Annotated in this window: 106 protein-coding genes and 3 tRNA genes (1 of these 109 running past the window's edge); 57 read left to right on the top strand and 52 right to left on the bottom strand. The window is 33.2% G+C overall.

What is annotated here, in order from left to right; translation table 11 throughout:
• A protein-coding gene (locus tag ACFFLS_RS20035; protein WP_379686925.1) for a hypothetical protein crosses the window boundary here: on the bottom strand, positions 1-261 show its 5' end (the start). Its footprint begins 288 nt before the window's first position; only the first 261 of its 549 coding nucleotides appear in the window; it begins with the start codon at positions 259-261; the stop codon falls past the left edge of the window.
• A gap of 101 nt (positions 262-362) precedes the next feature.
• Between ACFFLS_RS20035 and ACFFLS_RS20030 the strand changes: the two genes are divergently transcribed.
• Positions 363-1085, top strand: a complete 723-nt coding sequence (locus tag ACFFLS_RS20030) for a hypothetical protein (protein ID WP_379686924.1) — start codon at positions 363-365, stop codon at positions 1083-1085.
• A 20-nt stretch (positions 1086-1105) separates the two neighbouring features.
• Here ACFFLS_RS20030 and ACFFLS_RS20025 read toward each other — a convergent pair whose 3' ends face one another.
• The 3 genes from ACFFLS_RS20025 to ACFFLS_RS20015 form a co-directional block, all read right to left on the bottom strand.
• Positions 1106-1516, bottom strand: a complete 411-nt coding sequence (locus ACFFLS_RS20025) for a hypothetical protein (RefSeq protein WP_379686922.1) — start codon at positions 1514-1516, stop codon at positions 1106-1108.
• Between the two features lie 18 nt (positions 1517-1534).
• Complete coding sequence (gene map, locus ACFFLS_RS20020; protein ID WP_379686921.1) at positions 1535-2299, bottom strand: type I methionyl aminopeptidase; 765 nt, start codon at positions 2297-2299, stop codon at positions 1535-1537.
• Positions 2300-2418: 119 nt separating this feature from the next.
• On the bottom strand, positions 2419-3015 hold the full coding sequence (locus ACFFLS_RS20015; RefSeq protein WP_379686919.1) for a hypothetical protein: 597 nt from the start codon (positions 3013-3015) through the stop codon (positions 2419-2421).
• Between the two features lie 55 nt (positions 3016-3070).
• Between ACFFLS_RS20015 and ACFFLS_RS20010 the strand changes: the two genes are divergently transcribed.
• The 3 genes from ACFFLS_RS20010 to ACFFLS_RS20000 all read left to right on the top strand — a co-directional run bounded on the left by ACFFLS_RS20010 (position 3071) and on the right by ACFFLS_RS20000 (position 4386).
• A complete protein-coding gene (locus ACFFLS_RS20010; protein WP_379686918.1) occupies positions 3071-3232 on the top strand; it encodes a hypothetical protein in 162 nt (53 codons plus the stop codon).
• An 82-nt stretch (positions 3233-3314) separates the two neighbouring features.
• Positions 3315-3815: a hypothetical protein gene (locus ACFFLS_RS20005; protein ID WP_379689618.1), complete on the top strand. Its 501-nt coding sequence runs from the start codon at positions 3315-3317 to the stop codon at positions 3813-3815.
• A 31-nt stretch (positions 3816-3846) separates the two neighbouring features.
• Entirely contained in the window at positions 3847-4386 is a 540-nt protein-coding gene (locus ACFFLS_RS20000) for a hypothetical protein (protein WP_379686915.1), read from the top strand.
• Positions 4387-4923: 537 nt separating this feature from the next.
• Here the strand turns inward: ACFFLS_RS20000 and ACFFLS_RS19995 are convergent.
• From ACFFLS_RS19995 to ACFFLS_RS19970, 6 genes are all read right to left on the bottom strand, one after another.
• The gene (locus tag ACFFLS_RS19995) at positions 4924-5826 is read right to left on the bottom strand and encodes a hypothetical protein (protein WP_379686913.1); all 903 of its coding nucleotides are present in this window, start codon (positions 5824-5826) and stop codon (positions 4924-4926) included.
• Between the two features lie 43 nt (positions 5827-5869).
• Entirely contained in the window at positions 5870-6478 is a 609-nt protein-coding gene (locus tag ACFFLS_RS19990) for a hypothetical protein (RefSeq protein WP_379686912.1), read from the bottom strand.
• A gap of 296 nt (positions 6479-6774) precedes the next feature.
• Positions 6775-7596: an SH3 domain-containing protein gene (locus ACFFLS_RS19985; protein WP_379686911.1), complete on the bottom strand. Its 822-nt coding sequence runs from the start codon at positions 7594-7596 to the stop codon at positions 6775-6777.
• Between the two features lie 154 nt (positions 7597-7750).
• Positions 7751-7823: transfer RNA gene (locus ACFFLS_RS19980), tRNA-Leu, on the bottom strand.
• Between the two features lie 235 nt (positions 7824-8058).
• A tRNA-Leu gene (locus tag ACFFLS_RS19975) sits at positions 8059-8131 on the bottom strand.
• A gap of 79 nt (positions 8132-8210) precedes the next feature.
• Positions 8211-8288 (bottom strand) — tRNA-Val (locus tag ACFFLS_RS19970).
• A 263-nt stretch (positions 8289-8551) separates the two neighbouring features.
• On the opposite strand from ACFFLS_RS19970, the gene ACFFLS_RS19965 reads away from it, so the two are divergent.
• Positions 8552-10342 (top strand): ABC transporter ATP-binding protein, encoded by a 1791-nt coding sequence (locus ACFFLS_RS19965; RefSeq protein ID WP_379686909.1) that lies wholly within the window; start codon positions 8552-8554, stop codon positions 10340-10342.
• Between the two features lie 153 nt (positions 10343-10495).
• On the opposite strand, the gene ACFFLS_RS19960 is transcribed toward ACFFLS_RS19965, so the two are convergent.
• Positions 10496-11665: a proline dehydrogenase family protein gene (locus tag ACFFLS_RS19960; RefSeq protein WP_379686908.1), complete on the bottom strand. Its 1170-nt coding sequence runs from the start codon at positions 11663-11665 to the stop codon at positions 10496-10498.
• A 236-nt stretch (positions 11666-11901) separates the two neighbouring features.
• On the opposite strand from ACFFLS_RS19960, the gene aroB reads away from it, so the two are divergent.
• The 5 genes from aroB (at position 11902) to recQ (ending at position 18417) form a co-directional block, all read left to right on the top strand.
• Positions 11902-12969 (top strand): 3-dehydroquinate synthase, encoded by a 1068-nt coding sequence (aroB, locus tag ACFFLS_RS19955; RefSeq protein ID WP_379686906.1) that lies wholly within the window; start codon positions 11902-11904, stop codon positions 12967-12969.
• Positions 12970-13270: 301 nt separating this feature from the next.
• Positions 13271-14674, top strand: a complete 1404-nt coding sequence (locus ACFFLS_RS19950; protein ID WP_379686902.1) for a type III PLP-dependent enzyme domain-containing protein — start codon at positions 13271-13273, stop codon at positions 14672-14674.
• A 100-nt stretch (positions 14675-14774) separates the two neighbouring features.
• Positions 14775-15743, top strand: a complete 969-nt coding sequence (locus ACFFLS_RS19945) for a deoxyhypusine synthase family protein (RefSeq protein WP_379686901.1) — start codon at positions 14775-14777, stop codon at positions 15741-15743.
• An 8-nt stretch (positions 15744-15751) separates the two neighbouring features.
• Positions 15752-16159, top strand: a complete 408-nt coding sequence (locus tag ACFFLS_RS19940) for a DNA primase (protein WP_379686900.1) — start codon at positions 15752-15754, stop codon at positions 16157-16159.
• Between the two features lie 140 nt (positions 16160-16299).
• Positions 16300-18417: a DNA helicase RecQ gene (gene recQ / locus ACFFLS_RS19935; RefSeq protein WP_379686899.1), complete on the top strand. Its 2118-nt coding sequence runs from the start codon at positions 16300-16302 to the stop codon at positions 18415-18417.
• Between the two features lie 202 nt (positions 18418-18619).
• Here recQ and ACFFLS_RS19930 read toward each other — a convergent pair whose 3' ends face one another.
• The 4 genes from ACFFLS_RS19930 to ACFFLS_RS19915 all read right to left on the bottom strand — a co-directional run bounded on the left by ACFFLS_RS19930 (position 18620) and on the right by ACFFLS_RS19915 (position 23556).
• A complete protein-coding gene (locus ACFFLS_RS19930; RefSeq protein ID WP_379686898.1) occupies positions 18620-19135 on the bottom strand; it encodes a DinB family protein in 516 nt (171 codons plus the stop codon).
• A gap of 31 nt (positions 19136-19166) precedes the next feature.
• Entirely contained in the window at positions 19167-21752 is a 2586-nt protein-coding gene (locus tag ACFFLS_RS19925; RefSeq protein WP_379686897.1) for a phosphoenolpyruvate carboxylase, read from the bottom strand.
• A gap of 92 nt (positions 21753-21844) precedes the next feature.
• Positions 21845-22324, bottom strand: coding sequence for an Lrp/AsnC family transcriptional regulator (locus ACFFLS_RS19920; RefSeq protein ID WP_007805990.1), 480 nt, complete (start codon positions 22322-22324; stop codon positions 21845-21847).
• A 77-nt stretch (positions 22325-22401) separates the two neighbouring features.
• Positions 22402-23556 (bottom strand): M14 family metallopeptidase, encoded by a 1155-nt coding sequence (locus ACFFLS_RS19915; RefSeq protein ID WP_379686896.1) that lies wholly within the window; start codon positions 23554-23556, stop codon positions 22402-22404.
• A 301-nt stretch (positions 23557-23857) separates the two neighbouring features.
• On the opposite strand from ACFFLS_RS19915, the gene ACFFLS_RS19910 reads away from it, so the two are divergent.
• Positions 23858-24310, top strand: a complete 453-nt coding sequence (locus ACFFLS_RS19910; RefSeq protein ID WP_379686895.1) for a helix-turn-helix domain-containing protein — start codon at positions 23858-23860, stop codon at positions 24308-24310.
• A gap of 84 nt (positions 24311-24394) precedes the next feature.
• Here the strand turns inward: ACFFLS_RS19910 and ACFFLS_RS19905 are convergent, their stop codons facing one another.
• Positions 24395-24946, bottom strand: coding sequence for a 1-acyl-sn-glycerol-3-phosphate acyltransferase (locus tag ACFFLS_RS19905; protein ID WP_379686894.1), 552 nt, complete (start codon positions 24944-24946; stop codon positions 24395-24397).
• A gap of 63 nt (positions 24947-25009) precedes the next feature.
• Here ACFFLS_RS19905 and ACFFLS_RS19900 point away from each other — a divergent pair, with 63 nt between their 5' ends.
• From ACFFLS_RS19900 to ACFFLS_RS19880, 5 genes are read left to right on the top strand one after another with little or no spacing between them, the layout of a single operon-like run.
• On the top strand, positions 25010-25675 hold the full coding sequence (locus ACFFLS_RS19900; RefSeq protein ID WP_379686893.1) for a spermidine synthase: 666 nt from the start codon (positions 25010-25012) through the stop codon (positions 25673-25675).
• A 10-nt stretch (positions 25676-25685) separates the two neighbouring features.
• Entirely contained in the window at positions 25686-26363 is a 678-nt protein-coding gene (locus ACFFLS_RS19895; protein ID WP_379686891.1) for a peptidoglycan DD-metalloendopeptidase family protein, read from the top strand.
• 6 nt (positions 26364-26369) lie between these two features.
• Positions 26370-26846: a hypothetical protein gene (locus tag ACFFLS_RS19890; protein ID WP_379686890.1), complete on the top strand. Its 477-nt coding sequence runs from the start codon at positions 26370-26372 to the stop codon at positions 26844-26846.
• Positions 26847-26855: 9 nt separating this feature from the next.
• Positions 26856-27380, top strand: coding sequence for a hypothetical protein (locus ACFFLS_RS19885; RefSeq protein WP_379686889.1), 525 nt, complete (start codon positions 26856-26858; stop codon positions 27378-27380).
• Between the two features lie 43 nt (positions 27381-27423).
• Positions 27424-27894, top strand: coding sequence for a nuclear transport factor 2 family protein (locus tag ACFFLS_RS19880; RefSeq protein ID WP_379686887.1), 471 nt, complete (start codon positions 27424-27426; stop codon positions 27892-27894).
• A 215-nt stretch (positions 27895-28109) separates the two neighbouring features.
• On the opposite strand, the gene ACFFLS_RS19875 is transcribed toward ACFFLS_RS19880, so the two are convergent.
• Positions 28110-29597, bottom strand: a complete 1488-nt coding sequence (locus tag ACFFLS_RS19875; protein WP_379686886.1) for an aminotransferase class V-fold PLP-dependent enzyme — start codon at positions 29595-29597, stop codon at positions 28110-28112.
• Positions 29598-29770: 173 nt separating this feature from the next.
• Here ACFFLS_RS19875 and msrA point away from each other — a divergent pair, with 173 nt between their 5' ends.
• On the top strand, positions 29771-30304 hold the full coding sequence (msrA, locus tag ACFFLS_RS19870) for a peptide-methionine (S)-S-oxide reductase MsrA (RefSeq protein ID WP_379689616.1): 534 nt from the start codon (positions 29771-29773) through the stop codon (positions 30302-30304).
• A gap of 21 nt (positions 30305-30325) precedes the next feature.
• The gene (locus ACFFLS_RS19865; protein WP_379686885.1) at positions 30326-31897 is read left to right on the top strand and encodes a protein adenylyltransferase SelO; all 1572 of its coding nucleotides are present in this window, start codon (positions 30326-30328) and stop codon (positions 31895-31897) included.
• Between the two features lie 214 nt (positions 31898-32111).
• Here the strand turns inward: ACFFLS_RS19865 and ACFFLS_RS19860 are convergent, their stop codons facing one another.
• Both ACFFLS_RS19860 and ACFFLS_RS19855 read right to left on the bottom strand, forming a co-directional pair.
• Positions 32112-33083: a YpdA family putative bacillithiol disulfide reductase gene (locus ACFFLS_RS19860; protein WP_379686883.1), complete on the bottom strand. Its 972-nt coding sequence runs from the start codon at positions 33081-33083 to the stop codon at positions 32112-32114.
• 1 nt (position 33084) lies between these two features.
• Positions 33085-33561 (bottom strand): CYTH domain-containing protein, encoded by a 477-nt coding sequence (locus ACFFLS_RS19855; RefSeq protein ID WP_379686882.1) that lies wholly within the window; start codon positions 33559-33561, stop codon positions 33085-33087.
• Between the two features lie 239 nt (positions 33562-33800).
• Here ACFFLS_RS19855 and ACFFLS_RS19850 point away from each other — a divergent pair, with 239 nt between their 5' ends.
• Positions 33801-34334, top strand: coding sequence for a hypothetical protein (locus ACFFLS_RS19850; RefSeq protein WP_379686880.1), 534 nt, complete (start codon positions 33801-33803; stop codon positions 34332-34334).
• 17 nt (positions 34335-34351) lie between these two features.
• Here ACFFLS_RS19850 and ACFFLS_RS19845 read toward each other — a convergent pair whose 3' ends face one another.
• From ACFFLS_RS19845 to ACFFLS_RS19820, 6 genes are all read right to left on the bottom strand, one after another.
• Positions 34352-35398: an o-succinylbenzoate synthase gene (locus ACFFLS_RS19845; RefSeq protein WP_379686879.1), complete on the bottom strand. Its 1047-nt coding sequence runs from the start codon at positions 35396-35398 to the stop codon at positions 34352-34354.
• A 90-nt stretch (positions 35399-35488) separates the two neighbouring features.
• A complete protein-coding gene (locus tag ACFFLS_RS19840) occupies positions 35489-36718 on the bottom strand; it encodes a tetratricopeptide repeat protein (RefSeq protein ID WP_379686877.1) in 1230 nt (409 codons plus the stop codon).
• A 215-nt stretch (positions 36719-36933) separates the two neighbouring features.
• The gene (locus ACFFLS_RS19835) at positions 36934-37611 is read right to left on the bottom strand and encodes a metal-dependent hydrolase (RefSeq protein ID WP_379686875.1); all 678 of its coding nucleotides are present in this window, start codon (positions 37609-37611) and stop codon (positions 36934-36936) included.
• 29 nt (positions 37612-37640) lie between these two features.
• Positions 37641-38603 (bottom strand): 1,4-dihydroxy-2-naphthoate octaprenyltransferase, encoded by a 963-nt coding sequence (gene menA / locus ACFFLS_RS19830; protein WP_379686873.1) that lies wholly within the window; start codon positions 38601-38603, stop codon positions 37641-37643.
• A gap of 109 nt (positions 38604-38712) precedes the next feature.
• Positions 38713-39546 (bottom strand): 1,4-dihydroxy-2-naphthoyl-CoA synthase, encoded by an 834-nt coding sequence (locus ACFFLS_RS19825; RefSeq protein ID WP_379686872.1) that lies wholly within the window; start codon positions 39544-39546, stop codon positions 38713-38715.
• Between the two features lie 890 nt (positions 39547-40436).
• Entirely contained in the window at positions 40437-41288 is an 852-nt protein-coding gene (locus ACFFLS_RS19820; protein WP_379686871.1) for a CvfB family protein, read from the bottom strand.
• Positions 41289-41442: 154 nt separating this feature from the next.
• On the opposite strand from ACFFLS_RS19820, the gene ACFFLS_RS19815 reads away from it, so the two are divergent.
• Positions 41443-42792: a M20/M25/M40 family metallo-hydrolase gene (locus tag ACFFLS_RS19815; RefSeq protein WP_379686869.1), complete on the top strand. Its 1350-nt coding sequence runs from the start codon at positions 41443-41445 to the stop codon at positions 42790-42792.
• A 51-nt stretch (positions 42793-42843) separates the two neighbouring features.
• On the opposite strand, the gene ACFFLS_RS19810 is transcribed toward ACFFLS_RS19815, so the two are convergent.
• Entirely contained in the window at positions 42844-43185 is a 342-nt protein-coding gene (locus tag ACFFLS_RS19810) for a DUF2853 family protein (RefSeq protein ID WP_379686867.1), read from the bottom strand.
• A 95-nt stretch (positions 43186-43280) separates the two neighbouring features.
• Positions 43281-44942 carry a 2-succinyl-5-enolpyruvyl-6-hydroxy-3-cyclohexene-1-carboxylic-acid synthase gene (gene menD, locus ACFFLS_RS19805; protein ID WP_379689613.1) on the bottom strand — a complete coding sequence of 554 codons (1662 nt, stop codon included), beginning with the start codon at positions 44940-44942 and terminating at the stop codon, positions 43281-43283.
• Positions 44943-45110: 168 nt separating this feature from the next.
• Between menD and ACFFLS_RS19800 the strand changes: the two genes are divergently transcribed.
• Positions 45111-46286, top strand: coding sequence for a thioredoxin family protein (locus tag ACFFLS_RS19800; protein WP_379689612.1), 1176 nt, complete (start codon positions 45111-45113; stop codon positions 46284-46286).
• Positions 46287-46295: 9 nt separating this feature from the next.
• On the top strand, positions 46296-46793 hold the full coding sequence (locus ACFFLS_RS19795) for a GNAT family N-acetyltransferase (protein ID WP_379689610.1): 498 nt from the start codon (positions 46296-46298) through the stop codon (positions 46791-46793).
• A 133-nt stretch (positions 46794-46926) separates the two neighbouring features.
• Here the strand turns inward: ACFFLS_RS19795 and ACFFLS_RS19790 are convergent, their stop codons facing one another.
• Positions 46927-47505 (bottom strand): glutathione peroxidase, encoded by a 579-nt coding sequence (locus tag ACFFLS_RS19790; RefSeq protein WP_379689608.1) that lies wholly within the window; start codon positions 47503-47505, stop codon positions 46927-46929.
• An 804-nt stretch (positions 47506-48309) separates the two neighbouring features.
• On the opposite strand from ACFFLS_RS19790, the gene ACFFLS_RS19785 reads away from it, so the two are divergent.
• Positions 48310-48840, top strand: a complete 531-nt coding sequence (locus ACFFLS_RS19785; protein ID WP_379689607.1) for an RNA polymerase sigma factor — start codon at positions 48310-48312, stop codon at positions 48838-48840.
• Positions 48840-49628, top strand: a complete 789-nt coding sequence (locus ACFFLS_RS19780) for an anti-sigma factor (protein WP_379686862.1) — start codon at positions 48840-48842, stop codon at positions 49626-49628. Before ACFFLS_RS19785 ends, ACFFLS_RS19780 begins: the two co-directional genes overlap by 1 nt.
• Positions 49629-49867: 239 nt before the next feature.
• On the opposite strand, the gene ACFFLS_RS19775 is transcribed toward ACFFLS_RS19780, so the two are convergent.
• The gene (locus tag ACFFLS_RS19775) at positions 49868-53083 is read right to left on the bottom strand and encodes a cytochrome c biogenesis protein CcsA (protein WP_379686861.1); all 3216 of its coding nucleotides are present in this window, start codon (positions 53081-53083) and stop codon (positions 49868-49870) included.
• A gap of 326 nt (positions 53084-53409) precedes the next feature.
• Here ACFFLS_RS19775 and ACFFLS_RS19770 point away from each other — a divergent pair, with 326 nt between their 5' ends.
• The 13 genes from ACFFLS_RS19770 (at position 53410) to ACFFLS_RS19710 (ending at position 68437) form a co-directional block, all read left to right on the top strand.
• Entirely contained in the window at positions 53410-54171 is a 762-nt protein-coding gene (locus ACFFLS_RS19770; protein WP_379686859.1) for a Rossmann-like and DUF2520 domain-containing protein, read from the top strand.
• On the top strand, positions 54155-54682 hold the full coding sequence (locus ACFFLS_RS19765) for a KdsC family phosphatase (protein ID WP_379686858.1): 528 nt from the start codon (positions 54155-54157) through the stop codon (positions 54680-54682). Before ACFFLS_RS19770 ends, ACFFLS_RS19765 begins: the two co-directional genes overlap by 17 nt.
• Before the next feature lie 141 nt (positions 54683-54823).
• A complete protein-coding gene (locus ACFFLS_RS19760; protein ID WP_379686857.1) occupies positions 54824-55750 on the top strand; it encodes a geranylgeranylglycerol-phosphate geranylgeranyltransferase in 927 nt (308 codons plus the stop codon).
• Positions 55743-56327, top strand: a complete 585-nt coding sequence (locus ACFFLS_RS19755; RefSeq protein WP_379686855.1) for a Maf-like protein — start codon at positions 55743-55745, stop codon at positions 56325-56327. Before ACFFLS_RS19760 ends, ACFFLS_RS19755 begins: the two co-directional genes overlap by 8 nt.
• A gap of 12 nt (positions 56328-56339) precedes the next feature.
• On the top strand, positions 56340-56870 hold the full coding sequence (locus ACFFLS_RS19750) for a mechanosensitive ion channel domain-containing protein (protein WP_379686854.1): 531 nt from the start codon (positions 56340-56342) through the stop codon (positions 56868-56870).
• Between the two features lie 100 nt (positions 56871-56970).
• Positions 56971-58065, top strand: a complete 1095-nt coding sequence (locus ACFFLS_RS19745) for an AI-2E family transporter (protein WP_379686852.1) — start codon at positions 56971-56973, stop codon at positions 58063-58065.
• A gap of 79 nt (positions 58066-58144) precedes the next feature.
• A complete protein-coding gene (locus tag ACFFLS_RS19740) occupies positions 58145-59974 on the top strand; it encodes a BamA/TamA family outer membrane protein (RefSeq protein ID WP_379689606.1) in 1830 nt (609 codons plus the stop codon).
• A gap of 179 nt (positions 59975-60153) precedes the next feature.
• Positions 60154-60666, top strand: a complete 513-nt coding sequence (locus tag ACFFLS_RS19735) for a hypothetical protein (protein WP_379686844.1) — start codon at positions 60154-60156, stop codon at positions 60664-60666.
• 212 nt (positions 60667-60878) lie between these two features.
• Positions 60879-62501, top strand: coding sequence for an LVIVD repeat-containing protein (locus ACFFLS_RS19730; protein ID WP_379686842.1), 1623 nt, complete (start codon positions 60879-60881; stop codon positions 62499-62501).
• A gap of 184 nt (positions 62502-62685) precedes the next feature.
• On the top strand, positions 62686-65217 hold the full coding sequence (locus ACFFLS_RS19725) for a PIG-L family deacetylase (RefSeq protein WP_379686840.1): 2532 nt from the start codon (positions 62686-62688) through the stop codon (positions 65215-65217).
• A gap of 113 nt (positions 65218-65330) precedes the next feature.
• Positions 65331-67061, top strand: a complete 1731-nt coding sequence (locus ACFFLS_RS19720) for a sodium:solute symporter family protein (RefSeq protein WP_379686838.1) — start codon at positions 65331-65333, stop codon at positions 67059-67061.
• Positions 67062-67147: 86 nt separating this feature from the next.
• Complete coding sequence (locus tag ACFFLS_RS19715) at positions 67148-67552, top strand: hypothetical protein (RefSeq protein ID WP_379686836.1); 405 nt, start codon at positions 67148-67150, stop codon at positions 67550-67552.
• Between the two features lie 255 nt (positions 67553-67807).
• On the top strand, positions 67808-68437 hold the full coding sequence (locus ACFFLS_RS19710) for an MCP four helix bundle domain-containing protein (protein WP_379686834.1): 630 nt from the start codon (positions 67808-67810) through the stop codon (positions 68435-68437).
• Positions 68438-68639: 202 nt separating this feature from the next.
• Here the strand turns inward: ACFFLS_RS19710 and ACFFLS_RS19705 are convergent, their stop codons facing one another.
• From ACFFLS_RS19705 to ACFFLS_RS19685, 5 genes are all read right to left on the bottom strand, one after another.
• Positions 68640-69482, bottom strand: coding sequence for a DUF2911 domain-containing protein (locus ACFFLS_RS19705; protein ID WP_379686832.1), 843 nt, complete (start codon positions 69480-69482; stop codon positions 68640-68642).
• Between the two features lie 71 nt (positions 69483-69553).
• Complete coding sequence (locus ACFFLS_RS19700; protein WP_379686830.1) at positions 69554-70216, bottom strand: HAD family hydrolase; 663 nt, start codon at positions 70214-70216, stop codon at positions 69554-69556.
• 82 nt (positions 70217-70298) lie between these two features.
• Entirely contained in the window at positions 70299-71012 is a 714-nt protein-coding gene (locus tag ACFFLS_RS19695) for a tRNA threonylcarbamoyladenosine dehydratase (RefSeq protein ID WP_379686828.1), read from the bottom strand.
• A gap of 45 nt (positions 71013-71057) precedes the next feature.
• A complete protein-coding gene (locus tag ACFFLS_RS19690) occupies positions 71058-71708 on the bottom strand; it encodes a TatD family hydrolase (protein WP_379686826.1) in 651 nt (216 codons plus the stop codon).
• The gene (locus ACFFLS_RS19685) at positions 71708-72307 is read right to left on the bottom strand and encodes a DUF1684 domain-containing protein (RefSeq protein WP_379686825.1); all 600 of its coding nucleotides are present in this window, start codon (positions 72305-72307) and stop codon (positions 71708-71710) included. Before ACFFLS_RS19685 ends, ACFFLS_RS19690 begins: the two co-directional genes overlap by 1 nt.
• Before the next feature lie 100 nt (positions 72308-72407).
• Here ACFFLS_RS19685 and ACFFLS_RS19680 point away from each other — a divergent pair, with 100 nt between their 5' ends.
• From ACFFLS_RS19680 to ACFFLS_RS19645, 8 genes are all read left to right on the top strand, one after another.
• The gene (locus ACFFLS_RS19680) at positions 72408-73622 is read left to right on the top strand and encodes an MDR family MFS transporter (protein WP_379686824.1); all 1215 of its coding nucleotides are present in this window, start codon (positions 72408-72410) and stop codon (positions 73620-73622) included.
• 167 nt (positions 73623-73789) lie between these two features.
• Positions 73790-74158: a BlaI/MecI/CopY family transcriptional regulator gene (locus tag ACFFLS_RS19675; protein WP_379686822.1), complete on the top strand. Its 369-nt coding sequence runs from the start codon at positions 73790-73792 to the stop codon at positions 74156-74158.
• An 8-nt stretch (positions 74159-74166) separates the two neighbouring features.
• Positions 74167-75756: a M56 family metallopeptidase gene (locus ACFFLS_RS19670; protein ID WP_379686821.1), complete on the top strand. Its 1590-nt coding sequence runs from the start codon at positions 74167-74169 to the stop codon at positions 75754-75756.
• Between the two features lie 26 nt (positions 75757-75782).
• A complete protein-coding gene (locus ACFFLS_RS19665; RefSeq protein WP_379686820.1) occupies positions 75783-76151 on the top strand; it encodes a BlaI/MecI/CopY family transcriptional regulator in 369 nt (122 codons plus the stop codon).
• Between the two features lie 11 nt (positions 76152-76162).
• Entirely contained in the window at positions 76163-77992 is a 1830-nt protein-coding gene (locus tag ACFFLS_RS19660) for a M56 family metallopeptidase (protein WP_379686819.1), read from the top strand.
• Between the two features lie 110 nt (positions 77993-78102).
• A complete protein-coding gene (locus ACFFLS_RS19655) occupies positions 78103-79545 on the top strand; it encodes a serine hydrolase (protein WP_379686817.1) in 1443 nt (480 codons plus the stop codon).
• Positions 79546-79607: 62 nt separating this feature from the next.
• Positions 79608-79748: an SsrA-binding protein gene (locus ACFFLS_RS19650; protein WP_135222732.1), complete on the top strand. Its 141-nt coding sequence runs from the start codon at positions 79608-79610 to the stop codon at positions 79746-79748.
• Positions 79749-79826: 78 nt separating this feature from the next.
• Positions 79827-80672 carry an EamA family transporter gene (locus tag ACFFLS_RS19645; RefSeq protein WP_379686816.1) on the top strand — a complete coding sequence of 282 codons (846 nt, stop codon included), beginning with the start codon at positions 79827-79829 and terminating at the stop codon, positions 80670-80672.
• Positions 80673-81011: 339 nt separating this feature from the next.
• Here the strand turns inward: ACFFLS_RS19645 and ACFFLS_RS19640 are convergent, their stop codons facing one another.
• The gene (locus tag ACFFLS_RS19640; protein ID WP_379686814.1) at positions 81012-83363 is read right to left on the bottom strand and encodes a TonB-dependent receptor; all 2352 of its coding nucleotides are present in this window, start codon (positions 83361-83363) and stop codon (positions 81012-81014) included.
• Positions 83364-83572: 209 nt separating this feature from the next.
• Between ACFFLS_RS19640 and ACFFLS_RS19635 the strand changes: the two genes are divergently transcribed.
• Together ACFFLS_RS19635 and ACFFLS_RS19630 are read left to right on the top strand one after the other, a co-directional pair.
• Entirely contained in the window at positions 83573-84661 is a 1089-nt protein-coding gene (locus ACFFLS_RS19635) for a sensor histidine kinase (protein ID WP_379686812.1), read from the top strand.
• Positions 84658-85362, top strand: a complete 705-nt coding sequence (locus ACFFLS_RS19630; protein ID WP_379686810.1) for a LytR/AlgR family response regulator transcription factor — start codon at positions 84658-84660, stop codon at positions 85360-85362. Before ACFFLS_RS19635 ends, ACFFLS_RS19630 begins: the two co-directional genes overlap by 4 nt.
• A 60-nt stretch (positions 85363-85422) precedes the next feature.
• On the opposite strand, the gene ACFFLS_RS19625 is transcribed toward ACFFLS_RS19630, so the two are convergent.
• A complete protein-coding gene (locus tag ACFFLS_RS19625) occupies positions 85423-85977 on the bottom strand; it encodes a fasciclin domain-containing protein (RefSeq protein WP_379686809.1) in 555 nt (184 codons plus the stop codon).
• Between the two features lie 199 nt (positions 85978-86176).
• Here ACFFLS_RS19625 and ACFFLS_RS19620 point away from each other — a divergent pair, with 199 nt between their 5' ends.
• The 3 genes from ACFFLS_RS19620 to ACFFLS_RS19610 are packed head-to-tail and all read left to right on the top strand — an operon-like array spanning position 86177 to position 87806.
• A complete protein-coding gene (locus ACFFLS_RS19620) occupies positions 86177-86713 on the top strand; it encodes an ExbD/TolR family protein (RefSeq protein ID WP_379686807.1) in 537 nt (178 codons plus the stop codon).
• Positions 86714-86725: 12 nt separating this feature from the next.
• Positions 86726-87259, top strand: coding sequence for an ExbD/TolR family protein (locus ACFFLS_RS19615; RefSeq protein WP_379686805.1), 534 nt, complete (start codon positions 86726-86728; stop codon positions 87257-87259).
• Between the two features lie 25 nt (positions 87260-87284).
• The gene (locus ACFFLS_RS19610) at positions 87285-87806 is read left to right on the top strand and encodes an ExbD/TolR family protein (protein ID WP_379686803.1); all 522 of its coding nucleotides are present in this window, start codon (positions 87285-87287) and stop codon (positions 87804-87806) included.
• A gap of 167 nt (positions 87807-87973) precedes the next feature.
• On the opposite strand, the gene rpsA is transcribed toward ACFFLS_RS19610, so the two are convergent.
• Together rpsA and ACFFLS_RS19600 are read right to left on the bottom strand one after the other, a co-directional pair.
• Positions 87974-89749 (bottom strand): 30S ribosomal protein S1, encoded by a 1776-nt coding sequence (rpsA, locus tag ACFFLS_RS19605; RefSeq protein WP_379686802.1) that lies wholly within the window; start codon positions 89747-89749, stop codon positions 87974-87976.
• A 165-nt stretch (positions 89750-89914) separates the two neighbouring features.
• Positions 89915-90793 carry a hypothetical protein gene (locus ACFFLS_RS19600; RefSeq protein ID WP_379686800.1) on the bottom strand — a complete coding sequence of 293 codons (879 nt, stop codon included), beginning with the start codon at positions 90791-90793 and terminating at the stop codon, positions 89915-89917.
• 415 nt (positions 90794-91208) lie between these two features.
• On the opposite strand from ACFFLS_RS19600, the gene ACFFLS_RS19595 reads away from it, so the two are divergent.
• Positions 91209-91703 (top strand): hypothetical protein, encoded by a 495-nt coding sequence (locus ACFFLS_RS19595; RefSeq protein WP_379686799.1) that lies wholly within the window; start codon positions 91209-91211, stop codon positions 91701-91703.
• 108 nt (positions 91704-91811) lie between these two features.
• On the opposite strand, the gene ACFFLS_RS19590 is transcribed toward ACFFLS_RS19595, so the two are convergent.
• The 6 genes from ACFFLS_RS19590 to ACFFLS_RS19565 form a co-directional block, all read right to left on the bottom strand.
• Positions 91812-93188: a nucleoside permease gene (locus ACFFLS_RS19590; RefSeq protein ID WP_379686797.1), complete on the bottom strand. Its 1377-nt coding sequence runs from the start codon at positions 93186-93188 to the stop codon at positions 91812-91814.
• 68 nt (positions 93189-93256) lie between these two features.
• A complete protein-coding gene (gene cmk / locus ACFFLS_RS19585) occupies positions 93257-93949 on the bottom strand; it encodes a (d)CMP kinase (RefSeq protein ID WP_379686795.1) in 693 nt (230 codons plus the stop codon).
• Between the two features lie 240 nt (positions 93950-94189).
• A complete protein-coding gene (locus tag ACFFLS_RS19580; protein WP_379686793.1) occupies positions 94190-94792 on the bottom strand; it encodes a murein L,D-transpeptidase catalytic domain-containing protein in 603 nt (200 codons plus the stop codon).
• 5 nt (positions 94793-94797) lie between these two features.
• A complete protein-coding gene (gene porQ, locus ACFFLS_RS19575; RefSeq protein ID WP_379686792.1) occupies positions 94798-95817 on the bottom strand; it encodes a type IX secretion system protein PorQ in 1020 nt (339 codons plus the stop codon).
• 222 nt (positions 95818-96039) lie between these two features.
• Positions 96040-98493 (bottom strand): endopeptidase La, encoded by a 2454-nt coding sequence (gene lon / locus ACFFLS_RS19570; protein ID WP_379689603.1) that lies wholly within the window; start codon positions 98491-98493, stop codon positions 96040-96042.
• Positions 98494-98726: 233 nt separating this feature from the next.
• On the bottom strand, positions 98727-99422 hold the full coding sequence (locus ACFFLS_RS19565) for a hypothetical protein (protein WP_379686790.1): 696 nt from the start codon (positions 99420-99422) through the stop codon (positions 98727-98729).
• Positions 99423-99592: 170 nt separating this feature from the next.
• Between ACFFLS_RS19565 and ACFFLS_RS19560 the strand changes: the two genes are divergently transcribed.
• From ACFFLS_RS19560 to ACFFLS_RS19545, 4 genes are read left to right on the top strand one after another with little or no spacing between them, the layout of a single operon-like run.
• Positions 99593-100159, top strand: coding sequence for an RNA polymerase sigma factor (locus ACFFLS_RS19560; RefSeq protein ID WP_135222718.1), 567 nt, complete (start codon positions 99593-99595; stop codon positions 100157-100159).
• A 58-nt stretch (positions 100160-100217) separates the two neighbouring features.
• Entirely contained in the window at positions 100218-100754 is a 537-nt protein-coding gene (locus ACFFLS_RS19555) for an anti-sigma factor (RefSeq protein ID WP_379686788.1), read from the top strand.
• Positions 100738-101796, top strand: coding sequence for a DUF4097 family beta strand repeat-containing protein (locus ACFFLS_RS19550; protein ID WP_379686787.1), 1059 nt, complete (start codon positions 100738-100740; stop codon positions 101794-101796). The genes ACFFLS_RS19555 and ACFFLS_RS19550 overlap by 17 nt, the downstream gene beginning before the upstream one ends.
• A gap of 21 nt (positions 101797-101817) precedes the next feature.
• Positions 101818-102558: a head GIN domain-containing protein gene (locus ACFFLS_RS19545; RefSeq protein WP_379686786.1), complete on the top strand. Its 741-nt coding sequence runs from the start codon at positions 101818-101820 to the stop codon at positions 102556-102558.
• A gap of 127 nt (positions 102559-102685) precedes the next feature.
• Here ACFFLS_RS19545 and ACFFLS_RS19540 read toward each other — a convergent pair whose 3' ends face one another.
• From ACFFLS_RS19540 to ACFFLS_RS19515, 6 genes are all read right to left on the bottom strand, one after another.
• On the bottom strand, positions 102686-104011 hold the full coding sequence (locus tag ACFFLS_RS19540; RefSeq protein ID WP_379686785.1) for an MFS transporter: 1326 nt from the start codon (positions 104009-104011) through the stop codon (positions 102686-102688).
• Between the two features lie 163 nt (positions 104012-104174).
• A complete protein-coding gene (locus tag ACFFLS_RS19535) occupies positions 104175-104984 on the bottom strand; it encodes a M48 family metallopeptidase (protein ID WP_379686784.1) in 810 nt (269 codons plus the stop codon).
• Positions 104985-105068: 84 nt separating this feature from the next.
• Complete coding sequence (locus ACFFLS_RS19530) at positions 105069-107468, bottom strand: glycoside hydrolase family 31 protein (protein ID WP_379686782.1); 2400 nt, start codon at positions 107466-107468, stop codon at positions 105069-105071.
• Between the two features lie 187 nt (positions 107469-107655).
• On the bottom strand, positions 107656-109560 hold the full coding sequence (gene glgB / locus ACFFLS_RS19525) for a 1,4-alpha-glucan branching protein GlgB (protein ID WP_379686780.1): 1905 nt from the start codon (positions 109558-109560) through the stop codon (positions 107656-107658).
• A gap of 56 nt (positions 109561-109616) precedes the next feature.
• On the bottom strand, positions 109617-110897 hold the full coding sequence (locus ACFFLS_RS19520) for a glucose-1-phosphate adenylyltransferase (RefSeq protein ID WP_379686778.1): 1281 nt from the start codon (positions 110895-110897) through the stop codon (positions 109617-109619).
• Entirely contained in the window at positions 110887-112314 is a 1428-nt protein-coding gene (locus tag ACFFLS_RS19515) for a glycogen synthase (RefSeq protein ID WP_379686777.1), read from the bottom strand. Before ACFFLS_RS19515 ends, ACFFLS_RS19520 begins: the two co-directional genes overlap by 11 nt.
• A gap of 133 nt (positions 112315-112447) precedes the next feature.
• Here ACFFLS_RS19515 and ACFFLS_RS19510 point away from each other — a divergent pair, with 133 nt between their 5' ends.
• Positions 112448-113314, top strand: coding sequence for an alpha/beta fold hydrolase (locus ACFFLS_RS19510; RefSeq protein WP_379686776.1), 867 nt, complete (start codon positions 112448-112450; stop codon positions 113312-113314).
• Positions 113315-113358: 44 nt separating this feature from the next.
• Positions 113359-114003 (top strand): endonuclease III domain-containing protein, encoded by a 645-nt coding sequence (locus tag ACFFLS_RS19505; RefSeq protein WP_379686775.1) that lies wholly within the window; start codon positions 113359-113361, stop codon positions 114001-114003.
• Here the strand turns inward: ACFFLS_RS19505 and ACFFLS_RS19500 are convergent, their stop codons facing one another.
• Together ACFFLS_RS19500 and ACFFLS_RS19495 are read right to left on the bottom strand one after the other, a co-directional pair.
• The gene (locus tag ACFFLS_RS19500; RefSeq protein ID WP_379686774.1) at positions 114004-114441 is read right to left on the bottom strand and encodes a nuclear transport factor 2 family protein; all 438 of its coding nucleotides are present in this window, start codon (positions 114439-114441) and stop codon (positions 114004-114006) included.
• Between the two features lie 18 nt (positions 114442-114459).
• On the bottom strand, positions 114460-114912 hold the full coding sequence (locus ACFFLS_RS19495) for a DUF1569 domain-containing protein (protein ID WP_379686773.1): 453 nt from the start codon (positions 114910-114912) through the stop codon (positions 114460-114462).
• Between the last annotated feature and the right edge of the window lie 431 nt (positions 114913-115343).

Raw genomic sequence — 115343 nt, 5'->3', positions numbered from 1 at the left:
AAAAGTGCATTCCAATATGGATCCTGAATTTGGATCAATGACAAATTTATCCTGATTGGTTTCAATATAAAATGATGTTATCTTTTTGAAATTGGTTTTATTAAACAGGTAATCAGGAAAATTTGTATCTACTTCTTTACTATCCAAATTTAATTCTTGAACTTTTATTTCTTTATTGAATAAAACTTTTTTATAAAAACTTTCTTGAGAAAAGGCTGTAAAACCTGCTAAAAGCAGTATTAGAAAACTGTTCTTTATCATAAGGTTATTAATTGAATTCAAATGTAGATTATTAAATATTCTAATACTAATAATTCTATATATTCGCAGCAAAATAACAACAACCCCAAACAATTAACCTAATGAGTGAAATTTTTAAAATTAAAGAAAATGGTTTCGATGAAGTCAGGAAGCAAGTAATCATCAAAATAGTAGCAATTGCAATACTTGCAATGTCTTTTGGACTTCTTATTTCGTTTTTTAATACCGAAAGTACAGAAGAGTTTATCAACTTTCTCCCTTTCATAATGCTATTTCTTGTTGTAAGTATGTTCATCGGATTCAGATCAGCAGTTAAAAGATACAAGTCTTTTTTTGAAAGTTATCAGTTAAACTTTGCAGAAAACAATATTAGCAGAGAACAACAAAACACGCCAGTTTTAACCATTCAGTTTTCGGATATTCAGTCAATTTCGCAGAATAAAAAAGGAGATTATACGATTAAAGGAAAAACCTCGAAGGAAACAATTTATATTCCGGCACAAGTTGAAAATGTTCAAAAACTAGAATCAAAACTTCAGCAAATTAAGCCTGTAGTGCAGAAAGACCAAAAAACATTCGATCAAAAATATGCTATTCCGCTTATGATCATAAATCTTGTTTCTATGGCTGTGGTTTATGTTTCGTTTAATAAAATCCTTGTTGGAGTCTGTGCGGTTATAGTCAGTTTTATCCTTATTCGATCATCGATTATCATTATAAAAAACAAAAATATAGACAGCAAAACCAAGAGAGGCGTTTATTACACGGGATTGGTTTTACTCTCCATAATAGTTGTTGCAATAATGAAAATTACTGCTTTTTAAATACAAAAAAGACTGAATACTTAAAGGCATTCAGTCTTTTTTTTGATTGTTATAATGGATTCTGAATCGTAAATTTCAGGATTTTTGCAGTTGATCTGAATTTCGAAATCTTTTGTATTGATGTCTATTTTGCTGTTACACCCGTCTGGAAACCAAAGAATTTTATTAATTTCCTGATTATTTAAAAAAACAATTTCAAAAGATTCTAAATCCTCTATATCTGCTACATATTCATGTTCATTTGCAAAAGCCAATCCTGAATCTAAGAATAATTGATATTTATTTTTTGTATCTTTTATTTCAAATACAACAAATAAAAAAGTTCCGTCTTGATCATCACATTTTATGAATTGACTTATTTTTTGATTGTTTAATTCAGGAAAAAGTTCATTTCCATCTTCAAATAGACTGTCTCTGGGCTCTAATCTCATTTAGGTTGTGAATTTCTTCTAGTTCCAAATTCCATTCATTTCGGTCAATATGATTGGTTTTCCTTCTGTCACCACAATTGTATGTTCGTGTTGTGCCATAAAACCGCCTTTATTTCCTACCATCGTCCAACCGTCCTGCAGTGTTTCAGCATAAGTTGAAGTTGTTGCGATAAATGTTTCAATCGCGACCACCGAGTTTTTCTTAAATCGGGTCAAATTAAATCGGTCTCTGTAATTGGCTATTTCATGCGGTTCTTCGTGAAGGCTTCTTCCTACGCCATGTCCAGTAAGGTTTTTAATTACTTTGTAACCTCTTTTTTTAGCTTCGGTTTCCATCAAAAAGCCAATATCAGAAATACGCACACCGCCTTTTATGTTATGAATTGCCTTATGCAGGATTTCTTTAGATGCTTCGATTAATTTTTGATGTTGATTGATGTCCTCTCCTATCACAAACGACGCTCCGTTGTCTGACCAAAAACCTTCTAATTCTGCCGAAACATCAATATTGATTAAATCTCCTTCGTTAAGAATTCGTTTATCAGATGGAATTCCGTGACAGAATTCGTTATTTACGCTAATGCAAGTGTAACCCGGAAAACCGTATGTAACGTAAGGTGCAGATTTTGCTCCAAAATCATTTAGAATCTGTGCTCCGTAATTGTCAATTTCTTTTGTAGACATTCCGGGTTGGGCATAATTTCTCATTTCTTTTAAAGCAAAAGCGACTGCCTCGCTTGCTTTTTTCATTCCGATTAACTCCGCTTCTGTTGTTATTGACATGTTTTTTTATTTAATGCTCCTAAAATAATACTTTTTATTCTAAATATCTTTTATAAATAAGAATTACGATTGACCAAGCTTAGTTTTAGGAAGGATATAAAGTCACGAGAGCGATTTGATTATTTAGTTTTAGACTTCCAGCCATTTTTATGCGCGAAATCTTTAACAGTAGCTTTTATAGCGTTCTTATAGAATTTTTCTGTTTTGTCAGAAAAGGCAATGTCGTTTCCGCCTGTAAATGTCTGATAAAATCGATATTCTTTATCATAAACCAGCTCATTGCTTTTTAAATTGTAGACCATAATTCTTATATACAATTCATCCGTAAGACTTTTATCAGGATGAAGCTGAAAAACAGGCAAGTTATTTTGTACCGATTTCATTTCAGTTTCAATTACATAGTCACAATTCGTTTTTTCTTTGTAAAATGCAAGAGCGGTAGAATTGCCTTTTAACATGATATTGATAGTAGACAAAGAATTGTAATCACGGATCGATTTTACGGTACCAAAATTTTCAGGAAGTATTTTTTTATAAGCATCAATGATTTCGGTTGAATAATAACCATTGATATTTAAAACTGCTTCGTCAATCAGCCAAGTGCTTGATTTAGGGTTTACATCTACTGGATTTACGATTGGGTAGACGGTATAATCGGTTCCGGCACATGAAAATAAGGTGAAAAGCAATAAAAAGTAGGTAGATTTTAAATACATTAGGTTAAAAGTGGTTTTTGGTTGATTCGTTTTTGTTTCCAAAAATATCTTTTTAATGCAATATCCTCAAAACGGAATTTCAGACATTTCTGGAAATTTTGTTTGCAGTCTTCGTCTTAGTTTTTCTATCTTCACACAGAATAAAAATACTATTAATAAGCCTTTTCTGAATGCAGCAAAAATAGCGCCATCAAAAATACGAATTGAAAAAAAGTAAATAAATTGTGTTCTTTATTCGATAGAAAATTCATCATTTATTAGGAACGCTTTTATTTCTAGATCAATACAAAGTTTAATTTATGAGAAATGAAGATAGCTGCAAAGCTTTTGAACGTTACTTAATTGCCGATTCTTATCTGCCAGAACATGCTGTAAAATTATGGCAAGATTATACTGAACAGCGTTTTCTGAACAAGGATAAAAATGATTTCTATCATAATTATGTTTCATGGAAACAAAAGGACAATCAAATAGCTGTTTTTACAACGCGCTCTTATGCCGATTTAGAAATGAACAAAAAATTTGATTGCATCTTTAATTACGACAATCTAAATGAATTTGTTTTCGAAAAATTTAAAGTAATACAGTCCATATACGAATGCTGGGCACCTATTAACTGTGTTGAAGATGGCCATGGACATTTGCTTATTTTAGAATTTGAAAATGAAGTGCCGCAGCTTCTTTATAAATTACATAAAGAAGAAGAACGAAGAAATACAATACCTAAGATTCACACTAGACTAGGATTTTGCACTATTGAAGATTTTCCATTCATTAAGGAAAAAATCAAAAGTTATTAGGGTAATTGAAATTAAAATGGGAATCAACTAAATGGATAAGAAATTCAATTATCAATTGACCAGAACCTGCAAAGAGTGCAGTAATAAAGATATTTTTGAGATCACCAAAATAGAATGCGCGTTTAGTCTTTATAATTTTAAAGAAATTTGGAACAAGGAATGCTCAAAATGTTCGAGTACGATTTGTTATTCGTTGTCAAAATCGTTTGTCGCGGTTGATCAGGAAATCTTAGATCTCTGGGGCAGTGACGAAAAGTTGTATTTGGACGAACAAGATGAAGAATTAATTCTGGCAGAAATGGATTATCTGCCTTTATTATTGTCTTCTATAAACGAAAATAAATATCTGGAAAGAAAAACAGAAATACTTCTTGAGGCTTTGTGTGTGCTTCTATACGACAATACCGTTGATGACGAAGAGTTTACAGAAGAAGAAAATAAAGCAAGAGAAAAAAACGCAGCACTTATTAGACCAGAATTGATCAAACTAAAAAAACAAATAAAGGCTTCTGAAAAGTATATGATGGACTATATCAAAGAAGTTGTTTTTCCTCAAATTGGAATTGAATAAATAATTGTAAAATAGATGAAAAAAATAGTAATTCTCGCACTGTTAATGACTGCAAACCTGTATGCGCAGGACAGCCTCGTATACAGACAATCAAAAGCTGTTATGTTTGCCAATTGGTACGTTTTTTTTCCAAATAATACTTTCAAGCATTACTTTCAAACAGATGATGGACAGCTATTTTACGGCGTCGGAGATTTTGAAGATCATGGCCGAAAAAGAATTTTACGATTTCGCAACCCGGACTTTAATTTTAAGTGGGTATTCCAACCTAAATACGAATCAAATTTTAGGCGCATTCTAATTCGTAAAAAGTCCGGTTTTAAATCTAAAGATTTTTATTATACATCCAGAAGGAATTCTGTTTATTTCATACCTCACACAGGAAAGATATGAGAAAAATTACTTTACTGCTTTTTATTTTTATTCTGTAGTCGTTTACTAATAGAGAAAAAATTTCTTTGTCAGGAAGTACCAATTTCTCAGAAACCTGCCATAAATTGGGAAACGAATTAAGAAAAAATGGACATGGTGTCCAAATTATTTAATTCGTTGTCTATTCGCAGGGCTATATTTTTTCCCATCATAATGCCAAACTTGATCCCAAACCATATCAGTATCAGGTTTTGAATTTCTCGTTAAAAGATACGGAAGCTTGCTTTTGGAGGTAGAAACAATCCTTAAATCGTTAATGTTTTCAGGCTCTGTACTTTTGTACAGCACTTTAAAAGTATTGTTGTGATGCAAAACGATGCTTGCCGAATTCTCAGAATTAATTATTGAAATTATGGTGTCGCTTTTTGTTGATTGAAGATGAATACCGCTTTTCTCAAGTCCGTAATACGATTTAGGCAAATCAAGTTCGGTAAGCAATTTTTGAGTCAATACAGAATCTTTTAGTATGGTGTAATTTGGATTTTCAAGATCTTTTTCAAAATTACTTACAGCATAATATTTGTCTGATTTGATTTTCTTGTCTGTTTTGTAAACAGCAATAAAACCTGGCGTAATGTTTTGATTTAGATATTCTACACGAACAAAATCTGCATTACAGACAAACTTATTGCTATCGTCATAAATGGCTAGTTTTTGAAGTCCTCTTAAATCAAAATGTTTTGCGGCTAAATCTGCCGGAAATCTATTTCTGCTGTTTTCATCGTCTGAATAAATCAGTGAATCTGCAAGTTTTTCTAGTTTAGTATATTCTTTTGTTGAAATGTCATCTTTAGTGAAATAAAGATCAATGTAAACTTCATTTTCGTTTGAAAAATAGAAATCGTTTACAAATCCAAGATAATGGATGTTTTCGTTTAATGGATTTGTTTTTTTCTCTTGCTCAACAGTCAGATTTTTTGGAATGGAAGTGTTTGAAATGGTAGATTTTTCTTTTTTTGAACAACTGAAAGCTAATAAAGCAGTTGTTAGTAATAGTAATAGTCTCATTTGTAATTTTAGGGCTTTTATGAAATTTGTTTTTAATTTGTTTTTAATTTGATTTTATTTTAATTAAGTTTTCTACTTCGTCTATTAGATCCACCAGCTTTTGTCGTTCTTCAAAACCAGAATTTTTTTGTTTAATTTGATACAAAGGATCGTAACTAGAAAAGTATGTCTTTTTATTACCTTGTGTAATTTCAAAACTTTCATCAACACAATCACTTCTTGTACTATATTTTAGTACTGTTCCGTCTTCATATTCTATCCGCTCAATATTCAGCTTATCTTTATCAATATTGAGTTTGTTTTCTTTTGCAACCGAGTTGATTAAAATCCAAAAATCAGGAATCTTTTCCTTCTTGATTCTTTTTTTGCTAATTTCAATTTTCTTTAAATTATCCTTCGGAAAAAACACATTATATCTCACAACATTTCCATCATTTTGAAAAACGATCAGATTTGAATGAATACCGCCTGCCCAATAACTTTCAAAGCCAATTTTAATGATTAATGAATTTTCATCTTTAAGATTCAGCAACTTAACATAAGGATTTTGCTTATCACCTATTTCTTGGAATTCAATTTCCGGAATCTTAAAATCTTGCGAATAACAAACTGACTTTAAAAAGAGTAAGATTATCAAATGTATTTTTCTCATTTATTCTATTGAATAATTTGTGATAGAAGTTATTATGGTCATTTACTCAGATTTTGTTAATTGGCTAAAACTTAAAAATACTTGCGGACATATAGGTATCGTCTACTTATTATTTTTTTTGCTCAGTACAATACTACAGAAAAAAGAAATGCTGTTGGGAATTTTTGTTAAAAAAATCCCAACAGATTTTTCGTTTGAACCATTTTATTGGTTAAGTCTAGAAAGAGATACGAATCAAACCAGAATAGTTTTTAAAGTTTTTTTTGCGACAATTTTTTTTTTTGAAATTATTGTATTTAATACTTAACAATATCATTTTTTAAAATCCACCCATTTGTCTTTACTCCATTTGCATTTGTAAATTCTATATAGACAAAATATTGAGAATTGCCAATGGCTGTGATAATCTCGCCAAAAACTAGGTAGGCTTTGTTTTGGTTATAAATGTTTGGTGTTGAATGGAAATATGCTTTCGATGTTATTACCTTATAATTAATATTGTATTCTAAATTTGATTCGGTATAATAATTTTGATTGTTTTTTATATAATAAGCTTTGTTTTGTGAAGAATAGGAACTTAAATATTTACTGCTGATATAACCTTCATAATTATCGTAACCATAAGTAAAAGTGTTATACTTTTTTACACTGACTTTTTCCCAATCGCCAAAATTGTATAAAGATGTAATTTCATCACCATAATTCAATTTACTAATTATATTTTCAGTAATTTCTGGAGTTGTTCTTACATTAACCTGTGTGGCATTTATGTATTTTTTAACTGAAAAGTTATCGGTCTTATTGCTTTCTTTTTCTTTTGCTCTGTAATAGCCATTTACGTAAGTTCCGTCATTTCGATAATATCCCTCTATCCATTCGGATTCTGTGTTGGTTGAACTTATATGGTTATAATTATTATTCTGGGAATAATTACCATACGAGATATTTGGGTTGTAATTTCCTTGATAACTATAGTTATCAATAACAGTAGAATTAGGAGCTGTCCTTTGATGAGGCTGAACATAAGTGCCGTTACTTTTGTAATAGCCTTTAACATTGACTTGAGAATATGAATTAACAACAAATATTAAAAGAAAAAAATGATATTTTTTTTTCATTGACTTTTAGAATTTTATACAAAAATCGCTAATAAAAAGGAAAACCTAACCAGTTAAAACACCTGATTTAGAAATATCATATTTAATTATTTGAGTTTTGAAAAAAAAACAGAAGCATAAAAAAAACTCCTTAATTTCTTAAGGAGTTTCTTTGTGGGCGATGAGGGGTTCGAACCCCCGACCGCTTCCGATGTTAATCGGAATGCTCTGAACCAACTGAGCTAATCTTTGTTTTTCCTGTTGATCCTTAAAAATCCAGAAAATATAAGGCATAAAAAAACTCCTTAATTTCTTAAGGAGTTTCTTGGTGGGCGATGAGGGGTTCGAACCCCCGACCGCTTCCGATGTTAATCGGAATGCTCTGAACCAGCTGAGCTAATCTTTGTTTTTCCTGTTGATCCCTAAAAATCCAGAAAATATAAGGCATAAAAAAACTCCTTAAGAAATTAAGGAGTTTTTTAGTGGGCGATGAGGGGTTCGAACCCCCGACCGCTTCCGATGTTAATCGGAATGCTCTGAACCAGCTGAGCTAATCTTTGTTTTTCCTGTTGATCCCCTAAAAATCCAGAAAATATAAGGCATAAAAAAACTCCTTAATTTCTTAAGGAGTTTCTTGGTGGGCGATGAGGGGTTCGAACCCCCGACCCCCTCGGTGTAAACGAGGTGCTCTGAACCAGCTGAGCTAATCGCCCTATTTTATTAGGTTGCTATCGTTTGTGATTGCGAGTGCAAATATACAGCTAGATTTTATATTTACAAGTCTTTTTTTGAAAAAAGTAAAAAATAATTTCAATAAAATATTTAGGAATCTATTTTTCAGTTGTTTAAAAAGAATAAAAAAAACGCATTTTCTTAATTTTAGTTAAATGTTGAATTCAGAAAAGCTATTTAGTGATAATCCTTTTGCAGTAATTTGCTATAATCATACCTTTGCTTACCTTAATTGTAAACTCAAATGGCAAGATTTCAAGAAAACGATTTACCGAAAGCGAAATTAAACGCTAACTCTCTTCAAAAAGCACTCCGAATTTTTAAATATGCTAAAAGCCATAAATGGAAATTTTTCCTAGGTTTGATTTTTCTATTTCTAACCAGCGCTACTGCCCTTGCCTTTCCAAAATTAATGGGAATGCTTGTAGATTGCGTTACCAACAAAGATCTTTCAAAAGCAAACGAAATCGCATTAGGTTTAATGGTGATTTTAGTTCTTCAGGCAGTTTTTTCTTTTTTTAGAATTTCATTATTTGTGAATTTTACCGAAAATTCCCTTTCCAACATTCGCTTTGCGCTGTATGAAAATCTAATCAAATTACCAATGTCGTTTTATTCGCAAAAACGTGTTGGAGAATTAAACAGTAGAATCAGTGCAGATATTTCGCAATTACAAGATACATTCAGTACGACAATTGCTGAGTTTTTACGTCAGTTTATTCTAATCATTGGAGGTTTTGTAATTTTAGGAAGCATTAGTCCAAAATTAACTTTAATGATGTTGGCAATTGTACCTGTCGTTGCCGTTGCTGCTGTAATTTTTGGAAGATTTATTCGCAAATACGGAAAAAAGACACAAGATAAAGTAGCAGAAAGCCAGGTTATTGTAGAAGAAACGCTGCAAGGAATTAGCAATGTAAAAGCATTTGCTAACGAATGGTATGAAATTCAGCGTTATAAAAATAAAATTAGAGAAATCGTAAAAATCGCTATTAAAGGCGGTCAGTACAGAGGTTATTTCGCTTCATTTATTATTCTTTGCCTTTTCGGATGCGTTGTTGCCGTAGTTTGGTACGGAATCACCTTAACCATAAAAGGTGAAGTTGAAGGTGTTGGCGATTTGATTTCATTCGTATTATACACCACTTTTATTGGTGCGTCATTTGGAGGAATTGCCGAAATGTACGCACAGATTCAAAAAGCGGTTGGAGCAACTGAACGTGTTTTTGAATTATTGGAAGAAACTCCAGAAGAAATTAACGCTAAACCAAGACTTACTGCTGTTGAGAAAATAAAAGGAAATGTAGCGTTTAAAAATGTGGCTTTCAGTTATCCATCAAGAAAAGAAGTTCAGGTTTTAAAAGACGTTAACTTCAATGCCGAATTCGGACAGAAAATAGCAATCGTTGGGCCAAGTGGTGCCGGAAAATCTACTATTTCTTCTCTCTTATTACGTTTTTACGATATCACTTCAGGAGAAATCTCAGTCGACGGAAAAAATATTTACGATTATGATTTAGAAGATCTTCGTGGAAACATGAGTATTGTTCCTCAAGATGTAATTTTATTTGGAGGAACAATTAAAGAAAATATTGCTTATGGGAACCCAAATGCTTCAGAAGAAGAAATTATTCTGGCAGCAAAACAAGCAAATGCTTTTAATTTCGTAGACGGTTTTCCAGAAAAATTTGAAACTCTTGTGGGAGAACGCGGTGTTAAACTTTCTGGCGGACAACGCCAGCGTATTGCTATTGCGAGAGCTTTACTTAAAAATCCAAGCATTTTGATTTTGGATGAAGCTACTTCGTCTTTAGACAGTGAAAGCGAAAAACTGGTTCAGGAAGCTCTAGAAGTTCTAATGGAAGGAAGAACAAGCATTATTATCGCACACCGTCTTTCAACGATTAGAAACGCTGATAAAATCTTAGTTCTAGACAATGGAAAAATATCAGAACAAGGAACGCATCAAGAATTAATAAACCTTGAAAATGGAATTTATAAAAACTTAAGCAATCTGCAGTTTAGCAACTCTTAAATGTTTAAAATTCCAATAAAAAACTCCGTTTGTATTGCAAACGGAGTTTTTTATGGTATTATTTAAAGCAAACCCGACAGGTTTTAAAAACTTGTCGGGTTATAAATATTTTGGAATTTGGAATTTAAAAAATTGGAATTTACAACTAAAATTTTATTTCCCTTTTCTTCTGTTGCGTTCTGCTTTAATCATAGACAATTCACGGCTTGTTTGACCGGCTACAGAAGTGTTTTCTTCAGCACGTCTGATTAAATAGGGCATAACATCTTTTACAGGTCCAAAAGGAAGATATTTAGCAACATTATAACCATTTTCGGCTAAATTATAACTGATGTTATCGCTCATTCCATACAATTGTCCAAACCAAATTCTGGAATCATTTTTTGTCATTCCTTTCTCATTCATCATTTCCATCAACTTGTACGAACTTGCCTCATTATGAGTACCTGCAAAAATGGCCATTTTGTCTATATGTTCTAACATATAATGTACCGCATTATCATAATTTACATCTGTAGCTTCTTTAGATACACAGATTGGAGAAACATAACCTTTTTCTTCCGCACGTTTGTTTTCTTTTTCCATATAAGCACCACGCACAAGCTTCATTCCGATATAAAAACCTTCATTTTTAGCTGTTTCATGAAGTTTTTTCAAATAATCAAGACGATCCCATCTGTACATTTGTAACGTATTAAAAACAATAGCTTTGTCTTTGTTGTATTTGCGCATCATGTCGGTAACCAAGTCATCTGCTGCGTCCTGCATCCAGCTTTCTTCACCATCAATCAACAAGGCTACGTCTTTTTTATAAGCTTCACTGCAGATTTTGTCAAAACGTTCAACTACTCTATCCCATTCTGCTTGTTCTGTTGGCGTTAGAGTTTGTTTTTCGCCTAATTTCTCATACAATTCGAAACGTCCCAAACCTGTCGGTTTAAAAACAGCAAACGGAATCGCAAGACGTTCTTTTGCAAATTCGACTGTTCTTAAAGTCATTTCAAGAGCAGCGTCAAACTGTTCCTCTTCTTCTTTTCCTTCAACAGAATAATCCAATACAGAAGAAACGCCTTTTGTAAACATTTTATCTACCACTGTCAAGCAGTCGTTCTCGTTTACACCTCCACAAAAATGATCAAATACAGTTGCACGAATCAATCCCTCTACAGGAAGATGTGCCTTTAAAGCGAAGTTTGTAACAGCAGTACCGATTCGTACCAAAGGCTCGCTGTCAATCATTTTAAAAAGAAAATAAGCTCTATCAAGTTCCGTATCGCTTTTCAAAGCAAAGGCAACCTGAGTGTTATCGAATATTTTTTCCATTAAGTATAGTTTTTTGTGCAAAGATATAGAGAGTTTTGAATATTATTTATCAAAACGTATCCTATTTTTTAATATCTTTAATATGAATGTCGTTTTCACTCATGTATAAAGTAAATTTGAGATAATTAGAATTATGACAATCAAATTAGAATTTTAAACAAATTAGAATCAAAGTTTGAATATTAATTAGCCAAAATTGACTTATTTTTGCGCTTTTCAAAATTAACTAAAGAACTATGCAGTCTATTCAAGCCAATAATTACCTCGTACATTTTAACCAAAATGCTTACGAAGCTTTAAATAAACATTTAAGAGAAAATAAGTATTCTAACATATTTATAATCGTTGATGATCAAACGAATGAATATTGTCTTCCTAAATTTATCCCACATTTAGAGACTGAGTTGGCTATCGAAATTATCGAGTTTGAAGCTGGAGAAGCTAATAAAAACATCGAAACCTGCATTGAAATCTGGAATATCTTGACTGAGTTGGGAGCTGATCGAAAAACATTGGTTATTAACGTAGGTGGTGGTGTTGTGACCGATTTGGGAGGTTTTGTTGCTTCTACTTTTAAAAGAGGCGTAGATTTCATCAATGTTCCTACTACTCTATTGTCTATGGTTGACGCTTCTGTTGGAGGAAAAACCGGAGTTGATTTAGGGAATCTTAAAAATCAAATTGGTGTAATCAATGTACCGCAAATGGTTTTGATAGATACTGAATATCTAGAAACGTTACCTCAAACTGAAATGCGTTCTGGTTTGGCAGAAATGCTAAAACACGGACTAATTTATGACGCTCCGTATTGGAGACAGTTTTCTGATTTAAAATCGATTGTTTTTGACGAATTAGATCAATTGATTTATCGTTCGGTTGAAATCAAGAATGAAATCGTTATTCAGGATCCAACAGAGAAAAATATTCGTAAAGCCTTGAATTTTGGACATACTTTGGGCCATGCTATTGAAGGATATTTTTTAGAAAGCGAAGAAAAAACTACTTTATTGCACGGAGAAGCAATTGCGGTTGGAATGATTTTGGAAAGTTATATTTCGCTTCAAAAAAATCTAATTACAGAACAAGAATACAGAGAAATCAAAACGGTTATTAAAGGTATTTATGAAGATGTAGTTTTTGAAGAAAACGACATTGATCCGATCTTAGAATTACTAATTCATGACAAAAAAAATGAGTACGGATTGATTCAATTTGCGTTGATTGAGGGAATCGGCAAAATAAAAATTAACCAATCTGTTGAAAATAAATTGATTCTAGAAGCGTTTCAAGATTATAAATCTTAAACTTTTTTTAATCGAAAGCGTTGCATTTGGTATATTTTATTTTTTACATTTGCCCCATGAAAACAAACAAGCATCAAAGACAATTCAGCTCTTATAGAAACCGCCTCAACAGTTCTTTATTAAGAATGTTGAATCGTTTTTACAATAGTAAAAGTCCGTTCTGTTTTGATGTTTTCCAATGTACAAAAGCCGAGCACGAAAAACTGCCGATTATATTTGCCAATATTAGAGTTTGAATCAAGATTTAGCACCAAATCATCATCTAAATTATCCATTCACAATTCTAAATTTTGACACATAAATGAATACAAAATATTCTGATCTTATAAACCAGACATACTACTTTCCACAAGAGGAATTTAAATTAAGCAAAGACAACCTTCTGTTTCATAATATTGATTTAATGAAATTGGTTGAACAGTATGGCACACCTTTAAAATTTACTTACCTTCCTCAGATTTCTGAAAACATCAACAAAGCAAAAGCTTGGTTCAGAAAATCAATGGAAAAGAATAAATACGACGCAAAATATTACTATTGTTATTGCACAAAAAGCTCTCATTTTGAATATATTATGAATGAAGCTTTCAAAAACAATATTCATATCGAAACTTCATCTGCATTTGACGTAAACATTGTAGAAAATTTGTTGGAAAACGGTAAAATCAACAAAAGCACTTATGTGATTTGTAACGGTTTTAAAAGAGACGAATACATTACCAACATTGCAAGATTAATCAATAACGGACATAAAAACACTATTCCGATTATTGATAATTATGAGGAACTAGATTTGCTTCAAGCAGATATTAAAGGGAAATTCAAAATTGGAATCCGTATTGCTGCTGAAGAAGAACCTAAATTTGAGTTTTATACTTCAAGATTAGGTATTGGTTACAAAAACATTGTTTCTTTCTATAAAAAACAAATTCAGGAAAATGACAGATTAGAGCTTAAAATGCTTCACTTTTTCATTAATACCGGAATTAACGATACATCATACTATTGGAATGAGCTTGTAAAATGTATCAAAGTTTACATCGCACTTAAAAAAGAATGCCCTACTCTTGACGGATTGAATATTGGTGGAGGTTTCCCGATTAAAAATTCTCTTGCTTTTGAATACGATTACCAATATATGATTGATGAAATAATCAATCAGATTAAAATTGCTTGTGATGAAGCTGAAGTAGATGTTCCTAATATCTTTACAGAATTCGGATCATTTACAGTTGGTGAAAGTGGCGGTGCAATTTATCAGATTTTGTATCAGAAACAACAAAACGACAGAGAAAAATGGAATATGATCGATTCGTCTTTCATTACTACTCTACCTGATACTTGGGCGATAAATAAACGTTTTATCATGTTGGCAATCAATCGCTGGAATGATACATATGAGCGGGTTCTGTTAGGAGGACTTACTTGTGATAGTGATGATTATTACAATTCTGAACAAAATATGAACGCTATTTATCTTCCAAAATACAACAAAGAAAAACCGTTGTATATTGGTTTCTTTAATACAGGAGCATATCAGGAAACTATTGGAGGTTATGGTGGTCTTCACCACTGCTTAATTCCACAGCCTAAGCATATTTTGATTGATCGCGACGAAAATGGAATCCTGGCTACTGAGGTTTTCTCAGAACAACAGACTTCTGACGATGTTTTAAAGATATTAGGCTACAAAAAAAAGTTATAAAAAACGACAAATTAAGTTAGATAAATATTTAGAAAATTCTTAATTTGCATAAACATCTAAAAGGTTAAACTTTTAATTCAAAAAAAAAAAAAACAAGAAAATGAAAGGACCAATCAGTCAGTTTATAGAAAAACATTATCTGCACTTTAATTCTGCTTCTTTAGTTGATGCTGCAAAAGCTTACGAAGAACAGCTTAATAATGGTGCTAAAATGATGGTGACTTTGGCTGGCGCAATGAGTACAGCAGAAATTGGTAAAATTTTTGCCGAAGTTATTAGACAAGATAAAGTACAAATTATTTCGTGCACTGGAGCAAATCTTGAAGAAGATATCATGAATCTGGTAGCGCATTCGCACTATGAGCGAGTACCGCACTACCGCGATTTAACTCCAGAAGATGAATGGGCTTTGCTAGAAAGAGGATTAAACCGTGTTACAGATACTTGTATCCCAGAACATGAAGCATTTCGTCGTCTTCAAAAGCACATTTATAAAATCTGGAAAGATGCCGATGACAAAGGAGAACGTTATTTTCCACATGAATTCATGTATAAAATGTTGTTGTCAGGTGTTTTAGAAGAATATTACGAAATTGATTTAAAAGATAGCTGGATGTATGCAGCTGCAGAGAAAAATTTACCAATTATCGTTCCTGGATGGGAAGATAGCACAATGGGAAATATCTTTGCTTCATACGTAATCAAAGGAGAGCTAAAAGCTTCTACAATGAAATCTGGAATTGAATATATGACATTCCTTGCAGACTGGTACTCAAAAAACAGTAGCAATGGTGTTGGTTTCTTCCAAATTGGTGGTGGTATTGCGGGTGATTTCCCTATCTGTGTGGTGCCTATGTTGTATCAGGATATGGAAATGCACGATGTTCCGTTCTGGAGTTATTTCTGCCAAATCTCAGATTCTACAACCAGTTATGGTTCGTACTCTGGAGCAGTTCCAAACGAGAAAATCACTTGGGGTAAATTAGATATCAAAACCCCTAAATTTATTATTGAGTCGGATGCTACGATTGTTGCTCCGTTAATTTTCGCATATTTATTAGATTTATAAAATAATTTATGAAAAGAGTTATAGTAGACTACGCTAAACTTACCAATGAAATTTTAAACCTTTTGGTTGAAAAATTCCCTGATGGTTATGATGATTCGGATGTAATCCGTTTTAGAAATGCTAAAAACGAATTGGTTGAAGCTGTTGAAGTACGTACTGAAGATACTATTTACTTAGTAAAAATTAGTACTAAACTTGCTGACAGAATTGAAAACTACGATGAAGATGATGATTTAGATGTTGATGTAGACGCAATCGCACCAGTAAAAGGACTTGATCTTGATGATGATATCAACGATGACGACGATGACGAAGATGAAAATCTTGACAAACCAGATACTGATGGCGATGACGATGACGATGATGAGAAAGCAGATACTGATTATGATGAAGACGAAGAAGATGATGAAGATTAGTCAATTCATTTAAAATACAAGAAGGAACTCATTTGGGGTTCCTTTTTTTATATTTTGAATTAAATTTTAAACAAAATTTATATTTTTATACTTTGTAAGATTATTACTAATTTTATATTTGTCATAAAAATTACATGCCAATGACTTCAGAAATTTTACATGCAACTTTAAAAGAGAATTTTGGTTTCGAAAAATTCAGGCCAAATCAAGAAAGTATAATTAGTACAATACTTTCTCAACAGGATGCCTTAGCTATTATGCCTACGGGAGGTGGAAAATCGATATGTTTTCAGCTTCCCGCCCTTATCTTGCCTGGAATTACAATCGTAATTTCACCTTTGATTGCCCTGATGAAAGATCAGGTTGACAGCTTAAAAACAAACGGAATAGCAGCATGTTATATAAATAGTTCGCAATCTTCTCAAGAACAGCAATATTATATCGACAATTTAAAATCTAATAAATTTAAGCTAGTTTATATAGCTCCTGAAAGCCTTTCTTATTTAGATGTAGCCTTTAATGAACTAACTATAAGCCTAATTGCCATTGATGAAGCACATTGTATATCGTCATGGGGACATGATTTTAGGCCAGCTTATACCAATTTAGGGTACTTAAAAAACCGCTTCCCTTCTACTCCAATTCTGGCATTAACCGCCACAGCAGACAAAGCAACCCGTACAGATATTACCAAACAATTAAATCTAAAAAAGCCTAAAACTTTTATAGCATCTTTTGATCGAAAAAATCTGAGTTTAGAAGTCAGACCAGCCTTAGATCGTGTAAAACAAATTGTTGATTTTGTTTCTGATAAGCCCAACGAATCTGGAATTATTTACTGCCTTAGCCGTAAAACAACTGAAGAGCTTGCAGAGAAATTGAAGAAAAACGGAATTACTGCTAAAGCTTATCACGCAGGTTTAGATAACGAAACCCGTGCTAAAACTCAAGATCAGTTCATTAATGACGACTGCCAAGTTGTGTGTGCCACTATTGCTTTTGGAATGGGAATCGACAAATCAAATGTTCGTTGGGTTATTCATTATAATTTGCCAAAAAACATTGAAGGTTATTATCAAGAAATCGGAAGAGCTGGACGCGATGGACTTCCGGCAGAAACCATTTTATTTGAAAGTTATGCAGATGTGATTCAGTTACAGAAATTTGCTTCAGACGGATTGAACGCTGATATTCAGCTGGCAAAATTAGATCGCATGAAACAATACGCCGATGCTGTTAGCTGTCGCAGAAAAATTCTGCTTTCTTATTTTGGAGAGTTAGTAACCGAAAATTGCGGTAATTGCGATATTTGCAAAAATCCGCCAACTTTTTTCGATGGTACGATTCTCGCGCAAAAAGCTTTGTCTGCCATTACACGTTTAAAAGAATCTGAACCTCTAGCCGTTATTGTAGACTTTTTGAGAGGCTCGAGAAACGCATATATCTACGAAAAAAATTATCAAGAGCTAAAAACGTACGGAATTGGTGCCGATATTTCTTGGTATGATTGGAATCAATATCTCATTCAGCTTATTAATTTAGGATATTGCGAAATTGCTTTTCATCAACATAACAAAATATTGCTTACTCCTTTTGCTAAAAAAGTTTTGTTTGAAGGCGAAAAAGTAAAATTGACCACAGTTGTCAAGAAAGCAATTGAGAAAGCAGAAATAAAAGAAACCAAACCTAAAGCGGTTAAAAATTCCTTATTTGAAACGCTTCGCAAATTACGTTATGAGATTGCACGAGAAGAAGAAGTTCCGGCTTATGTTATTTTTAGCGATGCTTCTCTTCGCCAGATGGAGATTTTAAGACCAATGAGCGATGAAGAGTTCCTTGCTGTTGAAGGTGTCGGAAAAGCTAAACTTGAAAAATATGGAGCCGATTTCATCAAAGCAATTATTGAGTTTGAAAGAAATAAATCGGTTGTTAAAAAAGAGAAAAAAGACAGTACTTACGCCAAAACATTAGAATTATTTCAAAACGGACTTTCTGTAGAAGAAATTGCAGAACAACGAAATTTAGGAGAAACTACCATTATTTCTCATTTAGCTAAATTATACGTTGACGGAAATGATATAGACTTAATTCAATTTGTCTCAGAAGATGAAATCCTGAAAATTGAAAAAGCAAAAATTGAATTAGAAAATCCAAATGCCTTAAGACCTTACTTTGACTATTTTGAAGAAAAAATGTCTTATGATAAAATTCGTTTTGGATTGGCATTTTTGGAGAGAAAACTTCTAACTATTAAATAAAAACTTCATTTTTTGTCATTTCGACGAAGGAGAAATCTTCACAAGTAGCTCCGCATAGAATATTGCCAATCTTTGTAGAGTTTCTTGCGAAGATTTCTCCTTCGTCGAAATGACAAGATTATGTAAATAGAAGAATTATCTAATAACAAAACCCGACAGTTTTTAAAAACTGTCGGGTTTACTTTATCGTTAAATTGAAACTTTATAAATATCTTTCTTCAAAAACTTTCTGATGATGCTTTTGATGTCCAATAAGGATAAAACCTAAAGCTCTAACAGAAATTTGATTACCAGAAGCGGTTCCTATTCTTTTAAGCTGTTCATTAGATAAGCTTTTGTAAAACAATAAATTCGAATGTCTTACAGCAGAAAATTCAGTTAACAAATCTTGAATGCTTCTTGAGTCGGCATCTGTATTGTCAGCATAATCTTGTTCTTCAAAACTTGGCAAAGGTGTTTTGTCGTTTCTCGAAAAACGCAAAGCTCTGTAAGCAAAAATACGTTCAGTATCAATCACGTGCTGAATAATCTCTTTGATCGTCCATTTTCCTTCGGCATAACGGTAATCAAATTTATCCATTGGGATGTTTTGAACAAATCGAATAAATGCATGAAGAGAAATCTCTAATTCTTCAATCAATTTTCCGTCGCCTGCTTGTTTCAAATAAGTTCCAAAATGACCTGAATATTCATTTTCTAATATATCGCTAACATTCATCTTTTTAAAATTAAAATTTTAAGTTCTGTTTTTAAGCAGAATTTCTACTTGCATTTGTATTTCCAAACAATGATCTTGTTACAATTTTTTCATAAACTTTGATGAGTTCTTCGTTGGCAGCAATGTCTTTGTTCAATTCGTTGATTCTCAATAACGCATACTGCTGAATTGTCAATAATGGCAATACAATACGCTCTCGTATTTGAATCGAAGCGATACCATCAGGATAATTTTCCATCAGGGTCTTGTGGTCCGCAATTTTAAGCAATAAACGTTTAGTCTCCTGGAATTCATTATTAATAATCTGCCAAAATTCTCCAAATTCAGAATCTTTTTGCATATAAGCAGTTAATGGTAAAAATGATTTAGCCAAAGACATCATACTATTTTCTAAAAGTGTTCTAAAAAACAACGAATTATGATACAAATCACTTACTTTGTCCCATTGACCGGTTTCTTCAAAATGTTTTAAAGCGGTTCCTACTCCAAAAAAACCAGGAACATTTTGTTTTAACTGGCTCCAAGATCCAACGAATGGAATTGCTCGAAGATCAGCAAAATCAAGAGATTCCGATTTACTTCTTTTAGAAGGTCGACTTCCGATATTTGTTTTTGAGTAGTATTTCAAAGTACTCATTTTTTCCAAATAAGGAATAAATTTAGGATGATTCTTTAAGCCTAAATATTTATTGTATCCCAAATCAGCCAATTCGGTTAGGATTTGAGTCTCTTCTGCTGTCAATTCATTTTTTTCTTTGCTGAATACTTGATTAGTGACACCGGCACTTAACAAGTTTTCGATATTGTATCGACAAGAATCTAATGTTCCAAAATTTGAACTGATAGTTTGCCCTTGAACTGTAATCTGAATTTCATTATTTTCGATTCTTGGCCCCAATGAAGCATAAAATTTATGCGTTTTTCCACCACCACGTGCTGGAGGTCCGCCACGTCCATCAAAGAAAATTGCTTTTATGCCATATTTTCTAGAGATTTCTGTCAATGAAATTTTTGCCTGATAAATACTCCAGTTCGCCATTAAATAACCGCCATCTTTAGTACCATCAGAAAAACCAAGCATAATGGTCTGTTTATTACCTCGAGCTTTAAGATGTTTCGAATATTCCGGATTAGTGTATAATTGCTCCATAACTTCATGAGCATTCTGTAAATCATCAACAGATTCAAAAAGCGGAATAATATCTACTGTTGGATTTTCCCAGTTATTAAGACGAATCATGGCAAAAGTTTCCATTACATTCAGCGCACTTTCATTATTGCTGATGATATAACGATTTGCACCTTCTTCTCCGTTATTCTGCTGAATCGTTTTAATTGCTTGAACAGATTCTAAAGTTGATTTTGTAATTTCATTTTCAAAATCGGCAGGATTCAAATCTCCTTGAACTTTAGATAAAACTACAAGTTTCTCTTCTTCAGATAAATCAAAATAATTAGCAGGGAAAATCGTAGAACCAGAATTCAAATAATAATTGACAACATCTTTAAAAACAATATTGTGAATTTTACTATTCTGACGAATGTCTAAAGTTGCAAAGTGAAAACCAAATAAATTGATTTTTACAAGAAGTGCTTCTAATTCATCTAAATATAAAGACTGATGTTTTTCAATAATTATGCTTCTTACTTTATTAAGCTGTGTTAACAATTCGTCTAAAGTGATAAAAATTTCACCTTTTGAATAAAATACAGAACGATAAAGTTTATGTTCAAGATCAGATACTAAAGTATCTACACCTGAGAATGTTAGCTTACGTTTTAGATTTCTCATTTCGACATAATAACACTTCAAAATAGAAGTGCGAAGACGATCTGCAACCTTAAGCGTAATATCTGTTGTTACAAAAGGATTTCCATCACGATCACCTCCAGGCCAAAATCCAAGTTTTATTAGTTGGTTTTTGATTGCATTTCCTTCCAGAATATTTTTCTGTAAATAATGCACAATTTCTCCAGAAGTAGCATAAAATACATTTTCTAAATACCAGATCAAACTCACAGCTTCATCATACGGATTTGGTTTTTCTTTCTGTATGAAAGGAGTTTTTCCTAGCTGAGCCAGTAATTGTTTGATTTTCAGCAAATCATTCTGGCGAATTGCTTCAGTTAAATCATTGATAATTCCTAAAACTGGACCAGGATAAAATTGAGTTGGATGCGCCGTTAAAACCGTACGCACATTAAAGTTTTCTAGAAAATCTATTAATTCGTCATCCTTTTCTCTTGCATCTGATTTTTCTTTAATATCTCTTAGAGAGCCACGTCCTTCCATATTGTTTACAACAGGAAAGGCAGCATCTTCAATAGCATCAAACAATACAATTTGACGCTCTATATATTGAATAAATCGAAACATTAATTCAATTTTTTCTTCTTCAGAAGCATTATTCAGAAATTTATTGGAGAAAAAATCAAAAATTTCTTTTGGTGTCTCTTCTTTTTTAAATCCAGTTTCGCAAGTTTCTGTAAATAAAGGGAGTAAAACTCCAGTATTATCTATAGAATCAAAAGGTAATGTTATAAAAACACTATTATAAATGTGGTATTTTGAGAGAACGTCTTGATTAAAACGTTCTATTTTTGGCAACGTATACATAATCGTGTTATAGTTGGTTGGTTAATTAGTCATAAAAAAACCCCAAGAATAAACTTGAGGTTATATTTTAATATAGCATTCAAGAAGAGTTATTACATATTTTTGAAAATAGTATGCATCAAACGCTTCTTATCGTTTATACTTTCTTCTAATGAGATCATCGTTTCAGTTCTGTAAACACCTTCAATGTCGTCAATCATAAAGATTACTTCTTTAGCGTGTTTAGTGTCTTTTGCTCTTATTTTACAAAAGATATTGAATTTTCCTGTAGTTACAGAAGCCACTGTAACGAATGGAATTTGATTAATTCGCTCTAATACAAATTTTGTTTGAGACGTATTATTCAGAAATACACCTACATAAGCAATAAACGAGTACCCTAGTTTATCATAATCTAAGGCTAATGAAGATCCCATTATAATACCTGCGTCTTCCATCTTTTTTACTCTAACATGTACTGTTCCAGCAGATATCAATAATTTTTTTGCAATGTCAGTAAACGGAACTCTCGTATTGTCTATTAACATATCTAAAATCTGGTGATCTACTTCATCTAAACGAAATTTACTCATAATTCTTTAATTAATATTACTAATTGCTATTACAAAGTATAAAATTATATATAAAAAACAACAAATTCACATAAAAATTAACTTTTTATTGATCCGTTAACAAATTTAACATTTTTATTTAAATAAAAATTTGCTTTTTGATTCGATTTCGGAATATTATCAGAATCATCTGAATATAATGCCCCTTGTGCATCGTATTCGAAATGACCAAAATAATTTTCTAATTCACCAGTTTCAACTATATAAGCGTTAAATTGAATCTTATTTTCGATTAATTCTTCTTTGTATTGTGCGACAAAATTCGTAATAATTTCGATACCATCATAATTTATTTTGACATTTTTATACATAAAATCATAAAAAACCACTTTATTTTGTGAAATATTCAAATAATCATTAATTCTATTGTCTACTAAAACGTTTTCGGAAATGAGCTGAAAGCTTGAAATTAGTGAGAAAAATATGAATTTTCGCGTCACTTCTCTGTTGTAGTCGTCTGGAAAGTGCCCTGCTTCAAAAAGTATCGTTGGTACGCCTAAAAATTGAAAAGTGTCTCCTATACAATTAATATTGAAGGAGTCATCAAATATTCCTACTTGTCCTGGAATATACTTTTGAAGCATATCATTCAATCCTGCTATTAGATTTACGGCCGTAAGTCTGGTTTCATTCATATCGCGGGCTTCGTTAAACGATGGAGCCAAAAAAGAAACTGTCGTTGGCTTCCCAGAATTTCCTGCCCCAAAAATAGTACGCTGATCATGCAGATTAAAACAGAAATGAGGTTTAAAGCTTTCAAAAACCTCTCTTAAAATCTTACTTTCAGGCTGAGTCAAAGCTTGTGAATCACGGTTTAAATCTACTTCGTTTGCATTGACACGAGTATAAAGTCTAGCGCCATCCGGATTTAACATTGGAATCGCGTAAAAAGTAAAGTTTTCCAGCATCTTAACGGCATATTCAGAACCACTATTTAAAACATTTATAAAATCGAATAAAGCTTTAGTAGTCGTGCTTTCGTTACCGTGCATTTGCGACCATAAATAAATACGGGTTTTTCCGGTTCCTATTTGATAACTATATATAGGTTCGCCTAAAACTGATTTTCCAATAACCTGAACCTGATTGTCAGTATTCAGTTTGTTTAGCAAAGGTGTGATATGATCTAAAGTCAAGTATCTTCCCGAAATTGACTTTTCTTTATTTTCAATAAAAAGTTCTTCTAAATTCATTGTGTTTCGATTAGTTTACAAAAGTAAACATCTTTATTTTTACAATTGTAAATTAGTAAAATTGCACAAAATTTAGATTTGTAAACAGGTATTTGAGGTTGAGTTTAATTAATAGGTTAACAAATGTGATTAGTAAATAAAATTTACATTAATTTATTTTATATCAATTAATTAAATACTTAATTTAAAGTTTTAATTTAACATAAAATATCATTCTTTCATAAGATTGCACATGAAAATTGGTTTTAATTTTCTTTTTAATTACATTTGTAAACAATGTGTTTTTAAATGATAATTTACAATGGTAAACATAGATGATTTCGTAAAAAGGCTAGAGATAATACTCGATTATTATGGCTTAAATGCATCTGCTTTTGCAGATAAAATTGGTGTACAACGATCAAGCATGTCGCATCTTCTTTCTGGAAGAAACAAACCAAGCTTGGATTTTATAATGAAAATTATTGAAGTTTTTCCAGATGTAGATTTATACTGGATTTTAAATGGAACCGGAAATTTCCCAAAATCACTTGATGATAGTGCAACTGAAATTCTTAAAATCTCTACTCCTATTGAATCCGAGATTTCAGTTCCGCAAGATTTATTTTCATCTGCTGTATTTGAAAAAGAAGAAAAATCTTCTGCAAGCACAATTTCTAGCAAAAACTCGAATTTCAGTTCCGACGAAAATCAACAAATTGAAAAAATTGTCTTTTTTTATAAAAATGGCACTTTTAAAGTGTACAACCCTTAGTTCAAAAATTAGCGCATATTCGGAGATTGGTTTAGAAAATTTTCAAATACGCGATTCTCACGCGTTAGGAATTTTCATTAAAAATCAGAACTGAAACCCATTTTCAGGAATTTTTCCTAAAACATCTTTATAATGTTTTTGTATAATCTCAAAATCAGATTCAAAATTTCCAGTAGGCCAAAATGGCTTTCCAAGACCTACCGTCTTTTTCCCCCAATCAAAGGCAACGGGCACAATCGGTACATTCGCTTTAAGCGCAATATAATAAAAACCAGTCCTAATTTCTTTGACCGCTTTTCGAGTTCCTTCGGGAGCAACTGCCAGACGGAAAACTTCTTTTCTGTCAAAAATGGCTGCAATCGAATCAACCTTATTCAGTCCACCTGAACGATCTAGCGGCTCACCTCCTACGTTTCTAAAATAATATCCAAAAGGAAATCTGAAAAGTTCTTTCTTTCCAACCCAGTTCATCTGAAGTCCAGAAACACCACGTGTCAGCAATCCTATGTAAAAATCGTGATTACTTGTATGAGGCATAACCATAAGAATGCATTTCTTGATTTCTACATTTTCCATTCCTTCTATTTTCCAGCCCATTAGCTTAAAAAATATAAACTTATAGAGTGTTTTTTTCATTTATGATATTTTTTTGATGCAAAATAAAAGATTTAATGCTAAATTTGAGAAAAAGCATTCAAAATGATTCAAAAATTATTCAGTTATTTCATTCCTATAAAAATATTCAAAAAGAAATCATCCAGAAGTAAAGTAATTGAAGTAACATGGGCAAATGGAGAACTGGTTTTAGATTCTGAAAATACAAATTATTCATACGGCAGTCTGCAGCGTATTTTACGATATGGGCTTCGAAATATTGGTTACAAAAAGATTCTTGAAATGGAACATATTCTGCTTCTTGGAGTCGCCGGCGGAAGCGTAGTTAAAACATTGGTAAATGAAATTGAATACAAGGGGAAGATAACCGGAATTGAGATAGATCCTGAAATGATTGAAGTTGCCAATAAATATTTCAGCTTAAATGAAATCAAAAAGCTTGATATCATTATAGACGATGCTTTTGAGTTTACTTTGAAAACAAAAGAAAAGTACGACCTTATTATTATCGACATTTTTGAAGATACACATATGCCGAATTTTTTGTTTGAGAAATTTTTCAGCGAAAGAGTTTGCTATCTCCTAAAAGATGAAGGCTTTATTTTGTTCAATACCATGATTTTGGATGAAGCACATAACGTTAGAAATCGAAAGTACATTTCTGAAATCAATTCAAAATTGTTTAAATCGAAAACACTGCCTCGCATCGAAGATCATAATGAATTAATTATAATTGAAAAAGTTGCCTAAACTATAGTATATGAAACCTTTAACTTCTATTTTAAATAACCTTCCTCCTGCCAAAATAATTGATTCGTCTATTGATTTTTCGCAATATAAGGCTTTAGACTTATCGGTTACCAATGTGGAATTAGTAAAACAAAAACCAAAAACCGCGCAAGATTTTGAAAATTTCATTTCAAACTATCTTGCAGAAACCAATGCCAAAGTTGCATTTGGCGGTTATATAGAAGGACGTTCCTTGTATAAAAGAAGTTCTATTTTTAATAATGATTCCATTCCAGAACGCAATATTCATATTGGTGTAGATTTATGGACAGAAGCCGGCACTTCGGTTTTGGCCGCGATAGACGGAAAAGTGCATAGCTTTAAAAACAATATAGGTTTGGGAGATTACGGCCCGACCATAATTTTGGAGCACGAGGTAGAAAATGAAAAATTTTATACTTTATACGGACATTTGTCGTTAGAAAGTATAGAAAACTTAACCGTTGGCGGCAGTTTTAAAAAAGGAGAAAAAATTGGATCTCTTGGAAATGCTTCAGTAAATGGGGATTATGCACCGCATGTCCATTTTCAAATCATAAAAAATATCGAAGATTATTGGGGAGATTATCCCGGCGTCTGCAGCACCAGCGATCTGAATTTTTACATAGAAAACTGTCCCGACCCTAACTTATTATTAAAAATTACTTAAATAGTTATGAAGAAAGCAGGATTGATTATATGTTTGTTATTATTAATTGGATGTAAGTCTAAAAACATTAGCAGAAACACTGAGGATTTAAAAATAAAAAAAATCTCAGGTACAGAAATAAATTCAAATCAACAACAGAAAGCGTACGAACTGGGAAAAAGGGTTCTAGAAACCTGTAACACGTCAAAGTTCAAACCTTTTAATGAAACCGAGGTTACACAGTCTGTAAGAGAAAATACAACAGAAGAACGTTTGACTAAAACCTGTACTAGATTTAGACAATATTACGGAAGTTTTATTGATTTGAAATTAGACGGTGTTTACAAAACCAAAAACGAAGTGATTTATCGTTACCGCGCTTTGTACACTAAAAAAGTTGCCAACAAAGAACTGCGTGTTTTTGTAAACGACGAAAATTTAGTCTCTGCTATTAAGTCCATGGACTGGGATGAAAAATTTGATGCCAAACTAAACGAACAATAAAGTATATATATGAAATTAAAACTGTCTTTTTTATTTGCACTATTATTTATAAATTTCACAAATGCTCAAGAAAGCATCAGCGTAAAAGGTTCAGCGCCTTTTCCAGCTACTAAAACATATACTTTTATTTGCGAAAAATATGCTTATACGGGCGAAATAGATGTTCAGATTGCAAAAACAGACAAAGGCGGAATTTTGAAACTTACGATTACTACAGCAAACAACCAAGCTAAAATAGCTGGCGGTGTTTATGTTGACCTTACCAATGGAGACGTAATTGCCTGCACTGATAAAAATGTAAAAGAATCAGCAGACGGCACCACGACTTCTTACTATTATTTTACTCCGGCAGAATGGCAAAAACTGAGAAAAACAGATATTTATGCCGTGCGCTTTATTATTGCCGGAGGGCCAAATAATCTGGGAAGCCAAACGGGACACTTCACAGCCTATAACCGAATGAATTATTTTTCGACTGCTTTTGATAAATCGAAAAAAACTTTTGATACTGCAAAAGAAATTAGTACCTTATAATGATTTTTTAATGCAACTCTAATTTCTCTATACCACTTATCAAATGAATACAAACGAGGCCCTAATTGATAAATTTTATACCGCATTCGCCAACTCCGACGCCAAAACAATGTGCGAATGTTATCATCCAAAAGTTCATTTCATTGATCCTGCATTTGGATTATTAAAAGAAAATCAAGTCTGTAAAATGTGGGAAATGCTTCTTTCAAAAAGCAAAGGAAACATTAAGATTGAATTTTCGAATGTAAAAGCAGATAGTGAAACTGGTTCTGCCACTTGGACAGCCCAATACAATTTCAGCAAAACAAACAGAAATGTTACCAATAAAATTGTTGCCGAATTTGTGTTTAAAGATGGACTAATCATAAAACATACTGACTATTTCGATATCTGGAAATGGTCAAAACAAGCTTTTGGAACAACAGGGTACCTGCTTGGATGGACTGGTTTTTTTCAAAAGAAAGTTCAGAAACAGGCTTTGTTATCGCTTAAAAAATTTCAGGAGAATAAATAATATTTAGAGCAGTACGTTTCGTTTTTTAAAAGGCGTAAAGTCCCGCTATCCGTTCCAATCTTTTATGCTGAACCCCAGCATAAAAGGATTTCCACTATTATCGGGGCTAAAAATCACCGATAATTATCATAAGAAAAAGACAAACCCCGAAAATCTTAAGACTTTCGGGGTTTGTTTTTATTTGCCTATTCAAAGTTTGAGTAATCTTACTTAACTTACGATTTAAACCAGCTTTCTACCAGCTCGTCTTCAAATGAAGTGGCGTTTTTATGAATAAATTCGTTTGTATTTTTATTATAAGAATAATCCAGAGCCCAGTCCTCATGATTGGCCGCTAATTCTTTAATGCTTTTGCAGACATAAGCAATTTCGGCATCTGTCGTTGTTGGATGTATAGACATTCTGATCCATCCTGGTTTTTTGATCAAATCGCCGATTGTGATTTCGTTTACCAATTTATTAGAAGTTTCCTGATCAACATGCAACAAATAATGGCCATAAGTTCCAGCACAACTGCATCCTCCTCTGGTTTGTATTCCAAATCGATCATTTAGAATTTTAACTCCTAAATTAAAATGAAGGTTTTCAATAAAAAAAGAAATAACACCAAGACGTTCTTTATGTTGTCCTGCCAGTATTTTAATATTCGAAACAGGTTCCAATTCAGAAAACACAAAATCTACAATTTCATGCTCGCGCTCCAAAATGTTCTCAATTCCCATTTCTTCTTTTAGTTCAATTGCCAGAGCTGTCTTGATGACTTGTAAAAATCCCGGTGTACCGCCGTCTTCACGATCTTCAATATTATCAATATATTTATGTTCGCCCCATGGATTTGTCCAGCTTACGGTTCCTCCTCCAGGACAATCCGGAATCATGTTGTTATATAATTTTTTATTAAAAATCAAAACTCCAGAAGTTCCAGGGCCTCCTAAAAATTTATGTGGCGAAAAAAACACGGCGTCCAAATAGGCTTCTTGATCTTCAGGATGCATATTAATTTCAACATACGGACCAGAACAAGCAAAATCGACAAAACAAACACCATTGTATTGGTGCATTAATTTTGCTGCTTCATGAAAAGGCGTTTTTAGGCCTGTAACATTAGAACAGGCTGTTATAGATGCAATTTTAATTGTTCTGTCATTGTATTTCTGCAAGAGAACCTCCAAACTTTCTAAGCTGAAAAGTCCTTTTTCGCAAGAAGGAATAATCTCAACATCGGCAATAGTTTCGAGCCAAGAAGTCTGATTAGAATGATGTTCCATATGAGAAATAAAGACAATCGGCTTTTTTTCTGCTGGAATAGTAGTAAAACTCTTTAAATTTTCAGGAACTTTTAAACCTAAAATACGCTGAAATTTGTTTATTACACCTGTCATTCCTGTTCCATCAGTAATCAAAACATCATCATGATCGGCATTAGTGTGTCGCTTGATGATATGTCTGGCATGATGATACGCTTTTGTCATGGCAGTACCTGACACGGTTGTTTCTGTATGTGTATTAGCCACAAATGGGCCAAATTGGTTCAACAGCTTTTCCTCAATCGGACGATACAAGCGCCCGCTGGCAGTCCAGTCTGTATAAACTATTTCTTTCTGCCCAAAAGCAGAAGTAAACAACTGGTTTATGCCAACAATATTTTTTCTAAACTGCTGAAAATATGTTTCTAGTGTGATGGTACTATTTTTGTTATCCATTAGTGTGCCTATATGTTTGACTGCAAATATATTGTTTTTTTATAAAATTGCGAATTTATCAATACTAATTAGATTAACCTTTAGTATATCTAACTAAAACAATCTTTTTTTAATAATTTATCACAATATTCTATCGGATTAATAGGCAATTAAAATTCTTAAAAGTTTTATTTATGGGAAATTTATCAACTGCCACTTTTGGCGGAGGCTGTTTTTGGTGTATAGAAGCTGTAATTCAGCGTTTAAGAGGTGTTGAATCTATAAAATCTGGTTACTCAGACGGGTTTATTAAGAATCCGGCATACCGTGAAGTTTGTACCGGAAGAACCGGACATGCAGAGGTTATCCAGGTAACATTCGACCCTGACATAATTTCATATCATGACTTAATTTTCATTTTCATGACAAGTCATGACCCAACAACATTAAATCGTCAAGGAGGCGACAGTGGCACACAATACCGCTCAATAATTTTGTATCACGATGATACGCAGAAAGAAATTGCAGAACAAGTTTTTAGTGAAGTACAGCCTGTATATGCTGATCCTATCGTGACGCAATTAAAACCTTTTGAAGTTTTTTATGAAGCGGAAGATTATCACCAGAATTATTATAATGAAAATCAGGAAGCTGGTTATTGTCAGGTCGTGATTGATCCGAAAATACAAAAGCTAAAAAAACTCTATGCTGATCGATTAATAGATTGATCTTCTGAATAAATTTATAAAATGAAAAATCTAAAAATAAATAATCGTTTTATTTCTGAGCTACCCGCAGATCCAGATTTGACAAACGAAATACGTCAGGTAAAAGACACATTGTTTTCGTATGTAAATCCGACGAAACCTTCTATTCCAGAACTTATTCATGCTTCTGAAGAAACGGCAGAAATGGTTGGAATAACGAAAGATGAAATTCATACAAAAGAATTCCTTGATGTTTTTTCTGGAAATGAAATTCTAGCTAATACACGCCCTTTTGCGATGTGTTATGCCGGACATCAGTTTGGCAATTGGGCTGGACAATTGGGAGACGGCCGAGCCATTAATTTGACTGAGGTCGAAAACAAAAACAACGAGTTTTTTATGCTACAACTAAAAGGTGCTGGAAAAACGCCTTATTCTAGAACAGCAGACGGTCTTGCGGTTTTAAGATCCTCGATTCGTGAATATCTTTGTGCCGAAGCTATGCACTATTTGGGAGTTCCCACTACACGATCGCTTTCCTTGATTTTATCGGGCGATCAAGTTTTGCGCGATATTTTGTATAATGGAAATCCAGCTTACGAAAAAGGTGCAATCGTTTGCCGTGTGGCTCCATCATTTATTCGTTTCGGAAGTTTTGAAATGCTAACTGCCCGAAACGAACTTAAAAACTTAAAAAACTTCGTAGAATTTACAATTAAACATTATTTTCCTGAAATTAAAGGAGAACCAAAAGAACAGTATTTGCAGTTTTTTAAAACCGTAACAGACAGAACCCGTGACATGATTCTGCATTGGCAACGCGTGGGTTTTGTGCATGGTGTAATGAATACGGATAATATGTCTATTCACGGAATTACAATAGATTACGGTCCGTACGGCTGGCTTGAAAATTATGATCCTGATTGGACTCCTAACACGACAGACTCTCAAAACAGAAGATATCGTTACGGAAACCAGCCTCAGGTGGCGCAGTGGAATTTGTTTCAATTAGCCAATGCGATTTATCCTTTAATCAATGAAGCCGCTCCTTTAGAAAACATCTTAGAATCTTTTATGATTGATTTTGAAGAAGATTACAAAGCAATGTTTTTAAGTAAATTAGGTATATTCACTTCAAGTGAAGCTGATGATAAAATAATTAAAGGATTAGAAGAGATTTTACAGTTATCAGAAACTGATATGACTATCTTTTTTAGAAATCTAAGTAAAATAAAAAAAACGGACACGGTAGATTCGGCTATAAAAAAGATTGAATATGCTTTTTATCTGCCCGAACAAATAAAAGATCAAACGTTAGATGCATGGCAAAAATGGTTTTCAGTCTATTTAAAAAGACTGAATTCTGAAACACTTTCTGATGAAGAAAGAGCTCTAAAAATGAATGCCGTCAACCCGAAATATGTGCTACGAAATTACATGTCACAATTAGCTATCGATGCGGCAGACCTAAAAGATTATTCGGTAGTGGATGAGTTATTTCAGCTTTTGAAAAAGCCATATGATGAACAGCCCGAATCTGAAAAATGGTTTGCAAAACGTCCGGATTGGGCAAGAACAAAAGTCGGATGTTCTATGCTGTCTTGCAGTTCTTAATTTTTAAAGCCTCGAATTTTATCAATTAAATTCGAGGCTTTAATTTTTTATTGGTCTCAGATTCGGGTTTAAAACCCTGCAATTTATTGCAGTACTTTAGTAATGCGAAAAAATATAATCTTTTGACTTTTTTAGTTTTGATAAAAAGTTTTCAAAATTGAGAGACTTTCAGTCTCTCGTCAAACAAACCTCTGCACTGAAAGTGCAGAGTGGTTTAGTTTGCACTAATGTAATCAATAATCAAATTGGCATGAATTCTTGAATTTTCTATAAACCATTTATGTGTCTGCATACCGCCACAAACAACACCTGCCAAAAACAATCCTTTTACATTTGTTTCCATTGTTTCTGAATTGTACACAGGGATTTTTAGTTCGTCATCAGAAAGCTTGATTCCAATTTTTTCCAGAAAATCCAAATCAGGTTTGTAGCCAGTTAAGGCAAGTACAAAATCATTTTCTATTGTTATTTTTCCATTTGGAGTATCGACTTCAACCTGATTTTCGTCTATTTTAGTAATATTCGATTCAAAGTAAACTTTAATGCTTCCTTCAGCAATTCTATTTTCAATATCAGGTTTCACCCAATATTTTACGCGACTATTGATTTCGTTTTTACGAATTACCATAGTTACTTCGGCTCCTTTTCTCCAACACTCCAAAGCGGCATCAACAGACGAATTGTTTGCTCCAACCACTATAATTTTTCTGAAAGCAAATTCATGAGCTTCTTTATAATAATGTCGAACTTTAGGTAGATTTTCTCCATAAACATTCATGTCTATTGGTATATCATAGAATCCTGTTGCAATTACGACATTTTTAGCTTTATAAACTTTCTTGTCTGTAGCTATTTCAAAAATTTCATTTTGCTTTTTTTGTACAGCTGTCACTTTTTCAAAAAGATTAATATTGAATTTAAAGTAGCGGTGAATATTTCTGTAATATTCCAAAGCTTCTTGCCTTCCAGGTTTCGGAGCTAAACAGTTAAACGGTATATCGCCGATTTCTAAACGTTCTGCTGTTGAGAAAAAGGTCATATACAGTGGATAATTAAAAATACTGTTTACAATAGCGCCTTTTTCGATAATTAAATAATTGAGGTTTTTCTTTTGTGCTTCAATGGCGCAAGCTAGTCCAATTGGGCCTCCGCCTACAATAATAAGGTCGTATAGTGGTGCTGTCATTTTATGATTTTTGCCAGTCTTTAAAAGGATTTTTGCTTAGGTAAGCATTATAATAACGTTCATCATTTGTCACTTCTTCTCCTAGCCAATCAGGTTTTTCAAAAGTATCGGTTTCAGATTTCAGTTCTATTTCAGCCATTACCAAACCTTGGTTTTCGCCATAAAATTCATCTACTTCATAAATATGAGAACCCGATTTGATTTCATATCTAGTTTTTTCGATTTTACCTTTTTCACAGAGTTTTAATAACTCTAAAGCTTCTTCAAGCGGAATCTCATTTTCCCATTCAAAACGCGACATACCGCTTTGCTGACTGATACCTTTGATAGTAATAAAACCTTTATTTCCTTTAATTCTGACCCTAACTGTTCGTTCAGGAACTGAACTTAAATATCCTTGTGCAATTTTATTTTGGACAAAAGCCTGATTTTTAAAGTCGTCAGATTTTACAAGAAACTTTCTTTCTATTTCGACCATTTTATTATGTAATTAATTTTTATGCAAGTTACTCAATTTAATCCATTTTATGATACTACTGCCAGAACCATCAATTTCTATCTGTTCACAGTTTTAAATAATATTGAAAATTAATATAACTGATTGTTAACTGATTATGTGTTTTTTATTGATTAAATTTGAGTAAACGACGAAATACTACTTCTTAAACAGATTACCAGCCGTCTGACAAACTTATTATTAATTAAAATTAATTCATCATGAATATAACTTATTTATTAATACCAGTGCTGATTGGATTAATCTGTGGTATTGCGGGTTACTATATAGGAAAAATGAATTCTAAGAAAGACGATTCTCTAAGCGCCTCTCTTCAATCTGATTTGGATGTTTGTTATGCGAATACTAAAAACCTTCATAATCGTATCAAAGCTCTCGAAACCGACCTGGCTTTTAAAACAAAAACACATTATCTTAGTCATAAACATTTTGTTTTGTTTGACAGCGAAACTGCCACAACCGTTATGGGACGAAAAATAAAAGAAAATGATATGAAGATTATTGAAGGAATCGGAATAAAAATCGAATCGCTTTTTCGCCATTCTGGAATTACAACATGGCACGAACTTTCTGAAGCTTCTTCAGAAAAAATACAATCGGTATTAGATGCTGGAGGTGAAAATTATGCTATTCATAATCCAATCACTTGGCCTAAACAGGCTTTTCTTGCTTATCAGGGTAAATGGAAAGAACTGAAAGATCTTCAAGAAAATATGCTGAGCGGCAAAGAATAGCTTAAACTAAATCTATTCTATAATAAATTTAAAAAACCAAAATCCCAATCTTTTGAAGTGTCATACCAAAGCTGTCCATTTTTTACTTCCAGCGGACAATTGATGTTATTGGTATAAAGTGCGCCTGTGCCTAAACCCTGTGGCATAAGTGATTCTTTTAGAAATGTCCATTGAGCAATTGCATTGAGTCCAATATTGCTTTCTAGCGCAGAAGTAATCCACCAACCGATATGGTATTTTTCTGCAAGGTCAATCCACTCTTGTGTACCGCGAAATCCTCCAATAAAACTTGGCTTAAGAATAATATATTGTGGTTTGATTTCTTGCAGTAATTTTTCTTTTTCTTCGAATGAAAAAATTCCGATCAACTCTTCATCAAGCGCAATTGGAAATGGAGTCTGCTTGCATAGTGATGCCATTTGGTTACTATTGCCTTTTTTAATTGGCTGTTCTATGCTATGTAGCTGAAATTGATTAAGTTTATTCAGTTTATCTAAAGCTTCAGTTTTTTTAAAAGCACCATTTGCATCTACCCTGATTTCGATTTGCTCTGCCGAAAAATGACTGCGTATAAAAGACAATAATTCTAATTCTTTCTGAAAATCTATAGCGCCTATTTTCAGTTTTATGCAATTGAATCCCGAAGCCAGCTTCTCCTCTATTTGCTCTTTCATAAAAGAAGCTTTTCCCATCCAGACCAAACCATTTATAGCAATAGATTCGAAATTATTGGTAAAATCCGAAGGAAATAAAATAAACGGATTCTGACTTTTTAAAGACAAAAATGCCATTTCGATTCCAAATTGTATAGAAGGAAATTCTAACAGTGATTCCCAAAGAACCTTTTCCCCTAAATGAATATTACTACATACCCACTTGAGTTTATCTTCGTAATCCTCACGGTCGTCGGCGCTTAAGCCTCTTAAAATTCCGCATTCACCAATCCCTTTTTTTCCATTTTCTTCCAAAATTAAAAACCAGGTTTCTTTCTCCGTCATTACTCCTCTTGAAGTTCCTGAAGGTCGTTTAAAATTTAAAAGATATTTATGGTAGGATGCTTTCAAAATATTTTTGTTTTAAGATACAGAAAACCTGAAATTTTATTTTGCCTAAAACAAAATTCATGATTAGATTCTAATAGTGTTTTTTATAATTTAATTGAAAAGCTTTAAAACTCTCTCAAAATCTTGTGACGGAAGACCTGCTTTCTTGAATACTTCAAAATCTGCTTTTGTTTTTTCGGTCCAACTCAGACTGTCGGTCACATTTTGGGTTTGGTATTTTTTATAAATCGCTTTTGCTTCGCTGTATTTGTCGCTTACCAAATAAGTATGTGCGAGATTTAGTTTTATTGACAGTTCGGTATCGTCCAGTTTTTCGCCTTCTTCTAATGATTTTAATGCTTTTGCATATTGTTTGGTCAAAATATAGCAATATCCAATAGCGCTATAATCAAGGGCTGTTGCTTTTCCTTCGTTTATAATGGTATTTAATTTTTGAATCGCATCGTTGTATTTTTGGCTTTTAATCAAAGATGCTGACTGAACTCTAAGATCATTAAAAATCTTTTTGGAAATGTCTGCATCTTTATAACATGCATTTCCAAAATCTTTATAGACTTTAGTTTTCTCAACCGCCAATAGTTTCTGATATTCATCATAACGATATTGATCCATGATTTTATTCAGAATGCAAACACAGAAATCGTCAGAATCAGCCATTTTTTGAGCCATTGTCGATGTTTTGCACAAACCGATTATCTCGTTTTTGTTATCTTGATTCCACCCTCGGTTAAGTTTTGTATCTACCCAAGGCACTACTTCTAATACTATTTTTTGACTTAAAAGCCAATTTTTGCTTTCAAAACCAAACCAGATGGTTGTAGTATTTTGTTTTAAGCAAGACGATTTATCGAGCGATAATCGCTTTGCATCTTTACTTACTGGTTCTCCCTGAGAATAACACGCTTTGTCGATTTTTCCGTCCGAAACGTATTTTTTGGCATTTTCATTAGAAGTAAAAATAGAATACGTACATTCATCATCGCCTGAAATTTTGGACATGAGAAATACCGCACCAGCCGAGCCCTGACCTATCCCATAAGGATCCGGAATAGATTTTAGAACCGAAACAAGACTGTTGGTCATTTCCTGATTTTTGTCTAAAAGGGTAATTCGGTAAACAATTTCGGTTGTTCCAACCGGAAGATCTTCTGTAGCGACAGTAATCCTGTCTCGTGCAGAAACAACTATTTCTTTAGTAGTAGCTCTTTCTTTGTCCCAATAACCATCTTTTTGAGCAAAAGAGTTATAAGAAATCGTAAGGAGAAAAAATAAGGTGTAATGTTTAAAAATGCTGATGCCGTTTAGTGTTTTTCTAGCCACAGATTGAACAGATTAAAATGAATGATTATTTTATGAATGTTACATGCCTTAGATTGTTCTGCAACATAGATTATGCCAAATAATTTTCTTACTAAATATACTACCTCGAATCCCGATTTTTTTTATTTTAAATAGAATTTATCAAACTCCTTTTGTGACTATCCTTTTAAGAAAAAAAATGCCTTAAAAAGATAGCCAAAAACGGAATTAGTTTCTTATAATTCAATAGATTCTCCTATTTCTAGAAGCATCAAATCTTTTCCTTTATCAAAAAACTTGCGAATTGATTCTTCGTGATTGATTTCGATATATCCGAAAGTATCAAAGTGATATCCTAGAATTTTATCGCATTCAACAAAATCAGAAGCTATAATTGCATCTTCAACATCCATTGTAAAATTGTCACCAATTGGAAGAATAACCAAATCCAGTTTAGTTCGAAGCGGAATCAATTTCATATCGTAAGTCAATGCTGTATCGCCTGCTATATAAATGTTTTTATGTTCGCCCTCGATAACAAAACCTCCTGGATTTCCTCCGTACTTCCCGTCAGGAAAACTGCTTGAATGAATCGCTGTTACATATTTTACTTTTCCGAAATCAAATTTCCAGTTTCCTCCATGATTCATAGGGTGCGACTGAAATCCTAATGCAGCATAATGGTCTGCAATTTCAACATTTGACACAATAGTTGCATTGGTACGTTTAGCTATAGCCTCTACGTCTAAAACGTGATCAGTGTGCGCGTGCGTCAATAAAATATAATCGGCTTTAAGCGTATTGATATCAATTGAAGAAGCTTTTGGGTTTTCTGTAATAAAAGGGTCTACAAGAATATGTTTTCCTCCAACTTCAATACCCAAAGAGGCGTGTCCGTAGTATGTAATTTTCATTTTTATAAATTTTTAAAGTTCAACTTTAATTATCTTCCTCCCAAAAAGAGGTTTACAATGATGTCTGAAATCAAAGATGTCATACAAATTGTCAGTAAAATAGACAACAGGAATGTGCTTAATGCTAGTTTTTTTAATTCTGGATCTAAAAGTTTTGGATCTTGATTTTTATAAACCGTAATTAAATGTTTGGTTAATGGAATATATGCCAATAAAAACAAATATTGATCAAAATTATAATCGCTCAAAACTGCAAAAACTATTACTCCAAGCATTGCACCGATGATTAAAGTATAATGATAAATCTTTGCTTTTGCTGCTCCAATTTGCACCACTATGGTATTTTTTCCCGATTTTTTATCAGATTCCTCATCGCGCATATTGTTAAGGTTTAAAACTCCAACGCTAAGCAAACCAACTGAAACAGCAGGAAATATTAAAAGCGGATCAACTTCTTTAGAATACAAAAAGTTAACTCCTAATGTACTTACAAGTCCGAAGAAAACAAAAACAAAAACATCTCCAAATCCTCTGTATCCGTAAGCGGAATTACCTACTGTATAGCGAATTGCAGAAATGATTGCCGCAATTCCTAATGCAAGGAAAAATAAAGAGTATCCGAAATTATCGCGGCCAAAAGCAAAATAAATCAATGTTACAGCAGACAATAAAGTTAAAAGCGACGTAATGATTATAGCTTTTTTCATAGCCTGAGGTGTAATCACACCACTCTGAATAGCACGCTGTGGTCCTACACGATCAGCGTTATCGGTTCCTTTTACGCCATCGCCGTAATCATTTGCAAAATTGGATAAAATCTGCAAGCCTAAAGTGGTTAAAAGTGCAAAGCCGAAAATTTTCCAACTAAAAACCTCACTTGGCGTAGCAATAGTTTCTGTGGGATGTATCAATGCGTAAATACTACCGACGATTATTCCGGAAACTGATAATGGTAATGTACGCAGTCTAGCTGCTTCAATCCAGTGTTTCATTCTGTTTTTTAGTTTATTTAGTTTCAAGTTTTAGGTTTCAAGTTTTAGGTTTCAAGTTGTCTGTTAACGTAATAACATGAAACTTGAAACCTAAAACAATTTTATAAATTTAAGGTATCCACTTATTTTCTCCAAAGTTTGGTTTTCTTTTTTCTAAGAAAGCATTTCTTCCTTCTTTTGCTTCTTCGGTCATGTAGGCCAAACGTGTTGCTTCACCTGCAAAAACCTGCTGTCCAACCATTCCGTCATCAGTAAGATTCATTGCAAATTTCAGCATTTTGATAGAGGTTGGCGATTTTTGAAGAATTTCTTGAGCCCATTCGTAAGCTGTCGCTTCTAATTCCTCATGAGGAATAACAGCATTTACCATTCCCATTTCAAAAGCTTCCTGTGCTGAATAATTTCTACCTAAAAAGAAAATCTCACGCGCTTTTTTCTGTCCTACCATTTTCGCAAGATAAGCAGAGCCATAACCACCGTCAAAACTAGTTACATCGGCATCTGTCTGTTTAAAAATAGCGTGTTCTTTACTTGCAAGAGTCATATCGCAAACCACGTGCAAACTATGCCCGCCTCCAACGGCCCAACCTGGTACAACAGCAATGACTACTTTCGGCATAAAACGAATCAAACGTTGTACCTCGAGAATATTTAAACGATGCTGGCCATCGTCTCCAACATATCCTTGATGCCCTCGTGCATTCTGATCTCCACCACTGCAAAAAGAGTAAACTCCGTCTTTAGTTGATGGACCTTCAGCAGAAAGCAACACCACTCCTATCGAAGTATCTTCCTGAGCGTCGTAAAAGGCTTGATATAATTCTGAAGTTGTTTTTGGACGGAATGCATTTCTAACATTTGGGCGGTTAAAAGCAATCCTAGCAACTCCATTACATTTTTTATAGGTTATATCTTCAAATTCTCTGGCTGTAATCCAATCCATTTTTTTTTATTTTGTAAATAATTATTAGGTAAAAATAAATCATTTTTATTTTTTTACCTACTCAAATTCGTTTTAGCGACTGCTAAATTTACTTCAAATGTTAACAATTGGTATTTACTTACAAAAAATAACACTTTTTAACATTTGATTAGAAAAATAATGAGTAATTTTACATCCTAGAAATCAATGAGATACATTTTATTTCTTGAGTTTTAGATTGATTTTCTTTCACTGATTTATTAACCTAAAAAATGATTTTTTTGAGAAAATTTAAAAAAATTGTCGCTCATATTTTTTCTGTTTTTATACCAAAACAACAAATTGATGGGCAAATGATTTATGTATTTGTCAAAACTTCAAGAAAGAAATAGTAACACCTAAGGTTAAATGTTAGAATAGTATCAATAATTAGTATAAAATTGAATGCGAAAAGGAAAATACTAATTCACACTTTCTAAAAGTTATTTTATCAACCAATGGAGCAGCCGTGAAATTGTTTTTCTGCTTTTGAGATAAACGCATCAATTGTTTAAAAGACATACTATCGTCAGAATGACTTCAAAAATTCGTAAAGCTGTTGATCTGCGATGCATTCGAATTTATTTTATTTCTGTTTTTTTTTAATTACAATTTTTTTTAAAACTAGAATAAAAAGCGAAAGGCTGCTTGTAATGAGCAGCCTTTCGTGTTATAAAAATTTTGCTAGCGCAAAATAAATCTCAAAATTAAAATTCCAAATCCCAATGTATAACTTTACTTTTAAAGTTTATAATTTGGAATTAAAAATATTGGAATTTTAACCCAGATGATAAATCTGAAAATTAAAATTCCAAATCCCAATTTACGACTTCATTCTTAAAGTTTGGAATTTGGAATTTGAATATTGGAATTTAATTTATAAGATAAATCCCGTCTTCTTTAATCTCAATCAGTTTTTCTTTGTATAAATTTCCGATTGCTTTTTTAAAGGATTTTTTACTCATTTTTAAGACAGTCTTAATGTCTTCTGGATGAGAATCATCATTTAAACGTAAAAAACCACGACTAGCTCTAAGCTCATCTAAAATTTTTTCTGCATTTGGTTCTATACTTTGAAATCCTTGCACCTGTAAAGCCACATCAATCTTATTGTCAGGACGGATATTCTTGATAAAACCGTTCATTCTGTCACCTGTTCTTATCGAATCGTCATAAACTTCATCTTTATACAAAAGACCTTTATGTTTTTCGTTGATAATTACATTGATTCCCATTTCGGTGATATGGGAAACAATTAGGTCTACTTCTTCTCCTTTTTCTACCGTCAATTTTTCATTACTCAAAAACTGATTGGTTTTGCTTGAAGCCACGAGACGATTGGTTTTCTCATCCATATAAAGATAAACCAGATAGCGTTTGCCTTTTTCCATTGGGCGAGCCTGTTCTTTAAAAGGAACCAAAATATCCTTTTCCATTCCCCAATCCATAAAAGCGCCGACGTTATTGATATAGTTTACACGTAAAAGAGCAAATTCATTCAAGAAAATATAGGGCTCTAATGTAGTCGCGACAGGACGCTGTTCATGATCAAGATAAACAAAAACGATTAATTCTTCACCAATTTCAAATTCGTTCGGAACATATTTATTTGGCAAAAGAACATCGTGTTTTCCTTCAGGGTCATTTTCAGGATCTCCCAAAAATAAGCCCACTTTAGTGTCACGTAATATGATAAGTGTATTGTATTTTCCTATTTCAAGCATTTTATTGAGTTTCTAAGTCTTAAACGACTGTATTTTTCAATTGCAAAGGTACGAAGTTTGAAAATGGTAATCGAAAAATGTTTTGCATATAAAACACTTTATAAGTTTTGCATTTTTTATTTAAATTTGAGAATCTCTAATTAATTACAAATTCATGAAAAAAATTATCCTGTATTCTGTCTTTGCATTTTTGTTTTTTGGACAAATCTGCGTTTCTCAGGTTTCTGAAGATCAGGAAATCAGAAAAATGATCAGCGAAATTAAAACTGAAAACCTCGAAGCAACCATACATAAATTAGTTTCTTTTGGAACGCGCCATACGTTGAGCGATACCAAAAGCAAAACCAAAGGAATCGGCGCAGTACAACAATGGGTTAAATCTGAATTTGAAAAATTTGCTTTAGAATCTAATGGAAGACTCACCGCTTCAATTGATTATTTTACTGTGAAGGCAGACGGAAAAAGAATTCCCGTAGACAGCCAACTCGGAAATGTAATGGCGACACTTAAGGGAACTGATCCGACAGACAATCGCGTTCTTATCATCAGCGGGCATCTTGACTCTAGAGTTTCTGATGTTATGAATGTGAAATCCAATGCTCCGGGAGCAAATGATGATGGATCTGGTGTCGCTGCTGTGATTGAACTCGCAAAAGTCATGAGTAAAAGATCTTTTCCTGCTACCATCATCTTTGTAGCTGTAACTGGTGAAGAACAAGGTTTGTATGGAGCTCGTCATCTAGCAGAAACTGCAAAGGCTGCCAATTGGAATATTATCGGAATGCTTAATAATGATATGATTGGCAATAGTTTATCAAGCGGAACTAATTTGAGAGACAACACCCAAGTGCGTGTTTTTAGCGAAACGATTCCGTTTTTAGAGACTGAGGATGAAGCAAAAATGCGAAAAGCAACCAGCCGTGAAAATGATAGTCCTTCTAGATTATTGGCAAGATATATTAAAACAGTTACAGAACAATACGTTGATCAGCTTAGTGTAAAATTAGTTTATAGAAATGATCGTTATCTTCGTGGTGGCGACCACACGCCTTTTTGTCAAAATGGCTTTACGGCAGTGCGTTTGTGTGAAATGAACGAGAATTTTGATCATCAGCATCAGGATTTGCGAACTGAGAATAACATTAAATATGGTGATCTTCCTGAATTTATGGATTTTGAATATCTTAGAAAAAATGCCTGCGCCAATTTAGCGGTTTTAGCCAATTTAGCTTGGTCTCCAAAAGCCCCTGTAAATGTGGGAATTGAGGTGAAAAAACTTTCAAACTCTTCTACGCTGATTTGGTCAGCTCCTGAAGGAAAAGCGCAATATGGGTATCAGATATTAATCAGAGAAACAGCTTCTTCTCATTGGGAAAAAACATTATTTACTAAAGAAACCCAAATTGAAATCCCATATTCAAAAGACAATTATTTCTTTGCAATACAAGCTGTAGACGCTTTGGGCCATTCAAGTATTCCTGTTTTTCCGATTCCAATTCGTTAAAACCAGATAAAAAAAGCGCCGTAAGTAATTACGGCGCTTAATTTTTTGGATCTAGTCAAAAATGCTTTCTTTTTTGAAGTGTAATGTCAAAAGATAATAAAATACGGCTCTGTATTTATTTCTATTTGATTTACCATATTTCTCTACTACCTCGTCGATTGCGCTGTCTAGCTCTGGACCATCTTTTAAACCTAATTTTTTGATTAAAAAACTGTTTTTCACAGTATCCAGCTCCGACTTTTGCGAAGATGCAACTATAGAAGCGTCAGCATTATAAATTGACGGTCCGCAGGCAATTGTAATTTTTGTCAACAGATCAATATCTGCGGTTATATTACATTTTTCTTTTAAATCGTTTTCATACTTTTTAATTAATTCTTCTCTTGTGCTCATAAATTATATTTTAATTGGTTAAATTATATCCTATCAAAAGTAAAATTAAGCTTACAATTAAACAAAATAATTAACAAATATTAACCTACTTAAAATTAAATTAATTCTTTGAAATACTGTTTTAAAACTTTGTCATTTTCCGCAGTTGGCGTAAAAACTTCTAGAATAGAAGGAAACTCGTTCTGGCTGTACATCTCTTTTAGATTTTCATCTAATGCTTTTTCATCAAAAGCTTTATAATAATTAAAATGATACATCTTTGCCAAATGTTCGGCTGTTAATTGATGCGAAGTTTCAAAATAAGTATTAAAAACAGGTTTTTCTTCATGCCCAGGAAGTATCCTGAAAATTCCTCCTCCTCCATTATTAATCAAAATAATTTTGAAATTTTTCGGGATATAAGAATTCCACAAAGCATTGCTATCATATAAAAAGCTTATATCACCAGTTATAAAAATAGTTTGTTTCTTATTTCCAACTGCGGCACCAATCGCTGTAGACGTACTTCCATCAATACCACTTGTGCCTCTATTGCAGAAAACTTCTATCGATTCGTCAATTTCAATTAATTGTGCATAACGAATAGCTGAGCTGTTGCTGATTTGCAACTGGCAGTTTTTAGGAAGTGATGCTATGACTTTTTCAAAAACTTTAAAATCTGAAAATTCAATCTTGCTAAGATAATTTTGTTTTTTAATTTTTCGATCGCTGTAAACGTCATCAATACTTTTAAAGTAATTACTTTCTGTTTTGATTGTTTTTGAAAACAAATCAGAAAAAAAGTCATTTGGCTGCATGATCACATGTTTGGTCAAGGCGCCAAAAGTATCGTAGGCACGAAGCGTGTCAATATGCCAATGATGGCTTGGTTTGTATTTTCGAAGAAAACCTTTAATTCTTTTTGATACTACCATACCACCAAAAGTGATTAAAACTTCGGGATTAAAATCTTTAAAATCAGCATCATCAAATGGTGTAATTAAAGTATCGATACTATTGATAAAACTTGGATCGTGAAGGTTTGAAGTCGTTTCTGTCAATACAACAACAGACGGATCTTGAGCTAAATTATCAATTATGTTTTGATCTAAAATGCCATATTCATTCACACCGACTAAAACTAATTTTCTTTTTGCAGTGTTCCAAACCGAAACAAACTCTTCAATGTTTTCAATAGTTTTAGCAAAAACTTCCTGTTCAGGTTTAGTAATTACAGGAGAAACCGAAAGCCCAGAAACAGTTTCGTACAATGGCTCTTCAAAAGGTGCATTAATATGTACAGGTCCTTTTAGCTTAATGGCTTCTTCGATTGCTTTATTTATTTTCAAATCATTTTCTTCTGAAGACTCTTCGGTTAAATTAGCATTAAAAACTGAATGATTCAAAAAAACATTCTGTTGGCGAATCGTCTGTCCGTCGCCAATATCAATCTTGTTCTGAGGTCTGTCTGCAGAAATAACAATTAACGGAATCTGGCTGTAAAAAGCTTCCGCAAGAGCGGGATAATAATTAAGAAGTGCAGAACCCGAAGTGCAAATAATGGCTGTCGGTTCTTTGGTCTGTTGTGCGATACCCAAAGCAAAAAAAGCAGCACATCTTTCGTCGGCAATGCTGTAACATTTAAAATTCGGATTTTGCGCAAAACCAATCGTTAAGGGTGCATTTCTTGATCCTGGAGAAATGATAATATTAGAAATGCCTTTGGCTGATAAAATTTCAATAATGCTTTGTGCAAGCGGTATTTTGGGGTAAATCATTCTAATCAAGTATTATTTTTAAAAGATATTCTGCAAAGAAATACCTCTTTTTTCTTCTTACAAAGTTACAAACTTCGCAGTTGATTTAACTTATAAATAGGATTTTATTGGAGGTCTTTATCGAAAAAGGGAATATATTTGTAAAATCGAATCTATTCAACATTTTTTATGCGTTTTTTTTCTCTGCTTTTCCTTTTTATTTCACTTCACACAGTTTATTCTCAAAATCAGCTTTTGTCAAATGATATTCCGTACAAAACTGCTTTAGACAATTCAAAAACTCAGGGGAAACCGGTTTTTGTAATGCTTTATGCCGATTGGTGTCCGCATTGCAATATGATGAAAAGCGAGGTTTTAAGCGATCCGGCAGTAATTGATTTTCTTTTTAAGAATTACATTTGTACTTTTAAAAATATAGAAAAAGAAGAAGGGATTTCATTAAAGAATAAATTCAATACCAAGTCGTTGCCCACTTTTTTAATTCTTGATGATAAGGAAACGTTATTGTACATTTTAAAAGGAGAATTTAAAAAAGCGGAGTTTCTGAACGAAATAAAATATGCCTTAAACCCAAAATTGCAACTTCCAGTTTTAGAAAAAGATTTTCTTGCTGATCCATCTAATTCTGATAAATACTTTACTTATCTGAACGCATTAAAAAAAGGAAAAGACAGAACGGAATTATCTGTTCCGACACATATTTATCTCGCTACTCAATCTGATTCACAATTAATCAGCGAAACCAATTGGCGTGTAATTGCAAATGGAGTTACTGATATTAAATCGAAGGAATTTCAGTTTGTTTTAAATCATCAGAAAGAATTTGCGGCCGTGGCTTCTCAAAGCAGAGTAGATAGGAAAATTGAAAGTATCGTAAACGAACTTCTTCGTCCATTGGTTGATAATTTGGATACACTAAACTATTACAAACAAAGAGAAATTGCCAAATCAATTCGATTGCAAAAAACAGATTCCCTAGTTTTTAAATACGACTTAACTTTGGCCGAAAGAACCGAAAAGTGGGATTTTTACAAAAAAACGACTCTTGAAAACACTGAAAAACTAGTCTGGAATGATCCTAGTTCTCTAAAAGACATTGGGCAGACCTATTTTAAGCATATTAAAGATACCGAAAGTCTAAAAAAGGCGATTTTTTGGGTAAACCATTCTTTGGAATTAAATGATTCGTATGATGGAAATCTGCTTCAAGCAAAACTTTACAACAAAATAAAAGATAAAAAGAAAGCTTTAGAATATGCCAAAAATGCCAAGGCCATTGCAAACGAAATGGGCTGGAATTCTAAAGAAGCTGATACTTTATTAGCAGAACTAAATAGAAAATAATAAAATTTAATGAGCATCATTTTACGACCAGCAACCGAAAACGATTTACAGAAAATACTCGAAATTGTAAATCATTCTATTCTGCATACGACAGCTAATTACAGTTACGAAATTCAGACAATTGAAGTTCAGAAAAAATGGTTTGAAGACAAACAAACCAAAAATCTTCCCGTGATAGTCGCTGATATGAACGGCGAAGTGGTCGGATTTGGAAGTTATGGTCAGTTTCGGGAAAAAATTGGATACCAATACACTGTTGAACATTCTGTTTACGTAGTTGATAATATTATTGGAAAAGGAATTGGGTCTAAACTATTAATAGAATTAATTCGTCTAGCAAAGGAACAAGGATATCATGTCATGATTGGAGCAATTGATGCTGATAATGCAGGAAGTATTGCCTTTCATGAAAGATTTGGTTTCGTAGCTACAGGAACAATTCGTGAAGTTGGATACAAATTTGACCATTGGCTAGATTTGGTATTCATGCAGCTGATTTTGGCTTAACCGCTAAGTACGCAAGGAGCTTAGCAAAGTTCGCAAAGTATTTTAAAACTCTGTCTCTTTGTTACTTTGTACCCTTGCAACTTGAAAAAAAAACTCAAATTTGGAAAATTCAAATTTGAGTTTTTTTGTTGCTTTAACTTTTTATCCAGTTAATGATTTCAGGATCCGTTGGCAAAGTTCTTGGTTTAATCACTTTTACTAACTCCCCTTTTTCATTAATTAAGTATTTTTGAAAATTCCATTCTACTTCAGAATCTTGTAAACCATTTTTAGATTTCTGTGTTAAGAATTTATATACTTCACACATATCATTCCCTTTAACTGAAACTTTGTTCATCATAGGAAAAGTTACTCCGTAGTTTTGTTGGCAGAAGCTTTCAATTTCTTTTGCTGTTCCAGGCTCTTGAGAAGCAAAATTGTTTGCCGGAAAACCTATAATTACAAAACCTTTATCTTTATATTCTTTATAAATAGCTTCTAAATCTTTGTATTGTGGAGTTAAACCACATTTTGAAGCGGTATTTACAATCATAACTTTTTTGCCTTTCAGAGACGCAAAGTCAAAAGTGTCTCCCGATAAATCTTCTACTTTAAATTGATAAATATTTTCTTTTGCCATAATTTCTTTTTTAGGTTTATGACTCGTTTGAGCCTGAACTTGCGAGGCCATCATAAATAATGCACTGCAAACTAAAATTGCTATATTTTTCATCGTATAATTTTTTATAAAATTAACTAAAATACATTTCACAAAAACTTAAATTTTATTAATCAAAAGTTAAATAAAAAAATGAAGCCTAACGTTAATCAGACGTTAGGCTTCCCCCCATACAAACAAATCAAACCATGAATTAATTATTATGCAATATTTTTAATAAAAGGAATCCGAAACACAATCTAATTTGGATACTCCTTTTATGTATTTTTAAAATTATAGTTGATGTCTCGGTTATTTTGAAATTTTCTTAACCTTTTAAGAGCTGACTTTCAAAATATTTCTCAATGGCGTTTATATGTATTCAATCGTAACTAATTCTGTCGGCGTATAAATGGCTAGTAAATAAATTTCGGTTTGGAAGTCCGAGAGCATCAACTATTAATTTTTATGGCTTCAATATTTAAAGAACTCTTTCTTAAACTTACAATCTGAATAAAATCGAAACAAAATCGGAATGAAAAATCATGAGGCTTAAAACTCCAGTCAGGCCGACTATCAATATTTTAATAAGACCTAAATTCTTCATTACATTTGTTTTTAAAAATTTTGATTCTCTGTCTATTTGCAAATTTTCAAAATTGTTTTTTTACTAATTCTCTTATAAAACTATGTACGTAAATGGATTAATTTTGGTTTTGAAAAAATGAAAAAAAAATAAACTTTTTTTTGAATAGCTTATTTTACTGGGGTTTTCAGTCATAAAAAAAATAAAAATTTCCAAAAAAAATAATATATCTTTATAACAGGTTACTAAATAACGTCTAATATTTTTTGTCTAAACCTTAAATTCCACAACCTATGAGTCAAGAAGAACTGTTAGTTTTAATTTACAAAAAAGACGAAAAAGCTTTTACACATTTGTACGATATGTACTCTAAAAGTTTATTTTCTGTCATTAATGTACTAATTAAAAATCGAGAAGAAGCCGAAGATGTTTTACAGGATGTCTTTGTAAAAATCTGGAAAAACATCGATACTTATAATGAAAGCAAAGGAAGGTTTTATACGTGGATCCTAAATATTGCTAGAAATACTTCCATCGATAAGCTTCGATCTAAAAATTTTAGTAACAGTCAAAAAAACCTTTCCACAGATAATTTCGTAAATCTGTTAGATGAAAGCAATAAATTGTCCAATAAACTTGATGCTATAGGAATTCAGGAATTTGTAAAGAAACTAAAACCTAAATGTATCGAAATTATCAATTTATTGTTTTTTAAAGGATATACACAGCAGGAAGCGTCTGAAGAACTGGCGGTGCCTCTGGGAACTATCAAAACACAAAACAGAAACTGTATTAACGATTTAAGAAATTATTTGAAAGTATAATGGAAGCACAAGAATATATAGAATCAGGAATTCTCGAACTGTACGTGTACGGTTTGCTGAGTGAGAAAGAGAATATCGAAATTACGGAGCTGGCAAAAAACAACGCCGACGTAAACCAGGAAATCATTTCGATTGAAAAAGCCATTATCGCTTTGTCCTCAAGTTTTGCTCCATTTCATTCTGTAGCTAATTTTGAGAAAATCAAAGCTCGTTTGGAACTGAAACACGGAAAAGTCGTAGAGATGAAACCTACCTCAAACTGGTCGCAGTATGTGGGTTGGGCAGCATCGGTAGTTTTACTTCTGGGCTTAGGATATCAAACTTTGCAACTGACTAAAACTAAAGATGCTATTTCTACTGTTGGCAATGAGAAAAATAAAATCGAACGTAATTATGCATATTTAGGACAGCAGAACAAGGAAATGCAAAAAAGCTTAAATATTGTAAGAGATATTAAAAACACAGGTGTAACTCTTGGAGGACAGACAGTTTCTCCAACTTCTTATGCAAAAGTGTATTGGAATAAAGAAACCAAAACAACTTATATTGACGCTAAAGGTTTGCCAGCACCTCCGAAAGGAATGGTTTATCAGGTTTGGTCTTTAAAACTAAGCCCGGTTCTTACACCAACAAGCATTGGTTTGCTGGATAACTTTGAAGGAAATTCACAAAAAATCTTTGCTGTTAGCCAAACCGATTCGGCAGAAGCTTTTGGAATTACACTTGAACCGGCTGGTGGAAGTCCGACCCCAACAATGGAACAACTTTATACTTTAGGAAAAGTTTAAAATTTGATTTCTCATAAAACTTAAAAGGAGCTGTTTTTAAATAGCTCTTTTTTTATGCTTCGGAGAAACAAAATATTTATAGAATAAGTATTTGACCCCGCTGGGGCCTTTATAGATTAAAATTTTTTAATGATTGGTTCAGTGTAAAAGGTGTTGTTTCAAACAAATTTCATTAAAATACAAAAGAAGCCCAGTGTAACACTGGGCTTCTTTTGTATAAATCAATGATTATTAATAATCTATTTTTTTACTTTTTTGGTTTTATAGTATTTTCTATATTTTGGATAAGTAACCGCTCCTATTATAGAAATTGTAATCAAACAATAATAAATCCAGCTTAATGAATGCGCTTCTCCGCTAGCATAAGAGTGTAAACCTACCAAGTGGAAGTTTACTCCATAATAGGTAAACAAGATTGAAACAAAAGCATACATACTCATTAAATTGAAGAACCATTTTCCTCTTAAAGCAGGAACAAAACGAGCGTGAATCACAAAAGCATATATCATAATAGAGATTAAAGCCCAAGTTTCTTTTGGATCCCATCCCCAGTAACGTCCCCAACTTTCGTTTGCCCATTGTCCGCCAAGGAAGTTTCCAATCGTAAGCATGATTAAACCAATGGTTAAAGACATTTCATTGATATAAGTGATCTCTTTAATGTTTAGTTCCATTTTGGCTTTGTTTTTCTCGGTTGTACACAAAATCAATAATAATGATACAAAACCTAAAATCATTCCTAATGCAGTCGGACCATAACTACCTACAATAACTGCAACGTGAATCATTAACCAATAGGAATTAAGAACCGGCTGTAAGTTTGCAATTTCAGGATCAATCCAGTTCAAATATGCAGCCATTAAAATCATTGCGGTAACGAAAGCAGACGAAGCAACTGTTAATTTCGATTTTCTATCAAAAGCCAATCCGAAGAACATAGTTGACCAAGAAACATATACAATAGATTCGTAAGCATTACTCCAAGGCGCGTGACCAGAAATATACCAGCGTGCTATTAACCCTAATGTATGGAGCACAAATAACAATCCAATTATAATATGGAATCCGTTTATTGTAATGCGAAGCCATTTTTTCTCAAAGAAAATATTGACAATAATAAAAATGAACATAAAACTTGCTGCTGTAATGTACCAATATGTCAATTTCTGAAAAACGTCGTATTTATTATAGGCAATCTCAGCATCTATTTTTTGTTCGCTTGGCATTACTTTGGCTCCAAATTTCTTTTGAAAACCATGAATGCTTTCAACTAAATTATCAGCATCATCAAAATTTCTCGCAATCGAACCGTTGTTTAATGCACTAAAGTACAAATGCAGAACCTTGTTTACATAAACGGAATCCATTCCTTTAAAACCTGCATCTTGTCGTTCTAGATAAGACACCCATTTATGATTTGGATCATTCGGAACTGGGAAAATCTTCAAAATACTTCCGCTTAAAGCAGACTCCATTAAGTTTACTTTTTTATCTGTTTCGATATAATCTTTCTCAAACTGATTTGGATTTGCAGCTTTGTAAGCAGCGTCTAAATAAGGTGATAATTTATAATTTCCTTGTTCGTCAAAGAATTTTACAAATGGAGCATATTTATCTTTTGAATCAATACCAATAATTTTTCGGATACTGTCATTTCCAGATTTAATATAAATTAAAGGAACCTGCATCCAAACCTGCGTATATTGCGTCATAGATAAGAATACTTGATCAGAATTCATTTCATTATATTTATCACTGTGACTTACTTTACGAAGCAATTCAGATGAAAACGTATTGATTGGTTTCATTCTTCCTCCAGCATCTTGAATAATCAAGCGACCAAATTTTGCCGCATGTGCTTCTGGAGCTTTATAGATACTCAATAATGAATCTAATTGTTTCTTGCTTGGCGGCGCAGTAACATGATTGGCATGGTCGTTAGGGTCTGCTGTATGTGCATGATCGTGATCGTGTGAGTGAACATGTGGATTCTGTTGTGCAAAACCGCTTAAGCTCAACATTAAAACTAAAATCGTAATCAGTTTTTCTTTTTTCTTTTTAACAGCTTCCAGCTTACGTTTCAAATCGCCAAAACGAGAATGTTTTGTAAACATAATTGCCATAAGTCCAAGATAAAGCATGAAATATCCAAAATAGGTAATGTTAGTCCCCCAGAAATCGTGGTTTACAGATAGAACAGTTCCTTTTTCGTCTGGATCAAATGAAGACTGGAAAAAACGATATCCTTTATAATCTAAAACGTTATTCATAAAAATATCGGCATCAAAAGTTTCTGTAGAATCCTGAACGGTTACTTTACTTTTAAAAGCAGAATAACTTTTCTCTGTTCCAGGATATTTATCAGCAATAAAGTCGTTTAAACGCACTTTAAAAGGCAGAACATACGCTTTGCTCCCGTAGAATAAAGAATATTCAATTTTACCAATTTTTACTGTTTTCGGTTCTCCAACCTGACCTTTAGAACCAAAAAGCATTACTTCTTTTTCCTGTCCTTCAGCTTTTACCTTAACAACTAAAGCGTCTGTATGCGATTTAGCTTTGTAATCATTATTAGATTCGTATTCTACTTTTCCTTTCATTGCAGGGTCAGGAAATACAATTCTGATGTCTCCAATGCTGTATAAAGAACGCATCATTAAAGGCTGAACATTGTCTTTTGTAACTTTACCTTTCAGCTGATCCGCCATTCTCATAAATTCTCCTTCAAAAGGAGTCTGAATTGTATACGCTTCACCAGTTGTATTAATATTAATTGCCCCGTCTGTCGGTTTATTTAAAGCAAATAAAACATTGTGGATATTCTGAACTTCGCCTTCTTTTAAGTAATGTTCTTCACGTCCGCCAGCTCCTGCTTCGACTAGTTTAAGGTATAAAATTCCGTTTGGATCTTCTTTAACCACTTCCTTCGCTCCCATGATATATTTATCATAAGAAACTTCAAAAGGAGTTTCGTCAAATTTTCCAGAAATACTGAAATCATTATTGGTTGCTGGAGATAACAAAAGGCTTTTTTCAAAAACTCTTCGTTTCATTTCTCCCTTATATTCGCCATCAGCAAAAATGGTTATAAAAGTTTTGTCCGAGTAAACTTGATTTTCTGCTGCTCCTTCGCGAATCGGCATCATTCCTTCATAACTAATATAACGTGTAATAAAAGCTCCTAAAATGATAAAAATAAAGGCTAAGTGAAGTAATAAAGTTGCCCATTTTTCTTTTTTAAGTAATTGGTAACGCTTGATGTTTCCGAAGAAGTTGATTACGAAAATCACCATGATTGCCTCAAACCACCAAGTATTGTAAATTAGGATTCGGGCCGTATCGGTATTGTACTTGCTTTCTATAAAAGTTCCGATACCCATCGCTAATGCGAATGTTAAAAAAAGAACGGCCATTAATCTTGTAGAAAACAAAAAAGAGAATATTTTTTTATCCATTTCTTAGGAATTACATTGTATAAAAGTGGCACAAAAGTACTTAAAAATGTTGAGTTCCAATATTTGAGTTTTGTTAATAAAAACTAAAAAATGTGAACCAATTTTAAACAAATTCGCATTATCATAAGTTTAATTTTACAAAATAAACCAGTTGTAGTCTATCATTTTTAATAATTATGCAAAAACAGACATCGATGCTTGAAATATTAGAATTTTTTGCGCAAATTTTGAAATTGAAAGAGATTCAATTGAACGTACTTTGATCTTTTGGCAAAACTTTGATCGGCCAAATTTTCTTTATAAAAAATAATAGTAATTTTGCGAACATGATTCAGATAACAATAATAGGTTCCGGCAACGTTGCCCAGCATTTAATCAAAGCCTTTAGTGCGAGTAAATTTGTTGAGATAAAACAAGTTTATGCTAGAAAGAAAGAGGCTTTAGTGCATTTGATTGATTCTGAAAAAATCATCACAGACTTAAATGAATTGCAAACAGCTGATTTGCATATTATTTCAGTTTCAGACAATGCGATAAGCGAAGTTTCGTCTTTGTTTCCATTTAATAATCAGCTTGTTGTGCATACTTCTGGCACTTCATCGATGGCACTTTTAGACCATAAAAACAGACGTGGCGTTTTTTACCCGCTTCAGACATTTTCAAAAAGCAAAGAAGTCGATTTCACCATTATCCCATTCTGTCTAGAAGCAGAAAACACAGCAGATTACAAGCTGCTTGAAACCGTTGCAAAAAGTATTTCGACAGTTGTCTATTCAATCAACTCCGAACAACGCAAGGCGCTACATGTGGCAGCTGTTTTTGTAAATAATTTTACGAATCACCTTTACCAAATCGGTCAGGAAATCTGCGAAGAAAACCAGATTCCGTTCGAAATTCTGAAACCTTTGATTCTCGAAACTTCAGACAAAATAAAAACACTCAGTCCGGCTGAAGCTCAGACTGGCCCAGCTAAACGCTTTGATTCGAATACGATAGATGCGCATTTGGCTTTTATACAAAATGAAAATCAAAAAAATATCTATAAAATCCTAACACAATCTATACAGCAGAATGGCAAAAAGTTATAAAGAAATAATGAATGACATCAATACCTTTGTTTTTGATGTAGACGGCGTACTTACAGACAGTTCGGTTTTTGTTACCAACGAAGGAGAAATGCTTCGCACAATGAATATCCGTGACGGATATGCAATAAAAGCGGCTATCGAAAGCGGTTTTCATGTTTGTGTTATTTCTGGTGGCAGCAACGAAGGTGTGCGAATTCGTCTTAGCAATCTCGGTATGACCGACATTCATCTCGGAACTCCAGACAAAGTAAAAACCTTTAAAGAGTACACTGATCTTTATAAAATTAGTCCTGAAAATGTTTTGTACATGGGCGACGACATTCCTGATTTTCATGTAATGAAATTAGTTGGGCTTCCTACCTGCCCTCAGGATGCGAGTCCGGAAATCAAAAATATATCTCGTTACATTTCTCATGTAAAAGGCGGACGTGGAGCTGTTAGAGATGTAATCGAACAAGTTATGAAAGTACAAGGAAAATGGATGGAATATTTTAACGGAAAACATGATTAAATTATTTTAGATTGTTGATTTTAGATTCCTGATTAATTACCGCAATTAGCTTTGTCAAAGTTCTAAACTTTGACAAAGCTTGAAAGCCAATTTAAAATCTTTGAACCTTTGTTCCTCAGAAACTTTGCAACTTAAAAGAAAATGAAATACCTCAAACTAATTCGTTATAAAAACCTACTCATGCTTGCTTTTATGCAGCTTATTTTTCATTATGCATTTCTGAAACAGCAGAATATCCCACTCGCATTGACAGACTGGCAGTATGCACTTTTGGTGCTGAGCACTGTCCTGATTGCCGCAGCGGGTTATGTCATCAATAACATTTATGATGTTGCTACGGATACTATAAATAAACCAAAAGATGTTGTAATCGGAAAAGGAATTTCTGAAACTGCCGCTTATAACATTTATATCGGACTAAATATAACCGGCGTCGCTATTGGTTTTATTTTGTCGAACATTATCATGAAACCGAGTTTTGCCTCGCTTTTCATATTAATCGCTTCATTGTTGTATTTTTATTCAACTACATTGAAGCAAATCATGATTTTGGGAAATTTTGTGGTTGCCGCGTTGCTTGCTGTCAGTGTTTTGATTATTGGTGTTTTTGATTTATTTCCTGTTACAACTGCAGAAAATCAGGCGCAAATGGCTAGTTATTTTTCAATTCTTACCGATTACGCATTATTCGCATTTATGATTAATTTTATTCGTGAAATTGTAAAAGATATAGAAGATGTAAATGGTGATTACAATCAGGGAATGAATACTTTACCGATTGCAATCGGAATTAACAGAACTGCAAAAATCGCTTTAGGACTTGCTGTAATTCCGTTTGTTTTGTTGGCGCTGTACATCAATACTTATTTCTTTCAGAACAAGCTTTTTATTACAACAATCTATGCTTTCGCATTAATTTTGGCACCATTGCTTTATTTTATTATGAAAATCTTTACTGCAAAATCACAAAAAGATTTTAATCATTTAAGTACTGTCTTAAAACTTATTCTGTTCTTCGGAATTTTATCTATTCTAATTATCGCTTTAAATCATAAAATAAATGCTTAGAGAAAAATTAAAAAAATATAGAATCATACTGGCTTCAGGCTCACCAAGAAGGCAGCAGTTTTTTAAGGATTTAGATCTTGATTTCGAAATTCGTTTAAAAGATGTCGAAGAAGTTTATCCGCCTGAATTAAAAGCAGTAGAAATAACTGATTATCTAGCCGAACTTAAAGCAAATGCATTTGATGGCGAGTTGGCAGAAAATGAGATCCTGGTCACCAGCGATACGATTGTATGGCATCAGAACAAAGCTCTTGGAAAACCCAAAAACCAAGAAGAAGCTTTTGAAATGATTAAATCAATGTCAAATGCCACACATGAAGTATTTACATCTGTCTGCTTTAAAACCCGCTCTTCTTCTACCCTTATAAATGACGTTACTAAAGTTACCTTTAATGATTTGTCTGATGAGTCTATATGGTATTATATAGAAAAATACCAACCATATGATAAAGCTGGTGCTTACGGCATACAGGAATGGTTTGGTTTTATGGCAGTTACAAAAGTAGAAGGCTCTTATACCAATGTTATGGGACTTCCGACAGCTAAAGTTTACAATTATTTGAGTACTTTAGTGTAAATTTTATTTATTATGTTTTCTATTAAAGAGTACACTCGTGAAATATTAGCCTCCATCATTCTTATTGCAATATTAGTTGTACTCCGAATGGTTATTGCAAAGCTAGTACGACGTTTTGCCGCTTCAAGTCAATTATTTGAACATCGCACCAACCTTATAATCAAATACATAAACATTCTAATGAATGTTTTGGTTGTTACCACATTGATTGTAATCTGGGGTGTAGAAACTAAGGATATTTTTATAACCATTTCGTCTATTGCGACTGTAATTGGAGTCGCTATGTTTGCACAATGGTCTATTTTAAGCAATGTTACGTCTGGAATGATTTTATTCTTCTCTTTTCCATTTAGGATTGGTGATACTATAAAAATTCACGATAAAGATTTTCCGATTGAAGCAGAAATTGAAGATATCAATACATTTCATGTCAGTTTGAGAACAAAAGAAGGTGAAAGAATTATTTTTCCAAACAACCTTTTACTGCAAAAAGGAATTTCTATAGTTCCGACACATTACGAAGACAAAGAGTTTTTTGATTAAACTTAATGGGAATTTTATAAAGTACTGAAGAAAAGCTAAAACAGAATTACAGAAATATAGTGTAATATTTGTTTTACAGTTTACACAAATTCTCAGTACTATGATTAGAACAATACAATTGCCTTTTTACGCAAAACTCTGCTTTATTCTTGTAAGTTTAATTTCTTTTGGATTTATATTTTGTTTAGGCAAAGATATAATCACACCTGTGTTAATGGCATTTTTATTTGCTGTTTTACTGCTTCCGATTTTTACTCTTTTAAATGGAAAACTCAAGATTTCGCGTCATGTAGCCGCTGCCTGTTGCGTCTTGCTTTTTGCCGCATTTATAGTCGGAATTTTAGTTTTTATCTCTTACCAAGTAAAAGATATTGCCAACGATTTTGATACTATAAAGAAGAATATCAATACTTTTATTGTCGAGATTCATAAATTCGTAAAAGAAAATTTTCATGTAAGCATTGGTGAACAAAAAAAGTATCTCGATACTGTTACCAAAGATTCTGTTAAAAACAGTAATGCTTCTATAGGTTCCGCAATTGTTTCCATTTCGGATTTGCTTCTAGATTTTACTATTATTCCTATTTATACCTTTTTATTCCTTATTTATAAAGATCATTTTATTCTTTTTTTAGCCAAACTGGTTCATAAAGAAGACCATGTTAGGCTTAAGGATATATTGTCTCAAATAAAAGTTTCGATAAACAATTATATCGTGAGCCTCATTTTTGAGATGATTGTTGTTTCTGTTCTTACAGGTCTCGGACTTTATATTGTTGGCGTTAAATATTTCATTTTACTGGGACTGATAACCGGAATCCTCAATCTGATTCCGTATATCGGAATAGCAATTGCCGGACTCATTACGCTGTTTGCTTCACTATCTGGAACTGGAGAAACATCAATTATACTTAGTATTTTGATAGTAAATGTAATTGTACAGCTAATAGATAACAATTTACTCGTACCTTTAATAATCAATTCAAAAGTAGAAATCAATGCTTTTGTATCCATTATCGGAATTATCGTTGGAGGTTCTGCAGCAGGTATTTCGGGAATGTTTCTGGCTATCCCCCTTTTGGCCATATTGAAAATTATTTTTGAAAGAATTGAATCGCTCGAACCATGGGGCTATCTAATGGGAAATCATGTACCTCGGAAATTTACTTGGAGAATAAGACGTGCAAAAGCATAGCTTAAAGACTAAACTTAAATTAAGAGCGTTTTTTTATAACTATTCAAAGAAATCTATTATTTGTCTAAGAAAACTATCCATGCCTGTAAACAAAAAAATATTCATTTTACTATTGTTAAGCTTTTGCCTACAGGGAGTTTTTGCACAAGTTAAAGATCCAAAAGAACCAAAAACAAAAAAAGACAGCACCGAAATTTACAATAAAATCAAAGATTATTCTAAGAAGAATAAATTTACGCAGACGCTGCACAAACTTTTTTTCAGATCTAAAAAACCAAAGAAAAAAGAAGAACCTTTGATTATAAAAGATTCTGCCCGTTATGATGGAAAAATAATTAGAAATATAAATGTAATTACGCTCGACCCTTTTGGTCATTCTCTTTCAGATACTACACAAAAGCCCAAAAACTGGGGAGAAAGAATGGGAAATCGACTGCATCTGAAAACCAAGAAAATTGCTATCTACAATTTATTGCTTTTCAAAAGAAATCAGGCTTTTGACAGCTATAAAGTGCAGGAATCTGAGCGTTTGATCCGTTCACAGCGTTATGTAACTGCAGTACGAACTTCTTATAAACTTGCTGGAGCGGCTTCAGACTCTGTAGATGTGACCATTAGGGTTTTGGACTCCTGGAGTACAATTCCGAGATTTTCTATTTCGAGCAATCAGGTTTCGGTCGGATTTAAGGAAAAAGATTTCTTTGGTAGCGGGCAACAGCTCGAATACCGATTTTCAAATCGTTTTAGTGATGGCCGAAACGGAAATGACATTACTTATACCGTTCCGAACATTAAAAACACTTATATCAGTACAATTTTACACTATAGAATTGATCTTGACAATAATTATATAAAGAGCATAGATATTGAGCGCGACTTTTACTCTCCTTTAACCAAATGGGGAGGCGGTCTTTATTTGAGTGAAAGTTTCAGAAAAGACACTCTGCAGGCTCCAGATTCGACTTTTGCTTTTCAGCCATTCAAATATACTTCTCAGGATGTTTGGGCTGGGCGTGCTTTTAAAGTTTTTGAGGATTCTCATAAAGCCATAACCAATCTTATTGTAACAGGACGTTTTCTTAATTTGGATTACAGCGAATCTCCCTCTGATACCTATGATCCGAACGATTTTTATTCGGATGAAAAATTAATATTAAGCGGTATCGGACTAAATACACGTCGCTTTATAAAAGACCGTTATATTTTTAGGAATGGCCAAACAGAAGACGTTCCCATTGGGCGTATTTATGGAATAACACTAGGATATCAGTACAAAAATACTTTCTGGAGACCTTATCTTGGTGCACAGTTTTCGTTTGGAAATTATTACCGGTTGGGTTTCTTGAGTATGAATTTTGAAGCTGGAACTTTCATTCATCAATCCAAAACGTATCAGAGTGCTTTTCTTTTAGAGGCCAATTATTTTACCAAATTATTCAATATAGGAAATTGGAAAATCAGGCAATTCGTAAATCCGAAGTTTGTTTTGGGTGTTAACCGCCAAGATATAATCGGTGACGAACTTAATATTAATGAACAAAACGGACTTGCCGGTTTTAATGCAGCGTTGTACGGAACAAGTAAAGCGCTTCTTTCACTCCAGACGCAAACCTATTCGCCTTATGCGTTGTGGGGTTTTCGTTTAAATCCGTTTTTTAATTATACTGCGGCAGTTATGGGAAGTCCGACAAATGCTATGACTAATAGTAAATTATATTCAAAAGTGACTTTAGGATTAGTAATCAACAACGATTATCTAGTATTCAGCTCCTTTCAGCTTTCCTTGTCCTACTATCCTAGCATTCCGTTACAGGGAGATAATGTTTTTAAAACAAATACTTTTGAAACGACCGATTATAAGCTGCAGGATTTTGAGCTGAATAAACCTCGAGTTGTAAATTATAGATAAAAAAAACTTCTATAATAAATTGCTGTAAAATTTTCTATAAATCAAGTATTTACAGCATTTGATACGTTTTTTTTCGCTCGGCATAAAGGGGTTTTACTCGACGAAACGCATCTTTTTTATATTTTTGGCACAGTATATGGATATCCCTATACAAGAATAACATTAAAAAAATAAAAAAGATGAAAACGATAAAATTAGCAATCGCCGGATTATTTCTAATGGTTGCAAATGCCACGCAAGCTCAGGTATCAGTTAATGTTAATATTGGAACTCCTCCTGCATGGGGACCTTCGGGATATACAGAAATGGAATATTATTACCTGCCAGATATAGAAGCCTATTATGATGTAAGAGCCTCACAATTTATTTATTACGGAAGAGGAAAATGGGTTAGAACTACCTATTTGCCAAGACAATATAGAAACTACGATTTGTATGGAGGTTATAAAGTTGTCTTAACAGATTATCATGGTAGAACTCCATACACTTACTTTGACCGTCATAAAGTAAAATATTACAAAGGATACCACGGCGCTCCTCAAAGACCATATAAAGCAAGACCCGTTTATGGATACAGCGAACGTCGCGACCGAAAAGATTACAAACATTATGATAAAAAACACCATCATAAACATGATAAACACGACAGACACGACAGAGATGATCATCGTGGACCTGGAGGAAGAAGATAACAATTGCTAAATAGCTAATTTTCAACACAAAAGAGCATCTTAAAAAAGATGCTCTTTTTATTTTTAACATTTTTTTCTTTGAACAATTGTTAAAACATTGATTTTTTCAAATAAATCTCTGTCAAGCAGTAAGTTTCCTAGAAAAAATGTCTTATTTTAGTATAAATATAACTTATCTTTGCTGCGAATTTTTAAAATCCTATTTTACAAGTATGAAAAAGTATGCTTATTTACTGTCATTTTTAACCGTCTCACTTTTAATTAGCTGTGATGACAATAATGATTCCAATGACAACCAGTCATTAAATAACATTACCATTACTTCAGATCAAAATACTTTAAATCAAAGACTTGATTTGACAAATGCTGGAGTAATTTCATTAGAAAATAATACTGCTACAGGGAAATTTGCGGCCGAAACGGTTTCGACCTCTTTTCCACTTGTACAAATTGCAGAAGTTAAACCGCCAGTTGACAGCAACGGAAAGACCTTGCAGGCTAGTCACGTAGCTGTAAACGGAAATTATGCTTATGTTTCCTATATTATGAGAGGCGAAGTATATTCTGGAGCTATCGACGTAATTGATGTTTCTGATCCATACAAACCAAAATTGGTTACCTCTGCTTTAATTGCCAATACAGACATTACATCTCTTACCTACTCTAATGGAAACCTGATTATTGGAGCGGCAAAAGATATCGATAAAGACGCATCTATAAAAAATCCTGCAATTGTGATTAATATGCAATTGAGTTCAGGTTTGCTAACTGATAAATATACTGTTAATGCTTTAGAAAGTAGAGTAACGACAGATGTTGCTGCAAACACTTCTTCTTATTTTGCAGTAACTGGAGACCAAGGAAGTCTTTTTAAAATAAACAGTTCCTCTAAAGCAATCGAATCAAAAGCTACTGTAGCCGATTTGCGTTCTATAGCTTTAAGCAGTGACAAAGTTGTTACGCTAAGCGGTACAAAAGGTGTAAATGTTTACAATCCATCTACTCTTGCTTTGCAAAAAAGCTTTACAACTTCTACAGATGTAAGCGGTGCTAAAAGAACTATGGATTTTGACGGAACTAAACTTTTGGTTTCTGAAGGTGCTAACGGTCTAGGAGTTTACGACGTAAATAGCGGAACAAAACTACAGACTATTGGTATTGCAACTGCTGGAGAAGACAATGTTACAAATGCTGTTTCTATAAACGATGGATACGCATTTATTGCAAATGGTGCTTTAGGATTAAATGTTTACCAATCTGGTTCACAATACAGCCTATTGGGAGCGTTAGGAATTGCAGGTTCTACAAACTATGTAAAATCTAGCGGTAACTATATCTATGTTGCAAGCGGAACGGGTGGTTTGAAAATTATTAAAATGGAAAAACCAAACACTACTTTTGCTAGTTGCACCTCTTACGGAACATACAATCAAGGAGCTAATCTGATTTTAAATTCAAACGAAATAAAATCATACCAAGGAGCGACATCTATCAACTCAGCGATCATTAATTCTGGAGCTATTTTAACGCATTGTGGTTCTATAGCTATTCTTAGCAATTTAACCCTAAACAGTAATGGTACTTTTAACATGAGAGGAAGTTTGTCTCAAGGTAAATACATGCAGTCAAATCCAACAATACTTACTATAAACAGCAATGCGACATTACAGGTTGAAGGTTCTGTTGTAATATGGGGAGATTTATTATTAAACAGTGGTGCTAAAATCAATTTCATCGGAAATGATTCATCTATCACCATTTACGGAAAAGTAACAAAAGGAAGTAATGTAACCATTACTGGAACCTATAAAGACACAGAAAACAAATTGAAATAATTTCTGTCATCCTAAGAATACCACAAAATACCACAGATCATTTGATTGATCTAAAAAACTGTCCGTCAAAAGCGGGCAGTTTTTTTATTAATGCCCATTAAACAAACATTAACATTTCATTTAAATACTGTTCAAAGATATAATTAGTATTTTTGAGGCTCTTTCAAAAATACTAATTAACCCTATGAGAAAAATTCAGGTAAAAATTCTTCTTCTATTCTTCGTGGCTGTTCCTGTTTCATTTGCACAGCAACCGCAAAAACCAAATTCTGTAGAAATTTACAATCAAATTAAGAAACTTAATTTCTTAGGCTCTGTTTTGTATGTTGCTGCTCATCCTGATGATGAAAACACGCGCCTCATTTCTTATTTAGCTAACGAAATGAATGCAAGAACAGGATATTTATCTTTGACCAGAGGTGATGGAGGACAAAATTTAATTGGGCCGCAATTGCGTGAATTATTAGGTGTTATTAGAACTCAAGAATTGATTGAAGCCAGAAAAATAGATGGCGGTGAACAATTTTTTTCGAGAGCCAATGATTTTGGTTTTTCTAAAAATCCAGATGAAACTCTTGAAATATGGGATAAAGACAAAGTTTTGGCAGATGTAGTATGGACCATTAGAAAATTTCAGCCAGATGTAATTATAAATCGTTTCGATCATCGTTCACCAGGTACAACACATGGTCATCACACCTCTTCGGCTATGTTGAGTGTTGAAAGTTTTAAACTCACCAACGATACAAAAATATATCCTGAACAATTAAAATTTGTAGCGCCATGGCAGGTAAAACGTCAGTTTTTTAACCCCTCATGGTGGTTTTACGGAAGCCAGGAAAAATTCGACGCTGCAAACAAATCAAAGTTCACCAAACTTGAAACGGGCGTTTATTATACCGGAATCGGAAAATCAAATCAGGAAATCGCTGCTTTGAGCCGAAGCCGTCATCAATCACAAGGTTTTGGAAGCACAGGAGTTCGTGGTTTAGAAAGTGAATATCTCGAATTGATAAATGGCGATACTCCTAAAGATCGTGACAATTTATTTGACGGAATTGATACTTCATGGAATCGTGTCAAAAACGGAAAACCAATCGGAGATCTTATCTCAAAAATTATTGAAAAATATGATTTCAGCAGACCTTCTGCCAGCATTCCTGATTTGATAAAAGCTTACAGCATGGTTGAGGCTCTAGACGATGATCACTGGAAAAAAATCAAATCTGAGGCAATTAAAAACATTATTGCATCTTGCTCAGGTTTGTATTTAGAAGCTGTAAGCAACGAACAGGAAGCAACACCAGGAAGCAACTTGAAATTAAGTCTCGAAGCCATTAACAGATGTAATCTGGAAATGCAACTCGTGAGTGTTACGACACTTCCAGATCAGAAAATGATTCCCCAGAATACCGTTTTAACCTACAACAATGACCAAAGAATCAATATTGAAATAAAACTTCCTGAAAATTTAGAATACACGCAACCGTATTGGTTGAAAGAAAAAGCAGGGGTCGGAATGTACACTGTCTCTAATCAGGAAATTATTGGTATTCCGGATATAATCCGTCAAGTAAAAGTTGTTTTTAATGTTAAAATTAATGGCGTCGAATTTCCTTTTGAACGTACTGTTGTTTACAAATACAATGACGGCGTAAAAGGCGAAATGTACAATTTCTTGGATATTGTTCCTGAAGTTACCACTTCAATAGTAGAAAAAGTATTGATTTTTAGAGATGTAAGAAGCAAAATGGTTCCTGTAAAGGTTCGCGCGGGGAAAGATAATGTAAATGGCAATTTACAGCTTGAACTACCAAAGAATTGGATGGTTTCTCCGAAAGAAATTCCGTTTGTATTAGATAAAAAAGGAAGCGAACAGACTTTTTATTTTGAAGTTACGCCTCCAATAAATCCAGAAGAGAGTATACTAAAAAGCATTGTAACAGTTAACAACAAGCGTTTCGACAAAGAAGTAACTTTTATCGATTTTGACCACATAACCAAGCAAATGGTTTTAAAACCAGCAGAATCCAAAGCCATACGAATTGACTTAAAGACGACTGGAGATGCCATTGCCTATATTATGGGAGCTGGCGACGAAGTTCCTGAAAGTTTGATTCAAATGGGCTACAAAGTCACCATCTTGAAACCTGAAGAAATTACGCCAGAAAAACTGGATTCTTTTAATGTTGTCATGACTGGAGTTCGAGCTTACAATACTGTAAATGCATTGGCAAACAAACAGAATATTCTTTTTAATTTTGTAAAAAGCGGTAAAAATATGATTGTACAGTACAACACATTTGGTAGAACTGTAACCAATCAGATTGCGCCATATCCGCTCAAAATTTCGAATGACCGTGTTACTGAAGAAAATGCAAAAGTGACGTTCTTAGCACCGAATCACCCAGTTTTGAATACGCCGAACAAAATTTCAGCTAAAGATTTTGAAGGCTGGAAACAAGAACAAGGATTATACTATCCAAACGAATATGACGATGCCTTTACTCCTATTATTTCATCACATGACAAAGGAGAATCTGCTAAGAAAGGTGCACTGCTTGTGGCTCCATACGGAAAAGGATATTATATTTACACTGGTTTGAGTTTTTTTAGAGAATTACCAGAAGGTGTTGCTGGAGCTTACAGATTACTGTCTAATATAATTTCGCTAAAACAACCTGTAGAAGCGCCAAAACAAGATATAAAACAATAACAATGGAAACAAAAAAACAAAAAAACTGGAAAAAGAGCTACACGTATGTGCTAGTTGCCAATGCCATCTATATTGTGATTTTTTTCTTAATCATGCAATTTTACTCGTAAGTTATGCAGCTATTTGACTGGATCGTACTCATTGTTACGCTTTTATTTATTGTTGGATACGGTTCTTGGAAAACCAAAGGCAGCAAAAATGTTGAAGATTTTATTTTAGGAAACAACGAAACCCCTTGGTACACCGTAGGACTTTCAGTTATGGCTACTCAGGCTAGCGCGATTACATTTTTGTCTACGCCAGGACAGGCGTATCATGATGGAATGGGGTTTGTGCAATTCTATTTTGGTCTTCCAATCGCCATGATTGTTATCTGCCTTACTTTTATTCCATTGTATCATAAAAGCAAGGTTTTTACTGCTTACGAATTTTTAGAAAAACGTTTTGACATTAAAACACGTTCGCTAGCTGCTATTTTATTCTTAGTTCAGAGAGGATTAGGTACTGGCTTAACCATTTATGCGCCTGCCATTATTTTGTCTGCACTTTTAGGATGGAATCTTACGATAATGAACATCATCATTGGACTTTTGGTTATTATTTACACTTTTTCTGGAGGAACTAAAGCCGTTAACGTAACACAGAAACAGCAGATGTTTGTGATTATGTCTGGAATGTTTATTACATTTTTCTTGATTCTGCACTATCTTCCAAACGATATGACATTTACGAGCGCACTGCATATCGCGGGAGCAAATGATAAAATGAATATTGTAGATTTCTCTTTTGATCCAGAAGAAAAATATACATTTTGGAGCGGTATTACTGGAGGATTCTTTTTGGCACTCGCCTATTTTGGAACTGATCAGTCTCAAGTTGGCCGTTATTTATCTGGAAAATCTGTAAAGGAAAGCCAGATGGGATTAATTATGAACGGTCTTCTCAAAGTTCCGATGCAGTTTTTCATACTGCTTACTGGAGTGATGGTTTTTGTTTTTTTCCAATTCAATCCCGTGCCGCTGAATTTTAATCCGAACAATAAAATAGTAATCGAAAAATCGGCTTATAAAGAAGAATATGCTGTTTTAGAAAAAAAGCTCGTTAAACTTTCTGAAGATAAAAAAGTCATCAATTTGCTCTATATTGATCAGTTGAATCAAGATTTTGACAATCCAATTCTTCGAAAAGAGCTGGTTGCCCTTTCAAACAAAGAAAAAGATCTTCGCGACAAAGCCAAAGATATTATTTCTAAAGCCGACAGTACCAGCGAAACAAATGATAAAGATTATGTGTTTTTTCATTTTATCATGCATTACCTTCCAAGGGGATTGATTGGATTACTTTTGGCTGTTATTCTTTCGGCAGCAATGTCTTCTACAGCGTCTGGACTAAATGCATTAGCTTCTACAACAGCAATTGATATCTATAAACGAAATCTGAAAACTGAGAAATCAGAAAAACATTATTTGAATGCAACTAAATTCTTTACGCTTTTCTGGGGAATTATTGCCATACTTTTTGCCTGCATTGGAACATTGTTTGAAAACTTAATTCAATTGGTAAATATTATTGGTTCTATCTTTTACGGAACGGTTCTGGGGATATTCCTTGTTGGGTTTTATTTAAAAAGAGTTCAGGCAAAACCAATGTTTTACAGTGCTATTATAAGTCAGTTGACGATTTTTGTTATTTTTTATTCTATGATTTACAGTCAGGAAAAACTGGGTTATTTATGGCTTAACTTTATTGGAGCCATGCTGACCATTGTATTGGCTCTGTTGATGCAAGTATTGTTTTTTAGAGGAAAATCGGATGATAATGAAATGATTTTGAATAAGGAATGATTCGGAAACTAATATGTCTTCTATTTTTATTGAACTGTTTTTGCATCAATAGCCAAAACACAGCTAATAATGAAATTGTTGACGGTATGCCGCTTTCGGACCAACTTTACACAAAATGTTTTGAAAACCTCAATCAAGGGGCTGAGATATTACAGAAATACAATTATGCTTCCCTTGATAGCATTAAATTTTGTTCTTTAATAGAATGTATGTATTTATATTCATCCAAAGAAGAAGATATAAAACTTGTCGCAAAACAAAGATTAATAGGTATTGCTACACAACTCTATAACGCTAGAACTCCTGTATATTTAATTATGGGACTAGACAGTTATTTGACAGCGAAAAAAAAGAATGAGAACTTGGAAGATGACAACCATATCGTTTACATTGATTATGGTGAATGCACAAATCCTTCCTATTTGATTGAAGCTGCCACTATAGTAAATAAACAAACAAATCTATTAGTAAATCAATCTGTTGCCAAATAATCCTACTGCCCTAGCCCTGATGGAAGCGACATCCTTTTGTGGCGGGGTTCGCCACAAAAGATATAGCGGACAGCAGGAATAAGCTTCTAAAAATCATTATTCAAATTATTTCAAAGCCAATTTGTGATTATAACTGCAAAACGGAATTTAAAATATACAACTTTGTCTAAGTTTTGAACTTGGGCAAAGTTTCTTTTTTTAATCTAATCTCGAAAATCTTTATCTTTGAGGAAGTTATCTCTTTAAACAGGCGTTATGAAAGATCAAAGAAAATACGGCAATAAAACCAAAGCTGCTTTTGTACTCTTAATTGTAATGCTGTTAATTCTTCTCGGAAATTTTAATACGCTCCTTAATTCTAAAAACGTAAACGATAATATTAATGCGATCTACAAGGACAGGTTAGTTGTTGCGCATTATATTTTTCAGTATTCAAAACAATTGCATTTTATCAAGGCTGAAGCCGAAAAGCTAGATTTGAGCGATAACATCAAGAAAAGCGAAATCATTCATACGCTGGATATCATACACGATATAGATGATTTGTACGCTAAAACGGTTCTTACCAATAAAGAAAAAGAGTATTTTGATGCTTTTCTGCTTTCATGCAAAGAAATAAATACGCAGGCTGCCGCTAAAAATTGGAACAAGATTGCCACTTCGAGCGCTGAGGCATTAAAAACTTTAGAATCCTTATCGCAGATTCAAATCGAAGAGGGAAAACTAAAACTCGCGTCTGCTAATGCTATGTACGACAAAAACAATAGTCTCGGTCAGCTTCAAATTGCTTTGTTGATTGTTTTAGGTGGTATAACATTTTATCTTCTTATTGTAAAGAAAATCAAGAAAAACGTAAAAATTCCTGAGCCGCCTAGTTTAAACTAAATTCCAAATATTTAAATTCCAACTATTTAACCGCTAAGAACGTAAGAAAATGCGCAAAGCTGGAAAAGTTAATTCACACAAAAGCTTTTTGAATTTTACGTATTTACTATCACTCATTGCATCTTAACGTTTAAAAGCATAAAAAAATTCCAAAACCCGAAAGCTTTGGAATTTGAAATTTATTATTTTGGAATTTAAAATATTATCTGCTCCACTCTGCAATACTGTCTTTGTTCAATTTTACGTAATCAGCATTACTTGCAGCTTCTGCGGCCGCCAAAGATGCTTTTGCAGTTTCTACAGCTCCTTTTTTATCTCCTTGTTTTGCTTGAATCTGAGATTTTAATCTTAAAACATAATAAGGTTTATCTATACTCATATCTAAAGCTTTGTCGATATAAACTCTTGCAGTTTCGATATTTCCGTTTGATGAAAACAAATACTGTGAAGCAGCAAAATAATCGTTCCAGTTTGGTCCTGCCAATGTTTTTTCGATACTTGCAGTTGCTGTTTTAGCAGTTGGAACTTCAAATTTTAAAGCTACATGAGAATTTTCCCAAGCCATTTCTAAATATCCGTAATTTGGATCTAATCCATTGATTCCGATTGTAAATGTTTCTACTGGAGTTGGCAGCGCATCTTCTTTTACCGTTGTTTTAAGAACAACATAATTCTCGTTCCAGCTTTCTGGAAGTCCCCAGTTGTCTGTAGAAAGATAGAAAATCACATCCCAGCTTTCGATTCTTGGAACTGTATAAATTGCGTATTTCCCTTTTTTTAATGTTTTGCCGTCAATTACAACATCATCACTAAAATTAACAATCGTATTTTCATTTGCTCCAGTTCTCCATAATTTCCCGAATGGCACTAAATTACCAAAAACTGCTCTTCCTCTTGCTCCCGGCCTTGAATAGGTAACTTCTACATCTGTTAAACCAACAGTTTGTTTTATATATCCTTTAGGACTGGCTTGCGGCGTTTTCACTTGTGCTTCTGATGCTAACGGCGCTAAGATGAGAGCCATAGCAATAAGTAGTTTTTTCATTCTTGTCTTTTTATTTGTTTTGTTCAAATTTACAAATTCAATTAGCTACGAACTGTTAAATTTAATATAATTCAGGGGTGCAACTGTGATATTTTTTCAGCATTCAATTCACTAAAATGATTAATCACCAAATCTGCCATCGATAAATCCTGCATATTTGAATTTTCACTTCTGTAACCTACACAATAAATTCCAGCAGCTTTTGCGGCTTTAATTCCGTTTGTACTGTCTTCAATAATGATACAATTTTCTTTTGGTGCAATGGATAATGAAGCTGCGTGATTAAAAATTGCCGGATTTGGTTTTGACTGCGGAAAATCTTCTCCGCTTACAATATGAGAAAAATATTGATGCAAGCCGAATCTTGTAAATACACGTTCTATCGTGACTTTTGAAGCAGATGAGGCCAAGATAAGCTGTATGCCGTTTTGATGTAAATCTTTAATCAAATCTTCAACGCCTTCTAAAAGATATAAGTCTTCTTTAGTATCAAAAGCATCATTAAAAATGTTTCGCTTACGCTGAATCAAATCTTCCACTTCTTGTTCTATAGCTGGAAAATGACCTTTTAAGGCCTGAAAAGTATTTCTTGTCGAAAACCCTGTAAATGAAGTGTACATTTCTTCGGGTACTTCTATATTCAATTCTGAAAACTGCAGATAATACGCATAACGATGAACCGGCTCTGTATCTACAATTACACCGTCCATATCAAAAATTACTGTTTTAATCATTTTTTTTTTAAGTTTCTAAGAGGCTGAGATGCTAAGATTCTAAGTTTTTCTCAGCAACTTAGAATCTTAGTATCTTGATGTCTTATTTAGTCAATAAATGTCTAATAACTGCCTCTGCAGCATGTAAACCGAATAAACCAGGCATATAACTGTTGGTTCCGTAAAAAGATTTTTTAAAGTTCTTTCCGTCAGTTAACTTCAAGCTTTTTTCATCTTGAATTTCAGAAGAAAAAACCACTTTTAATTTGTTAATTTTTAATTCCTTTAAACGTTTGCGAATCGTTTTAGAAAAATAACAATTTATGGTTTTAGAAATATCAGCAACTTTTACTTTTGAAGCCAACATTTTTCCGCCAGCTCCCATACTGCTTATAATTTTGACTCTTTTGCGTTTAGCTCCAAGAATCAAATTCAATTTAGGAGTAATGCTGTCAATACAGTCCAAAACATAATCAAATTCTGAAGAGACGATTTCAAAAGCACGCTCAGGAGATAAAAATTCCTGTACTCTTGTCAATTTTAATTCCGGATTAATATCCATCAAACGATCACCTACAATTTTAATTTTTGGCTCTCCAACAGTCGAATGCAGTGCTGGCAATTGTCTGTTTATATTGGTAATGTCGACTACATCTCCGTCTACAATTGTCATATTTCCAACTCCGGCTCTTGCTAAAAATTCGGCTGCAAATGAGCCTACCCCTCCTAAACCTACTACTAACACATTAGAGTTCTTTAGTTTATGCAATCCTTCTTTAGTAAATAAAAGCTCGGCTCTTTCCGTCCATTCTGCCATATGTTCTTTTTATTATTGTTTTAAGTTTGTTTCAAGTTTCAGGTTTCAGGTTATTTTAAAGACAGTTCTATAATTACTTGAAATTATAGTCTGTAACTCTTTAATTGTTATTTCTTTATAATTGGATGCCATTTCATAAACTTCCTGAATGGTTTCTGCAATGCTATCGGTTTCTAAAAAAAATCTATCGTTGGGCATATTTTGAAAAACAGGTTTTAAATCTGGATTTTTCAATAGATATTTTCCAAATGAAAGATAAAATCCTTCTTTCACCAATTGCACCGCAATCTGATTCTTTTTAGAAAAACCGTGAATGATCATCGGAACCGAAATTTTCATTCTTTTCTTAATTTCACTTACTTCCTGATAAGCAGCAACACAATGAATGATGACTGGCTTTTTGTATTTTTCAGCCAAAATCAACTGTTTCTCAAAAACTGAAAGTTGCAACTCAAACGGGATTTCAATGCGTTTGTCTAAACCACACTCCCCGACTGCCAAACAGTTGCTGGATTGCAATTTTTCTTCGATAATTTCCAAATCTGCATCAATGCGATTTCCTTCTATGTGCCAAGGATGAATCCCTATAGAATAAAACGGAATGGATTCGTCAAACTCATTCGGATACTGATTTACCAGTTCCAGAACGGATGTTTCGTTTTTAAATTGATGCGTATGAAAATTAAAATATTCCATTAATGAAAAGTTTTCACGCCAGCGTTAATTTCCACCTTCAAATCATTTTCAAGTGGCACAAGCGGACAAGAATATTTGTAATTATAAGCACAATACGGATTGTAGGCCTGATTGAAATCTACGACAATTGTTTTTCCTTTTGGAATTTCAAGATCGATATAACGGCCACCAATGTAACTTTCCTTTCCGCAGGTTAAATCTGAAAAAGGCAAAAACAAATGATTTTTGTATTCTTCTTTTTTTGAAAGTTCTATGTTTCGATAAACATTAAGCTTGCAGTCAACACCGTTTATTTTAAAGTAAAGTGTTCCGTACTTAATATATTGAGGCGTTCGGGTTCCAGTAGTTTTCATTTCAAAGACTTTTTCGTTTTTTGCCTTAACGAAAGAAGCATTCACAAAATAGTTTTGATTTATTGGATAAAAATCTAAGCTTTTAAAAGTCTTCAAATCCTCCTCCATCAACGGACTCGTCTTAGGATCAGCGTATTCTGAATTGATCTTCTTCTGGAATTTTTCTGATTCGCTTCTGTCAAATTGTTTCTGGCCAAAACCAAAATTAAAAACCAGCAATAAAACCAATAAGTTTATAGTTTTCATCTTCGAAATTTTATGCAAAAATAGTTCAAAAGTTACAAAACAACAACCACTTAACGAGCCAAAGTTTTCTAACTTTGCGACCATAAATTACCACTCAAAAATGCTTAAGACCGCTTTCACCAATTACATCAACAATTTTAGAGGATTTTCAAGAGAAATCTGGATACTTGCGATTGTCACTTTTATTAATCGTGCCGGTACAATGGTACTTCCTTTTTTATCAAAATATCTAAAAGAAAATCTCCATTTCGATTACCATCAGGTTGGTTCTATTATGGTTGCATTTGGCTGTGGGTCTATGCTAGGTTCCTGGCTAGGAGGTAAATTATCAGATAAAATAGGGTTTTATAAAATAATGATTTTCAGTTTGTTTACGAGCGGGCTTTCCTTGTTTTTCATTCAATATGTCACTTCATTTTGGGCGCTCTGTTTTGCAATGTTTTTATTAATGACCATTGCAGATATGTTCAGACCTGCGATGTTCGTCTCGTTGAGCGCTTATGCTAAACCCGAAAACCGAACACGCGCATTGTCTCTGGTTCGTCTGGCCGTAAACCTCGGATTTGCTGCTGGTCCTGCTCTTGGAGGTTTGATAATTATGGGAATTGGATATCCAGGTTTGTTTTGGGTTGACGGAACTTCTTGTATTGTTTCTATCTCTATTTTTGCTTTTTTGGTAAAAGAAAAGAAAAAAACAGTACTTACCGATAAAACAGAAAGCACAGTTGCAAAATCTGTTTTTCATGACAAAATTTTCTGGGTATTCCTTTTTGTGAGTTTTATTACGGCAATGATTTTCTTTCAGCTTTTTACAACATTACCTTTATATCATAATGAGAAATTCGGACTCAGCGAATTTCAAACTGGATTATTAATGACACTTAACGGACTTTTGATTTTTTCTCTCGAAATGCCTACAGTTGGTTATATGGAAAGAAAAAAGTTCAAAAAAATAAGAATTATTATTGCAGGTTCATTTCTAATGGCTTCTAGTTTTTTTCTGCTTTTAATTAACTTTTGGGCCGGAATGCTAGTAATTAGTATGATATGTATTTCTCTAGGAGAAATCCTTGCCTTTCCCTTTTCTAATGCATTTGCTTTAAGCCGTGCACCACATGGCCACGAAGGACGTTATATGGCGTTGTATACGATGAGCTTCAGTCTTGCACATATTACTAGCTCTAAGCTCGGATTTGAAATTATTGGCCGTTATGGCTATCAGGAAAACTGGCTTTTTATGGCTGTTATTGGCATGATAGCTGTTGCTTGCTGTGTTTGGATCAATAACGCTTTAATGCACGAAAAAATGTCTTAGATTATCATTTAACGAAACAAACAACTGTCATTCAGATTTTTAACTTTAAATTTGAATGACTTTTTTTTGCGTTAATTTGATTTCAAACTTAATTTTTAGTTAAATAACTATTTTTATAGTTGTGTAACTAAAAAAATAGTTGTAGGTTTGAATTAAAATTAGAAACAATGCAGAAGTTAACCAACAAAGAAGAAGAAATCATGCAGATTTTATGGAAGCTCAAAAAAGCTTTTGTAAAAGAGATACAAGCAGAAATAAAAGAAGACCAACCTCATTATAATACCTTATCTACTATTGTTCGCAATCTTGAAGAAAAAGGATATGTAAGCCACAATGCGTTTGGAAACACGCATCAGTATTTTCCGGTTGTTAAAATTGAAGATTACAGAAAAGGATTTATGAAAACGGCAATTGATAATTATTTTAACAGCTCTTACAAAAGCATGGTTTCGTTTTTTGCCAAAGAAGAAAAAATTTCGGCAGAAGAACTACGCGAGATTTTAGAAATGGTCGAAAATTCAGAAAAAGAAAAATAAGAAGATTTATGGAAGCACTTATCATTTTTATTGCCAAATCAAGCGGTTTACTGCTTTTGTTTTACTGCACGTACTTTTTTCTACTGAGAAAAGAAACTTTTTTCAACAGTAACAGATGGTTTCTACTTGGCGGCATAGTACTTTCGATAACACTTCCATTGCTTGTTTTTACAAAAACTATCTGGATCAATCCTATCCCAGAAACTGATTTAAACAATGAAATTTTTGATACGACTTCAAATCTTTCAAGCGAGAATTCATTCCTAAACTGGGAAAATATACTAATCCTTATTTATGGTTTAGGTTTCTTGGCTTTAGCCATCAAATTTGCTGTAGACTTTTACAAACTCAATTTGGTTTTAAAAGGAAAAAAAATCAAACAGCAAGCAGATTTCAAATTTATTGACACCAACGAAAACATTGCTCCTTTCTCCTACTTTGAATACATCGTGTACAACTCATCAATGTACAGCGCTTTAGAATTGGAAAGTATTTTGGAACACGAAAAAGTGCATAGCGACCAAAATCACACTGTAGATGTATTGATTTCTAGAGCTTTTTGCATTCTGTTCTGGTTTAATCCAATTGCTTGGCTTTACAAAAAAGCAATCAGTCAAAATTTGGAGTTCATAGCAGATAGCGAGGCAGCTAAAAAAATTACAGACAAAAAAGCGTATCAATACACGCTTTTAAAAATAACAACACATACTGATTGTGTTGCCATTACCAATCATTTTTATCAATCATTAATCAAAAAACGAATCGTCATGTTAAACAAAAATCAATCAAAGAAAAGAAATTCATGGAAGTACTATGTTATAATTCCAGCACTTGCAGCTTTTGTTTTATTATTTCAAATTGAAGTAATTGCAAAAGAAAAACAAGAAGCAGTAAAAGAAACGTCGGGAAAAATCAAATCAGTCGACGTTTACAAAATCAAAAAAAGTTCTACAGATGCTCAATTAAAAGAAATCAAAGAAAAATTGAAATCAATTCATAATATTGATTTTGAGGCTTCTGAAATCAAAAGAAATGCAGATAATAATTTGACTTCAATCAAAATTGATATTAAAAATGGCAATCAAAAAACACAATCCATTCAGAAATCAACTGAAGTAATTGAAGATTTTGGAATAATTGTCACTACTGACGAAAATGGCAATAAAAAAATCGGAATTCAGACTTCAGAAGCAACCGATTCTAAAAAAACACCAAAAATCGTAAAAAGCAAAAAACTAACCACTAAAGAAAGTAATGATGTTAACACTAATTCTTCTTCTAATACAAAAGCTGACCATAATACTAATAGAAATATTAGCACTATTGTAAGCACAGATTCTGACAATAAAAGCATAACTAATGTTTCTACTTCTGGAGGAAAAACGACAATCTTTGTATCAAATAATACAAAGAATAATATGCAATCTGGCTCACCACTTGTAATTATTGATGGAGAAGAAATGCCTTCTAGTTTTGATATACACAGTATAAAGTCTGAGAATGTTGAGTCGATAAGTGTTTTCAAAGGAACAGAAGCAATTAACAGATACGGCGAAAAAGGTGCGAATGGAGTAATAGAAATCATAAGTAAGAATTAACCGTTTGAAACTTAAAACATTAAAAAATGCAGAAACTAACCAACAAAGAAGAAGAAATCATGCACATTTTATGGAAGCTTAAAAAAGCTTTTGTAAAAGAAATTCAGGCAGAGATTCTCGAGGAGCAGCCACATTATAATACGCTTTCTACGATTGTTCGCAATCTAGAAGAAAAAGGTTATGTCGCGCATAATGCATTTGGAAACACACACCAGTACTATCCGATTGTAACTATTGAAGATTATAGAAAAGGCTTTATGAATACTGCAATTGACAATTATTTTAACAGCTCTTATAAAAGCATGGTTTCCTTTTTTGCCAAAGAAGAAAAAATTTCGGCAGACGAATTACGTGAAATCTTAGCAATGATCGAAAATCCAAAAGAAGCAAAATAACCACAAAAACCATGGAAGCACTTTTCATATTTATCTTAAAATCAAGCGGACTGTTGGCAACTTTTTATTTTGCTTACGTTTTACTGCTTCGCAAAGAAACATTTTTTAACAGCAGTCGATGGTTTCTACTTGCCGGACTGTTAACTTCTGTAATTCTTCCATTTGTAGTTTATACCAAAGTAATCTGGATTGACCCTGCTCCTGCTCCAGTGGTTACGGTTCAAAATGTTGCTATGCCCGCAGAAAACATCAATTTATCTACAACGGATGTTCAATATCCGAACGCTTCAGTATCGCAAGAAACTGTACAGCAGGAAAGTTTTGAAATTAATTGGAATTGGGTTTACTTGTCTATTTATTGCTTCGGATTTACGGCGTTTATGATCAAATTTGCTCTGGATTTTTACAGTCTAAATTCGGTTTTAAAGAATAGACAAATCAAACAGCAAGAAGATTTTAAATTTGTGGATGTTACCGAAAATATTGCGCCTTTTTCTTACTTCGATTATATCGTGTACAACTCATCACTGTACACTCCAATTGAGCTGCAGAATATCTTAGAACATGAAAAAGTACACAGTGATCAAAAACACACTATAGATGTACTGCTTTCAAGAATTTTCTGTATTCTGTTTTGGTTCAATCCCATTATGTGGCTTTATAAAAAGGCAATTCTTCAAAATCTAGAATTTATTGCCGACAGCGAAGCCGCAAAAAAAATTACCGACAAAAAAGCGTATCAATACACACTGCTGAAAATTACAACGCACGATACCTGCGTTGCCATCACCAATCATTTTTATCAATCATTAATCAAAAAACGAATTGTTATGTTAAACAAAAATCAATCAAAAAAGACGAACTACTGGAAGTATTACGCCGTAATTCCAGCACTTGGAGCCTTTGTTCTGTTGTTCCAAATTCAAACCATTGCACAGGAAAGAAAACAGAAAAACGGAACCGAAACTATTATTCAAAAAGATACAGTAAAAGAAACGAAAGAACTGATTACCATTACGAAAAAGACATCTGATAAACAGTTACAGGATTTAAAAGAGAAACTAAAAACAAATCACAATCTGGATTTTAATGTTTCTGAAGTTAAAAGAAATACTGACGACGAACTGACTTCAATACAGCTTCAGGTAAATCCTGAAAACGGCAAAAAACAGATTGTTAGTATGAACGGGAACAAGGCTATTAAAGATTTTACATTGGTAATCGGTACCGATACTAATGGTGCAAAAAACATCAGTATAGATGGTCTTAAGCCACCGACACCGCCTAATGCGCCAACGCCTATAAACTCAGAAAAAGTGGTCGTAAATACTTATTCAGATTCTTATGCCACACCACCTACTCCACCGATAGCACCAGCTTTTCCACAAGGCCCAATGCCAAAAGTTCCAGTTATTGATATGTCAAAAATGCCAAAAGCTCCTTTAGCACCATCAAATCCAAATGATAAAGCGGCAATGAGAAAATTTGAAACCGATATGGCCGAATTTGAAAAGAAAATGGCAGCGTTTGAGCCTGATATGAGAGCTTTTGAAAAAGAAATGGAAGAAGTGATGTCTAAGCGCACTGTTATCTTTGAAAAAGAAATGGCTAAATATGAAATTGCTATGGAAAAATATGCAGCTGAAATGGAGAAATATCAAGGAGAAATGAATCAGACTTTTAGTTACAATTTCAACATGGACTTTAATGAAAAAGAGGCGAAGCTTCAGGCTGATGAGATGAGAAAACAGGCAGAAATCATGAAACAACATGCTAAAGAAATGAAAAAACATGCCGACGAAATGAGAAAACAAGAAAGAAAATACAGCAGTAAATCTTAATTTCTAAAATTATAAAATAAGTATGAAACCAGTGCGTTAAAACACTGGTTTTATATTTTTAGTTAATCTCAAATACGATTTGAATTTTTAGAAAACAAAAACAAATCAATATGAAAAAAATAGTTTTACTCATTATTTTATCTTTTTCGTTTGCTCTGACAGCACAATACAAAAAGACTGGTGCCGAAAAAGATGTTTTCATTGCAATGGATAAAACGGCTTCGATTTTAATTCAGAAATCAAAAGCTAATTCCGTTTCTATTGGAGTAGTAAAAGATGGAAAAACTTACATTAGACATTATGGTGAAATAGACAAAGAAATGGACAATATAGCTACAAATAAGACCGTTTTTGAAGTCGCATCGATTACTAAATTGTTTACAGGTTTATTGGTTGCTCAGGCGGTAACTGAAAAAAAAATTAGTCTGGAAGATGACATTCGAAAATACATTACAGGATTGTATCCAAATTTGCAATATAACGGAACACCAATTACGATAAAAGATTTAGTATCGTTTAGAACCGGCTTTGACAAAGACCTTCCTGATAATTCTGAACTGAGAAAAAACCGCAACGACACTAGTTATATTGCTTTTAAAAAAATGGATGAGCAATACAATAGAGATACGTTTTTTGAAGATTTAAAAAACATCAAACTTGACACTTTACCTGGAACTAAATTTAAATACAGCAACGGAAGCGTAAACTTGGCAGCGCACATTTTAGAAAATGTATATCAGAAAAGCTATGAAACTTTATTGAAAGAAAATATATTTTCGAAACTGAATATGCAGTCTACAGGAATAAATCTCAATGAAAAAATTGTTATAGCAAATGGCTACAATAAAAAAGGGATTTTAATGCCTAGAATTTCTGATAATCTCTGGAAAGCTGCTGGAGGTTTAAAATCTTCTTTAGATGATCTTACTAAATTCATTCAATATGAACTTAATACCAAAAATAAGATTATACAGGAATCCCAACGAAATCTGTTTAACAGCTCCACTACATGGAATGGCTATTTTTGGGATTATATAGAAGTTGACGAAAACGGGCAAAACTGCTGGAAACATGGCGGCGCCTTTGGCACTCAAAATATGATGTTGCTTTATCCTGAAAGAAATCTTGGTTTTTCTATTATTCTAAACATAAGCGACGAAGATACTGCCAATGTTTTGGGCGAAGCGGTTATAACTCTCTCTAATGAGCTTTTAGCAGCGAACAGCCCACAAACCGGAATTTATGGTTATAAACTGATTAACGATGATGTCGTTTTTACATATATTCATGACAAGGCATTGAATTCAGATTTGGTAAAATCAGTATCAATTGCCGGCTCTTTTGACAATTGGAATCCGAAGGATGAAAAATTTCAAATGGTTCGGAAAAACAAAAACACTTTTGAATTGAAAATCCCAAGGAAACAATTCGAAAAAAACAAAACCTATCTGTTTAAATTTGTTATCAATAAATCGGGCTGGATCGAAGCGCCTGTAAATGCAATTAATGCAGAAAAAGGAGGCGATAAAAACCTCATTATGATCTTGCAATAAACTAAAACCCAAAAGACTTTGTTATTCAGCAAAGTCTTTTTTATATCTTTGCAAAAAAATCTATGTTTAAAATCTTAGCCAAAATAAACAAATTGATTCTGCCTAGTTTTACCAAACAAGGTTTAGATATTTCTAAAGCAAAAAAATGGCAGATGGCTATTATTGGATATCGTGCTTACGTAACCAAACGTGCTTTAGGATAGCATTTTCAATTTTACCTTTCTAAATCAGTTACAATGCAGTGTCATATGCATTGCCAATTGTCATTTTGAGTTACCTTCATGAAAAACAAAGAATTTAATATCCCTGCAATTCCAGCGGTTTTACTGGCAATTTTAAGTGTTCAGTGTGGCGCGGCAATTGCAAAAACTTTATTTCCAGCGCTTGGTGCCGCAGCAACTGCTTCTATAAGAATTGGGGTTTCGGCCATCATTCTTCTTATTGCCTATCGCCCGAATTTAAAGAAAATTACTCCTCAACAATGGAAAATCGTTGTGCCTTACGGTTTATCGTTAGGTGCCATGAATTTGGTCTTTTATTATGCTATCGAAAGAATTCCGATCGGGCTTGCAGTAACTTTAGAATTTATCGGACCATTATTAGTTGCCATATTCGGTTCAAAAAGATTAGTTGATTATTGTTGGGTTCTTTTGGCTGCAATTGGAATCTTGCTTATTGCACCATGGAACAATGCCAAAATTGATTCTATTGGTGTTGTTTTTGCTTTGTTGGCTGGTGCATTCTGGGCAGCTTATATTATTTTAGGAGGCAGAATTTCTAAAATAATGAATGGCGGGCAAGCTGTATCAACCGGAATGTTATTTGCAGCAATCTTAATACTTCCGTTTGGTTTCTTAGGAAACGGATTAACCAATCTCACTCCTACATTCTTCGGTATGGGAGTTGCTTTGGCGCTTTTGTCCAGTGCAATTCCGTTTACATTAGAAATGAAAGCTTTAGGACAGTTGCCTCCAAGAACTTTCAGTATTTTGATGAGTTTAGAACCGGCAGCAGCTTCAATCTGTGCTTTTATCTTTTTGTATGAAAAATTAAGTTTCTACGAAATTCTTGCGGTAGTTTGTGTCGTTATTGCATCTGCGGGAAGTACACTTACGGCTAAAAAATAAAAAAAATAAAAGCACCTAATCTGTTATATTTAGTGATACTTTTTTATTATTTTAACCCGTTGGGTGAAATAGAACAAAATAGATTCATTCAAGAATTAAAATCTAATTTGATCTGCTGAAATCCTTTAAAATCTGCGTGAAATACTTTTGCTTATAAATTTTTCACGCAGATTCATACAGATTAAAGCAGATTTATATCTGAACTGATTTAATAGAATTGAAAAAAAATAATTTCACCCAACGGGTTATTTTATATTCTCATAAATGAATTCAAACAAAAGTCCTGTGGCATTCGGGACTTTTGTTTGAATTTGAATTTTACAAAAAATTTAAAATCAATTAATTGGATTCTGGCAAACGATCGGATTCTGATTTATTTCTGTTGAAACGATAGACTACTGTAAGGTTTATATAACGGCCTTGCGATTTATATTCAGATTTGAGTTTATAGAATTCTGTCGAAGTTTCTCTTTTTCTAATCTGAGAATCGAAAAGGTTATTTACATTCAGGGTCAATGACATTTTGTCTCCAAAAAAATCTTTGCTCACACCTGCGTTTGCACTATATTGAGATTCTGTAAGGGTTTGAACTCCTTGATTTTTGCCTCGATATCTAAAACTAAAATCTCCAGAAATAATTTTAGGGAATTTGACCACAGATCTAAAACTTGAAAACCAAGTCTGATCTTGTGCATTGTAAACTATATTCTTATAGTTTCCTTGCTGCTTAAAGCTGTAATAATTAAAATCTAAAGACAATCTCAACCAATTAAAAGGATTATAAACTGTAGCAACTTCTGCTCCATAACGTTTTTCTGTACCCAGATTTACAGGTGTGTTGATGAAATAATTCTCATCTGTGCGTTCTACGATATATTCAAAAAAGTTAGTTGTATGTTGGTAATAAATGGATGGATTGATGCTCAGTTTTCCTGGCTTTGCCAAAACTGTTAATTCAAATGAATCTGTAAACATGGGATCCAAATCTGGATTTCCGATAGTCAGGTTTCTCAAGTCTGAAAGTCCAGAAAACGGATTCAGTTGCCAAAATCTCGGACGATTGATACGCTTGCTATAACTTAATTGCAAGTCTGTTTTCTTCGTTAGGTTGTAAACGAAATGGGCGGTCGGAAATAAATTAATATAATTTTTTGAATTATTGAATGTATTTTTAGTATCCGAAATTTTTATGTCTGAAAGCTCTGAACGCAATCCTAACAAATAATTGAACTTTTTAAATCGGCCTGAAAACTGAAAGTAAGCGCTGTATAAATTTTCACCGTATTTCAATTTATTCGTAAACTGGTCTTGCTGTACATTATCTAAAATTGTGTAATAGTCACTTCTAATGGCGCGTAAATCACTTCTTACTCCCATTTCGATTTTATAATTTTCGCTAAGCGGATTTACAAAATCTGATTTTATAAAAATATCGTTACTTCTCTCAATATCATTCGTATATAAATTGGAAACTGGCGATTGATCAGGAAATATTCGTTGCTGGTCAATGTATTGGTTTTCATCATCATTCCAAAAAACATACTGCACGCTAGAAGTCCATTTTTTGTCTTTCTTATTAAATGTTTTTACATAATTTGCTTCAAAAGCATTGTAAATCTGAGGTTCTTCATACCTTTCAAATCTAGAGATAATACTGTCCGTTGTATTGGCAGCATTTGAATAGTTATAGGTGTAACTTGTGAAATCTTTGCTTTTATTATGATCTCGATAATAACTCGCGGTAAGCGTATTTTTGTCATTAATATAATAATCACCTCCTACATAAATACTGGTTGTTTTACTGCTTCTCTTACTGTCATTAAACTGATTCAGAATTGTTGTCACGCCATTGTTTATGTTTTGCTGCCATAATTTATTAGAACCATAAATATCTATTTCACGATATCCGACATTTCCAAAAAGATTTATTTTTTCTGTCTTATAACTGATATTGGCATTGACGTTATAATTTGAAGGATGCCCTGCTCCTGCCTGAAATGATCCATTAAATCCCTTTGCGCTGTTCTTTTTCAGAATAATATTGATGATGCCGCCTCCACCCTGCGCCTCGTAAGCCGAAGATGGATTGGTAATTACTTCAACCTTTTCAATATTAGCAGCAGGAATTTGTGACAAGCCATTGTTGGCCGTTAACATAGAAGGTTTTCCGTTAATTAAAATAGTCACACTGTTGTTTCCTCTAAGGCTTACAACTCCGGCAACATCAACATTTACAGAAGGAACATTGTTCAAAATATCATTTGCAGAACCTCCGCGAGATAAAATATCTTTTCCGACATTAAATACTTTTTTATCCAGTTTTAATTCAACCGCCGATTTTTCACTGACAACATTTACTTCTTTCAATTCATTGATACTTTCTTCTAAAGAAATATTTCGTGTCAGATTCTGATTCAGATTAATGTTTTCTGATGTAAAAGTCAAGTAAGAAACAAAAACTGCTTTTAGCTGGAAATTTCCAGAAGCATTTTTAAGAATATAATTTCCATTTTCGTCTGTTGTCGTTTCTTTAATTTTTTGAGAACCTGACATTAAAATTATAGACGCAAACGGAATAGGTTGTTTTGTTTTAGAATCAACAACATTTCCTTTTATAATAAATTCTACCGATTGTGAGAAAGCGGTAAATTTAAAAACTAAAATAACGAGTAATAGTGCAAACTGTTTCATTTTGTTATGGAGTTAAGAATTTGATACAAAACTCTATTTTAATTCCACTCAAAATTTTCGCACATGACATAAGGAATACAAATAGCGGCAAACAAGGACAAAAAAGCTATTAATCAATTTCAGCTTTATTTTTTACTTGTTCGTGTTTATTTTTTCTCTGTTTGTCGACAACTGGTTTTCTCTATACAAATAAACTGTAACTTTGAAACATGTCACCATTTGAAAAACTCATCAGCTTTGCTTCGGCATACCGTATTACGGCTCACGTCATATTTTGGACGGCCATTTTCATTATGTTTTTTACTACAAACACTTCATCAGATCCTCATGAACTGCGAGTAGATGTTTTATATACACTTTATTATGAAGTGTTTTCCATAACAGCTGCGTACTTTTTATCGTACAGGATTCTGCCGCGCTTAATGACGCCTCAAAATCATTCATGGGTCTGGGCAGAACTTATTATTGGCAGTTACCTCATTTCAGTAATTGCGCGAATCGTAATGATTTACTACTTGGAAACATTTGTACGAAAAGGGGATTTTAATCAAGAACCTATCTCAGAAATCCTGACCGATATACCCACTTTAATTGGAGCCTATTTGCTGCATATCTTCTCTTTATCACTCTTCTTTGTTTTCATAAAATTAATTAAAGACCAATACATTATTCAGAAAAGATCTTTATTGCTTGAAAAACAAAAAGCCGAAACGGAATTAAAGATTTTAAAAGCACAGTTAAATCCTCATTTTCTATTTAATACGCTAAACAATATTTATTCTCTTTCAATTATAAATTCTCCTATAACTTCACAATCAATTGCCGTTTTGTCTGAAATTTTAGATTGCATTTTGTACCGATGCAGCAGTACTTATGTGCCAATATCGCAAGAAATCACATTAATTGACAATTATATTTCACTTGAAAAACTGCGTTACGACGAACGTTTGAGCGTGACTTTTAATCACCACACAGATCAAAACAGATCAATTGCCCCTTTAATATTACTTTCATTAGTCGAAAATGCCTTTAAACACGGAGCTGGAGAAGATGTTGGAAGTTCCCCAAGAATAGAAATTGATTTAAAATTATTGAATAACAATTTTGAGTTTACGATTCGAAATTCAATTAATAATATTGAATCTGAAGTAGAAAGCGGTAAAATTGGCTTGAATAATATTACGCAACAATTGGATAAAATCTATCCTGGAAATTATACTTTTAACGTAACCAAAACTGATGCAGATTTTACTGCACAGCTCAAAATAAATCTGACAGCAAATAATTTAGCATCATGAAAATAAAATGTTTATTAGTTGATGATGAGCCATTGGCAATCAGTTTAATGCAGAATCATATCAGCAAATTAGATTATTTGGAAATTGTAGGCACTTGTTCAAATGCATTGAAAGCAGCCGAACTTTTGAGAACAACTTCCGTAGATTTAATGTTTTTGGATATTAAGATGCCACAGATAACTGGAATCGATTTTTTAAAAACATTGAGAAATCCACCAGCAGTTATATTTACAACAGCTTACCGCGAATATGCCTTAGAAAGCTACGATTTGGATATAGTTGATTATCTTTTGAAACCCATAACTTTCGATCGCTTTTTTAAAGCCACCGATCGTTATTTAAGAATCAATGCTCCGGTAAATAATAAAATCATTACACCGTCTCAAGAAGATTTCATTTATATTAAAAACGGACCAAAGTTCAATAAAATAAGTGTTGATTCAATTTTGTATATCGAAAGCGTAAAAGATTATATTATCGTTCACCAAAAAGACGGAATAAAGCTAAATGCTAAATATAAAATCAGTGATATCGAAATAGAACTTCAGAGTAAAAATTTTCTCAGAATTCATCGTTCCTTCATCATCAATTTAAAAAACATTACAGCCTTTACAGCTTATGATGTCGAAATCGGTACTATTGAAATTCCGATTGGAGCGAGTTACAAAGAGTATGTTTTTAAAATGCTTAAAAGCAATTAACAAAAAAGACCTGCGTTTACGACGCAGGTCTTATAATAAGGACATTCTAGTTTATTATATTTAACTTTTTGGAAGCAGAACAGCGTCTACCACATGAATAACTCCATTTGACTGATTCACATCTGCAATGGTAACTTTAGATTTATTACCATTCTCATCACTAATATATAAATCTTTTCCTTTCATCCAAGCTGTCAAAGTACCGCCGCTTACTGTTTTAATAGAAGCTTTTCCTTTACCGTCTTTAATCGCCTTTGCAATATCCGCAGCACTCCATTTTCCAGCAACAACATGATAGGTTAAGATAGTTTGTAGTTTCTTTTTGTTTTCAGGTTTTAATAATGATTCAACAGTTCCTTTTGGAAGTTTATCAAAAGCTGCATTTGTTGGTGCAAAAACGGTAAATGGTCCTTTGCCTTTTAAGGTTTCTACTAAATCAGCCGCTTTTACTGCAGCAACCAAAGTTGTATGATCTTTGGAGTTTACGGCGTTTTCTATAATATTTTTGTTTGGATACATTGCCGCACCTCCTACCATTACAGTTTTTTGAGCGAATGATGTAAATCCGAATGCTAAAGCTAAAATAGTTGTTGTTAAAAATTTTCTAGTTTTCATAATAATTGTTTTTAAGTTATAAGCTCATTTACGCCTAAAATCTCACTTTGGTTTTCATTATTATTTTATTTTGGTTATTAATTACCAAAATCCCTGTAAAATCAAGACTTTAGAAATATAAAATATTTACAATATTTTCTACAATTAAATTAATTATCGTAAAAACTTTATCATTATCTTTAGTAAAAATTCATTAGCCATGCAAAACCTTCCCAAAAAAATCAGAAGCAGAAAACTAAATTCGATAGTTGATTTAACGGCTATGGTAAGTGTTTCTTTTCTCTTGATTATATTTTTTATGGTCGCAGCCGAATTGCGAAAACCGAAAGTAATGGATTTAAGTCTCCCTACTCCTTCCTCAGAAGAATTCGATTGTGTTTTACACTGCTATCCCACTGGAGCGAATCGTACTATAACTGTATTGCTAGACGACAAAGATAAAATTATTACCTATTTTGGAAATTTGTACACTCTAATAGAAAATCCAAAAAAGATAGATTATGGCAAAGATGGTATTCGTAAAGAGTTATTTCAAAAGAATAAATCTATTCGAGAATATAGTGCTGCAATAGGAAGACCAAAATCAGGAGCAATTGTTATTATTAAGCCAAGCAAAAAAAGCAATTTTAAAAATCTTGTTGACATTTTAGACGAAATGGCAATAGCAGGAATTGATACGTATGCTATTGTGAATGATTTTAGTATTGAAGAAGAAAAACTATTAGCGTCCAATTAAAATATAGATTATATGAAAAACCTTCCTCAAAAAGTCAGAAGCAGAAAACTAAATTCAAGAGTCGATTTAACCGCAATGGTAAGCGTTTCTTTTTTGCTAATTATATTTTTTATGGTTGTTGGGGAATTGTCGAAACCAAAAATAATGGATATCGCCTTACCCGATAACGATTGGGGTTGTGGAAGATCCTATGGTTGCAGTAAGGGAGTTGAAGAACGCGTAATTACAGTTATGCTTGATGAAAATGATAAAATAATAATGTATTGGGGACTATTTGATTACCCACAATTTACTCTTAAAAAAATGGAATATGGAAAAAATGGAATTCGTAAAGAATTAAAAGAAAAGCAAAAAGCAATACTTGAATATTCTGCTTCAACAGGAAGACCAAACCGAGGAGCTATCGTAATCATAAAACCAAGTAAAAAATCTAATTTTAAAAACCTGGTAGATATTTTAGATGAAATGGCAATTGCCAAAATCGACACTTATTCAATTGTAAACGATTTTACTCCAGAAGAAGCAAAATTATTAGCTTCTAGATAACTCAGATTAGCTTAAACCTAAAGTCATGAAAAACCTTCCTCAAAAAGTCAGAAGCAGAAAACTAAATTCAAGAGTCGATTTAACTGCAATGGTCAGCGTTTCTTTTTTATTGATTATATTTTTTATGGTTGTTGGAGAATTATCAAAGCCTAAAATTTTAGATTTAAATGGAGGCAGCGAATGTTGCGACTGTCCAGTTCCTCATTATGGAGAAAACAGAACATTTACAATTATATTAGGATCAGATGACAAATTAATCTATTATGCTGGACTTTTGGAAGCTCCAAAAATAGAACCGCAAATAACTAAATATGGAAAAGATGGTATTCGTAAAAGAATAGCAGCTTATAACAATGCTACATTAAAATATGCTGCACAACTAGGCAAACCAGGAAGGAGTATTTCTGTTATTATAAAACCTACAAAGAAATCCAATTACGGAAATCTAGTAGATATTCTAGACGAATTGAAAATTGCCAACATCAATTCTTATACAATTCTTCCAGAATTTACACCAGAAGAATCTAAGTTGGTAACTTCAAATTAATTCAAAAAAAAATTATCATTTAGACAAGGTTCTTGTTTTTAAAGAAACAATTTTAAAAGTCCAAGGGAAAAAAAAACTTTGTGCCTTCGTGCCTTTGTGGCAAACATAAAAAAACAAAAAAAGTCCCACATTTCTGTGGGACTTTCTATTTACAAAAAAGCTAAGAATTATTTTTTCTCAGTTTTTTCCATTTTAGCTTTAAGAGCAGCTAATACATCATTGTTGTCACCTAAAGTCGCAGCTGGTGCGTTAGTAGATGCAGATGAAGTATTTTCAGTAGCAGCTTTTACGTTCTTCTCTTCTTCTTCTCTAAAGATAGCAGTGTGAGAAGCAACTACTCTTTTGAATTCTTTGTTGAACTCGATTACTTTGAAATCAGCTGTATCACCTTTTTTCAATTTCTTTCCGTCTTCTTTTTCAAGGTGACGAGTAGGAATGAAAGCAACGATATCATCTCCGAATTCTACAGTAGCTCCTTTGTCAACGATTTCAGAAATCTCACCATTGTGGATAGTTCCTACAGCGAAAGAATCTTCGTATTGATCCCAAGGATTAGCAGTAGTTTGTTTGTGACCTAAAGATAATTTACGTCCTTCAACATCTAATTCTAATACCACTACATCAAGTTTTTCACCAACGTTTACAAACTCAGATGGGTGTTTAATTTTCTTAGTCCAAGAAAGGTCAGAAATGTAGATTAATCCATCAATTCCTTCTTCTAATTCTACGAAAATACCAAAGTTTGTAAAGTTTCTAACGATACCTGTATGTTTAGAACCTACTGGGTATTTAGAAGTAATGTCAGTCCATGGATCTTGAGTTAATTGTTTGATACCTAATGACATCTTACGATCATCTCTGTCAAGAGTTAAGATAACTGCCTCAACAACATCTCCAACTTTCACGAAGTCCTGAGCAGAACGTAAGTGAGTTGACCATGACATTTCAGAAACGTGGATTAAACCTTCAACACCTTCAGCAACTTCGATAAATGCACCGTAATCAGCGATTACAACTACTTTACCTTTTACTTTATCTCCAACAGCTAAGTTAGCATCTAAAGCATCCCATGGGTGAGCGTTTAATTGTTTCAATCCTAATTGAATTCTTGTTTTCTCATCATCGAAATCAAGGATTACAACGTTTAATTTTTGGTCTAATTCAAGAACTTCACTTGGGTGATTGATTCTGCTCCAAGAAAGGTCAGTAATGTGAATTAATCCGTCAACACCACCTAAGTCAATGAACACACCATAAGAAGTAATGTTTTTAACAACACCTTCTAATACTTGTCCTTTTTGTAATTGACCGATGATTTCTTTTTTCTGTACTTCAATATCAGCCTCGATAAGCGCTTTATGAGATACAACAACGTTTTTGAATTCGTGGTTGATTTTTACCACTTTGAATTCCATCATTTTGTTTACATATACATCGTAGTCTCTAATTGGCTTAACGTCAATTTGAGATCCTGGTAAGAACGCCTCGATACCGAATACGTCAACGATCATACCTCCTTTAGTTCTGCATTTAACAAAACCGTTAACGATTTCTCCAGTTTCATTAGCCGCAATAACTCTATCCCAAGATTTGATAGTACGTGCTTTTCTGTGAGATAATACTAATTGACCTGTTTTGTCCTCACGGATGTCGATTAATACTTCTACTTTGTCACCTACTTTTAAATTTGGGTTGTAACGAAATTCGTTTAAAGAAATAACACCTTCAGATTTAGCATTGATATCAACGATAACGTCTCTATCTGTAATTCTAACAACAACTCCTTCAACTACTTCTTCTTGATCTGTAGCGATGAAAGTTTTTGATACTAGTTCTTCAAACTCTTGCAAGTTTTTCTCATCTACTGCATCGATTCCTTCTTGGAAGTTATGCCAGTTAAAATTTGCTAAAAACTCTTCTTGTGATTTTGTTTGTTCAGACATGCTGATAAAAAAATTTGTATTCTGCTTTTCTCGAGTTTCTCTATGCGATAGAAAATACAGAAGTTGTTTTACATAAATAGTTGATTCCTAATGGAAACTCTTCTCCGCCAAAAGGTTTGCAAAATTACTACAAATATTTGTAATTACAAATAGTTGCCCCATTTATTATTTTTCTGATAATAATTTTGATAAATCATTATTAATCAAAATATACTCTACAATTTGATCACTATCAAATGAAATATTGCCTTTATCGTCTACGACAGATGTTTTATTTTCTACAGATAAGTAGTTTTTTCCGGATTTAGACTTATAAAGCGTAAACACACTGTGGCTCTCCTCTTTCTTATCAACACCACTACTCAATCCATCAAAACCTTCATTATTATTGGCTAAAAGAGCAGCAAGTATCTGATTTCTGTTTTCTATGTAACTAAAAGCCGGTAATACAACTTCTTCATACCAAGAATTAGTAGATTCTGAAAAAGGCTTTTTAGCTTCTAAATACGGAAGGAAACACGAGATACCAACAACAATAAGAAATTCAATAGCCCAAATAACCCATAGGAAAGTTCCAGAGATTGTCGCACTGCGTATCCCCCATGTACCATATTGATTGACCTGACCAATATAATCAAAAACTAAATCAGGCCTTAAGATTAATGAAAAAACCTGTAGAAACTCAATATTACTTACTGTAAATCCGAGCTTTTGATCCCCATAACTTTCTCCTGCATTAATCACCAAATCAATCCAGATTGCCCAATGAAGATATAAGGCAACAAGCGCTCCTACCAACCCGATGATAAATCCTAAAAACGGATTTCTCACTTTACCTTTTTTTATTACAAGCCAAGACAGTACAAATCCGACAAGAAAGCCAAAACCTATCGTGATGAAAAAGTTTATATATACAAAAGGAATATACCAAATACAGTAAGCATAAATTAATCCTAGTACAGGAAATGCTATAAAACTGGCTAGCAAAAAACATAAAATAAAAGTTGGCGAAAATTTGCCTGATGGTTTGTAAAATTTGTCCATAAATTATAATGATTTGAATTATTTCTTAACCTAAATATGGCTTGAAAGCAATAATCCGGTTTTTGGAACACCTAAAACTTATTAAAAACTTTCTTACCAAAATAACTACAAGATTAACATTAAAATATGAACTTACAAAATTGAAAGGTTCTTAATTGACGAGAAGCAGCTCTATCAGGCTTTTAAGAACGTGAGGTCCCGCTTTCGCCCATATCTTTTATGCCGAACCCCGGCAAAAAAGGATATCTGGCTCTATCGGGGCTAGCTAAGATTGTTTAATTTTCAAAAGATTACATCAAATAAAACCTGATGGTTCTAAAGAAATTTCAGGTTTACTATGCGAAACTATATTCTTAAAAATTTTTATTCCTTTGTGGAGAAAATTTTTCATTTACATTCAACAGATTTTTCAAATATGAAACAAGAGAACACAAATTCATTCCTATCAATAGTATTCATATCAATATTGGGATTTTCAACTTTTATGATATTGCTTTTTATATTTGAGTTTAAAGATAATTATCAAATTATTAAACACGAAAAAGAGTTCAAAAAAATTAAAGTAAAAATTGATTCTACAAAAACATCCTCTACCAGAAGCGGAACTAACTCATCATCTTCATCATCAACTACTTTTTACTTCAAAAATGGAAGTTTAAACAATCAGGACATAAAAGGAGTTATCTTAAATCACCAATCATACGAGCAAGAAATATACGAATACATGGCAAAACACCAAGATTCACTGCATATATGGTATCTAGACAATGTCATTTCAAAGTTTGCTTATGAAGATCAAAAGAAAATAAACATTTCGGAAGAAATTGAGAACAACAACAAAATGAAAATTTTCTTTTTTGTCTATATTATTTCTCTATTAGTATATATAAAGTTCAGAAACAAGATTTAAAAAAAGATGTCATTAAAACAAACCCGACATGTTCAAAACTGTCGGGTTTACTATAGCAACATCTTTGTCAAAGCTTAAAAACTAGACAAAAATTACACGTTAAATAATTTAATGACTCAACTTTTCAATTTCCTGCGGATTGTGTTTGTGCTTGAATAAAAACGCAAAAGCAATCGCAATAACCAAAGCATATACTGCAAAAGACAGCCATATGGTATGCCAATCTTTCATTAAAACAGGATTTGAAAAAGCACCATCAGCAGCAATCGAATTTCCTTGACTTTTTACAAATTCCAGCATTTTGCCATTAGACGAATCGGTCTGCAAGAATCCTGCTAATTCGCTAGAAGTACTAAAAGATTTTGTAAAGAAACGGTCAATTGCCCAGCCCGATGTAAGACTTCCTAGAACTGCTCCTACTCCATTAGTCATCATCATAAACAAACCTTGTGCAGAAGAACGTATTTTAGAGTCTGTATTGCTTTCAACAAATAATGACCCAGAAATATTAAAGAAATCAAACGCCATTCCGTAAACAATACAAGATAAAATAATCATCCACAAACCGCCAACTGGATCTCCAAAAGCAAACAATCCAAAACGCAGTACCCAAGCCAGCATACTGATAAGCATTACTTGTTTGATACCAAAACGTTTAAGAAAAAATGGAATCGCTAAAATAAACAGAGTCTCAGAAACCTGAGAAATAGACATAATAATCGTAGAATATTTGATTACAAATGAATCTGCATATTTAGGAAAATGTTTGAATTCATCCAAAAACACATCACCATAAGCATTTGTCAATTGAAGCGCTCCTCCTAAAAACATTGAAAAAACGAAAAACAAAGCCATTTTGTAATTTCCAAACAACTTAAAAGACTCCAAACCAAGAGCTTCTATCCATGATGCATTTTCCTTGATCAAGCGCTGTGGTTCGCATTTAGGAAGCGAAAAAGCATAAATCCCTAATACCAAAGCACCGATTCCGGCAATATAAAACTGATATTCAGTTGCTTTGCTTCCTGACAAATTGGTAATCCACATCGCCGCAATAAAACCAATTGTTCCCCACACACGAATCGGTGGAAAATCTTTTACAACATCTTTATTATTTAATTTGAGTGCAGTATAAGAAATCGAATTACTCAATGCAATTGTTGGCATGTAGCAACACATTGCCAAAAGCATCACAACAATAAAAGTATCCGGAGTTGTGACTTGTGTGATTCCAAACAAAACTAATGCATATAAAATATGAAGAAAACCATATAATTTTTCAGCATTGATCCATCTGTCAGCGACAATACCCGTAAGCGTAGGCATGAAAAGAGAAGCAATTCCCATGGTTCCAAAAACAAGTCCAAACTGAGTACCTTCCCAATTCTTTGTCCCAAACCAATAATTTCCTATTGTGATAAGCCATGCTCCCCAAACAAAAAATTGAAGAAAGCTCATTAAGATCAATCTGTTTTTAATTCCCATAAAATGAATTTGTCTTTTAATAAAAATGAAGCGGTAAATCTAACATTAAAAATATTATCTGCAAAAAATTACGCTGTTTTAACAATATCTTCTACCAATTCCAAAACAACCTGAAACTGTTCTTCTTTGCTTAAATAAGAATTATCTATCTCAATTGCATCCTTGGCTATTACAAGCGGAGAATCTTCACGATGGGTATCCAGATAATCTCTTTCTTGTACATTTTTCAAAACTTCTTCGTAAGTTACATTATCACCTTTTTGTTGCAATTCATCAAAACGTCTTTGTGCTCGGGTTTCTGCAGTTGCAGTCATAAAAATTTTCAATTCAGCATCCGGAAAAACCACAGTTCCGATATCTCTTCCGTCCATTACAATTGCTTTGTTTGTCCCCATTTCTTGCTGTTGTTCTACCAGTTTTGAACGCACTTCAGAAACTTCGGCAACCTTGCTCACAAAACTTGAAACCTCAATCGTTCTAATTGGTTTTTCAACATTTTCACCATTCAGATACATTTCTGCAAAACCTAAGTCAGCATTAAACTTAAACTCTAACTGAATTTTAGGCAAAGCTTCAATCAATGCTTTTTTATCAAAGAAATCAGCTCCGATATATTGATTTTGCATCGCAAAATAAGCAACGGCACGATACATCGCTCCTGTATCTACATATACATACTCCAATTGTTTTGCCAGTTGTTTTGCCAGAGTACTTTTTCCTGTTGATGAAAATCCGTCGATAGCAATTGTAATTTTTTTCAATTTTTAAGTTTTAAAATTCTTAATTCTAATTAAAGAGAGACAAAGCAAGTGAGGCCGATATTTCTAAAATACAGCTTCAAAATTACGCTTTTAAATCTTCCGCAAATATAATGATAGTGTGATTAAAGATTCATAAAAATGAAAAACAATCTTTAAAAAACAATCCAAAAAAAATGCTACTCCCAATTGACAAAATCCGTCAATGACAATAGCATTTAGTATTTTTTTTATTTGACTTTATTAATAGTAAATATCCATAATAATATTCGACTTAGAACTATCAATTATCTTTTCTATTCTTTTGAAAAACTGCTCATTTACCATCGGACAGCCATGACTGTTGCTTATGTAATAATCCTGTTCAGCATAAGGAACTGCCGAATAATGATGCAACACTATTGCACGTTTTACAGCATTGTTGTTTGTTTCTTCTAAACCAGCAAGCCGATAAGCTTTTCCAAAAATACCTTTGTAGTTTTTACCGATTGCGTATCTGCCAAGGGCTGTGCAGTTTGAATTTAAAGTATTACTAAATTTCAAAACGCCTTTTACTCCTGTCTCCGAACCAGAACCGTGTGCGACAAGTCCTTGGTCTATAACTTCATTTTTTTCTAAATCATAAATAAAAAATCTGTTTTTTCCAGAAGGAACCTTCATATCGACTAAAAAAACAATTTTTGAATTGTATTTAGAATCAGAACTAATCATATTTTTAATATCGACTATTCTGGTGTTTATCCTTTCAATCTCAATGGTTGAAAGTGCATCATCTTCATTAAAATAGAGGTTTGAACCCGTAAAAAAACCCGCAGTCATAAACAGAAATAAACTGATTATTTTCATATAAGTTACTGAAAATTTAAAATTAGACCAAAAAGACTTGTATTAGCTGCCAATGTATATCTAGAATATGAATAGTTAAATTTCAACTTATTCATTTTTAAACCAAACCCTAATGAGATTCCTGAAAAATTGCGTTGTTCCTCAACTCTTAATTCTTCCCCTCTTCTAAAATTATATCCTAAACGAAAATTAAATGCTTTTTTAGGAAAAAGCTCTACCCCAAAAACCACATGCCTAAGAGCATTATTTACAAATGAGACTTTTTCGTTGCTTTTTGATCCGTCAATGTTGGTTTCACCACGTACAGGGTTCGAAAAAGAGATATTCCACTGCTGCAGGTTTTCTAACGAAAGATGCCAGCGAATGGGTACATGCTCCAACTCTTGTGAAACGCCAGCAACAATTTCAAAAGGTAAATTTTCTTTAATTCCAGAATAAGTAGTGAACTGCGTTCCAATGTTTCGAATTACCAACGCCAAATTCAAATCGTTTCTTTCATTCAAATACAAAAAACCTAAATCTATAGCGCCTCCAATAGAATTATAACTTTCTAAAGTTGAAGTTATTAGCTTTGCGTTGGATCCAATATAAAAATCAGTGTACGGAATATTGTAAGCGTATCCAACCGTTAGTGCTCCTTCGCTTCCTGTAAAGTTAGAAGTAGCTTGTCCGTTTTCATCATAACCTTCAAACGAGCCATAATTTACATAACTCACTCCCGCATAAAATGTTTGCAGATGACGATCATAAGTATATGCATACGAAGCAGTTCCGTAAGAAGCTTCTCCATAATAACTGCCGTAATTAATTGCCAAATGATTATCCATATCTGCGTTTATAAGTGCAGGATTAGACATGGCCTGATTAACATCTTCATCATAAATTGTAATAATATCTCCTCCTAACGCTGCCTGTCTTGGCGAAGTGGTCAAATTCAAAAATTGATAGGTTGAACGCCCTCCAATCTGCCCGAATGAAATCGAACAAACTAGTAGCATAAAAAACAAAACATAGTGTTTTAACATTCTTTTTTTGGCGTTCCTATATGGGAATAACGCAAATACAAATATAAAATTATATAACTTATAAAATAAATTTTATAACTAACTGTTTTTCAACAATGATAACACAAAAATCAGATAAATAACTAAATTTTAAATTCCAAAAAAATAGGATTCATAAAAAAAATCCAAATCCCAAGTTTAAAATTGGAATTTGGATTTTGAAAATTTATCTCTTTCAATTATTTATTTAATAGTCTTAGCATTTTTGACTGGCTGATCGGTTATCGCTAAAGCCAATACTTCGCTCATTTCTTTTACATAATAAAAGGTAAGGCCTTCTAGATATTCTGCTTTGATCTCATCAATATCACTTTTATTTTCATGACATAAAATGATTTCTTTAATATTAGCTCGTTTTGCTGCTAAGATTTTTTCTTTAATACCGCCAACTGGCAAGACTTTTCCTCTTAGAGTAATTTCGCCAGTCATAGCAACGCTTTTCTTTATTTTTTTCTGTGTTAAAAGAGACACCAAAGAAGTCAGCATTGCAATACCTGCACTTGGGCCGTCTTTTGGAGTTGCGCCTTCTGGAACGTGCAAATGGATGTTGTACTTTTGAAAAATCTCAGAACTTAATCCTAATTTCTTGGCATTAGCTTTTATATATTCTAAAGCAATTGTAGCAGATTCTTTCATTACAGTTCCAAGGTTTCCGGTAATGCTCAAAGATCCTTTTCCTTCAGAAATCAATGATTCTATAAATAAGATATCGCCTCCTACACTTGTCCATGCAAGACCAGTCACTACTCCTGCAATATCATTATTTTCGTATTTATCTCTTTCTAATCTTGGAACTCCTAAAATGGCAACAATATCTTCATCAGTAACTTTTTTATTGTACTCCTCTTCCATTGCAACTGATTTTGCTGCATTTCTGATTACCTGTGCAATTTTTGTTTCTAGATTACGTACACCAGATTCGCGCGTGTAACCTTCTACAATTTTTTCTAATTGTTTTTTGCCAATTGTTAAATCTTTAGAAGTTAACCCGTGCGCTTCAAGCTGTTTCGGAAATAAATGCCTTTTAGCAATTTCTACCTTTTCTTCAATAGTATAGCCCGACATTTTGATTACTTCCATTCGGTCTCTTAAAGCCGGCTGAATCGCTCCCATATTGTTAGAAGTCGCGATAAACATCACTTTAGATAAATCGTACCCCATTTCAAGGAAATTATCATAAAAAGCATTGTTCTGTTCCGGATCCAAAACTTCTAATAAAGCTGATGAAGGATCACCACTGTTACCGCTTGAAAGCTTATCGATCTCGTCTAGAATAAAAACAGGATTTGATGTACCTGCTTTTTTAAGACTTTGAATAATCCTTCCAGGCATTGCGCCAATATAAGTTTTTCTGTGTCCACGAATTTCAGCTTCATCACGCAGACCGCCAAGAGAAATACGAACATATTCACGTCCTAAAGCTTCTGCAACAGAACGTCCGATAGAAGTTTTTCCAACTCCTGGAGGCCCTGTTAAACAAATAATCGGCGATTTCATATCATTTCGCAGTTTTAAAACAGCCAAATGCTCAATCATTCTTTTCTTAACTTCATCAAGTCCGAAATGGTCTTTATCTAAAATTTTCTGAGCATGTTTTAAGTCAAATTTATCTTTAGAAAATTCACCCCAAGGCAATTCTAAAAACAACTCTAAATAATTTCTCTGTATTCCAAAATCTGGAGACTGCGGATTCATGCGGCGCATTTTTGACAATTCCTTTTCGAAATGTTTCTGCGTTTTTTCGTCCCATTTTTTTGTTTTGGCTTTCTGCCCCATTTCGTCCATTTCTTCTTCTTGCGAAACGCCTCCCAATTCTTCTTGAATGGTTTTCATTTGCTGGTGAAGGAAATATTCTCTTTGTTGCTGATCTAAATCAAAACGCACTTTTGACTGAATGTCATTTTTTAGTTCCAATTTCTGCAACTCAACATTCATATAACGCAAAGTCTCAAGTGCTCTGTCTTTAAGACCATTTATTGATAAAAGACCTTGTTTCTCTTTTACTGTCAAATTCATATTTGAAGAAACAAAATTGATTAAAAACGATTGACTTTCAATGTTCTTAATCGCAAAAGTTGCTTCAGAAGGAATATTTGGACTTTCTTTTATAATCTGGATTGCAAGCTCTTTTACCGAATCTAAAATTGCGGTAAACTCACTGTCATTTTCATCTGGACGCAATTCTTCAACCTCTTTGATCTGCGCAGTCATATATGGGTCTTCTGAAACGATTTCATCAATCTCAAAACGTTTTTTCCCTTGTAGAATAACGGTAACATTTCCGTCAGGCATCTTCAAAACTCTTAAAATACGAGCAACAGTTCCAATTTTATGAATATCGTCTTTTGAAGGATCTTCGTCTTCTTCGTTGATTTGAGAAACAACTCCAATTATCTTACTTCCTGCATTTGCGTCATTGATCAACCGAATTGATTTGTCTCTTCCCGCAGAAATCGGAATTACAACTCCCGGAAATAAAACAGTATTGCGTAAAGGCAGAATTGGAAGCGAAACAGGAAGTTCTTCATTGTTCATTTCCTCTTCGTCCTCGGGAGTTAATAATGGAATTAATTCTGCCTCTGAATCAAATTCCTGAAGTGACAGATTGTCAATGGTGAGTATTTTATGGTTTGACATAATAAAATATAAGTCTTTTTGTCATTAAAAAATTATCGCTGTCTGTAAAAGCACTGTATGTAGGACTCTTTTTTCTTAAATGTGTAGTAAACATTTCATATACAAGGCAGGCCGTAAAAATAGACAATCATTATGCCAAATCCAAAAACAACAGAACGGAAATACCCCAAAAACCGAATTGCATAAAAAAAGCCGAAACTTAATTTCGGCTTTTAAAATCTTATATCAGAATTTTAGTTCAATTTATACGAAACCAAATCTGTTGCTACTTTGTTAAATACAAATTTAATAACTCCAACATCTTTTGCCATCCAGTATTCAGCTTCAGAAGAACCAGCTGCTTGTCCTTCTACAGATGTTTCTAGTTTAAATTTGAATTTGATTACATCTTTATAAGTAACATTCTTAACGACAGCAGTTGCTCCTTTTTCTAAAATTGTTCCTGTATATTTTACATTCATTTTAATAGCTGGTATGTTAGGATAATCTATCGTCGTAGTTTGCGTATAATTTCCAGTCCAAGTTTCATTCACATTCAAATTATCTTTGAAAAACACAAATTCGTAACCGCTTATTTTACTCGAAATTCCACCACTGTTTGTTACAATATCATCCAATTTAATATTGTAAGTTCCGCCAGATTTTTTTAGCCATGACGTAGCTGATCCCGCAACATCACTACTAGAAGGTGTAAGGAACTTATCAAATTTATAGTAAGTGCTCTCACCAATTTTTTCTGTACCGATTATTTTCATAGAAATATCAGATCCGTTGTTCAAAACCCACTGATTACCAACTGCAGCTGGCCAGTAATCTCCCTGAGAAGACTCATTGCCTTGATCATCACTTCCTGAATCACTCGAACATGAGATTAATAATGATGTAGACACAAAAAGCGTCATTAAAGCAAAGCCTTTTAATTTTTTCATAGTTTTAAATTTTGTTAATGGTAAATTGTAAGTAAATTTCAGCAAAAGTATATGGATACTTTTATTCTTCCTTACGCCTTTACGTAAAAGCGAAAAAAAAATATTTTTTTTATTTAAAACTGTAACAAAGCAAAAAAGTAGAAGTCATTAGTATAAACCAACAATCAAAATTGAGCATAACCAATCAAAATATCGAGGAATTAATTGCGCTTTGCAAGGCTAATAACCAAAAAGCGCAGTTTGAAGTGTACAACCGCTATTCTAAAGCGATGTACAACGTTGCTTATCGTATTGTAAAAGACGAGCATTTTGCACAAGACGTCATGCAGGAAGGTTTCTTAAAGGCTTTTACAAAAATAAACGATTATAAGCAGGAAGTCGCCTTCGGGGCGTGGCTTAAACGAATTGTAATCAATTACAGTATTGATTTTTACAAGAAAAACAACGCTTTTCAGGCCGAGGATTTAAGTAAAAGCCTTTACAAAATTGAAGAGAACGACAGTATTGTTTCGGACAGTATTGACATGGAAAACCTAAAAGTAAAGCAGGTTTTAGATACTATTTTAGATTTAAAAGATAATTACAGAATGGTGCTGACACTTTTTTACATTGAAGGATATGATCAGGAAGAAATCTGCGAAATTCTGAATATCAGTTATGCCAATTGCAGAACGACTCTGAGCCGCGCAAAAGAAAATTTACGAAAAAAATTAGAGGAAATAAAAATTACTGTTTAGACTCGGTGCACAAGAAAATAGACAACAATTAAATTACCTCTAAAATTAATTTAGATATATGAAAAAGGAGAATGAAAGTTTAGATCAATTATTTGAAAAATTCGAAAATCAATGGGATATCCAAGAACTAGAACTTGGGCACCAGAATGATTTTCTTCAAAAATTAAACAAAAAACAACCTAAGAAAAAATATTGGCTAATAACCTCTGTCGCTGCATCTATTGTGCTGCTTTTGAGTGTGTCAGTTTTTTACAATACAGAAAAAAAACCAAAAGATTTTAAGTTTGCTTCTAAAGAAACACAGCGAACTGATTCAATTTTCAATATTTTGATTGATAATGAACTGGTCAAGTTAAAAGAGAAAAATTCACCTGAAAATCAGCAGATTATTAATGACGCATTAAATCAGATGAAAGTTTTTGATGCTGACTATCAAAAAATCATTAAAGAATTGCAGAAAAACGGTGAAAACAAACAAATTATTTACGCAATGATCAGTAATCTTCAAACCAGAATCTCTTTTTTGCAAACGGTACTGAAACGAATCGAAGAAAATGAAAATTTAAAAAATACAAGTCATGAAGAAACTATATAAAATACTATTCTTATTACTTCTAATCCCTTATTTAGGATTAGCAAATGATGATACCTATATCTCAAAACAAAAGAACATTAAAAAAACCTATATCGTAAACTCAAATGCCGGAATTGATATTGACAATCGATATGGAAACATCACCGTTACTACATGGGATGAAGATAAGATTGACATTGACATCACAATCAAGGTTTCTGGTGCAGACGAAAATTGGGTAAACGAGCGACTAAACAGTATTGATGTTGATATAACTGCACTAAAAACACAGGTTACTGCAGTAACCTCTATTGGAAATTCTTCGCTTAAAAGCAGAGGAAGCAGTAATAGTTTTGAAATAAATTATGTGGTTAAGATTCCCAAAAAAGGCGCAGCAAAACTCTTCAATAAATATGGGAACATTACAACTGAAAATTTGGAAGCAACTGCAAACATCAGCTGTAAATACGGAAAGATAAACCTAGGAAAATTAAACGGTGCCAATAACCGAATCGAAATTGCCTACTGCCAGGGTTCCAATATTGATTATATAAAAAGTGGTAATATTCATGCACGTTATTCTGGACTTAAAATTAATGAATCTGGAAATCTAAATCTTGACACCAATTATACTGATTTAACGCTTAATGAAGGTCAAAATTTAAAGTATGAATGTAACTACGGAACATTCAAATTTCAAAAAATAAACAGTGTTTCAGGTTCTGGAAATTATCTGACAATCAATATTGCAGAAATTTCAAACAATCTTAATCTGGACACTAATTACAGTAAAGTAAGTGTTGGTAATCTGAACGAAAAAGCTGGAAATGTAAATATCAGCTCTGGTTATACCGATGTTTACTTGGGTTATGACACCAACTACTCTTTTGATTTTGAAATTTCAACTCGATACGGCGGCATAAAGCACGATAATTCACTCGATCTTTCAGTTTCGGAAACCAAGAGCAATTCAAAGCGAATAAGTGGCTATTACAGAAAAAAAGGCCAAAACAAAATGAATATATCTTCTAATTACGGAAGCGTAACTTTAGTAAAAAAATAATAACCATAAAAAATCAAAAACATGAAAAAAATAACTCAATTATTAGTTTTTGCCGTTTTTTTAGCAACTTATACAGCTGGCGCCCAATGGTCTGACAGCACCAATGCCAAAATTAAAGGAAACGGAAATGTTGTTACACAAACCCGAAATACAGGCGATTATGACGAAATTAAAGTTGGCGGTCCTTTTAATGTAAATCTTGTTGCAGGAAAAGAAGGGAATATTACCCTAAAAGGAGAAGAAAATTTGCTTTCAGCCATTAAAGTCGAAATAGTTGATAATGCTCTAAAAATTTATGTCCAACACGGTACTCATATAAGAACCAGTGAGGGAAAAGCTATAGAAGTTACTATTCCGTTTGAGAAAATTTCAGAAGTGAGTTTAGCCGGATCCGGAAATATTCAAACTAAAGACAAAATCAAAAGTGATAATTTCTTAGCAAAACTTGCCGGATCGGGTAATTTTAAACTAGATGTCGAAGCAGTAAATTTTGTTGTGAACGTGAGCGGTTCTGGTGATGTTGTTTTGAAAGGAAAAGCAGAAACGTTTACTACAAAAATATCCGGATCCGGAAATGTCAATGCTAATGAGCTAAAATCTAAAAATGTTGAAGCAAATGTTTCGGGTTCTGGAAACAGTCGCATTAACTGTGAAGAAAGTTTGATTGCTAAGGTTTCAGGTTCTGGAAATATAAAATACACTGGTAATCCTGAAAAAAGAGATGTGAAGGTTTCCGGTTCGGGAAGCATCTCTAAAGTATAAATAATAAAAAAGCGTACTAACAAAACAACCTAAAGCTTTTTCATCAGTACGCTTATTTCTTTGAGTCACGAATTTCCACAATTAATCATCAATCAAATTAATCTTAATGGAAATTCGTGGCTTATCTTTATTTTGAAGTGGCATTTTTCGGTACTCTTCTTAGAAGAAATATCGCAGTAATAAAGAATATCGCTAAAACTACAATGGCAGCACGTGGACTTCCTGTAATTTGATCAATGATTCCGTACACACACATTCCGATTACGATTCCGATTTTCTCTGCAACATCATAAAAACTAAAGAATGATGCTGTATCTTCTGTTTCTGGTAATAATTTAGAATAAGTAGAACGTGACAAAGCCTGAATTCCTCCCATTACAAATCCAGCTACCGTTGCCATAATATAAAAATGTATCGGTAGAGAAATGAAAAAAACAATTACACAAAAAAACACCCAAATAGCATTAATCACAATAAGGGTTGGAATGTTTCCGTATTTAGCAGATGCTTTTGAAGTTAATACAGCTCCAATCACAGCAACCAATTGAATAAGCAAAATACAAATAATCAAACCAATTGTACTTTGTGCCTTAGACTCCCATTGAATTTCTTGCGCTCCAAAATAAGTTGCAACAAGCATAACCGTTTGTACAGCCATACTAGAAACGAAAAAGCCTCCTAAATAACGTTTTAATGGAACATTTTGATTCAGTAAAGCCCAAACTTTCTTTAGTTCTTTAAAACCATTAAATACAACAGATTTTGTCAGTTTTTGGCCTATTTCTTTGCTTCCTTTTGGTAAGTAATAATAAGTGTATTGGCTAAATAAAATCCACCAAACTCCGACCATAACAAAAGAGTAACGCATTGCCTTCATTGCAGCTTCTCCTTCTGTTCCGCTAATTCCGAAAATCTTTGGTTTCATGATCATCACTAAATTGATAATCAATAAAATCACGCTTCCAATATATCCTAAAGAATATCCTTTTGCACTGATACTGTCCTGTTGTTCTTCAAAAGCAATATCTGGCAAATAAGAATTGTAAAAAACCAAACTTCCCCAATATCCTAGTAATCCTAAAAAGTAAAAGGCCAGTCCGATATAAATATTCTCTAAGTCAAACCAATACAATCCCATGCAAGACAAAGCTCCCATATAACAGAAAAACTTCATGAAAAACTTTTTGTTTCCTACATAATCTGCTATACCTGATAATAATGGAGATAAAAAAGAAACCACCATAAAGGCAAAAGCAGTTATAAAACTAATTAATGCCGAATTCTTAAGATGCATTCCGAAAACATCAATATAATGATCTCGTTCACTAAATAACGCTTCGTAAAAAATTGGAAATACTGCAGATGCAATCGTTAGTGTATAAACAGAATTGGCCCAATCATAAAATGCCCATGCATTTAATAATTTTTTATCGCCTTTTTGTAAGTTTTTCATTTTAAAGGTTTGATTAAGAAGCTACGAATTTATCTATTTTTTATGATAATCTAAGCGAATTTTTTCAAAACGTCTTATTATTAAATTATTATCAAATATTTGAATTGATGGCATAAAAAAAGCTATTCTGTTTAGAATAGCTTTTATTTATCTTATACCTTATTTATCTGATGATTCCTACTTTGAGCGCCGTTGCTCTTGCTTCTGGAATTAATGCTTTGATGTTGGCAATTCGCGTAGCATCTGATGGGTGCGTACTCATAAATTCAGGTGTTCCGGACCCCCCAGATTTAGCAGCCATTCTACTCCAGAAAGAAACAGCATCTTCTGGATTATAACCTGCAATTGCAAGTAACGTTAATCCGATTTTATCTGCTTCGGTTTCATTACTTCTGCTAAAAGGAAGCATCACTCCTACTTCTGTTCCCATACCGTAAGCTTGAGAAAATATAGCTCTTGTTTGAGCTGTTTTGCTGCTTGTTGCTGCATCTAAAACTGCTCCACCAATTTGTTGCAATTGCGCCGCACTCATTCTCTGTGCACCATGATTAGCCAATGCGTGCGAAACTTCATGTCCCATAACAGTAGCTAGACCTGGTTCATCTTGTGTAATTGGCAATATACCAGAATAAACGACAATTTTCCCTCCGGGAAGACACCATGCATTAACTTCTTTGTTTTCAACCAATTTATACTCCCATTTATAATCTTTAAGGTATTCTGTCTGACCAAGATAAGCCAAATACTTTTCTGCAGCCGCCTTGATTCTTGAACCGACTAATTCTACTCTTTTCGCATCGGCAGTTCCTGTAATTACTTTATTTTCAGACAAAAAAGTACTGTATTGCTGAAAAGAAGTTGGAAACAATTCACTATTTGAAACAAAATTCAGGTTTTGTTTTCCTGTAATTGGATTTGTAGCACACGCCATTACAAGCGTTCCAAAAATTCCTAAAAACAAATATTTTTTCATAATTCACGCTATTTTTATACCAAAAATACGATTTAAAAAAATGAAATAATTTATAAAATAGTTGAAAAAAATATCATAATTTAACTATTCTCCAACAATATGAAGCTCATTGAACTCTTTGTCAATAAGTAAGAAATTATTTTGCTTAAAACTAATTTTATCAAATTCAATCTTTTCATTGTCGATTTCGATTTCCGAAACCTTAAATGGCAATCCAATCATATTGATTTTATATTTAGTATAGGGTGTTTCGTATTTTCCTTCTTTATGAAGCTGAATAATCAATTCTTTTTCTTTTCCAATTGTTCTGAGTGATAAAAAACTGTAACGTCCTTTTTTATAGTCATAGCCATCTTGGGCATCTTCATATATAACTGATTTTTCTTTGCCCTGTTTGAAATATACATCTAAAGTCAATTCATCAAAATCAAGTTCGCCAACATATTGCTGTACTGGATATTTCGGAATTACAGAACCCGCCTTGACAAACAACGGAATTTCATCAAATTTTGTATCAATCCATACTTCTCTTCCTCCGCAGAAAAACTCATTTGTCCAATAGTTATACCACTCGCCTCTAGGAATGTACATACGTCTACCTACAGCATTAGGTTCAAGGATTGGACATACCAAAATATGATCTCCAAAAATGAATTCATCGTTTCTATAATGCGTTTGGGTATCATCCTGATCGTAATAAACCAACGGTTTCAACATCGGAATACCTTCTTCGATATATTGCCAAAACATTGTATAGAGATAAGGCAATAATTGATAGCGAAGGCTCACAAACTTTCTTGTTATGTTTATCACTTCTTCATCAAAAGCCCATGGTTCCTGATTTCCATGATCACCAGAAGAATGTGTTCTACAGAATGGATGAAAAACCCCAAGTTGAATCCAGCGAGCATAAAGTTCTCCTGTTGGCTGTTCTGCGAAACCGCCAATATCTGAACCTGTAAAACCCATTCCTGAAATTGACATTCTTTGCACCTGAATATTAGCAATCCATAAGTGTTCCCACGTAGCAACGTTATCACCTGTCCATGAGGATGTATAACGCTGTGCACCAGCATATGCCGATCGCGTAATTACAAAAGGACGTTTTGGATAAACAAAACGTTTTACTCCATGATAAGTAGCTCTTGCCATTTGAGTTCCATAAATATTATGTGCCTTTCTGTGACTGCACGGATTCCCATCATAAACATGGCGCACATCCATCGGGAAAGTTTTATTCGGAACTTCCATTACGGCTGGTTCGTTCATATCATTCCACACTCCTTTTACTCCAATATCTGAAATTAATTCTTTAAATAATCCAGCCCACCATTCTCTAACTACGGGATTTGTATAATCTGGAAAATTACATTCCCCTGGCCAAACTTTCCCTTTCATGTAAGGACCATCGGCTCTTTTGCAGAAATAATCTTTTTCAAGGCCTTCTTTGTATACCCAATAATCTTTGTCAATTTTAATTCCAGGATCGATGATTACAACCGTCTTAAATCCGTCATCGGCTAGTTCGGTTACCATTTTTTTAGGGTCAGGAAAATAATTTTTATTCCATGTAAAACATCTGAACCCGTCCATATAATCGATATCTAGATAAATGGCATCGCACGGAATCTTAAGTTCTCTAAATTTTGAGGTAATTTCTTTAACCTTATTTTCAGGATAATAACTCCATTTACATTGGTGATAACCCAAAACCCACAGAGGCGGTAATTCTGGTTTTCCAGTCAAATCGGTGTAAGTAGTCACTACATCCTGCATTTGAGGACCGTAGATAAAATAATAGTTCATTTCTCCACCTTCAGCCCAAAAACTGGTTACATTTCTTCTTTCTTGACAAAAATCAAAGAAAGTCCTGAAAGTATTGTCAAAAAATATTCCGTAAGATTGTTTGTTGTGAAGTCCAATATAAAACGGAACTACTTTATACAAAGGCTCCTGATCTTTTTGATAAGCATATTGATCTGTAGCAAAATTCTCTACTCTTTTGCCTTTCAAGTTCATTTGGGTAGCTTTATCGCCTAGGCCGTAAAAACATTCGCCATCTTTAGAAGATTTGCTCATTTTTACGATATTGCCACCATATTCGTAACTTTCTTCCCAATGAAAGCCCTGTTCGTCTTCTAAAATTAAGAAATCATTGAGGTCAAAGATTGTTACACGAAGACCTGATTTTTGTATTCTACATTTAACTTTACTGGTTCTAATCTGATAAAATGATTCTTCATCTGTAACTTCCAAAAAATTATAACCGTGAAGCTGTGTTTTATCAATTGCGTATGAAAAATCATTACTGAAATAACCTTTGGTTGTAAAACGAAACCTGATTAAACTATCTCTAAGAATGGTGACTTTTAAGATTACGTTGTTATCGGTATGAAAGAAAACCGAATCTCCTTCGTGCTCATAAGAAACAATCTTTGATGGATATAAATTTCCTTTATATTCTAATGATGTATTTGTAATCATAGTGTAATTGATTTAATTCACGAACTTTATCTCTCTTCCAAACATACAAAAAAACTTCGTAAACCTCTATGAATATGAGGTTTATTAACGAAAACGTTTTTCCTTAAAGAGTAATAATTCAGAGCTGTAAAAATCTTAAAATTGATAATTTTTAAATCAAAAAATGATAAAAACTCATTCTCAAACTTTAGGTTAAAGAATAAACTGTTACACTTAATGGCGGTAAAATTAGTTCGACGGAATAATTACGACCATCATACGAAATCTCTTGAATTTTCAATTTATCATGATTTTCGACTCCACTGCCCCCGTATTTAAGATTGTCGGTATTAAATATTTCTTTTAAAACTCCTTTTTTCGGAACTCCGATTCGATAATTTTCTCGTACAACTTGAGTAAAATTACAAACTACGACCAGACTTTCTTCTTCTTCATTTCCTTTTCGGATATAGGATAAAACGGCATTCTGATGATCCGAATAATTAATCCATTCAAAACCTTCGTTTATAAATTGTTTTTCATATAAAGAGGGTTGTGACTTGTAGAGTTGGTTCAAATCTGTAATTAGTTTCTGAATACCATTGTGAAAATTATATTGAAGCAAATGCCAATCTAAGCTCTGTTCAAAATTCCACTCTGAAGTTTGTCCAAATTCGGCGCCCATAAATAACAGCTTTGTTCCTGGATGCGTAAACATATAACCATACAAAAGTCTCAGATTGGCAAAACGCTGCCAATCGTCTCCAGGCATTTTATAAATTAGCGACTTTTTGCCGTATACCACTTCATCGTGTGAAAAAGGCAACATGAAATTTTCCGTAAAAGCATAAGTCATTGCAAAACTAAGCTCGTTCTGATGGTATTTTCGGTAAACTGTTTCGCGTTGAAAATATTTTAAAGTGTCGTGCATCCATCCCATCATCCATTTCATTCCAAAACCTAAACCACCTGCAGAAGTGGGACGCGAAACCATTGAAAAAGAAGTACTTTCTTCTGCAATCGTTTGTACATCAGGAAAATTAGCATAAATTACTTCGTTAAATTCTTTAAGAAAGCTAATCGTTTCTAAGTTTTCTCTTCCACCAAATATATTTGGTTCCCATTCTCCATCTTTTCGAGAATAATCTAAATAAAGCATCGAAGCAACGGCATCGACACGCAAACCATCTGCATGGTAATTCTGAAGCCAAAAAACGGCGTTGCTAATTAAAAATGCGCGAACTTCATTTCTTCCATAATTAAATACTAGGCTTTTCCAATCGGGATGGTATCCTTTACGACGATCTGGATGTTCATAAAGATGCGAACCATCAAAGAAACCTAAACCATGGGCATCGTCTGGAAAATGCGAAGGGACCCAGTCAAGAATCACTCCGATTCCCGCTTGATGCAGTTTATCAACCAATACCATAAAATCTTGCGGTTTTCCAAAACGCGAAGTCGGTGCAAAATACCCCGTTAACTGATATCCCCAAGAAGGATCATAAGGATACTCCATAATGGGCATAAACTCGACATGTGTAAAACCGGTTTCTTTGACATAACTGACCAAATCATCTGCTAATTCCAAATACGTCAAAAACCGATTATGATCTGCACGCTTCCAGGAACCTAAATGTACTTCATATACAGAATAAGGCTTGTCTAATGAATTATGATTTTTTCTCTTCTGCATCCAGCCTTCATCCTTCCAATCATAACTCAAATCCCAAACTACAGAAGCAGTATGAGGAGGTTTCTCGCAATAAAGAGCAAAAGGATCTGCTTTTTCAGTTATAGTTCCATCAATATGTGACTTAATTTTATATTTATAAAGCGTTCCTTTATCTATATTCGGTATAAAACCCTCCCAAATTCCCGAAGAATCCCATCTTACTTGCAACAAATGTTCATCTTGAGTCCAGTAATTAAAATCGCCAACGACAGAAACCGAAGAAGCTGTTGGAGCCCACACCGCAAAATAAACACCTTTTACACCGTCTAATTCAATCAAATGTGCTCCAAGCTTTTCATACAATCTAAAATGTTTCCCCGCTTTAAATAATTCAATATCAAAATCGGTAAAAAGAGAATGCGCAATTACTTTATTCATAGTAAGGTTTTAAACAATAAATTGAGTGTGATTTTTAGAATATGAATTTCAAATTTTTATTCTATCCTAAAATTATCCGAAAGCACAACGCCTTTTTTGACAACAACGATACCGTCTTTAATGCTGTACAATTCATTTGAGAAATTATCGAGATGTTTACCGCCGTTTATATGCACATTGTTTCCAATTCTAACGTTTTTATCAATCAATGCATTTTTGATAAAGCAGTTATCTCCTATTCCCACATGTATTTTATTAATACTGCTTTCGTAATTCATTTCGTCCAGATCTTGATAAAAATCGTTCCCCATCACATAACAGTTTTCTAAAACGGTGCCTACTCCTACTCTTGAGCGAATTCCGATTACAGAACTTTTAATCTCTTTAGCATTTATAATACACCCTTCTGAAATTAAAGACTGATTTATAATTGAATTTCTAAATTTGGATGGTGGCAATAGACGCGGACGAGTAAATATCTTGTTATCGTTATCAAATAAATTAAACTCCGGAATATCGGCTGTTAATCCAATATTTGCCTCAAAAAATGATTCAATATTTCCAATGTCTGTCCAATAACCTTCATACTGATAACTTAAAATCTTATGTTTTCCGACAGCCTGCGGAATAATTTCTTTTCCAAAATCTTTTGTTTCCTGATTGGCCATCAGTTCTTCTAATAATGATTTATTAAAAATGTAAATCCCCATAGAAGCTAGATATTTTTTCCCTTTTGCCTCCATTTCATCGCTTACCTCCGACTCCCATTCTGGTAAAAGCGATGCATGCGGTTTCTCAATAAAAGCTTCTATACAACTTTCATGATTTGTTTTTAAAATTCCAAATTCCGGAGCATCTTTAGCATTTACAGGAAGCGTAGCAATTGAAATTTCTGCATTGTTTGCAATATGAGCTTCCAACATTTCATTAAAATCCATTTGATACAATTGATCACCCGAAAGAATCAATGCGTAATCAAAATCATGTTTGAGGAAATGCGACATACACTGGCGTACTGCATCTGCAGTGCCCTGAAACCATGCTGGATTGTCTGGTGTTTGTTCGGCTGCCAAAATATCAACAAATGACTGACTGAAAATGCTGAAATTAAATGTATTCTTTATATGAGCATTAAGCGAGGCAGAATTAAATTGTGTCAAAACAAATATTTTGAAAATATCCGAATTAATACAATTTGAAATCGGAATATCTACCAATCTATACTTTCCTCCAATCGGTACAGCAGGTTTTGATCTTGTTTCTGTTAATGGGAACAAACGTGAACCTTGTCCTCCTCCTAAAATAATGGCAACTACATTTTTCTTTTTAAATTTCATTTTGCTGAATTATTAAGTTGTATATCTCGATGTATTCCTCACAAACTTTTTCCCAAGAATGATTTGCAATCATTCCTCTTTTAATGATTTGATTAAAACTCATTTTGTCTTCATAGAGTTTCAGTGCCCGACTAATAGAATAACAAATATCTCCAACAGAAGCCTGATCGTGGCAGATTCCGTTTCCATTATCTCCAAAATCAATTATCGTATCACGCAGACCTCCAGTTCTTCTAACAATTGGAACCGTTCCGTATTTAAGCGCATACATCTGATTTAAACCACAAGGCTCAACACGTGAAGGCATTAAAATAAAATCTGAGCCAGCATAAATTAAATGCGCCAATTCCTCATTGTAACCTATAAAAACATTATAATTCCCTTTATAGTCGTTTGTCAATTGCTGCAACTGAGATTCAATTTCCGAATTTCCAGAGCCCAAAATAAGAATATTAATACTTTCAAAATTCTCAGATAGAGACAATGCCGAAGCTTGAGGAAGCAAATCACCTCCCTTTTCTTCAAACAAGCGTCCAATGAAACTGAACAAAGGCTTGGAAGCATCCAAATCAAATTGTTCACATAATTTTTCCTTATTTATTCTTTTTCCGATTTCAAAATTCTCAATCGAATAGTTTTCGATTATCATTTTATCTTTAGAAGAATCCCAAATCTCAATATCGATACCATTCAAAATTCCACGCGACTTATATCGAACTGAATTAAATAATGATTCAAGACCGTTTGCTGCTTTATTGATTTCGTTTAAATAACTTGGAGAAACTGTGGTAACAGCATTTGCGCACTTAATTCCCACTGCCAATGAATTAATCGATTTGTTCCAATCCAAAAAACCGACATGAATCAAATCAAACTCAGGAAGATAATGCAACTTATCGTATCCAAACCACCCTTGATACAATCCGTTATGAATTGTAAGCACTGTCTTTACATTTTTTAGGACATCATAATCATATGCAAATTGCATTAAAAACGGAATGAGTCCAGTATGGTGATCATGGCAATTTACAATGTCTGGAATTTTATTTCTGGCCATAATCCAATCCAGAACAGCAATTTGAAAGGACAAAAAACGTTCGATATCATCTTCATAACCATAGATATTTGTTCTATCAAACAGTTCTTTAATTTCAATTAGATATAGCTCATATCCCAGTTTATTTGTTGTTTCTTTTAAAACACTAAATGGAAAAACATATTTACCCAGTTTGACATCGCCCCAGTGTACACATTCAAATTTATTTTCTGCATTAAATTTAATGTCGTAACACGGTATAACAACACGTAAATCATGACCAGCCAGTTGCTGATATTTCGGCAATGCCCCAACAACATCAGCCAAACCGCCGACTTTTGCTACAGGATAACATTCAGCACTTATATGAAATATTTCCATTAATGAATTTATAAAAAGTTACTGCAATAATTTACTTATCTTTTGAATAACATTCTTCTAAAATGTTACATTTATGCTTTTTAAATTTATGAAAAAATAAGGAGAATACCGCTTCTGTAAAAAATTTATCGATATGGCAAAAAAGACGACTAATCCTACTAAAGCATTAAAAATTCCATATTTAATTAGGCTATCTTGCAAAATTTGTGCTTTTATTTCTATTAAATTGTCTATTAGGTATGCAGCCAGATTATTTACAACACCTATTAAGCATAAAATTCCGAAGAGGGAATTAACTATGGACCATAATAGTAGACAAGAAATCATCATGGTTCCAGAAATAAATAAAAGCATAAACATATATCACTATGGTGACAATATTAAGAAAGCATTACTCGTTCATGGATGGTCTGGAAGAGGAACGCAACTTTTCAAAATCGCTGACGAATTAATTTCCAATGGCTATTCTATCATAAGTTTTGATGCGCCAGCTCACGGAAAATCGGAAGGTAGCACAACCATTATGTCTGAGTTTATATCTTCAATTTTAGAAATTGACAAACAATTCGGCCCATTTGAGATTATTATAGGGCATTCTTTAGGCGGAATGTCAGTTTTGAATGCAATTAGAAAAGGATTTCAGGCCGATAAAGCTATAATTGTTGGTAGCGGGGATATTGTTCAGGATATATTGGATGAATTTATATCAAAAATGGAACTAAAAAAAGAGAATAGCACACGTTTTAGAAATTTCTTTGAAGATAAATACCAGCTTAAAATGGATGACTATTCGGCTTATCGTTCGGCGAAGAAAGTCAAAATACCAGTTCTAGTTATACACGACAATGATGATCCTGAAGTTCCTGTGACCGCTGCAATACACATTCATAAAAATCTAGAAAATGGAAGTTTACTGTTAACTGATGGATTAGGTCATAGAAAAATTCTTGGAAATCAAAATGTCATAAAAAACATAATCAAATTCATCGAAACTGATTAATTTTAATATAAACTAAAACGGTATCGAATTTAAGATCAATAAAAATGGATTTATTTGGCGAAACAATAAACTGGGAAGAAAAACTACAACCACTTATTGAAAAGTATAAAGGCAGAAAACATCCTCTGGAATACCAAAATACTTATCAATTACTGGTTATGGTTGTGTTGTCTGCGCAAGATTCTGATGCAAATATTAATAAAATCGCTCCCGCGCTATTTGAAAAATACCCAACTTTAAAAAGTTTGTCAAAAACTGATATTGAAACATTTACCACCTACATATCAAAGGTCAGAAATTATCCAACCAAAGCCACCTGGCTGTTAGAAATAGCACAAGCTTTAAAAAATGATGAAAATATTCCACTAACAATGAATGGCTTAACTGCCCTAAAAGGAATTGGAAGAAAATCCGCAAATGTTATATTAAGAGAAACAGGGCAAGAAACAGAAGGGATAATTGCCGATTTGCATGTTATACGTGTAGCTCCAAAATTGGGAATAATAAAAGAAAGTAAAGACGGAAATAAAGTAGAAAAAGACTTAATGAAAATATTGCCAAAGAATATCTGGTCAGAAATTGGAATGGCAATTTCATTTTTGGGAAGAGAAATCTGCAGACCAACACCAAAATGCGAAATCTGCTTGATGGCAGATGATTGCGAATATTATCGCACACATATTGCCTAATTATTTTTTTCTTCGTGTATCAATTAGGTAAATAATTCTCCAATTATCTTTTTCACGAAATAGAGTAAAAGTATTCACACCAGAATGACTCAATTTGTCATTGATGTAAAACTCATATGGTGCCCATACATGAGCCATAGTTCCATCTATTTCTATATTATAACTTATTATTTTTTCAAAAAATTTTAGATCAGCTGGAATATTGGCTATAGAATGGAAAAAATCCTTCGAACTTTCATTTGATAATTTATTTCCCTTTATGGCACTCTCACTAATTGATTGTAAAACTAATTTATCAGAACAAATAGATTGCAATATTAAGGTGTCACGCTTATGAAATCCTTCAAAAAAAGTTTCAATAACTTTTTGCACGTCTTCCTTTTGGGCTGAAGAAGAATAGGTTGCAATTAAAAAAAATATACAGAAATATTTTTTCATATTCAGCGTGAAATTAAGTTAAACATTAAACTGTTTTAAGTGATGATCTAAATGTTTTGCAAACATATTATTCCATTCCGTCGAATTCAATTTACCAAAAGAAAGAGATACTTTACCTTCAAATTCGTTCTTTCCTAGTTCTTGTGTTTTTATGATGTAATTAATCAATCTGGTCTTCTCTTTCTCAAAATCACGTTCATCACTAATAATAAATTGAGGAGCTGTTCTAATATTTTTAGGATATGGTTTTTCGTTTACTACATTTGATTTTACAAATAACTTTAGCAAAAATTTTACAAATCTATTTGGTTTTGGATGAATCGAATCATATACCATCTCATATGTAACATTACAATGAGCAAGCATTTGTGAGACATTCATTTTGCCCCAAACAGGTTGAGAATTATAACTCAAAAGAGTAATTCGATTTATAAAATCTTGAGAATCTTCTAATTTAAAAATATTTTTCATATACTAGCACTATATTACAGACAGCGCGATATGTCAAAAATACTAATTAAACTGGCACATTGGTACAGAAAGGCAGATAAATCAGGTTTTAAAAACTTTAATATTCTGCTTAACACGATAAACCATTAATTACCGGTCAATTTTAAACTTATTTTGATTATAGGAGTAATAATGCTTCTGCGAAATAATTCAACGCAAAATAAAAGCATTTAGGACTCAGTTCAGAGCAGTAAGGAAAATACATTTTTTCTCTTTAAATTATCCAATCTTTTTGCATAATCTCCAGCTTTTGAACCTGGTCTTCCATTCTCATCTTTAAGAAACCATGAGGCAAAAAAAAATCCTCATCAAGTCAATGATGAGGATTCCTAAAGAAAGGCGACGACATACTCTCCCACAATGATGCAGTACCATCTGCGCAGGCGGGCTTA

This window comes from Flavobacterium procerum (assembly GCF_042431625.1).
GTDB classification, from domain to species: Bacteria; Bacteroidota; Bacteroidia; order Flavobacteriales; family Flavobacteriaceae; genus Flavobacterium; species Flavobacterium procerum.
Note: the sequence above shows the minus strand (reverse complement) of the source record. Positions and strands in the feature narration are given on the sequence as shown.

Excerpts from the sequence above, each read along its gene's own strand:
- ACFFLS_RS20030 (WP_379686924.1), top strand. The coding sequence starts at position 363 with ATGAGTGAAATTTTTAAAATTAAAGAAAATGGTTTCGATGAAGTCAGG.
- ACFFLS_RS20025 (WP_379686922.1), bottom strand. The coding sequence starts at position 1,516 with ATGAGATTAGAGCCCAGAGACAGTCTATTTGAAGATGGAAATGAACTT.
- map (WP_379686921.1), bottom strand. The coding sequence starts at position 2,299 with ATGTCAATAACAACAGAAGCGGAGTTAATCGGAATGAAAAAAGCAAGC.
- ACFFLS_RS20015 (WP_379686919.1), bottom strand. The coding sequence starts at position 3,015 with ATGTATTTAAAATCTACCTACTTTTTATTGCTTTTCACCTTATTTTCA.
- ACFFLS_RS20010 (WP_379686918.1), top strand. The coding sequence starts at position 3,071 with ATGCAATATCCTCAAAACGGAATTTCAGACATTTCTGGAAATTTTGTT.
- ACFFLS_RS20005 (WP_379689618.1), top strand. The coding sequence starts at position 3,315 with ATGAGAAATGAAGATAGCTGCAAAGCTTTTGAACGTTACTTAATTGCC.
- ACFFLS_RS20000 (WP_379686915.1), top strand. The coding sequence starts at position 3,847 with ATGGATAAGAAATTCAATTATCAATTGACCAGAACCTGCAAAGAGTGC.
- ACFFLS_RS19995 (WP_379686913.1), bottom strand. The coding sequence starts at position 5,826 with ATGAGACTATTACTATTACTAACAACTGCTTTATTAGCTTTCAGTTGT.
- ACFFLS_RS19990 (WP_379686912.1), bottom strand. The coding sequence starts at position 6,478 with ATGAGAAAAATACATTTGATAATCTTACTCTTTTTAAAGTCAGTTTGT.
- ACFFLS_RS19985 (WP_379686911.1), bottom strand. The coding sequence starts at position 7,596 with ATGAAAAAAAAATATCATTTTTTTCTTTTAATATTTGTTGTTAATTCA.
- ACFFLS_RS19965 (WP_379686909.1), top strand. The coding sequence starts at position 8,552 with ATGGCAAGATTTCAAGAAAACGATTTACCGAAAGCGAAATTAAACGCT.
- ACFFLS_RS19960 (WP_379686908.1), bottom strand. The coding sequence starts at position 11,665 with ATGGAAAAAATATTCGATAACACTCAGGTTGCCTTTGCTTTGAAAAGC.
- aroB (WP_379686906.1), top strand. The coding sequence starts at position 11,902 with ATGCAGTCTATTCAAGCCAATAATTACCTCGTACATTTTAACCAAAAT.
- ACFFLS_RS19950 (WP_379686902.1), top strand. The coding sequence starts at position 13,271 with ATGAATACAAAATATTCTGATCTTATAAACCAGACATACTACTTTCCA.
- ACFFLS_RS19945 (WP_379686901.1), top strand. The coding sequence starts at position 14,775 with ATGAAAGGACCAATCAGTCAGTTTATAGAAAAACATTATCTGCACTTT.
- ACFFLS_RS19940 (WP_379686900.1), top strand. The coding sequence starts at position 15,752 with ATGAAAAGAGTTATAGTAGACTACGCTAAACTTACCAATGAAATTTTA.
- recQ (WP_379686899.1), top strand. The coding sequence starts at position 16,300 with ATGACTTCAGAAATTTTACATGCAACTTTAAAAGAGAATTTTGGTTTC.
- ACFFLS_RS19930 (WP_379686898.1), bottom strand. The coding sequence starts at position 19,135 with ATGAATGTTAGCGATATATTAGAAAATGAATATTCAGGTCATTTTGGA.
- ACFFLS_RS19925 (WP_379686897.1), bottom strand. The coding sequence starts at position 21,752 with ATGTATACGTTGCCAAAAATAGAACGTTTTAATCAAGACGTTCTCTCA.
- ACFFLS_RS19920 (WP_007805990.1), bottom strand. The coding sequence starts at position 22,324 with ATGAGTAAATTTCGTTTAGATGAAGTAGATCACCAGATTTTAGATATG.
- ACFFLS_RS19915 (WP_379686896.1), bottom strand. The coding sequence starts at position 23,556 with ATGAATTTAGAAGAACTTTTTATTGAAAATAAAGAAAAGTCAATTTCG.
- ACFFLS_RS19910 (WP_379686895.1), top strand. The coding sequence starts at position 23,858 with ATGGTAAACATAGATGATTTCGTAAAAAGGCTAGAGATAATACTCGAT.
- ACFFLS_RS19905 (WP_379686894.1), bottom strand. The coding sequence starts at position 24,946 with ATGAAAAAAACACTCTATAAGTTTATATTTTTTAAGCTAATGGGCTGG.
- ACFFLS_RS19900 (WP_379686893.1), top strand. The coding sequence starts at position 25,010 with ATGATTCAAAAATTATTCAGTTATTTCATTCCTATAAAAATATTCAAA.
- ACFFLS_RS19895 (WP_379686891.1), top strand. The coding sequence starts at position 25,686 with ATGAAACCTTTAACTTCTATTTTAAATAACCTTCCTCCTGCCAAAATA.
- ACFFLS_RS19890 (WP_379686890.1), top strand. The coding sequence starts at position 26,370 with ATGAAGAAAGCAGGATTGATTATATGTTTGTTATTATTAATTGGATGT.
- ACFFLS_RS19885 (WP_379686889.1), top strand. The coding sequence starts at position 26,856 with ATGAAATTAAAACTGTCTTTTTTATTTGCACTATTATTTATAAATTTC.
- ACFFLS_RS19880 (WP_379686887.1), top strand. The coding sequence starts at position 27,424 with ATGAATACAAACGAGGCCCTAATTGATAAATTTTATACCGCATTCGCC.
- ACFFLS_RS19875 (WP_379686886.1), bottom strand. The coding sequence starts at position 29,597 with ATGGATAACAAAAATAGTACCATCACACTAGAAACATATTTTCAGCAG.
- msrA (WP_379689616.1), top strand. The coding sequence starts at position 29,771 with ATGGGAAATTTATCAACTGCCACTTTTGGCGGAGGCTGTTTTTGGTGT.
- ACFFLS_RS19865 (WP_379686885.1), top strand. The coding sequence starts at position 30,326 with ATGAAAAATCTAAAAATAAATAATCGTTTTATTTCTGAGCTACCCGCA.
- ACFFLS_RS19860 (WP_379686883.1), bottom strand. The coding sequence starts at position 33,083 with ATGACAGCACCACTATACGACCTTATTATTGTAGGCGGAGGCCCAATT.
- ACFFLS_RS19855 (WP_379686882.1), bottom strand. The coding sequence starts at position 33,561 with ATGGTCGAAATAGAAAGAAAGTTTCTTGTAAAATCTGACGACTTTAAA.
- ACFFLS_RS19850 (WP_379686880.1), top strand. The coding sequence starts at position 33,801 with ATGAATATAACTTATTTATTAATACCAGTGCTGATTGGATTAATCTGT.
- ACFFLS_RS19835 (WP_379686875.1), bottom strand. The coding sequence starts at position 37,611 with ATGAAAATTACATACTACGGACACGCCTCTTTGGGTATTGAAGTTGGA.
- menA (WP_379686873.1), bottom strand. The coding sequence starts at position 38,603 with ATGAAACACTGGATTGAAGCAGCTAGACTGCGTACATTACCATTATCA.
- ACFFLS_RS19825 (WP_379686872.1), bottom strand. The coding sequence starts at position 39,546 with ATGGATTGGATTACAGCCAGAGAATTTGAAGATATAACCTATAAAAAA.
- ACFFLS_RS19820 (WP_379686871.1), bottom strand. The coding sequence starts at position 41,288 with ATGCTTGAAATAGGAAAATACAATACACTTATCATATTACGTGACACT.
- ACFFLS_RS19815 (WP_379686869.1), top strand. The coding sequence starts at position 41,443 with ATGAAAAAAATTATCCTGTATTCTGTCTTTGCATTTTTGTTTTTTGGA.
- ACFFLS_RS19810 (WP_379686867.1), bottom strand. The coding sequence starts at position 43,185 with ATGAGCACAAGAGAAGAATTAATTAAAAAGTATGAAAACGATTTAAAA.
- menD (WP_379689613.1), bottom strand. The coding sequence starts at position 44,942 with ATGATTTACCCCAAAATACCGCTTGCACAAAGCATTATTGAAATTTTA.
- ACFFLS_RS19800 (WP_379689612.1), top strand. The coding sequence starts at position 45,111 with ATGCGTTTTTTTTCTCTGCTTTTCCTTTTTATTTCACTTCACACAGTT.
- ACFFLS_RS19795 (WP_379689610.1), top strand. The coding sequence starts at position 46,296 with ATGAGCATCATTTTACGACCAGCAACCGAAAACGATTTACAGAAAATA.
- ACFFLS_RS19790 (WP_379689608.1), bottom strand. The coding sequence starts at position 47,505 with ATGAAAAATATAGCAATTTTAGTTTGCAGTGCATTATTTATGATGGCC.
- ACFFLS_RS19785 (WP_379689607.1), top strand. The coding sequence starts at position 48,310 with ATGAGTCAAGAAGAACTGTTAGTTTTAATTTACAAAAAAGACGAAAAA.
- ACFFLS_RS19780 (WP_379686862.1), top strand. The coding sequence starts at position 48,840 with ATGGAAGCACAAGAATATATAGAATCAGGAATTCTCGAACTGTACGTG.
- ACFFLS_RS19775 (WP_379686861.1), bottom strand. The coding sequence starts at position 53,083 with ATGGATAAAAAAATATTCTCTTTTTTGTTTTCTACAAGATTAATGGCC.
- ACFFLS_RS19770 (WP_379686859.1), top strand. The coding sequence starts at position 53,410 with ATGATTCAGATAACAATAATAGGTTCCGGCAACGTTGCCCAGCATTTA.
- ACFFLS_RS19765 (WP_379686858.1), top strand. The coding sequence starts at position 54,155 with ATGGCAAAAAGTTATAAAGAAATAATGAATGACATCAATACCTTTGTT.
- ACFFLS_RS19760 (WP_379686857.1), top strand. The coding sequence starts at position 54,824 with ATGAAATACCTCAAACTAATTCGTTATAAAAACCTACTCATGCTTGCT.
- ACFFLS_RS19755 (WP_379686855.1), top strand. The coding sequence starts at position 55,743 with ATGCTTAGAGAAAAATTAAAAAAATATAGAATCATACTGGCTTCAGGC.
- ACFFLS_RS19750 (WP_379686854.1), top strand. The coding sequence starts at position 56,340 with ATGTTTTCTATTAAAGAGTACACTCGTGAAATATTAGCCTCCATCATT.
- ACFFLS_RS19745 (WP_379686852.1), top strand. The coding sequence starts at position 56,971 with ATGATTAGAACAATACAATTGCCTTTTTACGCAAAACTCTGCTTTATT.
- ACFFLS_RS19740 (WP_379689606.1), top strand. The coding sequence starts at position 58,145 with ATGCCTGTAAACAAAAAAATATTCATTTTACTATTGTTAAGCTTTTGC.
- ACFFLS_RS19735 (WP_379686844.1), top strand. The coding sequence starts at position 60,154 with ATGAAAACGATAAAATTAGCAATCGCCGGATTATTTCTAATGGTTGCA.
- ACFFLS_RS19730 (WP_379686842.1), top strand. The coding sequence starts at position 60,879 with ATGAAAAAGTATGCTTATTTACTGTCATTTTTAACCGTCTCACTTTTA.
- ACFFLS_RS19725 (WP_379686840.1), top strand. The coding sequence starts at position 62,686 with ATGAGAAAAATTCAGGTAAAAATTCTTCTTCTATTCTTCGTGGCTGTT.
- ACFFLS_RS19720 (WP_379686838.1), top strand. The coding sequence starts at position 65,331 with ATGCAGCTATTTGACTGGATCGTACTCATTGTTACGCTTTTATTTATT.
- ACFFLS_RS19715 (WP_379686836.1), top strand. The coding sequence starts at position 67,148 with ATGCCGCTTTCGGACCAACTTTACACAAAATGTTTTGAAAACCTCAAT.
- ACFFLS_RS19710 (WP_379686834.1), top strand. The coding sequence starts at position 67,808 with ATGAAAGATCAAAGAAAATACGGCAATAAAACCAAAGCTGCTTTTGTA.
- ACFFLS_RS19705 (WP_379686832.1), bottom strand. The coding sequence starts at position 69,482 with ATGAAAAAACTACTTATTGCTATGGCTCTCATCTTAGCGCCGTTAGCA.
- ACFFLS_RS19700 (WP_379686830.1), bottom strand. The coding sequence starts at position 70,216 with ATGATTAAAACAGTAATTTTTGATATGGACGGTGTAATTGTAGATACA.
- ACFFLS_RS19695 (WP_379686828.1), bottom strand. The coding sequence starts at position 71,012 with ATGGCAGAATGGACGGAAAGAGCCGAGCTTTTATTTACTAAAGAAGGA.
- ACFFLS_RS19690 (WP_379686826.1), bottom strand. The coding sequence starts at position 71,708 with ATGGAATATTTTAATTTTCATACGCATCAATTTAAAAACGAAACATCC.
- ACFFLS_RS19685 (WP_379686825.1), bottom strand. The coding sequence starts at position 72,307 with ATGAAAACTATAAACTTATTGGTTTTATTGCTGGTTTTTAATTTTGGT.
- ACFFLS_RS19680 (WP_379686824.1), top strand. The coding sequence starts at position 72,408 with ATGCTTAAGACCGCTTTCACCAATTACATCAACAATTTTAGAGGATTT.
- ACFFLS_RS19675 (WP_379686822.1), top strand. The coding sequence starts at position 73,790 with ATGCAGAAGTTAACCAACAAAGAAGAAGAAATCATGCAGATTTTATGG.
- ACFFLS_RS19670 (WP_379686821.1), top strand. The coding sequence starts at position 74,167 with ATGGAAGCACTTATCATTTTTATTGCCAAATCAAGCGGTTTACTGCTT.
- ACFFLS_RS19665 (WP_379686820.1), top strand. The coding sequence starts at position 75,783 with ATGCAGAAACTAACCAACAAAGAAGAAGAAATCATGCACATTTTATGG.
- ACFFLS_RS19660 (WP_379686819.1), top strand. The coding sequence starts at position 76,163 with ATGGAAGCACTTTTCATATTTATCTTAAAATCAAGCGGACTGTTGGCA.
- ACFFLS_RS19655 (WP_379686817.1), top strand. The coding sequence starts at position 78,103 with ATGAAAAAAATAGTTTTACTCATTATTTTATCTTTTTCGTTTGCTCTG.
- ACFFLS_RS19650 (WP_135222732.1), top strand. The coding sequence starts at position 79,608 with ATGTTTAAAATCTTAGCCAAAATAAACAAATTGATTCTGCCTAGTTTT.
- ACFFLS_RS19645 (WP_379686816.1), top strand. The coding sequence starts at position 79,827 with ATGAAAAACAAAGAATTTAATATCCCTGCAATTCCAGCGGTTTTACTG.
- ACFFLS_RS19640 (WP_379686814.1), bottom strand. The coding sequence starts at position 83,363 with ATGAAACAGTTTGCACTATTACTCGTTATTTTAGTTTTTAAATTTACC.
- ACFFLS_RS19635 (WP_379686812.1), top strand. The coding sequence starts at position 83,573 with ATGTCACCATTTGAAAAACTCATCAGCTTTGCTTCGGCATACCGTATT.
- ACFFLS_RS19630 (WP_379686810.1), top strand. The coding sequence starts at position 84,658 with ATGAAAATAAAATGTTTATTAGTTGATGATGAGCCATTGGCAATCAGT.
- ACFFLS_RS19625 (WP_379686809.1), bottom strand. The coding sequence starts at position 85,977 with ATGAAAACTAGAAAATTTTTAACAACAACTATTTTAGCTTTAGCATTC.
- ACFFLS_RS19620 (WP_379686807.1), top strand. The coding sequence starts at position 86,177 with ATGCAAAACCTTCCCAAAAAAATCAGAAGCAGAAAACTAAATTCGATA.
- ACFFLS_RS19615 (WP_379686805.1), top strand. The coding sequence starts at position 86,726 with ATGAAAAACCTTCCTCAAAAAGTCAGAAGCAGAAAACTAAATTCAAGA.
- ACFFLS_RS19610 (WP_379686803.1), top strand. The coding sequence starts at position 87,285 with ATGAAAAACCTTCCTCAAAAAGTCAGAAGCAGAAAACTAAATTCAAGA.
- rpsA (WP_379686802.1), bottom strand. The coding sequence starts at position 89,749 with ATGTCTGAACAAACAAAATCACAAGAAGAGTTTTTAGCAAATTTTAAC.
- ACFFLS_RS19600 (WP_379686800.1), bottom strand. The coding sequence starts at position 90,793 with ATGGACAAATTTTACAAACCATCAGGCAAATTTTCGCCAACTTTTATT.
- ACFFLS_RS19595 (WP_379686799.1), top strand. The coding sequence starts at position 91,209 with ATGAAACAAGAGAACACAAATTCATTCCTATCAATAGTATTCATATCA.
- ACFFLS_RS19590 (WP_379686797.1), bottom strand. The coding sequence starts at position 93,188 with ATGGGAATTAAAAACAGATTGATCTTAATGAGCTTTCTTCAATTTTTT.
- ACFFLS_RS19580 (WP_379686793.1), bottom strand. The coding sequence starts at position 94,792 with ATGAAAATAATCAGTTTATTTCTGTTTATGACTGCGGGTTTTTTTACG.
- porQ (WP_379686792.1), bottom strand. The coding sequence starts at position 95,817 with ATGTTAAAACACTATGTTTTGTTTTTTATGCTACTAGTTTGTTCGATT.
- lon (WP_379689603.1), bottom strand. The coding sequence starts at position 98,493 with ATGTCAAACCATAAAATACTCACCATTGACAATCTGTCACTTCAGGAA.
- ACFFLS_RS19565 (WP_379686790.1), bottom strand. The coding sequence starts at position 99,422 with ATGAAAAAATTAAAAGGCTTTGCTTTAATGACGCTTTTTGTGTCTACA.
- ACFFLS_RS19555 (WP_379686788.1), top strand. The coding sequence starts at position 100,218 with ATGAAAAAGGAGAATGAAAGTTTAGATCAATTATTTGAAAAATTCGAA.
- ACFFLS_RS19550 (WP_379686787.1), top strand. The coding sequence starts at position 100,738 with ATGAAGAAACTATATAAAATACTATTCTTATTACTTCTAATCCCTTAT.
- ACFFLS_RS19545 (WP_379686786.1), top strand. The coding sequence starts at position 101,818 with ATGAAAAAAATAACTCAATTATTAGTTTTTGCCGTTTTTTTAGCAACT.
- ACFFLS_RS19540 (WP_379686785.1), bottom strand. The coding sequence starts at position 104,011 with ATGAAAAACTTACAAAAAGGCGATAAAAAATTATTAAATGCATGGGCA.
- ACFFLS_RS19535 (WP_379686784.1), bottom strand. The coding sequence starts at position 104,984 with ATGAAAAAATATTTGTTTTTAGGAATTTTTGGAACGCTTGTAATGGCG.
- ACFFLS_RS19530 (WP_379686782.1), bottom strand. The coding sequence starts at position 107,468 with ATGATTACAAATACATCATTAGAATATAAAGGAAATTTATATCCATCA.
- glgB (WP_379686780.1), bottom strand. The coding sequence starts at position 109,560 with ATGAATAAAGTAATTGCGCATTCTCTTTTTACCGATTTTGATATTGAA.
- ACFFLS_RS19520 (WP_379686778.1), bottom strand. The coding sequence starts at position 110,897 with ATGAAATTTAAAAAGAAAAATGTAGTTGCCATTATTTTAGGAGGAGGA.
- ACFFLS_RS19515 (WP_379686777.1), bottom strand. The coding sequence starts at position 112,314 with ATGGAAATATTTCATATAAGTGCTGAATGTTATCCTGTAGCAAAAGTC.
- ACFFLS_RS19510 (WP_379686776.1), top strand. The coding sequence starts at position 112,448 with ATGGCAAAAAAGACGACTAATCCTACTAAAGCATTAAAAATTCCATAT.
- ACFFLS_RS19505 (WP_379686775.1), top strand. The coding sequence starts at position 113,359 with ATGGATTTATTTGGCGAAACAATAAACTGGGAAGAAAAACTACAACCA.
- ACFFLS_RS19500 (WP_379686774.1), bottom strand. The coding sequence starts at position 114,441 with ATGAAAAAATATTTCTGTATATTTTTTTTAATTGCAACCTATTCTTCT.
- ACFFLS_RS19495 (WP_379686773.1), bottom strand. The coding sequence starts at position 114,912 with ATGAAAAATATTTTTAAATTAGAAGATTCTCAAGATTTTATAAATCGA.